Origin of the sequence: Aeromonas sp. FDAARGOS 1410, assembly GCF_019048745.1 — a bacterium.
Classification (GTDB): domain Bacteria; phylum Pseudomonadota; class Gammaproteobacteria; order Enterobacterales; family Aeromonadaceae; genus Aeromonas; species Aeromonas jandaei.
In genome coordinates this window covers 162501-276265 of record NZ_CP077401.1, presented here as the reverse complement: position 1 = coordinate 276265, position 113765 = coordinate 162501, and the positions used below count along the sequence as shown (strand labels likewise).

At 59.3% G+C, this 113765-nt stretch carries 107 protein-coding genes and 4 tRNA genes (2 of these 111 cut by a window edge); 73 read left to right on the top strand and 38 right to left on the bottom strand.

The features are described from left to right. The 5 genes from I6L40_RS01300 to def form a co-directional block, all read right to left on the bottom strand. Window positions 1-456, bottom strand: the 5' portion of a protein-coding gene (locus I6L40_RS01300; protein ID WP_041209496.1) for a TrkH family potassium uptake protein. Its footprint begins 987 nt before the window's first position; 456 of the gene's 1443 nt are visible here — the first part of the coding sequence; the start codon lies at window positions 454-456; its stop codon lies beyond the left edge, outside the window. Between the two features lie 96 nt (window positions 457-552). After that, window positions 553-1929 carry a Trk system potassium transporter TrkA gene (gene trkA, locus I6L40_RS01295; RefSeq protein ID WP_033114770.1) on the bottom strand — a complete coding sequence of 459 codons (1377 nt, stop codon included), beginning with the start codon at window positions 1927-1929 and terminating at the stop codon, window positions 553-555. Window positions 1930-2008: 79 nt separating this feature from the next. Further along, on the bottom strand, window positions 2009-3301 hold the full coding sequence (gene rsmB, locus I6L40_RS01290) for a 16S rRNA (cytosine(967)-C(5))-methyltransferase RsmB (protein ID WP_041209498.1): 1293 nt from the start codon (window positions 3299-3301) through the stop codon (window positions 2009-2011). Window positions 3302-3361: 60 nt separating this feature from the next. Next, entirely contained in the window at window positions 3362-4306 is a 945-nt protein-coding gene (gene fmt, locus I6L40_RS01285; protein ID WP_071913744.1) for a methionyl-tRNA formyltransferase, read from the bottom strand. Window positions 4307-4318: 12 nt separating this feature from the next. Further along, window positions 4319-4831: a peptide deformylase gene (def, locus tag I6L40_RS01280; RefSeq protein WP_041209500.1), complete on the bottom strand. Its 513-nt coding sequence runs from the start codon at window positions 4829-4831 to the stop codon at window positions 4319-4321. Between the two features lie 108 nt (window positions 4832-4939). Between def and I6L40_RS01275 the strand changes: the two genes are divergently transcribed. From I6L40_RS01275 to I6L40_RS01235, 9 genes are all read left to right on the top strand, one after another. Then, window positions 4940-6031, top strand: coding sequence for a LysM peptidoglycan-binding domain-containing protein (locus I6L40_RS01275; protein WP_071913746.1), 1092 nt, complete (start codon window positions 4940-4942; stop codon window positions 6029-6031). Between the two features lie 2 nt (window positions 6032-6033). Next, the gene (gene dprA, locus I6L40_RS01270) at window positions 6034-7149 is read left to right on the top strand and encodes a DNA-processing protein DprA (protein ID WP_216994884.1); all 1116 of its coding nucleotides are present in this window, start codon (window positions 6034-6036) and stop codon (window positions 7147-7149) included. Next, complete coding sequence (locus I6L40_RS01265) at window positions 7142-7615, top strand: DUF494 family protein (protein WP_071913751.1); 474 nt, start codon at window positions 7142-7144, stop codon at window positions 7613-7615. Before dprA ends, I6L40_RS01265 begins: the two co-directional genes overlap by 8 nt. 55 nt (window positions 7616-7670) lie before the next feature. Continuing rightward, a complete protein-coding gene (locus tag I6L40_RS01260) occupies window positions 7671-8228 on the top strand; it encodes a type I DNA topoisomerase (RefSeq protein ID WP_071913754.1) in 558 nt (185 codons plus the stop codon). Window positions 8229-8302: 74 nt separating this feature from the next. Then, complete coding sequence (gene purE, locus I6L40_RS01255; protein ID WP_033114778.1) at window positions 8303-8806, top strand: 5-(carboxyamino)imidazole ribonucleotide mutase; 504 nt, start codon at window positions 8303-8305, stop codon at window positions 8804-8806. 121 nt (window positions 8807-8927) lie between these two features. Further along, entirely contained in the window at window positions 8928-9488 is a 561-nt protein-coding gene (locus I6L40_RS01250) for a Sua5/YciO/YrdC/YwlC family protein (RefSeq protein ID WP_071913756.1), read from the top strand. A 102-nt stretch (window positions 9489-9590) separates the two neighbouring features. Then, a complete protein-coding gene (gene hemF, locus I6L40_RS01245) occupies window positions 9591-10499 on the top strand; it encodes an oxygen-dependent coproporphyrinogen oxidase (protein WP_071913758.1) in 909 nt (302 codons plus the stop codon). Between the two features lie 103 nt (window positions 10500-10602). Then, complete coding sequence (aroE, locus tag I6L40_RS01240) at window positions 10603-11424, top strand: shikimate dehydrogenase (protein ID WP_071913761.1); 822 nt, start codon at window positions 10603-10605, stop codon at window positions 11422-11424. Then, window positions 11421-11681: a DUF1488 domain-containing protein gene (locus I6L40_RS01235; protein WP_041209509.1), complete on the top strand. Its 261-nt coding sequence runs from the start codon at window positions 11421-11423 to the stop codon at window positions 11679-11681. The genes aroE and I6L40_RS01235 overlap by 4 nt, the downstream gene beginning before the upstream one ends. Window positions 11682-12456: 775 nt before the next feature. Here I6L40_RS01235 and yihA read toward each other — a convergent pair. After that, on the bottom strand, window positions 12457-13113 hold the full coding sequence (gene yihA / locus I6L40_RS01230; protein WP_042031917.1) for a ribosome biogenesis GTP-binding protein YihA/YsxC: 657 nt from the start codon (window positions 13111-13113) through the stop codon (window positions 12457-12459). A 142-nt stretch (window positions 13114-13255) separates the two neighbouring features. Here yihA and I6L40_RS01225 point away from each other — a divergent pair, with 142 nt between their 5' ends. From I6L40_RS01225 to hemN, 4 genes are all read left to right on the top strand, one after another. Further along, entirely contained in the window at window positions 13256-13873 is a 618-nt protein-coding gene (locus I6L40_RS01225) for a cytochrome c (RefSeq protein WP_041209511.1), read from the top strand. Between the two features lie 841 nt (window positions 13874-14714). Next, a complete protein-coding gene (gene yihI, locus I6L40_RS01220) occupies window positions 14715-15296 on the top strand; it encodes a Der GTPase-activating protein YihI (RefSeq protein WP_071913766.1) in 582 nt (193 codons plus the stop codon). Between the two features lie 11 nt (window positions 15297-15307). After that, window positions 15308-15748 carry a DUF2489 domain-containing protein gene (locus tag I6L40_RS01215; RefSeq protein ID WP_071913768.1) on the top strand — a complete coding sequence of 147 codons (441 nt, stop codon included), beginning with the start codon at window positions 15308-15310 and terminating at the stop codon, window positions 15746-15748. A gap of 31 nt (window positions 15749-15779) precedes the next feature. Beyond that, complete coding sequence (gene hemN / locus I6L40_RS01210) at window positions 15780-17153, top strand: oxygen-independent coproporphyrinogen III oxidase (protein ID WP_071913770.1); 1374 nt, start codon at window positions 15780-15782, stop codon at window positions 17151-17153. A gap of 727 nt (window positions 17154-17880) precedes the next feature. Here hemN and I6L40_RS01205 read toward each other — a convergent pair. From I6L40_RS01205 to I6L40_RS01195, 3 genes are all read right to left on the bottom strand, one after another. Then, window positions 17881-18249 carry a hypothetical protein gene (locus tag I6L40_RS01205; RefSeq protein ID WP_033114790.1) on the bottom strand — a complete coding sequence of 123 codons (369 nt, stop codon included), beginning with the start codon at window positions 18247-18249 and terminating at the stop codon, window positions 17881-17883. Window position 18250: 1 nt separating this feature from the next. Next, complete coding sequence (locus tag I6L40_RS01200; protein WP_071913775.1) at window positions 18251-18898, bottom strand: AAA family ATPase; 648 nt, start codon at window positions 18896-18898, stop codon at window positions 18251-18253. A 95-nt stretch (window positions 18899-18993) separates the two neighbouring features. Next, entirely contained in the window at window positions 18994-19170 is a 177-nt protein-coding gene (locus I6L40_RS01195; protein ID WP_181364361.1) for a hypothetical protein, read from the bottom strand. A gap of 749 nt (window positions 19171-19919) precedes the next feature. Between I6L40_RS01195 and arcA the strand changes: the two genes are divergently transcribed. The 4 genes from arcA to I6L40_RS01175 all read left to right on the top strand — a co-directional run bounded on the left by arcA (window position 19920) and on the right by I6L40_RS01175 (window position 24739). Further along, on the top strand, window positions 19920-21140 hold the full coding sequence (gene arcA, locus I6L40_RS01190; protein ID WP_041209518.1) for an arginine deiminase: 1221 nt from the start codon (window positions 19920-19922) through the stop codon (window positions 21138-21140). A 63-nt stretch (window positions 21141-21203) separates the two neighbouring features. Beyond that, entirely contained in the window at window positions 21204-22130 is a 927-nt protein-coding gene (gene arcC, locus I6L40_RS01185; RefSeq protein ID WP_011707754.1) for a carbamate kinase, read from the top strand. A 77-nt stretch (window positions 22131-22207) separates the two neighbouring features. Continuing rightward, window positions 22208-23212: an ornithine carbamoyltransferase gene (gene argF / locus I6L40_RS01180; protein WP_033114793.1), complete on the top strand. Its 1005-nt coding sequence runs from the start codon at window positions 22208-22210 to the stop codon at window positions 23210-23212. 123 nt (window positions 23213-23335) lie between these two features. After that, window positions 23336-24739 (top strand): YfcC family protein, encoded by a 1404-nt coding sequence (locus tag I6L40_RS01175; RefSeq protein ID WP_043850717.1) that lies wholly within the window; start codon window positions 23336-23338, stop codon window positions 24737-24739. Window positions 24740-24878: 139 nt separating this feature from the next. Here the strand turns inward: I6L40_RS01175 and I6L40_RS01170 are convergent, their stop codons facing one another. The 4 genes from I6L40_RS01170 to I6L40_RS01155 all read right to left on the bottom strand — a co-directional run bounded on the left by I6L40_RS01170 (window position 24879) and on the right by I6L40_RS01155 (window position 27806). Beyond that, entirely contained in the window at window positions 24879-25370 is a 492-nt protein-coding gene (locus I6L40_RS01170) for an arginine repressor (protein ID WP_041209520.1), read from the bottom strand. Between the two features lie 216 nt (window positions 25371-25586). Beyond that, the gene (gene pyrI, locus I6L40_RS01165) at window positions 25587-26051 is read right to left on the bottom strand and encodes an aspartate carbamoyltransferase regulatory subunit (RefSeq protein ID WP_041209521.1); all 465 of its coding nucleotides are present in this window, start codon (window positions 26049-26051) and stop codon (window positions 25587-25589) included. A gap of 16 nt (window positions 26052-26067) precedes the next feature. Beyond that, on the bottom strand, window positions 26068-26988 hold the full coding sequence (gene pyrB / locus I6L40_RS01160; protein ID WP_041209522.1) for an aspartate carbamoyltransferase: 921 nt from the start codon (window positions 26986-26988) through the stop codon (window positions 26068-26070). 275 nt (window positions 26989-27263) lie between these two features. Further along, entirely contained in the window at window positions 27264-27806 is a 543-nt protein-coding gene (locus I6L40_RS01155) for a hypothetical protein (protein WP_071913779.1), read from the bottom strand. Window positions 27807-28007: 201 nt separating this feature from the next. Here I6L40_RS01155 and I6L40_RS01150 point away from each other — a divergent pair. Both I6L40_RS01150 and I6L40_RS01145 read left to right on the top strand, forming a co-directional pair. Beyond that, window positions 28008-28084: transfer RNA gene (locus I6L40_RS01150), tRNA-Trp, on the top strand. Window positions 28085-28308: 224 nt separating this feature from the next. Then, window positions 28309-29679 carry a phosphatidylserine decarboxylase family protein gene (locus I6L40_RS01145; RefSeq protein WP_071913781.1) on the top strand — a complete coding sequence of 457 codons (1371 nt, stop codon included), beginning with the start codon at window positions 28309-28311 and terminating at the stop codon, window positions 29677-29679. Between the two features lie 54 nt (window positions 29680-29733). Here I6L40_RS01145 and I6L40_RS01140 read toward each other — a convergent pair whose 3' ends face one another. Beyond that, a complete protein-coding gene (locus tag I6L40_RS01140; RefSeq protein ID WP_071913783.1) occupies window positions 29734-30606 on the bottom strand; it encodes a LysR family transcriptional regulator in 873 nt (290 codons plus the stop codon). 100 nt (window positions 30607-30706) lie between these two features. On the opposite strand from I6L40_RS01140, the gene I6L40_RS01135 reads away from it, so the two are divergent. Both I6L40_RS01135 and I6L40_RS01130 read left to right on the top strand, forming a co-directional pair. Next, window positions 30707-31204 carry a lactoylglutathione lyase family protein gene (locus tag I6L40_RS01135; RefSeq protein ID WP_042031906.1) on the top strand — a complete coding sequence of 166 codons (498 nt, stop codon included), beginning with the start codon at window positions 30707-30709 and terminating at the stop codon, window positions 31202-31204. A 209-nt stretch (window positions 31205-31413) separates the two neighbouring features. After that, window positions 31414-33306, top strand: coding sequence for a methyl-accepting chemotaxis protein (locus I6L40_RS01130; protein ID WP_071913785.1), 1893 nt, complete (start codon window positions 31414-31416; stop codon window positions 33304-33306). 69 nt (window positions 33307-33375) lie between these two features. On the opposite strand, the gene I6L40_RS01125 is transcribed toward I6L40_RS01130, so the two are convergent. From I6L40_RS01125 to I6L40_RS01100, 6 genes are all read right to left on the bottom strand, one after another. After that, entirely contained in the window at window positions 33376-33840 is a 465-nt protein-coding gene (locus tag I6L40_RS01125) for a gamma-glutamylcyclotransferase (protein ID WP_216994883.1), read from the bottom strand. Beyond that, window positions 33837-34481 carry a pyroglutamyl-peptidase I gene (gene pcp / locus I6L40_RS01120; RefSeq protein ID WP_216994882.1) on the bottom strand — a complete coding sequence of 215 codons (645 nt, stop codon included), beginning with the start codon at window positions 34479-34481 and terminating at the stop codon, window positions 33837-33839. The genes I6L40_RS01125 and pcp overlap by 4 nt, the downstream gene beginning before the upstream one ends. A 17-nt stretch (window positions 34482-34498) precedes the next feature. Continuing rightward, window positions 34499-35422 (bottom strand): DUF979 domain-containing protein, encoded by a 924-nt coding sequence (locus tag I6L40_RS01115; RefSeq protein WP_185228104.1) that lies wholly within the window; start codon window positions 35420-35422, stop codon window positions 34499-34501. Then, complete coding sequence (locus I6L40_RS01110) at window positions 35422-36117, bottom strand: DUF969 domain-containing protein (protein ID WP_216994881.1); 696 nt, start codon at window positions 36115-36117, stop codon at window positions 35422-35424. The genes I6L40_RS01115 and I6L40_RS01110 overlap by 1 nt, the downstream gene beginning before the upstream one ends. Before the next feature lie 411 nt (window positions 36118-36528). Further along, window positions 36529-37041, bottom strand: coding sequence for a lipocalin family protein (locus I6L40_RS01105; protein ID WP_041209533.1), 513 nt, complete (start codon window positions 37039-37041; stop codon window positions 36529-36531). A 17-nt stretch (window positions 37042-37058) separates the two neighbouring features. Continuing rightward, window positions 37059-37961 (bottom strand): AraC family transcriptional regulator, encoded by a 903-nt coding sequence (locus tag I6L40_RS01100; protein ID WP_043850729.1) that lies wholly within the window; start codon window positions 37959-37961, stop codon window positions 37059-37061. Between the two features lie 157 nt (window positions 37962-38118). Between I6L40_RS01100 and yqhD the strand changes: the two genes are divergently transcribed. From yqhD to I6L40_RS01065, 7 genes are all read left to right on the top strand, one after another. Further along, window positions 38119-39282 carry an alcohol dehydrogenase gene (gene yqhD, locus I6L40_RS01095; RefSeq protein ID WP_216994880.1) on the top strand — a complete coding sequence of 388 codons (1164 nt, stop codon included), beginning with the start codon at window positions 38119-38121 and terminating at the stop codon, window positions 39280-39282. A 507-nt stretch (window positions 39283-39789) separates the two neighbouring features. Continuing rightward, a complete protein-coding gene (pntA, locus tag I6L40_RS01090) occupies window positions 39790-41316 on the top strand; it encodes a Re/Si-specific NAD(P)(+) transhydrogenase subunit alpha (protein WP_042031897.1) in 1527 nt (508 codons plus the stop codon). Window positions 41317-41327: 11 nt separating this feature from the next. After that, window positions 41328-42812 carry a Re/Si-specific NAD(P)(+) transhydrogenase subunit beta gene (gene pntB / locus I6L40_RS01085; RefSeq protein WP_041209536.1) on the top strand — a complete coding sequence of 495 codons (1485 nt, stop codon included), beginning with the start codon at window positions 41328-41330 and terminating at the stop codon, window positions 42810-42812. 98 nt (window positions 42813-42910) lie between these two features. Then, a complete protein-coding gene (locus I6L40_RS01080; protein ID WP_071913795.1) occupies window positions 42911-43690 on the top strand; it encodes an ABC transporter substrate-binding protein in 780 nt (259 codons plus the stop codon). 279 nt (window positions 43691-43969) lie between these two features. After that, window positions 43970-45256: a serine dehydratase subunit alpha family protein gene (locus I6L40_RS01075; protein WP_071913797.1), complete on the top strand. Its 1287-nt coding sequence runs from the start codon at window positions 43970-43972 to the stop codon at window positions 45254-45256. Window positions 45257-45390: 134 nt separating this feature from the next. Continuing rightward, the gene (locus I6L40_RS01070) at window positions 45391-46791 is read left to right on the top strand and encodes an L-cystine transporter (RefSeq protein ID WP_042031893.1); all 1401 of its coding nucleotides are present in this window, start codon (window positions 45391-45393) and stop codon (window positions 46789-46791) included. Window positions 46792-46870: 79 nt separating this feature from the next. Then, window positions 46871-48199: a CoA-disulfide reductase gene (locus I6L40_RS01065; protein WP_216994879.1), complete on the top strand. Its 1329-nt coding sequence runs from the start codon at window positions 46871-46873 to the stop codon at window positions 48197-48199. 72 nt (window positions 48200-48271) lie between these two features. Here the strand turns inward: I6L40_RS01065 and arnF are convergent, their stop codons facing one another. The 7 genes from arnF to arnB are packed head-to-tail and all read right to left on the bottom strand — an operon-like array spanning window position 48272 to window position 55698. After that, a complete protein-coding gene (gene arnF / locus I6L40_RS01060) occupies window positions 48272-48679 on the bottom strand; it encodes a 4-amino-4-deoxy-L-arabinose-phosphoundecaprenol flippase subunit ArnF (RefSeq protein ID WP_216994878.1) in 408 nt (135 codons plus the stop codon). Further along, window positions 48676-49020, bottom strand: a complete 345-nt coding sequence (locus I6L40_RS01055; RefSeq protein WP_216994877.1) for an EamA family transporter — start codon at window positions 49018-49020, stop codon at window positions 48676-48678. The genes arnF and I6L40_RS01055 overlap by 4 nt, the downstream gene beginning before the upstream one ends. After that, window positions 49020-50663: a lipid IV(A) 4-amino-4-deoxy-L-arabinosyltransferase gene (arnT, locus tag I6L40_RS01050; protein WP_216994876.1), complete on the bottom strand. Its 1644-nt coding sequence runs from the start codon at window positions 50661-50663 to the stop codon at window positions 49020-49022. The genes I6L40_RS01055 and arnT overlap by 1 nt, the downstream gene beginning before the upstream one ends. A 31-nt stretch (window positions 50664-50694) precedes the next feature. Next, window positions 50695-51594, bottom strand: coding sequence for a 4-deoxy-4-formamido-L-arabinose-phosphoundecaprenol deformylase (arnD, locus tag I6L40_RS01045; protein WP_216994875.1), 900 nt, complete (start codon window positions 51592-51594; stop codon window positions 50695-50697). After that, on the bottom strand, window positions 51587-53578 hold the full coding sequence (arnA, locus tag I6L40_RS01040; RefSeq protein ID WP_216994874.1) for a bifunctional UDP-4-amino-4-deoxy-L-arabinose formyltransferase/UDP-glucuronic acid oxidase ArnA: 1992 nt from the start codon (window positions 53576-53578) through the stop codon (window positions 51587-51589). Before arnA ends, arnD begins: the two co-directional genes overlap by 8 nt. Further along, window positions 53575-54555, bottom strand: coding sequence for an undecaprenyl-phosphate 4-deoxy-4-formamido-L-arabinose transferase (arnC, locus tag I6L40_RS01035; protein ID WP_185228112.1), 981 nt, complete (start codon window positions 54553-54555; stop codon window positions 53575-53577). The genes arnA and arnC overlap by 4 nt, the downstream gene beginning before the upstream one ends. Window positions 54556-54561: 6 nt before the next feature. Further along, window positions 54562-55698 carry a UDP-4-amino-4-deoxy-L-arabinose aminotransferase gene (gene arnB / locus I6L40_RS01030; RefSeq protein ID WP_216994873.1) on the bottom strand — a complete coding sequence of 379 codons (1137 nt, stop codon included), beginning with the start codon at window positions 55696-55698 and terminating at the stop codon, window positions 54562-54564. Window positions 55699-56100: 402 nt separating this feature from the next. On the opposite strand from arnB, the gene I6L40_RS01025 reads away from it, so the two are divergent. The 3 genes from I6L40_RS01025 to I6L40_RS01015 are packed head-to-tail and all read left to right on the top strand — an operon-like array spanning window position 56101 to window position 59703. Then, complete coding sequence (locus tag I6L40_RS01025; protein WP_216994872.1) at window positions 56101-57468, top strand: UDP-glucose/GDP-mannose dehydrogenase family protein; 1368 nt, start codon at window positions 56101-56103, stop codon at window positions 57466-57468. Beyond that, entirely contained in the window at window positions 57455-59137 is a 1683-nt protein-coding gene (locus I6L40_RS01020) for a glycosyltransferase family 39 protein (protein ID WP_216994871.1), read from the top strand. The genes I6L40_RS01025 and I6L40_RS01020 overlap by 14 nt, the downstream gene beginning before the upstream one ends. A 29-nt stretch (window positions 59138-59166) precedes the next feature. After that, complete coding sequence (locus I6L40_RS01015) at window positions 59167-59703, top strand: phosphatase PAP2 family protein (protein WP_216994870.1); 537 nt, start codon at window positions 59167-59169, stop codon at window positions 59701-59703. 89 nt (window positions 59704-59792) lie between these two features. On the opposite strand, the gene I6L40_RS01010 is transcribed toward I6L40_RS01015, so the two are convergent. After that, window positions 59793-60548 carry an outer membrane protein assembly factor BamD gene (locus I6L40_RS01010; RefSeq protein ID WP_124242093.1) on the bottom strand — a complete coding sequence of 252 codons (756 nt, stop codon included), beginning with the start codon at window positions 60546-60548 and terminating at the stop codon, window positions 59793-59795. Window positions 60549-60665: 117 nt separating this feature from the next. Here I6L40_RS01010 and rluD point away from each other — a divergent pair, with 117 nt between their 5' ends. The 3 genes from rluD (at window position 60666) to clpB (ending at window position 65275) form a co-directional block, all read left to right on the top strand. After that, window positions 60666-61646, top strand: coding sequence for a 23S rRNA pseudouridine(1911/1915/1917) synthase RluD (rluD, locus tag I6L40_RS01005; protein WP_041209551.1), 981 nt, complete (start codon window positions 60666-60668; stop codon window positions 61644-61646). 146 nt (window positions 61647-61792) lie between these two features. Continuing rightward, the gene (gene pgeF / locus I6L40_RS01000) at window positions 61793-62527 is read left to right on the top strand and encodes a peptidoglycan editing factor PgeF (RefSeq protein ID WP_216994869.1); all 735 of its coding nucleotides are present in this window, start codon (window positions 61793-61795) and stop codon (window positions 62525-62527) included. A gap of 174 nt (window positions 62528-62701) precedes the next feature. After that, window positions 62702-65275: an ATP-dependent chaperone ClpB gene (clpB, locus tag I6L40_RS00995; protein ID WP_216994868.1), complete on the top strand. Its 2574-nt coding sequence runs from the start codon at window positions 62702-62704 to the stop codon at window positions 65273-65275. A 278-nt stretch (window positions 65276-65553) separates the two neighbouring features. Here clpB and asnA read toward each other — a convergent pair whose 3' ends face one another. Then, window positions 65554-66546, bottom strand: coding sequence for an aspartate--ammonia ligase (gene asnA / locus I6L40_RS00990; RefSeq protein ID WP_043850747.1), 993 nt, complete (start codon window positions 66544-66546; stop codon window positions 65554-65556). A 154-nt stretch (window positions 66547-66700) separates the two neighbouring features. Here asnA and asnC point away from each other — a divergent pair, with 154 nt between their 5' ends. Next, window positions 66701-67162 (top strand): transcriptional regulator AsnC, encoded by a 462-nt coding sequence (gene asnC, locus I6L40_RS00985; protein ID WP_005339783.1) that lies wholly within the window; start codon window positions 66701-66703, stop codon window positions 67160-67162. Between the two features lie 8 nt (window positions 67163-67170). Here asnC and I6L40_RS00980 read toward each other — a convergent pair whose 3' ends face one another. Next, the gene (locus I6L40_RS00980; protein ID WP_071913828.1) at window positions 67171-67938 is read right to left on the bottom strand and encodes an ABC transporter substrate-binding protein; all 768 of its coding nucleotides are present in this window, start codon (window positions 67936-67938) and stop codon (window positions 67171-67173) included. Between the two features lie 85 nt (window positions 67939-68023). On the opposite strand from I6L40_RS00980, the gene I6L40_RS00975 reads away from it, so the two are divergent. Further along, window positions 68024-68560: a DUF2301 domain-containing membrane protein gene (locus tag I6L40_RS00975; RefSeq protein WP_071913830.1), complete on the top strand. Its 537-nt coding sequence runs from the start codon at window positions 68024-68026 to the stop codon at window positions 68558-68560. Between the two features lie 91 nt (window positions 68561-68651). Next, window positions 68652-69356 carry an SDR family oxidoreductase gene (locus tag I6L40_RS00970; protein WP_071913832.1) on the top strand — a complete coding sequence of 235 codons (705 nt, stop codon included), beginning with the start codon at window positions 68652-68654 and terminating at the stop codon, window positions 69354-69356. Here I6L40_RS00970 and I6L40_RS00965 read toward each other — a convergent pair. Then, window positions 69282-69842 (bottom strand): 2-amino-4-hydroxy-6-hydroxymethyldihydropteridine diphosphokinase, encoded by a 561-nt coding sequence (locus I6L40_RS00965; RefSeq protein WP_216994867.1) that lies wholly within the window; start codon window positions 69840-69842, stop codon window positions 69282-69284. The genes I6L40_RS00970 and I6L40_RS00965 overlap by 75 nt on opposite strands. Window positions 69843-69966: 124 nt before the next feature. Between I6L40_RS00965 and I6L40_RS00960 the strand changes: the two genes are divergently transcribed. The 4 genes from I6L40_RS00960 (at window position 69967) to I6L40_RS00945 (ending at window position 73364) form a co-directional block, all read left to right on the top strand. Next, the gene (locus I6L40_RS00960; protein ID WP_005341891.1) at window positions 69967-70059 is read left to right on the top strand and encodes a YnhF family membrane protein; all 93 of its coding nucleotides are present in this window, start codon (window positions 69967-69969) and stop codon (window positions 70057-70059) included. A gap of 103 nt (window positions 70060-70162) precedes the next feature. Continuing rightward, the gene (locus I6L40_RS00955; RefSeq protein WP_041209559.1) at window positions 70163-71563 is read left to right on the top strand and encodes a HAMP domain-containing sensor histidine kinase; all 1401 of its coding nucleotides are present in this window, start codon (window positions 70163-70165) and stop codon (window positions 71561-71563) included. 5 nt (window positions 71564-71568) lie between these two features. Continuing rightward, the gene (locus I6L40_RS00950; protein ID WP_043850753.1) at window positions 71569-72087 is read left to right on the top strand and encodes a hypothetical protein; all 519 of its coding nucleotides are present in this window, start codon (window positions 71569-71571) and stop codon (window positions 72085-72087) included. Further along, window positions 72084-73364 carry a sigma 54-interacting transcriptional regulator gene (locus I6L40_RS00945; RefSeq protein ID WP_041209561.1) on the top strand — a complete coding sequence of 427 codons (1281 nt, stop codon included), beginning with the start codon at window positions 72084-72086 and terminating at the stop codon, window positions 73362-73364. The genes I6L40_RS00950 and I6L40_RS00945 overlap by 4 nt, the downstream gene beginning before the upstream one ends. A 58-nt stretch (window positions 73365-73422) precedes the next feature. On the opposite strand, the gene I6L40_RS00940 is transcribed toward I6L40_RS00945, so the two are convergent. Then, complete coding sequence (locus tag I6L40_RS00940; protein ID WP_042082883.1) at window positions 73423-73905, bottom strand: DUF1097 domain-containing protein; 483 nt, start codon at window positions 73903-73905, stop codon at window positions 73423-73425. Window positions 73906-74274: 369 nt separating this feature from the next. Here I6L40_RS00940 and msrP point away from each other — a divergent pair, with 369 nt between their 5' ends. Together msrP and msrQ are read left to right on the top strand one after the other, a co-directional pair. Continuing rightward, window positions 74275-75279, top strand: coding sequence for a protein-methionine-sulfoxide reductase catalytic subunit MsrP (gene msrP, locus I6L40_RS00935; protein ID WP_216994866.1), 1005 nt, complete (start codon window positions 74275-74277; stop codon window positions 75277-75279). Beyond that, window positions 75270-75896, top strand: coding sequence for a protein-methionine-sulfoxide reductase heme-binding subunit MsrQ (gene msrQ, locus I6L40_RS00930; protein WP_201909023.1), 627 nt, complete (start codon window positions 75270-75272; stop codon window positions 75894-75896). Before msrP ends, msrQ begins: the two co-directional genes overlap by 10 nt. On the opposite strand, the gene I6L40_RS00925 is transcribed toward msrQ, so the two are convergent. Next, window positions 75893-76141, bottom strand: a complete 249-nt coding sequence (locus tag I6L40_RS00925) for a PepSY domain-containing protein (RefSeq protein ID WP_041209565.1) — start codon at window positions 76139-76141, stop codon at window positions 75893-75895. The genes msrQ and I6L40_RS00925 overlap by 4 nt on opposite strands. A gap of 63 nt (window positions 76142-76204) precedes the next feature. Between I6L40_RS00925 and I6L40_RS00920 the strand changes: the two genes are divergently transcribed. Genes I6L40_RS00920 through I6L40_RS00905 form a run of 4 tightly spaced genes read left to right on the top strand, consistent with a single transcriptional unit; the run spans window position 76205 to window position 79070 of the window. Beyond that, complete coding sequence (locus I6L40_RS00920) at window positions 76205-76543, top strand: PepSY domain-containing protein (RefSeq protein WP_033114843.1); 339 nt, start codon at window positions 76205-76207, stop codon at window positions 76541-76543. 21 nt (window positions 76544-76564) lie between these two features. Continuing rightward, the gene (locus I6L40_RS00915; protein WP_005339826.1) at window positions 76565-77221 is read left to right on the top strand and encodes a response regulator transcription factor; all 657 of its coding nucleotides are present in this window, start codon (window positions 76565-76567) and stop codon (window positions 77219-77221) included. Then, the gene (locus I6L40_RS00910; RefSeq protein WP_139395595.1) at window positions 77218-78567 is read left to right on the top strand and encodes a sensor histidine kinase; all 1350 of its coding nucleotides are present in this window, start codon (window positions 77218-77220) and stop codon (window positions 78565-78567) included. The genes I6L40_RS00915 and I6L40_RS00910 overlap by 4 nt, the downstream gene beginning before the upstream one ends. Window positions 78568-78608: 41 nt before the next feature. Beyond that, window positions 78609-79070 (top strand): hypothetical protein, encoded by a 462-nt coding sequence (locus tag I6L40_RS00905; protein ID WP_216994865.1) that lies wholly within the window; start codon window positions 78609-78611, stop codon window positions 79068-79070. 376 nt (window positions 79071-79446) lie between these two features. Here the strand turns inward: I6L40_RS00905 and torA are convergent, their stop codons facing one another. Further along, window positions 79447-81927 (bottom strand): trimethylamine-N-oxide reductase TorA, encoded by a 2481-nt coding sequence (gene torA, locus I6L40_RS00900; protein ID WP_216994864.1) that lies wholly within the window; start codon window positions 81925-81927, stop codon window positions 79447-79449. A 21-nt stretch (window positions 81928-81948) separates the two neighbouring features. Then, window positions 81949-83079, bottom strand: coding sequence for a NapC/NirT family cytochrome c (locus tag I6L40_RS00895; RefSeq protein ID WP_043850759.1), 1131 nt, complete (start codon window positions 83077-83079; stop codon window positions 81949-81951). 276 nt (window positions 83080-83355) lie between these two features. On the opposite strand from I6L40_RS00895, the gene I6L40_RS00890 reads away from it, so the two are divergent. The 3 genes from I6L40_RS00890 to I6L40_RS00880 all read left to right on the top strand — a co-directional run bounded on the left by I6L40_RS00890 (window position 83356) and on the right by I6L40_RS00880 (window position 87934). After that, the gene (locus I6L40_RS00890) at window positions 83356-85320 is read left to right on the top strand and encodes an ATP-binding protein (protein ID WP_216994863.1); all 1965 of its coding nucleotides are present in this window, start codon (window positions 83356-83358) and stop codon (window positions 85318-85320) included. Between the two features lie 54 nt (window positions 85321-85374). Beyond that, a complete protein-coding gene (locus I6L40_RS00885) occupies window positions 85375-85872 on the top strand; it encodes a response regulator (RefSeq protein ID WP_042031861.1) in 498 nt (165 codons plus the stop codon). A 67-nt stretch (window positions 85873-85939) separates the two neighbouring features. Continuing rightward, window positions 85940-87934, top strand: coding sequence for a DNA topoisomerase III (locus tag I6L40_RS00880; RefSeq protein WP_216994862.1), 1995 nt, complete (start codon window positions 85940-85942; stop codon window positions 87932-87934). A 76-nt stretch (window positions 87935-88010) separates the two neighbouring features. On the opposite strand, the gene I6L40_RS00875 is transcribed toward I6L40_RS00880, so the two are convergent. Then, window positions 88011-89366, bottom strand: a complete 1356-nt coding sequence (locus tag I6L40_RS00875) for a TrkH family potassium uptake protein (protein ID WP_071913858.1) — start codon at window positions 89364-89366, stop codon at window positions 88011-88013. Continuing rightward, window positions 89363-90016 carry a TrkA family potassium uptake protein gene (locus tag I6L40_RS00870; protein ID WP_043850763.1) on the bottom strand — a complete coding sequence of 218 codons (654 nt, stop codon included), beginning with the start codon at window positions 90014-90016 and terminating at the stop codon, window positions 89363-89365. The genes I6L40_RS00875 and I6L40_RS00870 overlap by 4 nt, the downstream gene beginning before the upstream one ends. Window positions 90017-90142: 126 nt before the next feature. On the opposite strand from I6L40_RS00870, the gene murB reads away from it, so the two are divergent. After that, window positions 90143-91180 (top strand): UDP-N-acetylmuramate dehydrogenase, encoded by a 1038-nt coding sequence (murB, locus tag I6L40_RS00865; RefSeq protein ID WP_071913860.1) that lies wholly within the window; start codon window positions 90143-90145, stop codon window positions 91178-91180. After that, window positions 91177-92142, top strand: coding sequence for a bifunctional biotin--[acetyl-CoA-carboxylase] ligase/biotin operon repressor BirA (gene birA, locus I6L40_RS00860; RefSeq protein WP_071913862.1), 966 nt, complete (start codon window positions 91177-91179; stop codon window positions 92140-92142). The genes murB and birA overlap by 4 nt, the downstream gene beginning before the upstream one ends. Before the next feature lie 100 nt (window positions 92143-92242). Here birA and coaA read toward each other — a convergent pair whose 3' ends face one another. Beyond that, window positions 92243-93181 (bottom strand): type I pantothenate kinase, encoded by a 939-nt coding sequence (coaA, locus tag I6L40_RS00855; protein WP_033114855.1) that lies wholly within the window; start codon window positions 93179-93181, stop codon window positions 92243-92245. Between the two features lie 264 nt (window positions 93182-93445). Here coaA and I6L40_RS00850 point away from each other — a divergent pair. From I6L40_RS00850 to tuf (I6L40_RS00750), 21 genes are all read left to right on the top strand, one after another. Then, window positions 93446-93530, top strand: a tRNA-Tyr gene (locus I6L40_RS00850). Window positions 93531-93568: 38 nt separating this feature from the next. Beyond that, a tRNA-Gly gene (locus tag I6L40_RS00845) sits at window positions 93569-93643 on the top strand. Between the two features lie 173 nt (window positions 93644-93816). Continuing rightward, entirely contained in the window at window positions 93817-95001 is a 1185-nt protein-coding gene (gene tuf, locus I6L40_RS00840; protein ID WP_074042664.1) for an elongation factor Tu, read from the top strand. 53 nt (window positions 95002-95054) lie between these two features. Further along, a tRNA-Trp gene (locus tag I6L40_RS00835) sits at window positions 95055-95131 on the top strand. Between the two features lie 60 nt (window positions 95132-95191). Next, window positions 95192-95563, top strand: a complete 372-nt coding sequence (secE, locus tag I6L40_RS00830; protein ID WP_033114962.1) for a preprotein translocase subunit SecE — start codon at window positions 95192-95194, stop codon at window positions 95561-95563. A 9-nt stretch (window positions 95564-95572) separates the two neighbouring features. Next, window positions 95573-96124 (top strand): transcription termination/antitermination protein NusG, encoded by a 552-nt coding sequence (gene nusG, locus I6L40_RS00825; RefSeq protein WP_005306318.1) that lies wholly within the window; start codon window positions 95573-95575, stop codon window positions 96122-96124. Between the two features lie 134 nt (window positions 96125-96258). Beyond that, entirely contained in the window at window positions 96259-96687 is a 429-nt protein-coding gene (rplK, locus tag I6L40_RS00820) for a 50S ribosomal protein L11 (RefSeq protein ID WP_033114963.1), read from the top strand. Between the two features lie 4 nt (window positions 96688-96691). Next, window positions 96692-97393 carry a 50S ribosomal protein L1 gene (rplA, locus tag I6L40_RS00815; RefSeq protein WP_005339888.1) on the top strand — a complete coding sequence of 234 codons (702 nt, stop codon included), beginning with the start codon at window positions 96692-96694 and terminating at the stop codon, window positions 97391-97393. 256 nt (window positions 97394-97649) lie between these two features. Beyond that, window positions 97650-98150: a 50S ribosomal protein L10 gene (gene rplJ, locus I6L40_RS00810; protein ID WP_005339895.1), complete on the top strand. Its 501-nt coding sequence runs from the start codon at window positions 97650-97652 to the stop codon at window positions 98148-98150. Window positions 98151-98201: 51 nt separating this feature from the next. Continuing rightward, window positions 98202-98567, top strand: a complete 366-nt coding sequence (rplL, locus tag I6L40_RS00805) for a 50S ribosomal protein L7/L12 (RefSeq protein ID WP_011707702.1) — start codon at window positions 98202-98204, stop codon at window positions 98565-98567. Between the two features lie 224 nt (window positions 98568-98791). Next, on the top strand, window positions 98792-102820 hold the full coding sequence (gene rpoB, locus I6L40_RS00800; RefSeq protein ID WP_005341838.1) for a DNA-directed RNA polymerase subunit beta: 4029 nt from the start codon (window positions 98792-98794) through the stop codon (window positions 102818-102820). 80 nt (window positions 102821-102900) lie between these two features. Next, complete coding sequence (rpoC, locus tag I6L40_RS00795) at window positions 102901-107205, top strand: DNA-directed RNA polymerase subunit beta' (RefSeq protein WP_041210877.1); 4305 nt, start codon at window positions 102901-102903, stop codon at window positions 107203-107205. Between the two features lie 194 nt (window positions 107206-107399). Next, a complete protein-coding gene (locus I6L40_RS00790) occupies window positions 107400-108116 on the top strand; it encodes a transcriptional regulator (RefSeq protein ID WP_033114965.1) in 717 nt (238 codons plus the stop codon). Window positions 108117-108141: 25 nt separating this feature from the next. Then, window positions 108142-108522, top strand: a complete 381-nt coding sequence (locus I6L40_RS00785) for a RidA family protein (protein WP_201909032.1) — start codon at window positions 108142-108144, stop codon at window positions 108520-108522. A gap of 85 nt (window positions 108523-108607) precedes the next feature. Further along, the gene (tusD, locus tag I6L40_RS00780; RefSeq protein ID WP_201968117.1) at window positions 108608-109000 is read left to right on the top strand and encodes a sulfurtransferase complex subunit TusD; all 393 of its coding nucleotides are present in this window, start codon (window positions 108608-108610) and stop codon (window positions 108998-109000) included. Between the two features lie 9 nt (window positions 109001-109009). Then, complete coding sequence (gene tusC / locus I6L40_RS00775) at window positions 109010-109369, top strand: sulfurtransferase complex subunit TusC (RefSeq protein WP_104016329.1); 360 nt, start codon at window positions 109010-109012, stop codon at window positions 109367-109369. Between the two features lie 7 nt (window positions 109370-109376). Then, window positions 109377-109655 (top strand): sulfurtransferase complex subunit TusB, encoded by a 279-nt coding sequence (tusB, locus tag I6L40_RS00770; RefSeq protein WP_041210880.1) that lies wholly within the window; start codon window positions 109377-109379, stop codon window positions 109653-109655. A gap of 182 nt (window positions 109656-109837) precedes the next feature. Next, window positions 109838-110212: a 30S ribosomal protein S12 gene (rpsL, locus tag I6L40_RS00765; protein WP_005306278.1), complete on the top strand. Its 375-nt coding sequence runs from the start codon at window positions 109838-109840 to the stop codon at window positions 110210-110212. A 93-nt stretch (window positions 110213-110305) separates the two neighbouring features. Continuing rightward, window positions 110306-110776, top strand: coding sequence for a 30S ribosomal protein S7 (gene rpsG / locus I6L40_RS00760; RefSeq protein ID WP_040067654.1), 471 nt, complete (start codon window positions 110306-110308; stop codon window positions 110774-110776). A gap of 75 nt (window positions 110777-110851) precedes the next feature. Further along, entirely contained in the window at window positions 110852-112957 is a 2106-nt protein-coding gene (fusA, locus tag I6L40_RS00755) for an elongation factor G (protein ID WP_041210881.1), read from the top strand. Window positions 112958-113011: 54 nt separating this feature from the next. Continuing rightward, window positions 113012-113765 carry the 5' portion of an elongation factor Tu gene (tuf, locus tag I6L40_RS00750; RefSeq protein ID WP_041209577.1) on the top strand. 431 nt of this gene lie beyond the right edge of the window, so the window shows 754 of its 1185 coding nt (coding positions 1-754); its start codon is at window positions 113012-113014; the stop codon falls past the right edge of the window.

Below are 113765 nucleotides of genomic sequence, written 5' to 3'. Positions count from 1 at the left end.
GAGGTAGGGCAGCACAGCTACCGCCATTACGATAAAGCCGACCCCGCCCAGCCACTGCAGGATGGAACGCCACAGCAGGATGCTGTGGGCCATGTTGTCGAGGCCGGAGAGCACGGTAGAGCCGGTGGTGGTCACCCCCGACATGGTCTCGAAGTAGGCGTCGGTAAAGTTGATGTGGGTGATGAAGACAAAGGGCAGCGCCCCGAAGATACAGGCCACCACCCAGACCGAGGTGGTGAGCAGGAACATCTCCCGCACCCCCAGATGAAACTCCGCCTTGCGCCCGTAATGGAGGCAGAGCAGGGCGGCGCCGTGGGTGATGAGCACCGATTTGAGAAACTCGACGAACCCCTCGGAGCCGGTCAGCAGAGCCAGCAGGGTCGGCAGCCACATGAAGAGCGCCAGCTTGGAGAGCACCAGCCCGAGAGTAAAGATGATGGGACGCAGCTTGATCATGTTCGATAACCTGGTCGGTGATTGAAAAAAGACCCGGAGCATCCCCCTGGTGGGGCTGAGCCGGGTCTGGCGTGACAGTGAGTGGCCATGGGCCCGTTACAGGAAGAAGGGGCTGGGCTGGAACAGCCGTTCCACTTCCGGGATGTACTTCTTGTCCACCAGGAACATGACCACGTGGTCATCCTGCTGGATCCTGGTGCGGTCGTGAGCGATCAGCACCTCATCCCCGCGCACTACGGCACCTATGGTGGTGCCCGGCGGCAGCTTGAGCTCGCCTACCGTCTTGCCGACCACCTTGGAGGTGTTCTCGTCGCCGTGGGCAATCGCCTCAATCGCCTCGGCAGCGCCGCGGCGCAGACTGTAGACGTTGGCGATATCGGCCCGGCGCACGTGGGTCAGCAGGGCCGAGATGGTGGCCTGCTGCGGCGAGATGGCGATATCGATGGAACCGCCCTGCACCAGGTCGACGTAGGCGCCGCGCTGGATCAGCACCATGGTTTTCTTGGCCCCCATCTTCTTGGCAAGCAGCGCCGACATGATGTTGGCCTCATCCTCGTTGGTGACGGCGATGAAGACATCGATCTGGTCGATGTGCTCCTCGGCCAGCAGCTCCTGATCCGCCGCATCGCCGCAGAAGACGATGGTGTTCTCCAGCAGTTCGGAGAGCTGCTCCGCCCGCTTCTGGTTGCGCTCGATAAGCTTGACGCTGTAGCGCTTCTCCAGCTGGCGGGCGAGACCTGCACCGATGTTGCCACCACCGACGATCATGATGCGACGGTAGGGGCTCTCGAGGCGCTGCAGCTCCGACATCACGGCGCGGATATGGCCTGCCGCGGCAACGAAGAACACCTCGTCATCCGCTTCGATGATGGTGGTGCCTTGCGGACGGATCGGGCGGCCCTGACGGAAGATGGCCGCTACCCGGGTCTCGATGTTGGGCATGTGCTCGCGCAGGGTGGAGAGCGCATTGCCAACCAGCGGGCCGCCGTAGTAGGCCTTGACCGCCACCAGACCGACGCGGCCACCTGCGAAATCAACCACTTGCAGGGCACCCGGATACTCGATCAGGCGACGTACATAGTCGGTCACCAGCTGCTCCGGTGCGATCAGGTGATCCACCGGCACCGATTCCGGCAGGAACAGGCGATCCCGCTCGGTCAGATAGGCGGGCGAACGGATCCGCGCCACCTTGTTCGGGGTGTTGAACAGGGAGTAGGCGACCTGACAGGCGATCATGTTGGTCTCGTCACTGTTGGTGACGGCGACCAGCATGTCGGCATCCTGGGCGCCCGCTTCGCGCAGCACCTTGGGGTGAGCGCCATGGCCGTTGACCACCCGCAGGTCAAACTTGTCCTGCAGTTCGCGCAGGCGCTCACTGTCGGTATCGACGATGGTGATGTCGTTGTTCTCTCCGGCCAGGTTCTCGGCCAGAGTGCCGCCGACCTGGCCGGCTCCCAAAATGATGATTTTCATAGGGAACGTCTACTCACGTTGAGGCAGTAAAGGGGCATTCCGCCAGCATGGCGATTGCCCCGGAAGAAGCATGTCAGCGTCACAGCTTGACCAGCTTGGCGTAGTAGAAGCCATCCATCTCGGCTTCACCCGGCAGGAACTGGCGACCCGGGCAATCCGGGGTGTCCTGTTCGTGCAACGGTACCAATTTGGCATCTTTGGTCGCGGCAAGGAAGGCGCGGATCTGTTCGCGGTTCTCTTCCGGCAGGACGGAGCAGGTGGCGTAAAGCAGGGTGCCGCCGCTCTTCAGCTTGCCCCAGAGGGCGTTCAGAATGCGGCGTTGCAGCTCGGCCAGCTCACGGATGTCCTGATCGCGGCGCAACCATTTGATGTCGGGGTGGCGACGGATAACGCCGGTGGCGGAGCAGGGGGCATCCAGCAGGATGCGGTCGAACTGGCCCTCCGGCCACCACTGTTCCGGCGCCGCGGCATCGCCATGGATCACTTTGGCGGTCAGGCCGATGCGATCCAGGTTCTCCTGCACCCGCTTGAGGCGGTTCTCGTCGGCATCGACGGCGACCACGCCGGCCAGCTTGGGTTGACGCTCCAGCAGGTGGGCGGTCTTGCCGCCGGGGGCGGCGCAGGCATCCAGCACCCACTCACCCGGTTGCGGGTCGAGCAGGGCGGCAGCCTGTTGTGCTGCACCATCCTGTACCGAGCAGTCACCGACTTCGAAGCCGGGCAGCTTGGTCACATCGCAGGGACGCTCCAGCAGGATGCAATCCTCGCCCTCTTCACCGGCCACCGCATTGATGCCGGCTTCGGCCATGCGGGCCAGCATCTGCTCGCGGCTCTGGCGCTGGCTGTTGTTGCGGATCCACATGGGGGGGCGCTGGTTGTTCGCCTCCATGATGAACTCCCACTCGTCGGGATAAGCCTGACGCAGGCGCTTGGTGAGCCACTCGGGGTGACCGAGGCGCACGCTCGGCACGCGGTCGATACGCAGCAGAATCACTTCGGCGCTGCGCTGGAAGTTGCGCAGCACGCCGTTGATGAGGCCACGCAGGGAGGTGCCCTTGAGCAGTTTGACTGCGTTGACGGTCTCGGCCACCGCGGCGTGAGCCGGAATGCGGGTGTAGATGAGCTGGTAGAGGCCGACCAGAATGAGGTAGTGGAAGATGCGGCTCTTGTTCTTGAGCGGCTTGTCCATCATCTCGCCGACCGCTGCATCGAGGCGGGGCAGCCAGCGCAGGGTACCGTAGCAGAGTTCTTGCAGGAGGGCGCGATCGCGGGGCGCAACCTTCTCCTGGGCAGCAGGCAGAACGGCGGAGAGGGACTGGCCCTGATCCAGCACCTGTTGAATAACGAGAGCAGCCTGTGCGCGTGTTTTCATAGTGTTACCTTAGATGCGCAAGTCGGGGCCTGAGCCCCGCTTGTGTCAATTCAATCCAGTTCAATTCAATTGCGTGCCGGGTTCAAACCAGTCGCGGCGAGAGTTGAGCAGGTCCGTCACGGACATCGCCTTCTTGCCGGGCGGCTGCAGGGTCAGCAGGCGCAGTACCCCTTTGCCGGTGGCGATATCGATCCCCTGCTTGTCAGCCTTGAGCAGGGTTCCGGCGCGCTGGCCATGGTCGCTGTCGATGACGGCGGCTTGCCATACCTTGACGGTCTGGCCAGCCACTTCGAACCAGCTGATGGGCCAGGGATTGAAGGCGCGGATGCAGCGCTCGATGGCGACGGCGTCCATCGACCAGTCGATGCGGGCCTCTTCCTTGGAGAGCTTCTCGGCGTAGTTGGCCAGCGCATCATCCTGCACTTCGGCCGCGGTGTCGCCGGCGGCCATGGCGTCGATGGTGTCGACCAGTGCCTGCGGGCCCAGCTCGGCCAGTTTGTCATAGAGGCTGGCGGAGGTCTCGTCGGCGGCGATTGGGCAGGTCACTTTGCGGATCATGGCGCCGGTATCCAGCCCCACATCCATCTGCATGATGGTGACGCCGGTTTCGGCATCGCCCGCCCAGATGGAGCGCTGGATCGGTGCGGCACCGCGCCAGCGTGGCAGCAGGGAGCCATGGACGTTGATGCAACCCAGACGCGGGGTATCGAGCACCGCTTTGGGCAGGATCAGGCCATAGGCCACGACGACCATTAGATCGGCGCCAAGGGCTGCCAGCTCGGCTTGCGCCTCTTCCTTGCGCAGGCTAGCCGGTTGATAAACTGGCAGATAATGGGCCAGCGCCAGCTCTTTGACCGGGCTGGCGGTGAGCTTCTGGCCGCGACCGGCGGGCTTGTCCGGCTGGGTATAAACGGCGACGACCTCGTGGTCGGAAGACAACAACGCCGCCAGGTGACGGGCGGCGAAGTCGGGAGTACCGGCAAAAATCAGTTTCAACTTATTCAACGGGGCAGATCCTCAGAGGGCTTTGCGATCTTCACGGGCCATCTTCTCCAGCTTCTGGCGAATGCGCTGGCGCTTGAGCGGGGACAGGTAATCCACAAACAGCTTGCCCATCAGGTGGTCCATCTCGTGCTGGATGCAGATGGCGAGCAGGTCGTCCGTTTCCAGTTCAAACGGCTTGCCGTGGCGATCCAGCGCGCGGATCTTGATCTGTTCGGCGCGCGGCACCAGAGCTCGGCTGCCGGGCACGGAGAGGCAACCCTCCTCGATGCCGGTGCTGCCGCACTGGGAGATGACTTCCGGATTGATCAATACCAGAGGGTCTTCACGGTTTTCAGAGACATCGATCACTATGATGCGCTGATGAATGTCCACCTGTGTTGCAGCCAGGCCGATGCCTTCCTCTGCGTACATGGTTTCGAACATATCATCTACAATTTGCTGTAACTCGGGTGTAAAGGTCTCGACAGGGGCTGCGACGGTGCGCAAGCGCTCATCGGGAAAACGCAATACATCTAGAATGGCCATAGTTTTTTCTTTAGTTTCGTATAAATGCAGTCAATATTGGCGTAATTCTAGTCATTTACGCCGACAAAAAACAGCAACACTTTGCGCGCAGAAGTAACAGGGAGTGTTATGTATCTGAAGCGAACCATCCTGGCCTGTCTGCTGGTTGCCGCGAGCCCGACTCTGCTGGCCGGCCAGCTGAAGCTTAAAGCCGGCTATCCCGAGAGCTATGTCGTGCAAAAAGGCGACACATTGTGGGACATCTCCGGCAAGTATCTCTCCGAGCCCTGGCTCTGGCCCCGTCTCTGGAATATCAATCCGCAGATTGCCAATCCCCACTGGATCTACCCGGGTGACGTGCTGCAACTGAGCTGGGTCAATGGCGAACCCCGCCTTGGCAAGGCGATGCAAGGGGGCAAGCAGGTCATCCGCCTGAGCCCGAAAAACCGCTATGAGAGCAAAGCCAATCCCATTCCCACCCTTCCTATCAGCGAGATTGGCCCGTTTTTGCAGACCGACCATATTCTTGCCAACGCTCAGCAGGGGAAGAAACTGCCTTATCTGCTGGGGTCGGATGAAAAACATATCGGCATGCTGGAGGGGGACACCCTCTATGTCCAGGGGGCTTTGACCCCGGGCCAGGTGTATGGCGTGTACCATCCCGGTGCAATCTACAAGGATCGCGATACGGGCGAGCTGCTTGGGCAAGAGGCCGTGCTCACCGGTATCGTTCGAGCGGTGGCGCGCCTGGATGGTGATCGCACCGAAGTGACTCTGACCCACAACCAGAGGGAGGTGTTGCAGGGTGACAAGGTGATGCCGCTACCCGAGCAGGAGAGCATGCCTGCCGTATTCATGCCCAAGGCGGCACCTGCCATCCAGCCGGGCTATATCGTCGACCTGCCCAGCAAGGCTCGAGGCGGCGGCAAGTTCGATGTGGTGCTCATCAACAAGGGGAGTCGGGATCTGCTGTCGGCGGGCGATGTGCTCGACATCCGCCGTCCCGGTGCTGCGCTGGTCACCAAGAATGGTACCGTCCAGTACAAAGAGCTCTCGTCGGTCTACAACAAGGTGTTTTACAGCAGCAACAAAAAGGCGCCACTGCCTTCCGAAGCGATTGCCCGGGTCATGCTGTTCAAAGTGTATGACAAGCTGAGTTACGGCCTCATCATGCAGAGCAAGGACATGGTGAGTACTGGTTATCAGGTAACTCACTTCTGACCGTGCACTATCCTGACGATCGCCTTGCACTTTGGCTCGCGCTGGATGCAGTCACCGGGATTGGCCCGGTGACGGCATCCCGTCTGCTGGAGCGGGTTGGCGGCGATATTCAGCAACTGTTTCAGTGTGACGAAACGCAGTTGCACCAGATGGGATTGTCGTCAGAACAGATCCGCCAATTGCGCTGGCCATCACCTGTTGTCGAGCAGAGCCTGATGTGGGCGACCCAGCCCGGCAATGCACTACTTCCGCAGGATCATCCCGCTTACCCTCCCTTGCTCAGGGAGATCCCCGCCGCCCCCTTGCTGCTCTACTGCCGTGGCGAGCTTTCTGCTTTGTCTCTTCCACAGCTGGCAATGGTGGGAACCCGCCATCCAACCTATGCCGGCAAGGATAATGCAGCCCGTCTTTGTTGCGAGCTGGTTGGCTGTGGCTTGGCAATTACCTCGGGTCTTGCGCTTGGCATCGATGGTGTCTGCCATCAGCAGGCCCTGGCCGCCGGAGGCATGACCCTGGCTGTGCTGGGGTCAGGGCTGGATCAGCTCTATCCCAAACGTCATCAAGCGCTGGCTGCTGCAATACTCGAGCGGGGCGGCGTATTGATTTCCGAGCTGGCGCCGGACAAAGGGCCGCTGGCTGAACATTTTCCCCGCCGCAACCGTATCATCAGTGGTTTATCCCTTGGCACTCTGGTGGTTGAGGCTACCGAGCAGAGTGGTTCACTCATTACGGCGCGCTATGCGCTTGAGCAGGGCCGCGAGGTATTTGCGGTGCCCGGAGCGCCGCAAAACGGGCAGGCAACCGGGTGCAATAAATTAATTCAGCAGGGGGCCAAACTTGTGTTGAGTGCGGCCGATATAGTGGAAGAGCTGCCCGAATGGGCAGTGCGGTTGCCGGAACCGGTCGTATCATCTGAGCAATCGCATAATAGCGAATTGCCTTATGCAGATTTGTTGGATAACGTAGATTACGAGACCACAAGTGTGGATACCGTCGCCGAGCGGGCCCAGCTTCCTGTCGAAGTGGTATTAGGCAGGTTGGTAGAGCTGGAGCTGGCCGGAGCAGTCACGGCGGTCGCCGGTGGATACGTCAGAGCGAGGAGGGTGAATCATGTTTGATGTATTGATGTACCTTTTCGAGACCTACATCCACAGCGATGCAGATGTGATGGTCGAGCAGAATGAACTCACCGACGAGCTGAGCCGTGCCGGCTTTGACAAGGAAGAGATCGACAAGGCGCTGACCTGGCTGGAGCGGCTGGCCAATCTGCATGACAGCGAGCGTGAGGTCTATGTAGCCGCCAGCGCGCAAGGCTCCATTCGTATCTATGCTCCGCAAGAGCTGGCTCGTCTCAGCACCGAGTGCCGCGGTTTCCTGCTGTTTCTGGAGCAGGCTCAGGTACTTAACGCCGAGACCCGCGAGATCTGCATCGAGCGCCTGCTCGAGCTGGATAAGCCGGACATCGAGCTGGATGACCTCAAGTGGGTCGTCATGATGGTGCTATTCAATGTGCCGGGCAGTGAAAATGCCTACCAGCAGATGGAAGAGCTGGTGTTTGACGAGTCAGACGGCGTCATTCACTGACAGTCCGGTGCCGCGCTGGTAGAATTCAGACCATCTGGATTTCAAGGCGCGGCCCATGTCAAAAATCGATCATCACCTCTTTTCAGCCCACGAACATGCCTTCGAGCGCGAGCCGTGCCCGCAGTGCGGGGCCGAGCTGGTGATCCGTCAGGGCAAACATGGCCCCTTTCTCGGTTGTTCTGCCTACCCCGCCTGTGACTATATTCGTTCTCTGACGCCATCCGGCCGCGATATCGAGAAGGTGCTCGATGGCTCTGCCTGTCCCGAATGCGGTCAGCCGCTGGCGATCAAGAAGGGGCGCTATGGTCTGTTTGTCGGCTGTACTCACTATCCGGCCTGCCAGCATATCGAATCCCTGCAGGAGAGCGACGATACCCAGATCCTCTGCCCGGAGTGTGGCAAGGGCCACCTGGTGAGCCGCACCTCCCGCTACGGCAAGCAGTTTTACTCCTGCGACGGCTATCCACACTGCAAATATGTGGTTAATGACAAGCCGGTTCCCATGCCTTGCCCGCAGTGTGGCTGGGGCATCATGGTGGAGAAAAAGGTGCGGGGAACGCTGCGCTGGGTCTGTCCGCAAAAGAAATGCGGCCATCAAAGTGAGCGGGTATAATCGCGCCGCCATAACGGAACTAAAACGTTTTCGGCGAACTTCAACCCCCCACTTGGAGTAAGGAAATTCCCACCATGAAGAAACCCTTTGTTGCCGTACTGATGGGCTCTGACTCTGATTTCCCCGTGATGCAAGCCACCCTTGAAGTGCTCAAGTCGTTTGATATCACAGTGGAAGTCAAAGTGACTTCAGCCCACCGGACTCCGGCTGCGACCCACCAGTATGTGACCGATGCCGAGGCCCGTGGCTGTAAGGTATTTATCTGTGCTGCCGGTCTGGCTGCCCATCTGGCAGGGGCAGTTGCAGGTATCACCACGCGTCCCGTGATCGGGGTGCCCATCGATGGTGGCCCGCTGAAAGGGCTGGATGCGCTGCTCTCTACCGTGCAGATGCCGGGCGGCGTACCGGTAGCGACGGTTGCCATCGGCAAGGCGGGAGCCAAGAATGCCGGTTATCTGGCAGCTCAGCTGCTGGCTGTCGCTGACGACGAGCTGGCCGCAAGAGTGCGTGCCGAACGCCAGAAGAGCGCCGAAGAGGTGATGGCGAAAGATGCTGCCCTGCAGGCGCAGCTCAAGTAAGTTTCTAGGTGGCCGCCAGTTGCACGACCTTCCCCTCCGGGATGCCGGGTTTGCAACGGTGGCCATTGTGTTGATAGCAACCCAATGATGAGGCGGCAGCTGGACTGCCGCATTTTTTCTGATGCAAAACGAATTTGAACAAGCGGTTGCCGCGCTCAAGAGCGAAGGAGTGATCGCCTATGCAACCGAGGCTGTCTTCGGTCTGGGCTGTGATCCGGATTCTGAACTGGCCGTGCAGCGTCTGCTCGATATCAAGCAGCGCCCGGTGGAGAAGGGCTTGATCCTGATTGCGGCCGAACTGGGGCAACTGCTTGATTATATCGACCTGAGTCAACTCACCGCAGAGCAGCTGGCTCGGGTTGAGGCCAGCTGGCCAGGCCCTTTTACCTGGATCATGCCTGCCAAGCCCGACACGCCCTCATGGCTGACCGGTCAGTTCGATACGTTGGCAGTGCGGGTCACGGCGCATCCGCAGGTACAAGGGCTGTGTCGGGCCTTTGGCAAGCCGCTGGTCTCTACCAGCGCCAACCTGACTGGCGAAGAGCCGGCTCGCCGCGTGGCCGATATCGGCGAACTGCTGGCAAGCAAGCTGGCCTATATCCTGCCGGGTGAGGTGGGTGGACAAGCCAACCCCTCCGAAATCAAGGATGCCAGAAGCGGCGCAATTATCCGCCCTTCCTGAATGGCGGACCGCTTTGCGGCCATGCCGGCGGGCTAGCCTGCCTGTAATATCACTATAAAAAATGAGCGGGACTCTGTAGATCCCGCCTGAGCTGGAGACAAGATGAGCAAACCGGATGTGGCCCGGGTCAAGGCCTTTCTGCTGCAGTTGCAGGACGAGATCTGCCGTGGCCTGGAGCAGGCCGATGGCCGCGGACACTTTGTGGAAGATGCCTGGAGTCGTGAAGGCCGTGGTGGTGGGCGTACCCGCGTGCTGCGCCATGGTGCAGTGATCGAGCAGGGTGGGGTCAACTTCTCCCATGTGTATGGGGATGCCATGCCGGCTTCTGCCACCGCTCATCGACCCGAACTGGCCGGTCGCAAGTTCGAGGCGATGGGGGTCTCTCTGGTGATCCATCCGCACAACCCCTATGTGCCGACCAGCCACGCCAACGTCCGTTTCTTCATTGCCGAGAAAGAGGGCGAAGAGCCCATCTGGTGGTTTGGCGGTGGTTTTGACCTGACTCCTTTCTATCCGTTTGAAGAGGATGTTCGCCACTGGCATCAGGTTTCTCACGACCTCTGTCAGCCGTTTGGCGCAGATATCTATCCGGAATTCAAATCCTGGTGCGATCGCTACTTCTTCCTCAAACATCGGGACGAGACACGCGGCGTCGGTGGCCTCTTCTTCGACGACCTGAATCGCTGGCCCTTTGCCGAGTGCTTCGCCTTTATGCAGGCGGTGGGTAACGGTTACCTTGCGGCCTATCTGCCGATTATCGAGAGGCGCAAAGGTCTTGCCTATGGCGAGCGGGAGCGGGAGTTCCAGCTCTATCGTCGCGGACGTTATGTGGAGTTCAATCTGGTGTTCGATCGGGGCACCCTGTTCGGGTTGCAAACCGGTGGCCGTACCGAGTCGATCCTGATGTCGATGCCGCCTCTGGCTCGTTGGGAGTATGACTGGCAACCGACCGCAGGCAGTCCGGAAGCCTTGCTCTACACTGATTACCTCAAGCCACGCGAGTGGTTGTGAACGAAGGGGCCATAACGGCCCCTTTTTGTTAGCCGATATTCGACTTGTTCCTGCAGGGGAAAAACCGTTAAATCGGGAGATTGCCCTATAAAGGAACTGTTTGATGGATCGTTATCTGGTTTTTGGCCACCCGGTGCGCCACAGTAAATCCCCGTTCATTCACACCCTGTTTGCCAGACAGACCCAGCAAGAGCTGGAGTACGGGTTGGCCGAACCTGCGGTGGATGAATTTGCCAACACTCTGCGGGACTTCTTTGATCGGGGCGGCAAGGGTTGCAATGTCACCGTGCCGTTCAAGGAGCAGGCATTCGCGCTGGTTGATCGGCTGAGCCCAAGGGCAAAACGGGCGGGGGCAGTCAATACCATCAAACTGACCGATGACGGTGTGCTGCTTGGCGATAACACCGATGGTGCCGGGCTGGTGGCGGATCTCAAGGCACATGGTGTGACATTGACCGGCAGCCGGATCCTGCTGCTGGGGGCAGGAGGCGCCGCTCGAGGTGCTCTGGCTCCACTGCTGGCCGAACATCCGGCCGAGGTGGTGATCGTCAACCGTACCCACGCCCGGGCAGAACAACTGGCTGCCGAATTCCGCGACCTGGGTAGTGTCAGCGCCCTGACGTATGAACAGCTGGCCGGTCATTTCGATCTTGTTATCAACTCCACATCGGCCAGTCTGCAGGGTGAGCTGCCGCCACTGGCTCCCGGTCTTATCCACGCCGATATTGCCATCTACGACATGATGTATGGTGCAACGGATACCCCCTTCATTGGTTGGGCCAAGCAACATGGCGCCCGTCAAACCATGGATGGGCTCGGCATGCTGGTCGAACAGGCTGCCGAGGCGTTTACCGTGTGGCGTGGAATCCGTCCCGGTACTAAACAGGTATTGAGAGAGTTGAAGCGTAACTTGGGGGTGATATGAACCAGGGTATTCTGTTTCCTGATCTGATGGAGTGGCAGGCCCAGGAGATGCGGGTGCATTTTCCTGCCCAGCAGATGGGGGCTCTGATCAACTGTTATATTAGCCTGCGTCGGTTGGAGAAGATGACTGGTCTGGCTCTGAGCCGAGAGGATGACATCCTGCGAGCGTTCGAAAGCGTGCGTTTTGATATTGAGGATTTTGCGGAAAAACTCATTGAAGAACAATCATTTGCTGAAGATGGCGCCATCTATCTGTAGATTTTCAAAGTTTTTTTCCTTTGCAGCGGAACTTCATCGATTTTCTGCTGACTAACTTGATAGTTGAGGAAGTGCTAGCTAGTCACCTTTATAACTCCCCGGTATTCGTACTGGGGATTTTTTTATCTATTTGAAATAAAAGTGTTTTTTATAAAGCAAAAATTCGTGAAACTAAATTACATAAATTACTTTCACTTTTTGCTGCTTTGCTGTACAGTTGTCTGCGTAGGGTACAGAGGTAAGATGTTCTATCTTTCAGACCTTTTATTTCACGTAATTGAATGTGGCTGAATAGCGGCCCCGATGAGTTTCTCGTCGGGGTGTTTTTTTATGTGCAGCATTTAGAGTAAAAGCTTTAATTTGTCGATGCGTTTGCTAAAATGGGGTCGATTCTTGAGGTACACCGGTCGTCTGGTGCTCGAGATTCAGCTTCTTCCCAATTTTTGAACTTATTGTTTAAGGCTGGATGGCAGAACTGTCGTCCGGCCTCATTTTTATCCCTTCTCTGCTTGCGATGTAATTAAATTTCATTTTTTGTCGTTTTTGGTGATTTTCATCCCTGATGTGGGGGCAGATATGAAAACGATATCAGAAATATGAAAAGTTAATTATTTTCGAGAATTAATTGTCTATCTATATGAATTTCAACCACTAACTCGCTCTTGCCAAGAGTGATATCGGGTGTGTGGGCTGGGTTGTGAGGACTGTAGGGATCTGAAAGTCTTTCAATCAGCGGAGGGGGACTCCGCCAATTGCGAGACTAGCGAGGAGTGGATCACTCCCCGGCGGGTTCTTGCTCATCTGTTTCGATGTGAGAGTCATCGGCTCCGGCGACATACCAGTTGGTCAGGGTCTGGGCCAGTTTTTCTACCCCGATATTGCTGAGGGAAGAGAAGGCTTCAACCTGGATCTGGGAACCCAGACTGGCTACGGCCTGGCGCACCTTGATCACCTGATTGTTGCGTGGGCCAGGGCTCAGCTTGTCGGCCTTGGTCAGCAGCAGCATAACCGGCAGTTCGCGATGAGCGCTCCACTCCAGCATGTTCATGTCGGTATCTTTGAGCGGATGACGGATATCCATCAGGATTACCAGCCCTTTCAATGACTCACGACGCTGCAGGTATTCTGCCAGTGACTTTTGCCACTTGAGTTTCATTTCCAGTGGAACCTGGGCATAACCATAACCCGGCAGGTCGACCAGACGTTTGCCCGGTTCCAGCTCAAACAGGTTGATCAGCTGGGTGCGGCCGGGGGTTTTACTGGTTCGGGCCAGGTTCTTGTGTTTGGTTAACGTGTTCAATGCAGATGACTTACCGGCGTTGGAACGGCCAGCAAACGCGATCTCGACACCCCCATCATTTGGCAGGTGGCGGATGTCGGGTGCGCTGGTCACAAAATGCACCTTATTGAAATTGAGAGTTTGTGTATCCAACGTAAATTCCCCATGGAGATAGAGGGTTATAGAGTTACTTTTTTGTAAAAAGGTGTAAAATGGCGTCGCTTAAACGCGTTTATTTTAACATGCCTTCAGCGGCATGGGATCTGGAAGCCTAATAACTAAAAGTTGGAACGCCATGAAGAACCTAGTCATTACTCTTGCTCTGATGGTTGGCGTAACGGGGATGGCACAAGCCAAAGGCGATGCCGCTGCGGGACAGGCCAAGGCTGCAGTTTGTGCGGCTTGTCATGGACCGGACGGAAACAGCCTGATTGATATGTACCCCAAAATTGCTGGTCAGCACGCATCATATATCAAAAAGCAGTTGGTTGAACTGAAGGCTGCCGCTTCTGGCCAAATTGGTCGGGTTGCGCCCGTTATGGGGCCGATGGCTTTGCCTTTGTCGGATCAGGACATGGATGACCTGGCGGCTTACTTCTCCAGCCAGAAAGTGACTCCGGTGGCCGTTCCTGATGACGTTGTTGCTGCAGGCAAGGCGCTTTATATGGGTGGCGACATGAGTCGCGGCCTGCCAGCCTGTACTGCTTGCCACGGGCCGCGAGGTTCCGGGGTTGAGCAGGCCAAATATCCCAGTCTCTCCGGGCAGCACCCTGCCTATATCAAAGCGCAGCTGACCGGTTTCCGTGCCGGTACCCGGGATAACGACCCGAATGGCATGATGCGCGACGTAGCCAAGAAGCTGACTGATCAGGATATCGATATGTTGTCCAAGTATGTTGCCGGACTGCACTAAGCTGATTGCGTTACCTGCAATGGATGAGAAACGGGGAGCTTGGGCTCCTCGTTGTTTTTATGGTTTTCAGATCATTCTCGGTTTAATCCTCTCGTTATGTAAGAGATCTTCCATTCCCGCGGCAGGCCAAGGCTCATAGATTTGTATAAAATTTAAAATAAAAGATATTTATCAATGGCTTATTGCTTTGTTGCGGTTTTCTGAAGCATTGGGATCTATTCAGGTAGATTGAGCGCCTTTATAGAGCTGATACATTAAGTTCAATGGATTTATCCACGGAATGGATAGCGGTTTCACAGTAGGATGCTTTGAGCACAGGATGTTTGGCATGGCGGGATGCCATGGGTTCGCAAGAACTGGCAAGGGATTGAAAGATCAGGATGGTGACCATCTCCGGAGCGGGATGGAGTTGCGGGATGCAGGCTCCCCGGCACGATGGCAGGATGCGGTCGGAACGGGTCAAACAGGCACACGCACATTCAGGAACGACCACAAGAAGGTCAGGATGACCATATAAAGATATGATGTGGCAACAAGTCGTCATGGACGGGACAAAACAGGCTGTTTTACCATTCAGGATGATCCTCACACAGACATATCAAGGCAGCTTCGGCTGCCTTTTTTCTTATTGGGTCATTAACCCGATCAGCCTTTCTGTGTCAAAATACCAGCAATATGCCCAGAGGATACCGATCCTGCGGTGTTCAGTGGCCCTGACGGGCCGGATTGATGCGGGATCCTGCTGATGTTCCGGTTTCACTGTTCCCCAGAATTGCATCCCGCCGGGTGAGATCATCCCGGAGTCGGGCTCAATCCAGTTATTTTTCGGAGTTATCCATTCATGTCTGCCAAACAACCCAATCGCAAGCCTGCTGGCAAGCGCAAAGAATCAGAAGCCAGTGCTCAGGAAGGTCGTGAGCGGAAACGTGCGGCCAAGCGCAAGGGCTTGAAAGCGGGCTCTCGCCAGCAAGTCGAGCAGCAGAAAGGCAAGTCAGCCGGCAAACAGGCCAAGGATCCGCGTATCGGTTCACGCAAGCCGGTCGCTCTGATTGTTGAAGAGAAGGGCACCAAGTCCACCGTGTCCAAGGCGGTAAAAGAGAAGAAGCTGGTGATGACTCCGGAGCAGGAGCTGGCATCCATCGAGAATGATGACCGTCTCAATGATTTGCTGGATCGCCTCGATGCCGGTGAAACCCTGGAAGCGGCCGAGCAGGCCTGGGTTGACCAGCGGGTTGACCGCTATCAGGAGCTGATGGATGAGCTTGGCATCATCGACAACGACGATGACGAAGAGACCGACGACGCCTTCGAGGAGAGCGACTATGAAGAGTCGTTCCAGCCAGCTTCTGAAGATGAGTTGTGGGATCGCTTTACCCAGGTCGATTATCAGCCCGAGACCAAACCTGAGCCGAAGAAGAAGTGATGAGTGGATGGATGCTGGCCGCCCTGTTGGGCGGCCTGATTTTGTCCGGGCTGGCCATTTATGCAGGTATGCTGCTGGCCAGACTCCGGCGCCAGCAGGCGATGCAGTGGCAGGCCATTGCAGCTCGCAATGAACGAATCCTGGAGAGCGTGCGGGTTATTGCCCATGCGGTGCAGGAGGGGCAGTGCGACTACTCCGAAGGAGCCATTCGGCTGACCAATCTGCTGGATGCGCTGCAGATCAAGGATGGGCGCCCTTTTGCCAGCGAATTTCCCGGTCTCTACGGGTTATACGAGAAGGTGAAGGATATGCCGACCCATGAGGCGCGGCGTGCACTCAAGCGCAATGAAGTGATGAAGATGGATCTCGAGCGCAGCGGTTATGAGGCCGAGCTGGAAGCCCAGATCCTCAAGGATGTGGCACAACTGAAGGATTTTCAGTTAAGCCGATAAGCCATTGATAACAAAAAGAGAGGAAGCGAGCGTGCAAGCAGGACAGATTGTGTGGGATCAGGCCCTGATCGAAAAATATAACTACAGCGGCCCGAGATATACCTCCTATCCCACGGCGCTGGAGTTCAACGAGAACTTCGGTTACCCGGATTTTGTTCGTGCTGCCGGGCAGTACCCCGAGCGTCATCTTTCTCTCTATGTTCACATCCCCTTCTGTCACAAACTCTGTTACTACTGTGGCTGCAACAAGGTCATTACCCGTCATCAGCACAAGGCTGACGAGTACCTCGATTATCTCGAACGGGAGATCAAGGCGCAGGCTCCGCTATTCAAACAGCGGCTGGTTACCCAGCTGCACTGGGGGGGGGGCACTCCTACCTATCTCGATGAAAGCCAGACCCGGCGTCTGATGGCCATGCTGCGCGAGCACTTCCATTTTGCCGATGAGGGCGAATTCAGTATTGAAGTCGATCCGCGCGAGATCGAACTTTCCATGCTGGATGTGTTGCGAGAAGTCGGGTTTAACCGTATCAGCCTGGGCGTGCAGGACTTTAACAAGGATGTGCAGGTTGCCGTAAATCGCGAGCAGGATAACGACTTCATTCGCGCCATGCTGGAACGAGCCAGAAAGCTGGGCTTTCGCTCAACCAATCTCGACCTGATTTACGGTTTGCCGCATCAAAACAAAGAGAGCTTCCACCATACGTTGGAAGAGGTGCTCAAGACGGATCCGGCGCGTCTCTCCATCTTCAACTATGCCCATCTGCCCAGTCGCTTTGCTGCGCAGCGCAAGCTGAAGGAAGAGGATATGCCTGCTCCGCAGGAGAAGCTGGCTATGTTGCAGGGGACTATTGCGTTCCTTACCGGCCGCGGTTATCAGTTCATCGGCATGGATCACTTTGCCAAGCCGGATGATGAGCTGGCTGTGGCACAACGCGAAGGCAAGCTGCATCGCAATTTCCAGGGCTATACCACCCAGGGGGATTGCGATCTGCTTGGGCTGGGCGTCTCCTCCATCAGCATGATCGGCGATGCCTACTCGCAGAATCAGAAAGAGCTCAAAACCTATTACGCTCAGGTCGAGGAGTTGGGGCATGCACAATGGAAAGGGTGCTCGCTCAATCAGGATGACCTGATCCGCCGTGAAGTGATCAAGCGGCTTATCTGTGACTTTCGTTTGAACTTCATCACCATTGAGCAGACATTTGGCTTGGATTTCAAAGAGTACTTCGCCGAGGATCTCAAGCTGCTACAGACCTTTATCGACGATGGGTTGGTGCGTATGACAGATACGGGGCTCGAGGTATCTTCCACAGGGCAGCTGTTGATCCGCAATATCTGCATGTGCTTCGACGTCTACCTGCGCAACAAGGCTCGCCAGCAGCAGTTCTCTCGCGTGATATAAGTTTTGCTTGCCGGTCAGAAAACAGAAAGGGGCGCCATCAGTGGCGCCCCTTTCATATGCATGTCTTTTGCTTGAGCCAGTGACGCTGGAAGGTCTTGGCAAGAAAGCGCTGCGAGTGGGGCAAGCAATTGCCCAGTGAAACGCAGATAAAAAGATGGGGGCGACTTGCGTCGCCCCCGGTAGTCGTATCGCTCATATCCTTGAACGAAGTTGCTCCCTGCAATCCCTGACTGTTTACCTCTTCCTTTAGGTTTCCCCTTCCCAATCCTTTGGGGTGTCCTTTAGCCATCTTGGCCTGACGAGTCATCCTGTCCCGCCGCACTTTCTCCGTCCTGGGAGGTGTCCTTTGCCACATCCTGTGACTAGTCCATTTGCCCAACCCTGGCAGCCAGTCTTCCTGACCGACTTCATTGCGTCCGTGCATGAGTAACTATAAGGATTTTCCGGGAGGCGACAATGGCAAGTTGGAAAACGTTTTTGTGTTGATGGTTAACGAAAGCAATGGCTTTCGATTTATTTGATATAAAACATTGTGTTATTAAAATTCACTGCTGTTTTTAAGACGTTATCTTCCGATTATTTCGAGAATATTTTGAGCGTATTGCTCACATATTTAATGGCTGATCTCTTACGCGGCATTATGGTTGCTGTGGAAACAAATATGTCGTCCTGATGGTGATGTCTTTCACCAGCAGGAAAAGGGGAACTTGAGCAAGAAAAGGCGGGGTCAGGAGCGCTGATTGAGGCGTTCGTATATGGTCTGCCGCTCTTCAGGGCTGAGCGATGAGAAGTAGTGAGTAAAGAGGCGCAGCAGCAGAGATTTGTTCATGCCGTCCTGCTGGGTCAGATTGCCCAACTCATCGATGGCGACGGTACTCATGGAGAAGGTCGCCTTCTTGTAACTGGGCTTGAGGTGTTCGCCGCTCTCGATGAATGCCAGTGCCGTAAGGGCTTCGTCCCGGTGCAGGCTCAGCTCCAGACTGACCACCTTGGGCTTGCCTTTGGCGTAGAACTCCGCATCTTCGATAAACTCGTCGACGGTAAAGTTCTTCTGGTGGTGCAACTGGTGCTTCTTCTTCAGATCGGCCAGACCCATCTCACACCCCCACTTGCAGGAACTCTTTGGCGATGGCACGGATCTCTTCGGCGGATTTGCCATCCGGCTCGATCTCCATCACCGACAACCCCTTCTCCTCGCTGTCGTCGTAGACGTTGCGTCCATAGGTGATGGCATTAAGCACATCTACCCCAAAGGAGGAGCAAACTTCTTTCGCTTCCAGAATCCGTTTTACTTGATTGGGCAGGGAAGGGCACTGGGTCAGCACCACAGCCGCATGGAGGGCCGGGTTGACCATCTTGCAGGTGGTGATGAGATCTTCCATATGGGGCAGGGTCTTGAGATCCCGGCGTTTGGGGCGCAGCGGGATAAGAGCGTGGGTAGCGACTGCCATGGTAGAACGCAGCGCCCGGTTGTCTTGCCCGCCACAGTCGACGATGACGTAGTCGTAGCGGTTTTTCAGACTGAGCAAGTCGTTGCGGATATTGCCGTAGAGCTGGACGCAGTTGATTTGTGGCAGTTCCGGATTGTCATTGCGCTCCTGAATCCAGTCGGAGGTGGTGCGCTGGGGATCGCAGTCGACCAGCAAAACTTCCCCCTGAAACTGGGATCTGAGGTAGACCGCCAGATTTTGCGCCAGGCAGCTCTTGCCACTCCCTCCTTTTTCTCCGCCAACCAACAAGATCATGACGTTCCCCTATCCATGAGAAAACCGCTGTTTTCAGTATAGGAGGGGCTGCTCTCATAACAAGGCAGGAGGTGGTTTGCCTCCCGCCCAATCTATTAGTAGTGCTGACTACCGCCGCTGGAGCGGCACACATAGTCGGGTACCAGCGTCTGGGGGGCCTTGTCGACATGGCATACCACCATGGGCACGGCCGGGGCTCCTTCTGCCTGCGTGAGGCTGGGTACGAGAGGCAGCAACAGGGTTGCGAACAGCAGCATGGACTTCATTTTCATAAAAACTCCTTGGTAACACCATTCATACGTGATCTGGATCACTTTTTGAGTTAAGCCGAGGTTCGACCCAGCGCAAGGAAGAGCGAATAAATTCAGCCAATGAAAAAACTCTCAAAAGAAACCTGATGGCAGGTACTGAATCTCTGGCGGCCAAGATGCTGACTTTGTGCATATTAATGAGCAACCGATAGCTGGGCGGTAATGATATGAGCCGCTGTGCGACCAAGCTGGCGTGAATGCCATGATCTGGGACAAGAAAAGAATTATGCAGAGTGAGAAGGATGGGTGACTTTTTATTTATTGGTTAGAGGCGATGAGAGGGTGACATTATTCATATTAGTGCATGGTAAATTCATGGAATATTTTTCATTTAACCTAACCAATTGAAATTAATTACATTTCCTTTTTGTTTCTATCCATTTTGAGAGTGGGGTAATGAATGAAATGGCTTTCAATATGAAATATAAAGGGCTTTTTTTAAGTATGTATGCGGGCTTGGTGAATAAGAGAATGTGGGATCTGTTACCCCTATCAAAGATCTTTTCATGAATTTATTCAGTTCTGAGTGAATGTGATCAATCTCTAAGTTTGCAGTGATTGGCAGGTCTAACCTCGCTCTCGAAAGGCAAGGGCAGGATAGAACACAAGCCGAGTACCCTACATAAAGAATATCCCGCCTTAGCCACGAGCATGAATAGAAGGAATCTATTCAATCACTCGCAGGGACCACTGCTAGACGGAATATAATCATGAGCAAATTTTATGTAGGTTCTGAAGTTGGCCAATTGCGCCGTGTCATGTTGCACCGCCCCAACCTCAGTCTGAAGCGTCTGACTCCTTCCAACTGCCAGGATCTGCTGTTTGATGACGTCCTGTCTGTTGAACGCGCCGGTCAGGAGCACGACAAATTCGCTCAGGTACTGCGCGATCAGAATGTCGAAGTTTTCCTGCTGACCAATCTGCTGGCCGAGACTCTGGATGTGCCGGAAGCCAAAACCTGGCTGCTGCAACATCAGGTCTCCGACTATCGCCTCGGCTCTTCTTTTGCCAACGATGTGCGCTGCTTCCTGGCTGACATGCCGCACCGCGAACTGGCCCGCATTCTCTCCGGCGGCCTGACCTACTCCGAGATGCCCTACAGCGGCGTCAACATGGTAGTAGGCATGCACGCACCGACCGATTTCATCATCGAGCCGCTGCCCAACCACCTCTTTACCCGCGACACCTCCTGCTGGGTTTACGGTGGCGTCTCCATCAACCCGATGGCCAAGGCCGCTCGTCGTCGTGAGACCAACCATGTGAAGGCCATCTACCGTTGGCACCCGCAGTTCGCCGGTCAGGACTTCATCAAATACTTCGGTGATGAAGATCGCGATTACGACAACTCCACCATCGAGGGTGGCGACGTGCTGGTTATCGGCCGCGGCGCCGTGCTGATCGGCATGTCCGAGCGCACCACCCCGCAAGGTGTAGAGCATCTGGCTCGCGGCCTGTTCAAACACGGTCAGGCCAAACAGGTTATCGCCATGCAATTGCCGAAACACCGTAGCTGCATGCACCTGGATACCGTGATGACCCACATGGACATCGACACCTTCTCCGTCTATCCGGAAGTCATCCGCAAGGATGTGAACTGCTGGAGCCTGACTCCGGGCGGCGCTACCGGCATGAACATCAAGGAAGAGGGTTACTTCGTCACCGCCATCGAGAAGGCGCTGGGTGTGGATCAGCTCAAGCTCATCACCACTGGTGGTGACACCTTCGAGGCCGAGCGCGAGCAGTGGAACGACGCTAACAACGTGCTGACCGTGCGCCCCGGCGTGGTGGTGGGTTACGAGCGCAATACCTACACCAACGAGAAGTACGACAAGGCTGGCATCACAGTGCTGCCCATCCCGGGTGAAGAGCTGGGACGTGGTCGCGGCGGCGCCCGCTGCATGAGCTGCCCGATGGAACGCGACGGCATCTAACAAGACGGCGTGGCGCCGGCAAGATGCCGGCGCCACAGATACCAAGACTCGAGAGTAACACTCATGAAAAAACCAACTGTCGTCGTCGCCCTGGGTGGCAATGCTCTGCTCCGTCGTGGCGAGCCGCTCGAAGCTGACATCCAGCGCAAGAACATCGCCACCGCCGCCAAGACCATCGCCCTGATCGCTCAGGAGTACAACGTGGTGCTGGTGCATGGCAATGGCCCGCAAGTCGGCCTGCTGGCCCTGCAAAACAGCGCCTACACCAAGGTATCCCCCTATCCGCTGGATGTGCTGGGTGCCGAGTCCCAGGGCATGATCGGCTACATGCTGATCCAGGAGCTAAAAAACCTGATGCCGAGCCGCAACGTTACCGCGCTGCTGACTCAGGTGCAGGTCGATCCCAAGGATCCGGCATTCGCCAACCCGACCAAATTTATCGGCCCCGTCTACGAAGAGGCTGAAGCCCGCACCCTGGCAGAAGAGAAGCACTGGGTGGTCAAGGCTGACGGCAAGTTCTTCCGCCGCGTAGTGCCGTCCCCGCTGCCCCAGCGCATCGTCGAAGGCGACGCCATCGAAACCCTGATTGCCCAGGGTCACCTCATCATCTGTACCGGTGGTGGTGGTATCCCGGTGACCTGGGATGGTCAGAGCCTGACCGGTATCGAAGCCGTCATCGACAAGGATATGTCTGCCGCCTATCTGGCCAAGCAGATCAAGGCCGACGCCCTGCTGATCCTGACCGATGCCGATGCCGTCTACCTGGATTGGGGCAAACCGACCCAGCGTCCACTGCGGATCACCAGCCCGGACGAGCTGGCCGGGGTCAAGTTCGACGCAGGTTCCATGGGACCGAAAGTCGAAGCCTCCTGTGAATTTGTCAAAGCGACCGGCGGCATGGTCGGCATCGGCTCTCTGGAAGATGGCCTCGCCATCCTCAAGGGTGAAGCCGGTACCAATATCGTCGCCACCCGTACCGTGAATGCGTAGTTACAAATCTGTACTGAAGAATGCGTAGTCAACACTACTGCCTAAATTGGTCTGAACAAATATAGAGAGAACTCATCATGGCTTTTAATCTGCGTAACCGTAACTTCCTGAAACTGCTGGACTTCACCCCGCGCGAAATCCAATACATGATCGATCTGGCCATCGACCTGAAGAAAGCCAAATACGGTGGCTACGAGCGCAAGCATCTGGTTGGCAAGAACATCGCCCTGATTTTCGAGAAGACCTCCACCCGTACCCGTTGTGCGTTTGAAGTGGCGGCCTTCGACCAGGGCGCGCAAGTCTCCTACCTTGGCCCAAGCGGTTCCCAGATCGGTCACAAGGAGTCCATGAAGGACACCGCCCGGGTACTGGGTCGCATGTATGACGGTATCGAATACCGTGGCTACGGTCAGGAGATCGTGGAAGAGCTGGGTGCCTACGCCGGTGTACCGGTGTGGAACGGCCTGACCAACGAATTCCACCCGACCCAGATTCTGGCTGACTTCATGACCATGCTGGAGCACGGCAAGGGCAAGCGTCTGGATCAAATCAAGTTCGCCTACCTGGGTGATGCCCGCAACAACATGGGTAACTCCCTGATGGTCGGCGCAGCCAAAATGGGTATGGATATCCGTCTGGTCGCTCCGAAAGCCTTCTGGCCGGAAGAAGAGCTGGTTGCCAAGTGCCGCCTGATCGCCGAAGAGACCGGCGCACGCATCACCCTGACCGAAGATGTCAAAGAGGGTGTGCTGGGCACCGACTTCCTCTACACCGACGTCTGGGTATCCATGGGTGAAGCGAAAGAAGCATGGGATCAGCGCGTCAAACTGATGACTCCGTATCAGGTCAACATGGATGTCATCAACGCCACCAAGAACCCGGATGTGAAGTTCATGCACTGCCTGCCGGCGTTCCACAACGACGAGACCACCATGGGCAAGGAAGTGGCTGACAAATATGGCATGAAAGGTCTGGAAGTGACCGAGGATGTGTTCGAATCCGAGCACAGCATCGTGTTCGACGAGGCCGAAAACCGGATGCACACCATCAAGGCAGTGATGGTTGCTACGCTGGGCGACTAAGGTCGCAGTAGTGGTGCCGGGGGGTGACCCCCGGCTTTTCGACCATGTGACAGCGGCATAATACCTCTAACCCTACAACCCGCAGCCTGCATGGATACCACACCCACAGAAGGAAGCTGGACCATGACCAAATTCAAGTTCCCGTCAGCCTACACGATACTGTTTGTGCTGATCGCCCTGGTGGCCGCCCTGAGCTGGATAGTGCCGGCCGGCAAATATGAGATGACCATGAACGAAGCCCTCGGCAAAGAAGTGCCGGTGGCGGGTACCTACAAGCTGGTAGAGGGCAATCCCCAGGGGATCGTCGACGTGCTGCTGGCGCCGATCGATGGTCTCTACAACCATGACACCTATCAGGCAGGCGCCATCGACGTCTCCCTGTTTATCCTGATCATCGGTGGTTTTCTTGGCATTGTGACCAAGACCGGTGCCATCGATGCCGGTATCGAACGCGTGACCGACCGTCTGCGTGGCCGTGAAGAGTGGATGATCCCGATCCTGATGGCGCTGTTCGCCGCAGGCGGCACCATCTACGGCATGGCCGAAGAGTCGCTGCCCTTCTACACCCTGCTGGTGCCGGTGATGATGGCCGCCCGCTTTGACCCGGTGGTGGCTGCTGCAACTGTGTTGCTGGGTGCCGGTATCGGTACTCTCGGTTCCACCATCAACCCGTTTGCGACCGTTATCGCTGCCAACGCGGCGGGTATCTCCTTCACCGACGGTATCTGGCTGCGCGTTGCCATGCTGGTGGCTGGCTGGTTGATCTGCGTTGCCTACGTCATGCGTTACGCCAAGATGGTGCGCAACGACCCGAGCAAATCGCTGGTGGCTGACAAGTGGGATGAAAACCGTGCCCATTTCCTCGGCAACAAGAGCGACCAGATGCTGGAGTTCACCCTGACCCGTAAAATCGTGCTGGGTATCTTCGTCGCCGCCTTCGCCGTGATGATCTACGGTGTGGCCGTGCTGGGCTGGTGGATGGCGCAGATCTCCGGCGTCTTCCTGGCTGCTGCCATCATCGTCGGCCTCATCTCCCGGATGAGCGAGGAGGAGCTGACCTCCAACTTCATCGACGGTGCTCGCGACCTGCTCGGTGTGGCGCTGATCATCGGTATCGCCCGCGGTATCGTGGTGGTAATGGACAACGGCATGATCACCCACACCATCCTGCACAGCGCAGAAGGGATCGTGACCGGCCTCTCCACCGTGGTGTTCATCAACGTGATGTTCCTGCTGGAAGTGGTGCTCTCCTTCCTGGTGCCGTCCTCATCCGGTCTGGCCGTGCTGACCATGCCGATCATGGCGCCGCTGGCCGACTTCGCCAACGTAGGCCGTGAGCTGGTGGTGACTGCTTACCAGTCTGCCTCCGGTCTGGTGAATCTGGTGACCCCGACCTCCGCCGTGGTTATGGGCGGTCTGGCCATCGCCAAGGTGCCTTATGTGCGCTACCTGAAGTGGGTGGCTCCGCTGCTCGGTATCCTGACCGTGCTGATCGTGGCCTGCCTGAGCCTGGGTGCCATGCTCTAAGCCACAACCAAGATGACGCTGAAGACGGGAGCCGCTGGCTCCCGTTTTTTATGGAGGCAAGAAGAGATGGGCACAAAGTAGCGGCCAACAAAAAGGCGACCCTGAGGTCGCCTTTTGCTTGTTCGTTGTGTGGCAGTAGCTAGCGCGCCTGCTCCAGCGTGCGCACCACGGCAGCGTGGGCCTGACGGGTGCGGCTGATATGGCGCGGCGCGACCAGCACCACGTCGTTGCCGGCCACGGCGCCCATGATCTCGGGATTGGCGTTGCGATCGAGCAGACGGGCCACCACGGTGGCGGCGCCGGGAGTGGTGTGGATCAGCACCATCTGCTGGTTGTGCACCACTTCGCGCACCATGTCGTGGATGGAGCGGGTGCTGCCGGCGGGCTCCAGCTGCTCGTCGACCAGGGTGTAGACCTTCTTGCCATTGGCATTCTGCGCCTTGGCGACGCCGAGACGGCGCAGCAGGCGGGAGATGGTGGACTGGCTGATGTCGGCAAAGCCCCGCTCCGACAGCTCGCGGCGGATCTCTTCCTGAGTGCTGTAGCAGTGCTGGCCGATGATCTGGCGACAGGCATCCAGCTGGGCCAGATCGGGCTCTTGGGCAACGGGACGGCTGAGGGTTTTGACCACGGCGACTTCCTTTGACGATGATCGGGGATGAGCGCTCGATATCTGCCAAATTTGCTGCTTGTTAGCGGAAAATCTTGGCAATCAGGTGATTGGCAGGGAATGAGCGGGCTTTACCATATTGGATGGCAAATTATAGCCGACTGGGAATTTGGTGATGTGACAGGGTTCAAAAATGGGCCCCTTGGGGCCCACATGAATATCTTTTGATTCTGGCTATCAGTAGCGTTCGCTGACGATGTCCTGAGTGAAGGACTTCTCGCAGTATTTGCACTTCATCCGCACCGCGCCCTTCACCTCGCGTACCCGGAAGTAGCTCTCAACCGGTTCGTTGTGGGAGATGCAGTTGGAGTTGGGGCAGTGGAACACCCCGGCGATGAACTCCGGCAACTCCAGCTGATGCTTCTTCACCACATTGAAGTCTTCGATGATGTTGACGGTCGCTTTCGGGGCGAACAGCGCCAGCTGGTTGGCCTGCTGCTCGGTCAGGCGGGTGTTCTCAATCTTGATGAGATCCTTTTTGCCGAGCGCGCCGGATTTCAGGTTGAAGCCGACGGTGATCCGCTCCTGGGTCTCCACCAGCTGGAACAGCTTGAGGATCTTGATGCCCTGGCCGGCGGGGATGTGGTCGATGACGGAGCCGTGACGGATGGCTTCGACTTGCAGTTGGTTCTTGTCAGACATGTTGTTCCCCTTTCCCTTAGACAGTTTCGTTCAGTACCAGTGCCAGCAGAGCCTGGCGTGCATAGACCCCGTTCTCCGCCTGCTGGAAGTAGTAGGCGTGAGGGGTCTTGTCGACCGCCACATCGATCTCGTCGACGCGGGGCAGGGGATGCAGGATCTTCATGGTGGGCTTGGCCCCTTCCAGGGTCGCCAGCTCCAGGATGAACTTGGCGGCCATGTGTTTGTACTCGGTCTCGTCGAAGCGCTCTTTCTGGACGCGAGTCATGTAGAGGATGTCCAGCTCCGGCATCACCTCCTCCATGGTCTCGTGGATGCTGAACTGAATGCCCTTCTCTTCCAACTCTTCGCAGATGTAGTCCGGCATCGCCAGCGCTTCCGGGGAGATGAAGAAGAAGCGGCAGTTGAACAGGCTGAGAGCCTGCGCCAACGAGTGGACGGTGCGGCCGTACTTGAGGTCACCGACGAAGGCGACGTTGAGGCCGTCCAGCTTGCCCTGGGTCTCGCGGATGGAGAAGAGGTCGAGCAGGGTCTGGGTCGGATGCTGGTTGGAGCCGTCGCCGCCGTTGATGACCGGCACGCGGGAGAACTCGGAGGCGAGGCGGGCAGCCCCCTCTTTCGGATGACGCATCACCACCGCATCGGTGTAGGAGCCGATGATCTTGATGGAATCAGCCAGGGTCTCGCCCTTCTTGGCGCTGGTGTTGCCACCGTCGGCGAAGCCGATGATGTTGCCGCCGAGGCGCTGCACCGCGGTCTCGAAGGAGAGGCGGGTGCGGGTGGAGGCTTCGAAGAAGCAGCTGGCAACCAGCTTGTCTTTCAGCAAGCGGGTATCGGGTTCGGCCTTCAACCGTTGTGCGGTTGAGACTACCAGTTCCATTTCAGACCGGGTCAGGTCCGTGATGGAGATGACATGTTTCTTGTAGAGTGGATTGGTCATCGTCTGCATTCCCTTTGACATCATTGGAGGTTTTTCGGGCACAAAAAAAAGCCCCTGGAAACAGGGGCTTTTTTTAAAAATAACTGGGGAACATCGGGTCGGAAACCGGAAACAACGGGGCCGCTCTGGTGCGCTCCACCCGTTTGCAAAGCTGTTTTTTTCATCAAAAACGGCATCTTCCTGTCCCGACCTTGTTCAAAACCGGACAGATTATAGGGCTGCATTTTTAATTGTCAAAATTTTATTTTCCATGCCTATTTTGACCTGAAAAACGTTTAAGTGGCGCGAACGGGGCGGCAAACCCACACCTGATGCGTTGCCTGCAACGGCTCGCCATCGCGGGCCATGGCGCGCAGATAACCGAGTCTGTGGTGCCCCTCCAGCAGGCAGAAGGGGTGGGGCAGGGGATAGCCGTTCGGGTAACTGGCTCCCGCCTCCGGCGCCAGCACGATCACCGGCTCGGGCCAACTCCCTTCGCTCAGCATCTTCTCGCCGAGCCAGGAGCGACGGACATAGCGATTGCTGCGCAGCATCTCGCCCCAGCGCTCGATCACCTCCATGTGACGGGAGTCTATCTGCTCGATAATCTGCGCGGTGGGCCAGCTTTCGCATGCGAACTGGTGGCTGGCGAGATCGATAAAGCTCCAGTTGGACTCAAAACCGCGCCAATGACGGTAAATCCACTGGGAAAGCACATTTTCGGGGATGAAGGGCACCAGCGGGGCGACCCGGGCCAGGTAGTCGGGCAGGGACTCTGTTTTGCGTTCGTCCCTGAAGTTGAGGGGCGCAAGTTGTTGTAGCAGTCGGTAATTGAGCATAAGCAGCCTCCCGGTACCTGCTTTCACCCTACCCCCATTTATGCCCCATTCCTACCCCGCTGAGTCTGGAAATACAGCAAGTTACCCCTCGTTGCTGCACAAATCGGCGTGACTTGTTCGGGATTTGTGCAATCGCATTAAAAGTGTGAAAAAAGCCTTTACCTTTGAAACCCGCTTTGTATACTACGCCTCGTTTGTTGCAGGGGCGTAGTTCCAATTGGTAGAACAGCGGTCTCCAAAACCGATGGTTGCGGGTTCGAGTCCTGCCGCCCCTGCCATTTAATTCAAGAAAAGCCAGCTCATCGAGCTGGCTTTTCGCTTTCTGGCGTTTGCCACTCTTCCCGCTAGCTCTCTTTCTTGCCGTTTGCCTCTGCCACATCTGTCAATTGAGGCCTCTCTACCCCTGTGCTACACCTTGCTTCTTGTCAGATGGTGCCCTGTTGCCCGGCGTCTGTACTGCATCCGGTTGGCCTGAGGCGCTTCAATCCAAGGAGACAGATCGATGAACAAAGCGGTGGAGACTCGTCACAATCACACCCACGCTGGCGGCTGGGTACCCCGGGATCAGGTGCATGTGGAGCGCTGGGTGCAGCGGCTGCGGCAGGCGGTTACCCGTCAGCCCCGCCCGCTGGTGGCACCGATCGCCGAGCTGAAGGCGCTGGTCGAGCAGGAGCCGGCGCTGCATCTGCAGGCGCAGGCGATGTTTGACGAGGCGTGGCAGCACAAGCACAGAACCCCGCTCGGTCAGGTCGAGGTACGCAGCTTCGAAGAGTTTCTGCTGCTGCTCAATGGCATCATGACCACGGCGCCGGAAGCCTATCAGGATGTGCAGAGCCACGAACCGGCCGGGCTCATCGGCTTTCCCATCAATGCCCTGCTCAACTGGCCCATGGCGACGGCTGCCGGTTACGGCTTCTTTGCCAACGAGCTGGTGAACCAGCAGCTGCGCAAGATCCTCGGCTACTGGGCCAATTTCCTGCAAAGCCCGGCGTCACGCTATGTGCTGACCGAGTCGGTCAGTCCGCTTGATCGCCAGACCCTGATCGTCCCCTGGTTGGGGGACGTGGCGAAACAGGAGATGGTCAAGGTGGCGCAAGGGGCGCTCGGTGCCGGTGACAACCCCACACCGGACAGCTTCGAGGGGATCTTCCACTCCACTCCGGGTGCCGAATATGAAGGGTTTGCCAGCTGGGACGACTTCTTCACCCGCCGCTTTCGCCCCGGCGTGCGGCCGGTAGCTGCTCCCGACGATGACAACGTGATCGCCAACGCCTGCGAATCGGCCCCGCTGCAGGTGGCCAAAAGAGTGCGTCGGCAGGACTCCTTCTGGCTCAAGGGGCAGCCCTACTCGCTGGACAACCTGCTCGACTTCGACCTGCGCGCCGCCCAGTTCGAGGGGGGCACCATCTATCAGGCCTTCCTCAGCGCTCTCAGCTATCACCGCTGGCACAGCCCGGTGAGCGGCACAGTGCGCTCGGTCAAGGTGGTCAACGGCAGCTACTACCTGGCCAACCGCCATCAGGGTTTTGGCAACCTCGATGGCGCCGACCCGAGCGCCCCCAACCAGTCGCAACCCTTCCTCACCGCGGTGGCGACCCGCGCCCTGATCTTTATCGAGGCGGACAATCCCAAAATCGGTCTGATGTGCGTGGTGCCGGTCGGGATGGCCGAAGTGTCGAGCTGCGAGGTGACGGTGCAGCCGGGGCAGCGGATCGAGAAGGGTGAACAGCTGGGGATGTTCCACTTCGGTGGCTCCACCCACTGCCTGCTGTTCCGCCCCGGAGTCGAGCTGGAGTTCGATTTCTATGGCCAGCAGCCGGGACTGGAGGCGACCAACCTGAGGATCAATACGGCGCTGGCACGGGTCAAATAACCCAGCCGCCGGACAGTAAAAGGCCGCCCTTGAGGCGGCCTTTTTGTTTGTGCATCAGCTGGCGCCGACCTGCGTCTTTAGGGTTTCCATCAACCGCTGATGGCGGGCGGGAAGCGGCCACTCGGCGCGGTAGATCAGCCAGAGGGTGTCGATCACCTCGATCCGGCTCTGGAGCACCCGGATCTTCTCCTGTTGGGCAAAGGCGGTGACGGCGAAGCGGGGCAGCACGGTAAAGCCAAGGCCACGGGCGACCGGCTCCAGGATCAGGCCGATCTGGTTGGTAAAGCCGCGCAGCGGGATCTCGTCGAAGCGCTGGCCGGGGTAGCGTCGTCCCAGCAGGCGCTGAGCCATGCTGCGGCCATCCGGGTGATCGATAAAGCCGAGCTGACAGAGGTGCTGCCAGCTCTGCTCCTCGCCATCGTTGGGTACCACCAGACAGAGGGGTTCGCGGGCGAAGGGCTCGGCGGCGATGCTGGGGTGCTCCGGCGGTTGATCCACCAGTCCCAGATCGCTGCGCCCTGCCAGTACCGCCTGCACTATGTCGGGGGTGGGGGCAAAGCGGTGCTGGATGGTGAGTCCGGGATGCTCCTGTTGCTGGTCGAGCAGCAGGGGATAGAGCAGCAGGCCGATGCTGCCGGGGGTGGTGAGGGTGATGGCGCCGCGGTGAGGATCGTCGTCAGAGAGACGGGCTCGCAGCTGTTCGGCGGCCTGCTCCTGCTGGCGGGCAAAGTCGAGCAGCACCAGCCCGCGCGGGGTGAGCTCCAGCAGACGGGGTTTGCGCAGCAGCAGGGGGCCGAATTCGGCCTCGAGGCGCGAGATATGCTGACTGACGGCGGCCTGAGTGAGATCCAGCCGATCGGCGGCACGGGTAAAACTGCCGGTTTCATGCACCACCACCAGGGTGTGGAGCCAGAGTGGATTAACCATAAATTTAATTTATGCCTTCCATTAGTTTGACCTTATTTTTCATTATGGTGCCTCTTCCTATCATGTCACCTGTTTCCCACACACAATTTCAAGGTGACTTATGACTTACCCGCGCAACTTCTCCCACATCGGCATCACGGTGACTGACCTCGACAAGGCGGTCGAGTTCTATACCAAGGTGATGGGCTGGTATCTCATCATGCCGGCGACCACCATCAGCGAGGATGACTCCGCCATCGGCGTGATGTGCAACGACGTGTTTGGCCCGGGCTGGGGCTCCTTCCGCATCGCTCACCTCTCTACCGGCGACAAGATCGGCATCGAGCTGTTCGAGTTCCCCAACAGCGAGCAGCGCGAAAACAACTTCGAATTCTGGAAGACCGGGGTGTTCCACTTCAGCGTGCAGGATCCGGATGTCGAGGGGCTGGCGGCGCGCATCGTCGCGGCGGGTGGCAAGCAGCGGATGCCGGTGCGCGAGTACTACCCGGGCGAGAAGCCCTACCGCATGGTCTACATGGAAGATCCCTTCGGCAACATCATCGAGATCTACAGCCACAGCTATGAGCTGACCTACTCCGCCGGTGCATATCAGGGGTAAGTGACAGGCCGCCTTCGGGCGGCCTGCTGCTTTGTTGTGGCGATAGTCAGTAGCATGGAATAGCGATCTTGCTCACACGGATAGCGGCTTCTGTTGTTGATAGATGTAAAAGTATACAGATTCACTAAAGTCTGTTCAGAGAGTGGCCGATAGCCTCTATTACATCAGGGTCTTTCCCTGCTTCGTCACAACAACAAGGATCTGTCGTCATGACCCTCTCTTTGCGCGGCAAGCTGCTGGCAACCAGTCTCGGGGTGGTGCTGCTGATGGCATCACTGCTCGGCATCGTTGCCTTTCACACCCTCAAATCCCGCACCATGAGCGCCATCCAGAGCGAGGCGGTCAACTATGGTCACGCCTACTCGGTCGCCATCGGTGACTGGATGGCGGATCGCAAGAACACGGTGCACGCGCTGGTGAACCTGATCGCCGACAACCCGCAGGCCGAGCTGGTGCCACACCTGAAGCAGGCCTATACCTCGGGCGGCTTCGGCCTCACCTACTTTGGTTCGACTCAGGGGGTGATGACCCGCCAGGATCCTTCCCTCAACACCGGCAACTATGACCCGCGCGAGCGCCCCTGGTATCAGGATGCGGTGAAGGCGGGGCAGCTCATCGTCACCGCCCCCTATGTCAGCGTCACCATGCAGAAGCTGGTGGTGACCCTCTCCGAGCCGGTGCGCCATCAGGGCGAGCTGGTCGGCGCCGTGGGGGCCAACCTGGCGCTCGACAAGCTGATCGACGAGGTGCTGGCGATGCAGGTGCAGGGCGAGGGGTACGCCATGCTGCTCGACAGCAGCGGCCTCATCGTCGGTCACCCCAACAAGGAGCTGGCGCTCAAGCAGATTGGCGAGCTCTCCCCCGATCTGTCGGCGGCCACCTTCCAGCAGTGGGGCCGCGAGAACAACGAACTGCACGCCGCCACCCTCGACGGGCGCGACGTGCTGCTGGCGGTACAGCCGGTGCCGGGCACCGACTGGCTGCTGGCCATGGTGATGTATCGTGACGTGCTGGAGGCGCCGCTCGCCTCCCTTCTGTGGCAGCTGGTGGGCCTGACGCTGGTGCTGATGCTGGTGTTCAGCGCCCTGCTCACCGCCATGTTCAAGTATCTGTTTGCCGATCTGGGCCGGGTGGCCGGTGCGCTGCATGACATCGCCCATGGCGAGGGGGATCTCACCGTCCATATCGACACCCGCAGTCAGGATGAGGTGGGTCAGCTGGCGCGCAACTTCAACCAGTTCGTGGCCCGGCTGCACGGCATCGTCAGCCGGCTGCGCGATGTCACCGTCGAGCTGGCTGCCCAGTCCCGCGCTCAGGCGGCCGGCGCCCACTCCCGCAGCCAGCGGGTGCGTCAGCAGCAGGACGAGATCGTGATGGTGGCGACCGCGGTGACCGAGATGGCCTCCGCTACGCAGGAGATCGCCGGCAACGCCGAGTTTGCCGCTACCACCTCCGGCGAGGCGGTCAAGCTGGCGGTCGCCGGTCAGTCGCAGGTCGGCCAGAGTCAGCGCAGCATCACCGGGCTCGCGGATGAGGTGGCTGATGCCAGCCAGATCATCAACGAGCTGGATGCCCACGCCCAGAAGATCAGCGGCATTCTGGCCACCATCAGCGGCATTGCCGAGCAGACCAACCTGCTGGCGCTCAACGCGGCCATCGAGGCGGCGCGGGCCGGTGAGCAGGGCCGCGGCTTTGCGGTGGTGGCGGACGAGGTGCGGGTACTGTCGCGCCGCACCCACGACTCCACCGACGAGATCCAGCAGATGATCGAGACCCTGCAGCAGACCACCCGTCGCGCCGTGGGGGGCATGGAGACCAGTCGCCAGCTGGCGGGCACCAGCGTCGAGGATGCGGAGTCCGCCAACCAGAGTCTGGCGCGGATCAACGAGGCGATCGGCTCCATCAGCGACATGGCGACCCAGATTGCGGCAGCGGCCGAAGAGCAGACCTCGGTGACCAGCGAGATCAGCCGCAACACCGAGAATATCCGCCACGTCTCGCAGGAGCTGGCCGAGCAGGCCAATCAGGAGGCGGCGCAGGCGGCCGAGCTGAAGGCGCTGACCGAGCGGCTGGAACAGGAGATCGGCCGTTTCCGGCTCTGATCCTCAGGCCATCTTCCATGAAAAAGGGCAGCCCGCGGGCTGCCCTTTGTTATTTATTGTCGCTGACCGTCAGGCGGCGCTCTCCAGCTGCGCCAGATGGAAGGCACGCCAGTTGCCGTCGGGCAGGTAGTGTTTGCCCTGCTGCCACTTGGGATCGTGCTGCACCACGTAGCGGTAGTGGTAGGCCTGCTGCTGGCCGACATAACGCCCCTGCGCCGGGTCGAAGATCTCCACCTCGATGAGCTGGCGCAGATATTCGCTCTGGGGATCATCCTCGCCGTGGAAGTTCTCCATCTCGTCGAGCGCCGCGATGGCGGCAGGGAAGTTGTCCAGCACAAACAGCTCGCCATAGACCCAGTCATCCCCCTGCAGCAGGGCGGGGTAGCCCTTGTGCTGCAGGTGATAGAGGGCGCCGCGCACCCGGGCGCGTCGCGGCGTCTGGCTAACGTGGTGAGCCAGATAGCGGCGGTAGTTGAACAGCCCGTCCATCAGGCTGCCGTAGACGAACAGCGGGCGTGGCTGGCAAAGGCTCATGAGATCTCGCCGCCCACGACCTTGATATCGCCATCCTGCTGCAGCACCACCGCCTCGATGGCCAGCGCCAGCGCGCGGGTAATCTCGCTCATGGCGAGGCTGGGCTGGTTAACCTTGTCCGCTACCTGCTCGGTGATGTAGGGAACGTGGATAAAGCCGCCGCGCACCGCCGGGAACTCTTTCTCGATCAGGTAGTGCAGCTGGTACATGATGTGGTTGCAGACGAAGGTGCCGGCGGTGTTGGAAACCGCCGCCGGAATGCCGTTCTCCTTGATGCGCTGCACCATTCCCTTGAGGGGCAGACGGGAGAAGTAGGCCGGTGCGCCATCGGCCTGAATCACTTCGTCGATGGGCTGCTGCTGCTCGTTGTCGGGGATGCGGGCATCGTCGACGTTGATGGCGACCCGCTCCGGGGTAATGGCGAAGCGGCCACCCGCCTGACCGACGTTGATCACCACGTCGGGCTGATGCTGGCGCATCAGCTCCGCCAGCAGGGTGGCTGACTTGCCAAAGACGGTGGGGATCTGCGCCTTGATCACGGTGGCGTCCAGAATGGTCTCTGGCAGGCGTTTGACCGCCTCCCATGCCGGGTTGATGGGCTCGCCGCCGAAGGGGTCAAAACCGGTAATCAGTACTTTCATCATCTTCTCCCGAATGGTCAGAATGCCCAGAAATACATGAGTGCGATATGGATCAGCACCAGCGTCAGCGCCATCGGCACCTGCACCTTGATCACCTTGTTGAGATCCTTCATCTCCAGCAGGGCAGCGGGCAGGGCGTTGAAGTTGGCAGCCATGGGGGTCATCAGGGTGCCGCAGAAGCCGGCGGTCATCGCCAGCGCACCGGCCACCACCGGGTCACCGCCCTGGGCGATGACGAAGGGGATGCCGATACCGGCGGTGATGACGGTGAAGGCGGCATAGGCGTTGCCCATGATCATGGTGAAGACCATCATGCCGAGGCAGTAGGCCACCACGCCGACGAAGGGGCTGCCGACCGGCACCACGGTGGAGATGCCGTGGGAGATGACATCGCCGACGCCGGACTTGTTGAAGATCACCCCGAGCGCGGCCAGCAGTTGCGGCAGAATGCCGGTGATGCCGACCTGCTGGATCATCCGGTCGGAGTCTCCCACTACGGTAGCGGGGGTGGCACGAGTCAGCAGGACCGTGATGACGAAGGCGATGACCGCCGCCAGACCTATACCCACCTGACCGCCAAGGGGGGTGAACTGGGCGATCACCACCGCCAGCACGGCCAGCAGGATGCAGGGGAGGAAGATCCGGTTGCCGATGCGGTTGGCGTGGCGCTGGGACTCCTCCTCGCTCGCCTGCTCCAGCTTGCCGATCTTCACCTGCTTGAGCAGGGTGATGACCCCCATGGCGAGGATCAGCACGCCATTGATGACATTGGGGATGTAGCTGCCGAAGGCGAACAGCACACCCAGAATGGTCCAGAACAGGGCGGTACCGATCTTGGCCGGGTGGTTGGGGTCACGCAGGACGCGCCAGGCGCTGCTGAACAGGATGACGCCGATCAGCACATAAAAGAATTCAAGCATGTTGGGGATGAGGGTTGCCATTATTGTTGCCCCTCCTTGTCGCTGCTCACGGTATATGTCTTGGCCATCTGACGGTCAAACCACATATTGGAAATAGCCACCATCAGCAGGGCGATAATGGCGATTGGCATGGATGCCTTGGCAATATCGACGGCAGAGACGCTATATCCAAGAGATTCAAATGTACCGACGATCAGCAATACCCCGGCGGAGGCGACGAAGGTATTCTGGGCAAAGAAGTTGCCGTAGTTTTCGGTGGCCGAAACCCGCGCCTTGATATATTCCTCGTCCTCTTCGCTTAATTTTCCGTGCACCTTGGTGGCGGCTGCCTGAGTCATGGGGTTGACCAGCGGACGAATAAATTGGGTATGACCCTGAACCCGTACCGAGAAGAGACCGGCCAGTTCGCGGATAAACATATAGAGGGTCATGAACTTGCCCGGGGTGAGCTTCTTGATCCGCTCGATCAGGGTGACTGCCTGCTGTTTGAGGCCGTAGCGTTCACAGATGCCGATCATCGGCAGGGTCAGCAGAAACAGCGTCACCATGCGGTTGGAGACGAAGGCTTCCCCCAGCAGGGAGAGGCAATCGGTCATGGAGAGACCGGAGACCTGCGCCGTGGTGACGGCGGCCACCAGTACGACAGCCAGGGTGTCGAGTTTGAAATAAAAACCCAACAAAATAATAAGAATGCCGCTCAGTTTAATCCATTCCAATTAGCCACCTCGTTAAAGTGAATATTTATGTGTAATTTTTGGTAGCCGAGTTGTTTATCACCAGACTCCGGGGATGGCAACAAATAATCACTTTGGTGGGATTCGTTTGGTTTTTAATTACGTTTTGCTGTTTGTTTATTGCTCTCTGGTCAATGGTGAATCCCGTTATTTTGACGCTATTTCGTTTCACCTTAATCAGCTGTGGCAATGATTGCCGGTGCCTGTGTGGCAAGGCAGAACTGACAATATGGCTATTATTTGTTGCGTTATTTGCAGGGCCTGATGCAGCTTCGCAATATATTGGCAACAACCAACCAGCGGTATTTTTATGGCTGCGAAGGTGGGGGCTGGGTATTCACTGAAAAGGAAAAACAAGCCGGTGGCGAAGGCGTTTCGCCACCGGTAGCGGGGTCAATGACTCTGTTTGACCCAGATAAGCTGGTCGGTGGCAAAGCCCAGCGACTTCGCCTTGGCGACCAGCGCATCCACCTTTGCCTTGGGCGGGTTGGGTGAGCGGGCGAGGATCCAGAGGTAGTCGTGGTTGTAGCTGGTCACCAGCGAGAGCTGGTAATCGGGATCGAGATCGATGACGTTGTAGCCGCCGTAGAAGGGGCCGAAGAAGCTCACCTTGAGCCGTGCCTCGTCAGGGCTGCCGACGAAGTAGGCCTTGCCCTCGGCTTCGCGCCAGCTGCCATCGCTCTGCTTGCCGCGGTTGAGCACCTTGACGCCGCCATCGTCCCGCAGGCTGTAGGTGGCACTCACCTGCTCCAGCCCGCGCTCGAAGCCGTGGTCGAGGCGGGCAATCTCGTACCAGGTGCCGAGATAGCGGTCGAGCTGGAAGCCGGTGACGGGGCGGATGCCGTCGGCGAGGCCGGTGCAGGCCGTCAGCAGCCAGACGGTAAACAGACAAAGCAGTGAACGCATAGGTAATCCCTCTCTCGTTATCCCTCTATGATGCGAAGCTGGCCATCCCGAAAGCGGGAGGCCTGATCTGTCGGCGTGCTGCCGAAGAACCGTTTGTACTCCCGACTGAACTGGGAGTTGCTCTCGTAGCCGACTCTGGCGGCGGCCGCCCCCGCCTTGATGCCGTCGTGCAGCATCATCAGACGCGCCTTGTGCAGGCGAAACGACTTGATGTACTGCAGCGGCGAGGTGGCGGTGACCGCCTTGAAGTGGTGGTGAAAGGCGGAGACGCTCATGTTCACCTCCCGCGCCAGCTCCTCCATGGTGAGGTTGTCGGCGTAGCGCTGCTCTATCATACGCAGCACCCGGGCTATCTGGCCCACATGATTGTGGCGGTTGGCGAGCGCCTGCAACGCCGGGCCGCCCCCCTCGGTGAGGGCGTGAAACAGCATCTCCCGCACCGTTTGCGGCCCCAGCACCTTGGCGTGCAGCGGATTGTCCATCAGCTCGATCAGCCGCTCGGCGGCGCAGAACATGGTCTCCGACAGGGGGACCGAGTGGACGCCGCTCTTTTGCGGAGCGGGGGCGGGCAGGGCATCGCCCAGCTCAAGCAACAGCTCCTGCAGGATGACCAGATCGATCTCGATGGAGAAACCGATCAGGGGCTGCTCGGGGGAGGCGAAACACTCGCACTCGCAGGGCAGCGGCAGGGTCATCAGCAGGTAGTGGTTGGGGTCGTAGCGAAATACCTGATCCGCCAGATAACCCACCTTGTGCCCCTGCAGGATCACGATCATCCGCGGCTGGTAGAGCACCGGAGTGCGGCCGTGGTACTCGGTGGTGTAGATGAGATTGACCTGTTTCACCGGAGACGGGGAGATGCCGGGGGTGGTGACGTGGCGGGCCACTCTGGCGGCGAGGTCGCTGTAACGGTTTTGCATGGGGGCTCTTTGATCCGTCTGTTCCAGTTTTCGCTGCTTTGTAGAAATAGGCAAGAATCAAGCAGGATGTTGTCTTGATGGTAGGGTTGTTCTGGAGAAAAATGCAATCACGATTTCGCGGCCAGGCCGCCCTGACTATCAGAAGAAGGCAATGTCGATGAACAACTTTACTCTCCATACCCCGACCAAAATCCTGTTCGGCCAGGGGCAGATCGCCCAGCTGTGCGACCAGCTCCCGAGCGATGCCCGCGTCATGATCACCTACGGTGGCGGCAGCGTGGTACGCAGCGGTCTGCTGGAGCAGATCCGCAGCGAACTGGCTGGCTTCACCCTGTTTGAATTTGGCGGCATCGAGCCCAACCCGGCCTACGAGACCCTGATGGGGGCCGTGGAGCTGGCCCGTGCCGAGCAGGTCGATTTTCTGCTCGCCGTTGGCGGCGGCTCGGTGCTCGATGGCACCAAGTTTATCGCCGCTGCCGCGCACTACGATCCGGCCAGGGATCCCTGGCACATTCTCGAGACCGTCGGCAGCGAAGTGCGCTCCGCCATCCCGCTCGGTTCGGTGCTGACCCTGCCGGCGACCGGTTCAGAAATGAACATGGGTGCCGTCATCACCCGTCGCAGCAGTGGCGACAAGGTGCACTTCTTCTCGCCGTTCGTGATGCCGCGGTTCGCCGTGCTCGATCCGGTGCTCACCTACACCCTGCCCGAGCGTCAGGTGGCGAACGGAGTGGTGGATGCTTTCGTCCACATCGTGGAGCAGTACCTCACCTATCCGGTCAACGCCAAGGTGCAGGATCGCTTCGCCGAAGGCTTGCTGCTGACCCTGATCGAAGAGGGCCCCAAGGCGCTGGCCGAACCGCACAACTATGAGGTGCGCGCCAACATCATGTGGAGTGCCACCATGGCGCTGAACGGCCTGATCGGTGCCGGTGTGCCGCAGGACTGGGCCACCCACATGCTGGGTCACGAGCTGACCGCTCTGCACGGCCTCGACCATGCCCAGACTCTGGCGGCCGTGCTGCCCGCCCTGCTGCAGGCCAAGCGCAAACAGAAGCATGCCAAGCTGCTGCAATACGCAGAGCGGGTATGGGGTCTGCGCAGCGGCAGCGAAGCGGAGCGCATCGACGATGCCATCGCCGCGACCCGCGACTTCTTCGAGCGGATGGGGGTCAAGACCCGGCTGCGCGACTACGGTCTGAAAGATCTGGGTATCGATACCCTGATCGGCAAGCTGGGTGAGCACGGCATGAGCCGTCTGGGCGAGCACGGCGATATCGATCTGGTGCAGAGTCAGCATATTTATGAAGCTGCCTGGTAAAAGCCCCGGATCGGGCGCCAACCGGCGAAACGATTGAATATCGAGGGCCGCCTCCTGCCAGCTGGCGGGAGTGCGGCCCTGTCATTGTTGTGAAATTGTTATTTTTCGGCCTTTGCCGCAGCCGTACAGAGCTCCGGCGCATTTCGTAAGAACAAAAAACGCTAAGATAGAGAGCCGGTGAAACATTTTTTTTGACTGGTTGGATCACTTTTTTCAGCCGTTTTTACTGGTATAAGCCTCTAATTTGGTTTGTTTTTTTTAATCCTCGGCGGGGATGGGCTGAAATCTGTACGCGTGCTGTCGGGCGTGCGGTTGTAATAAAACTCCAAAATTTGATACTAATCACCTTCGCGCCTGAAAAGCGGGGGCCTGACCATGACAGGAGGTTGAGGTAAAGCCTACTGATTTTCATAACAAAGAGCCCAAGACCTGCACTTTGGTCATGTCTTGTTTCGCCAGAAATGAGACACTGGGCAGCGATTGTTTATTAACCATCAGGGAATAGTCATGCAGATTGGAATACCGAGAGAGAGTCTCGTCGGTGAGACCCGGGTCGCAGCGACTCCGGCTACCGTCGAGCAGCTGAAAAAGCTCGGCTTCGAGGTCGCCATCGAGACCGGCGCAGGCCTGTCGGCCAGCTTCGATGATGCCGCCTTCGAGGCTGCCGGTGCCAGCGTGGTGCCGAATGTCTGGCAAGCCGACCTTATCTTCAAGGTCAATGCGCCGACCGATGCCGAGATCGCACAAATTAAAGATGGCGCCACTCTGATTAGCTTCATCTGGCCTGCCCAGAACCCCGAGCTGGTCAAGAAGCTGTCCGAGCGCAACATCAATGTAATGGCGATGGATATGGTGCCGCGGATCTCCCGTGCCCAGTCCCTCGATGCCCTCTCCTCCATGGCCAACATCGGTGGCTATCGTGCCGTCGTTGAAGCTGCGCACCAGTTCGGTCGCTTCTTCACCGGCCAAATCACCGCAGCCGGTAAAGTGCCGCCTGCCAAGGTACTGGTGATCGGTGCCGGCGTAGCCGGTCTGGCTGCCATCGGTACTGCCGGTTCCCTCGGTGCCATCGTGCGTGCCTTCGATACCCGTCTGGAAGTGGCCGAGCAGATCGAGTCCATGGGTGGCGAGTTCCTCAAGCTGGACTTCGGCGGCGAGGATGGTTCCTCCTCCGATGGTTACGCCAAAGTGATGAGCGAAGAGTTCATCAAGGCCGAGATGGAGCTGTTTGCCCAGCAGGCCAAAGAGGTGGACATCATCATCACCACCGCCCTGATCCCGGGCAAGCCGGCTCCGAAGCTGATCACCAAAGAGATGGTCGACAGCATGAAGCCGGGTTCCGTCATCGTGGACATGGCAGCTCAGGCCGGCGGCAACTGTGAATACACAGTGCCGGGCGAACTGCATGTCACCGCCAACGGCGTCAAGGTGATTGGTTACACCGATCTGCCGGGTCGCCTGCCTGCCCAATCCTCCCAGCTCTACGGTACCAACCTGGTCAACCTGATGAAGCTGATGTGCAAGGAGAAGGACGGCAACGTTGCCATCGACTTCGAAGACGTGGTTCAGCGCAACATGACGGTGATCCAGGCCGGTGAAGTGACCTTCCCGCCGCCCGCCATCTCCGTCTCTGCTGCCCCGCAGAAACCGGCCGCCGCCAAACCGGCCGCCAAGAAGGAAGAGGCCAAGCCTTCCAACAAGAAGTTCGTGTTCGGTGCCCTTGGCATCGCCGCCTTCGGCTGGATTGCGTCCGTTGCCCCGGCAGCCTTCCTCTCCCACTTCACCGTATTCATCCTGGCCTGTGTGGTCGGTTACTACGTGGTGTGGAACGTCTCTCACGCCCTGCACACGCCGTTGATGTCGGTCACCAATGCCATCTCCGGCATTATCGTGGTCGGTGCCCTGCTGCAGATCGGGCAAGGGTCGACTCTGGTTACCGCATTGGCCTTCATCGCCGTGCTGATTGCCAGTATCAACATCTTCGGCGGCTTCACCGTCACTCAGCGCATGCTGAAGATGTTCCGTAAGGATTAAGGGGGTTTAACGTGTCTCAAGGACTGGTAACAGCATCCTATATCGTTGCCGCCGTGCTCTTCATCCTCAGTCTCGCGGGACTGTCGAAGCAAGAGACGGCCAAACATGGCAACCTGTTCGGTATCGCGGGTATGGCCATCGCCCTGATCGCGACCGTGTTCAACCCGGAGACCAGTGGCGTTCACTGGATCATTCTGGCCATGGTGATCGGTGGTGCCATCGGCGTGCGTCTGGCGCTCAAGGTCGAGATGACCGAGATGCCCGAGCTGGTGGCCGTGCTGCACAGCTTCGTGGGTATGGCGGCAGTGCTGGTGGGCTTCAACAGCTTCATCGATCTGCACCCCTCCGCACCTGCTGAAGTGGTTGTCTCCGTTGGTTCCAACCTGGATGCCACTCTGGCAGCCGCCCGTGCGGCGTTCGAGCAGGCAGCCAGCGTTGCCCAGGTCGAGCACCTGACCGGCGCCATGCTGAACATCCACCTGGTCGAGATCTTCCTCGGCGTCTTCATCGGTGCGGTGACCTTCACCGGTTCCGTGGTGGCGTTCGGCAAGCTGCGTGGTCTCATCTCCTCCAAGCCGCTGATGCTGCCGCACCGCCACAAGCTGAACCTGCTGGCTGTGGTCGCCTCTCTGGCCCTGATGGTCTACTTCGTCAACGCCGGTGGCTCCACCTTCGCCCTGCTGGTGATGACCCTGATCGCCTTCGCCTTTGGCTGGCATCTGGTTGCCTCCATCGGTGGTGCCGACATGCCGGTCGTGGTCTCCATGCTGAACTCCTACTCCGGTTGGGCGGCAGCGGCGGCGGGCTTCATGCTCTCCAATGACCTGTTGATCGTCACCGGTGCGCTGGTGGGTTCCTCCGGTGCCATCCTCTCTTACATCATGTGCAAGGCGATGAACCGCTCCTTCATCTCCGTGATAGCCGGTGGCTTCGGCTCCGATGGCGTGGCCTCCACGGCTGATCAGGAGATGGGCGAATACCGCGAAACCAGCGCCGAGGAAGTGGCTGACCTGCTGAAAAACTCCAGCTCTGTCATCATCACCCCGGGCTACGGTATGGCGGTGGCACAGGCTCAGTATCCGGTTGCCGAGATCACCCAGAAGCTGCGTGACCGCGGCGTCAAGGTGCGCTTCGGTATCCACCCGGTTGCCGGTCGTCTGCCTGGCCACATGAACGTGCTGCTGGCGGAAGCGAAAGTACCGTATGACATCGTGCTGGAAATGGACGAGATCAACGAGGACTTTGCCGATACCGATACCGTGCTGGTGATCGGTGCCAACGACACCGTCAACCCGGCTGCGATGGAAGACCCGGGCAGCCCGATCGCCGGCATGCCGGTGCTGGAAGTGTGGAAAGCGCAGAACGTCATCGGCTTCAAGCGCTCCATGAACACTGGTTATGCCGGTGTCCAGAACCCGCTGTTCTTCAAAGAGAATACCCAGATGCTGTTTGGCGATGCCAAGGCCAGCGTCGAGGCAATCCTGAAAGCACTGTAAGTGCCATTCAGAGATGGGATATCAAGGAGGCTTCGGCCTCCTTTTTTATTGCCCATCCCTTGTATATCCTCAATCCATACGGACCATGAGGGATCTCCATGATGTGGTGTCAGGGTTGGCGAAGGATCGGGTGTTACGGTTGGTTGCTGGCCTCGCTGTTTGGTGCCGGTTTGGCGGCTGCGGCGGACAAACCGCCGACCCTGACGCTGCTGACCGAGCTGTGGCCGCCCTACGTGATGCGTGATGATGGAGGTCGACTGGTGGGAGCCGATCTCGATCTGGCTTGTACCGTGCTGCAGCAGCTTGGCTATCGCACCGAAATCAGGGTGCTCCCCTGGAAGCGGGTATTGCAGCAGGCGATGCTGCGCGAAGGAGATGCGGTGATCGACATCTTCTATGCCGAGGCTCGCAAGAGCTGGCTCTACTATCCCGATGAGCCGCTCTCCTACAGCGGCGAGGTGCTCTTCTATCCGGTTGACCGCCCGCTCCATGTCACCCGGCTGGCCGACCTCAAGGGGTTGCGGGTCGGCATTCAGGCCGACTATGCCTACAGTAAATCCTTTCTGACCGATACCGGGGTGATCCGGGTGCCGATGACGGGGGAGGGGAATGCCGTCAAGCAGCTCCACCTGATGATGGCGGGCAGGCTGGACGGGGTGGTGCTCAACGAGCTGGTCGGACGGTATCTGCTGCACACCCAGGGGCTGCAGGATCAGGTGAGCCACGGCTCCTATATGTTGACCGACGATAGCCGCAACTTTCTCGGATTTACCCACAAACCCGGCCACGATCAGCTGGCTATCCGTTTCTCTGCCGCCCTGAAACTGTTCAAGCAGACCCCCGCCTACAAGCAGCTGCTGGCCCGCTATCACCTCTAGGCGGGCCCGCCCGCTGTGCGTTGCCTCACAATTTGTCGCACTTTGTTAAAAGACGGGCATAATGGCGCTGAAAAAAGCGATATTGCGCAACTTAATTTGATTTTATTGATATTAGAATCAAATTCAGTTGATTTGCATGGAGCTGCCATCAGGCGGCTACCTCTCTCGCGACGCCGTTGCGGCGCGCCCCGAATTGATGCTGACCCCCGGTCACCCTTTTTGCCATGCTGTTGCCTGTGGCGATGACAGGCATTGCGCCACCAAGATGAGATTGCACAGATGAAAGCACAATGGACCGACTTTATTACCCTGCTCAAGCGTGAAGTGGTGCCGGCCCTTGGCTGCACCGAGCCGATGTCGGTCGCCCTGGCTGCGGCCAACTGCCGCAAGCTGCTGGGGCAGGATCCGACCCGTATCAGTGTCTGGGTCAGCGGCAACCTGTTCAAGAACGGCATGGGAGTCGGGGTGCCGGGCACCGGCATGATCGGCCTGCCGGTGGCCGCTGCGGTCGGCATCACAGGGGGCAACCCGGATGCCGGGCTGGAGGTGCTCAAGACTCTCACGTCAGAGCAGGTGGAAGCGGCCAAGGCGCTGCTGCCCGCCATCAAGGTGGACGTGAAGGATGTGCCGGACGTGCTCTACGCCGAGGTACTGGCCGAGGTGGAGGGCCACAGCGCCCGGGTGGTGATCTGTACCGACCACACCCGCATCATCCTGATGGAGAAGGATGGCGAGGTGCTGATGCAGCAGGACAACGCTCCCGGCGTGCAGATCCAGCCAGCCAAATCCGCCAAACCGACCATGACCCTGCGCGAGATCGTCGATTTTGCATTGGAAGTGCCGCTGGCGGAGATCGACTTCATCCGCGAGGCCGCCACCATGAATCAGGCGCTGGCAGATGAAGGGCTGCAGGGTTACGGCCTGCGCATCGGCAAGATCCTCACCGAACAGGTGGAGCGCAAGCTGCTCTCCGATGACCTGATGACACTGGCGATGCGCCTCTCCTCCGCTGCTTCCGATGCGCGGATGGATGGCGCCATGCTGCCCGCCATGTCCAACTCCGGCTCCGGCAATCAGGGTATTGCCGCCACCATGCCGGTGGTCGCGGCGGCCCGCTTCCTCAAGGCGAACGACGAGCAGCTGACCCGGGCGCTGGTGATGAGCCATCTGGTGGCCATCTACATCAAGACTTACCAGAACAAGCTGTCGGCTCTCTGCGCCGCCAGCACCGCCGCCATGGGCTCCGGCGCGGCCATCACCTGGCTGCTGGGCGGCCAGTTCGAGCAGATCAGCCACTGCATCAACAACATGATTGGCGATGTCTCCGGCATCATCTGTGACGGCGCCGGCAGCGCCTGCTCCATGAAGGTCTCGACCTCGACCTCGGCGGCGGTGAAATCCTCGCTGATGGCCATCAACAACCTGCATGTGCCCCAGAGCGAGGGGATCGTCTCCGACGATGTGGACCAGACCATCGCCAATCTGGGCCGGCTCTCCAAAGAGGGGATGCTGGATACCGATATCGAGATCATCAACATCATGCGAGCGAAACAGCAGAAGCCATAAGTTTGTAAAACAAAGGGGGCTCAGACCCCCTTGTTTATGTCGTGACGGGTCAGGCCGTCAGACACGGTTGCCAGGGCATGCGTCGTGCTTGCTCTTGTTTCCCGGGCATTGCCCGCTTTTTGGGGGGTCATCTCATGACACTTAGCGTTATCGGTAATCTGGCCATTGCGGCCTTCTTGCTGTTCTTCCTCTATCGGTTGCAGCAAAAACATGTGAGCTTCACCCGCCGGGTGTTTGCCGGTCTGGGGCTGGGTATCCTGTTCGGGGCCGCCCTGCAGCTGCTCTACGGAGCGGGTTCTGCGGTGATTGGCCAGACCATCGACTATCTCGATATCGTCGGTAGCGGCTATGTGAAGCTGCTGCAGATGATCATCATCCCGCTCATCATGGTCTCCATCATCAGCGCCATCCTCAAGCTCAACGGCGGTACCGCCCTTGGCAAGATCAGCGCCATGACCATCGGCGTGCTGATCTTCACCACCGCCATCGCCGCCGGGGCTGGCATCCTGATGTCCAACCTGTTTGGTCTGACTGCGGAAGGACTTACTGCCGGTGCTGCGGAAAGTGCTCGTGGAGCTGCGCTGCAGAGCACCCTCGGCAGCGTCGAGAGCATGTCCTTTGCCAAGATGGTGCTGGAGTTCATTCCGGCCAACCCCTTCCTCGACATGACCGGCGGTCGCAAGACCTCCACCATCGCCGTGGTGATCTTCTCCATCTTCATCGGTCTGTCGGCTACCGGCATTGCCCGCAAGAAGCCGGAGATCTTCGCCAGCTTCAGCCACTTCATCGCCGTGGCCCACGCCATCGTGATGCGGATGGTGACCCTGGTGCTGCGCCTGACCCCGTTCGGTGTGCTGGCCCTGATGACCAAGGTGGTATCCGGTTCCAACTACGCTGACATCATCAATCTGCTCAGCTTCGTGATGGCCTCTTACGGCGCGATTGCCATCATGTTCGCCGTGCACCTGCTGCTGGTCGGCATGGTCGGCATCAACCCGGCTCGTTTCCTGAAGAAGATCACGCCGGTGCTGGCGTTTGCCTTCACCTCCCGTACCAGTGCGGGCTCCATCCCGATGAACGTGCAGACCCAGACCAAGTCACTGGGTATTCCGGAGGGGATCGCCAACTTCGCCGCCTCCTTCGGTTCCACCATCGGCCAGAACGGCTGTGCCGGTATCTATCCGGCGATGCTGGCTGTGATGATTGCACCGACAGTCGGGGTCAACCCGATGGACCCGAGCTTCATCATGACTCTGATCGCCATCATCACCGTCAGCTCCTTCGGGGTGGCCGGGATTGGCGGCGGCGCCACCTTTGCCGCGCTGATCGTGCTCTCCGCGCTGGACTTCCCGGTGGCGCTGGCCGGTCTGCTCATCTCCATCGAGCCGCTGATCGACATGGGCCGTACCGCGCTCAACGTCTCCGGCTCCATCACCGCGGGCACGGTTACCAGCCGCCTGCTGGGGGAGACCGACATGAACGTATTCAACAGCGATCACGAAGTGAGTCTGGACGGCGAAGAGTCCACCATCTGATCCGCTGCGGGAGGGGCAACCTTCCCGCCATCAACCACAGGGAGGGCATGCCCTCCCTGCGTCATTGACAGGAGCAACTATGAGAATCGTGATCATCGGTGGCGAAGCCGCCGGTATGAGTGCGGCCGCCAAGGCGCGTCGACTGGTCAAAGAGGCCAAGATCGTGGTGTATGAGGCATCCGAGGTGATCTCCTTCGGTGCCTGCGGCCTGCCCTACTTCGTCGGCGACGAGTTTCAGGAGCCCGGCTACATGGCCGAGTTCACCCCGGAGCAGTTCGCTGCCAAGGGGATCGAGGTCAAGATTGGCCACCGGGTGCTGAGTCTGGATGCTGCCGCGCAGACGCTGACAGTCGAGCACAACGGCGACACCTTCACCGATCGCTACGATCGGCTGATGATCGCCACCGGCGCCCGCGAAGTGATGCCACCCATCCCCGGCTTGCAGCAGGAGGGGGTATTCGGTCTGCGCCGGATGGCCGACGGACTGGCGCTCAAAGCTGCGGTACAAGACAAGAAGAATCGCCGCGCCGTGGTGATCGGTTCCGGCTTTATCGGGTTGGAAGTGGTCGAGGCGCTGGTACATCAGGGCAAAGAGGTGCGTCTCATCGAGCTGGCGGATCGGGTCATCCCCGATGCGTTTGATGGCGAGATCACCCAGCACATCGAAACCGAGCTGCGCGAGCAGGGAGTCTCTCTCCATCTTGGTGAGCGGGTCGAAGCGCTGCAGGGGGATGGCCGGGTGACCGGCGTGCGTACCAGCCAGGGCGAGTACGAGGCCGATATCGTGGTGGTCTGTACCGGGGTCAAGCCCAACACCGAGTTTCTGGCCGATACCGGCATCGAGCGGCTCGGCAACGGCGCCATCAAGGTGGATCGTCAGGGGCGCAGCTCGCTGGCCAACGTCTGGTCGGCCGGTGACTGTGCCAGCGTCTGGCACGCCGTGAAGCAGCAGCAGGTCTATGTGCCGCTCGCCACCATCGCCAACAAGCTGGGGCGCATGGTAGGCGAGAATCTGGCGGGTGCCGAGCAGGAGTTCCCGGGCACCCTCGGCTCTGCGGCACTCAAGGTGCTGGGGCTGGAGGCGGGCCGTACCGGCCTCTCCGAGCAGGAAGCCAAGGCGATGGGGATCGACTATCGCACCGTGGTGATCAAGGACAAGTGCCACACCAACTACTGCCCGGGTCAGTCCGACATTCACGTCAAGCTGGTCTACGAGGCGGGCAGCAAGCGGCTGCTGGGTGGCCAGATCCTCGGTCGCAAGGGGGCGGTACACCGCATCGACGCGCTGGCGGTGGCCATCACCATGGGAGTGACCACCGAGCAGCTCGGCATGCTGGACTTTGCCTACGCGCCACCCTTCTCCCGCACCTGGGATGCCCTGAACGTGGCTGGCAACGTCGCGAAGTAACAGGCGCTGACCATGCGGAAAATGAGAAGAGGCGGCACAGGGTGCCGCCTCTTCTTTTTGTTTAAAGCTGCCTTAGGGATCGGCTGGGGGATATTGTCGCTCCGGCTTGCCTGTCGCCGGTTTGCTGCCGACCAGCACGGCGCCGAAGAAGATAAGCGCAACGCCTGCCGCCTTGCTCGCCACCAGCGGTTCGGCAAAGGCCGGCATGCTTACCGCCAGCAGATAGACCAGCCCGTAACTGGTGCTGAGCAACGGGTAGGCGATATTGAGCGGGGTGGAGTGCAGCGCCGCCAGCCAGCAGAGCAGCGACAGCCCGTAGCAGAGGATGCCGATGACGATGGTGAGGAGCGGCAGGGGGTGAGCCAGCATCACGGCGGGATCGGCTTGCCACTCAGGGAGGCTTATCGCCCCCCACTTCATGCAGAGCTGCGCCACTGTAACCAGCACTATGCTGCCCAGTACATAGAGATAACCCTTCATAGCAGACCTCCCAGCAGCAGGGCGCCGACAATGATGGCGGCAGCCCCCAGCCAGTTGCGGCTGCTCACCGGTTCGCGGAAAAAGAGGTGCGAGCCGAGCAGCACCAGCACCAGATTGAGGCTGAGCATGGGGTAGGCCATGCTCAGCGGCAGCCGCTGCAACAGGTAGATCCAGAGCAGCATGCCGCAGCCAAGGGCTGCAATGCTCCCCAGCAGCCAGGGAGAGGCGAGCTTCTGCCAGTGGCCGTGCGGCGTGCGTTGCCAGCTGATGACCGCCCGCTTTTGCAACATCTGGCCCGCACTGGTGAGGAGGCTGACCAGCAGGAGGAGCAGGATATCCATCAGCGATTCCCGTGGTAGACGAGCAGGGTGAAGCGGTGGCTGCGGATGGTCTGGTCTGCCGGGGGCAGCGCAGCGATCTCCTCGTCATCATCGGTGCGCAGCAGCAGGGCGACTTGCCCCTCCTGGCGAGCCTGTGCCAGCCAGTTCGGGAACTCCTCTTGCGTGACATAGCGCCCCTTGCCCTGCGGATAGCCAAGGCCATATCTCAGCTCGCCCATGCTGTCGAACAGGTTGACCTCGCTGCGCTTGGTCTCCCAGGCGATGGAGGACGCGGCACCCACCTCGTTGGCCAGCAGGGTGTGGGATTCCATCAGGATCTCCCGGTTGGCCTTGATGAAGTGCTCCGGCAGTTTGGAGTCCACCAGCGATAACGGCAGCGCCAGCGGCAGGGCTACGGCCAACACCATGGGGCAGAGGGCGCTCAGCTGCCAGCTGCGGACGGGTGCCACCAGCTGGATAAAGCCGAGCAGCGACCAGCTGGCGAAGATCGACATGGCAATGGCCAGCTTGCCCATCTCGTAGCGGCCGTAGACCGCATGTTGGGGCGAGAAGGCCAGTACCGCCAGCACCCCTACGCATATGAGACCGAACAGGCCGTTGATCCAGGCGTTGAGGCGAAATGGCTGATCGCGACCATCCCTGAGGGCATTGACCGCGCTGTTGGCGAGCAGGATGGCCAGCGGGGCGAAGCAGGGCAGGATATAGGTGAGCAGCTTGCCCTTGGCGATGCTGAAGAAGATAAAGGGCAGTACCAGCCAGGCCAGCAGATAGAGAGTCTGCGGGCCGACCTTGCGCTCCTGCCACCCCTGCTTCAGTGCGCCCGGCAGCAGCCCCAGCCAGGGCAGGGTGCCGAGCAGTCCCATCGGCAGGTAGTACCAGAAGGGGGACTTGTGCTGGGCATCTTCCGAGGCGAAGCGCTGGATGTGCTCAATCCAGAAGAAGTAGTGCCAGAAGTCCGGCTCTCGCTGATGAATGGCGATGGCCCAGGGGGCGGCCAGCAGGACTGCACTCAGGATGGCCAGCGGCCCGAAGCGCACCAGTTCGAGCAGGCGTCCCTGGGTCAGCATATATGGGACCAGCACGATCACCGGTACCGCCAGCGCGATAAAGCCCTTGGTGAGGAAGCCCATGCCGCAGGCGAGACCAAACAGCAGATAGCCCGCCATCCTGCGGCCGGGCGGCCCCTCCTGCCGGATGAGGTAGAAGCTCACCATGGCGGCGTTGAGCCAGAGGGTCACCATGGCGTCCAGCACGCTGTAGGTGCCGATGCCGTAGACGATCAGGGTCGAGAGATAGATGAGGCTGGCGAACCACGCCTTGCGCCGGCACTGCCAGAGCTGGAGGGTAAACCAGAAGACCAGCAACGCGCTCAGCCCGGTCGAGGCGGCCGAGGCGAAGCGGACGGCAAAGTTGCTCTCGCCGAACATCAGCTGGCTGAGGCTGTTGAACCAGTAACCGGCGATGGGTTTCTCGAAGTAGCGCAGGCCGAGGAAGTGGGGCACCACCCAGTCACCCGTGGTGACCATCTCCCGGCTGATTTCGGCGTAACGGTTTTCGTCCGGGCTCCACAGCATCCGCTGGTTGAGCGGCAGCAGGTAAAAGAGCAGAAAGAAAAGGGGCAGGGCCCATCGGGTCATCTTCATGAGATCCTCGGTTGCAATCTGGTGAGCTGGTTCATGGGGCTGCCTTGCAGCCGAGCCACCCTTCGCGTCCCGGCAGGGTGCCGCGCAGCAGGTGACCGGTCGGTAGTTGAGTCGGGTCGGACGGGAGCAGCTCGCCAAGGGGGACAAAACGGATACCACGCGCTTTGGCTTCGCTGAGCAGGGCATCGAACTGATCCGCCATGACGATCCCCTCCACCTCGGCGTGGATGGTGTAGACATGGGGCCCCGGTTGCGGTGTCGCGGTCAGCTGCTCCAGCAGGAAGTGGTTGAAACCGTCGACCGTCACCTGATGCCCCACCACCTCGTCGAAGGTGGGCAGGTTGACCGGGATCTGCGGGGTGCCGGGCCGTCCATCCTCCAGAATGGGGCGGAACAGGCCGCAGCCGCGGCAGTCGCTGTTGTAGCGAAAGCCGAACTGCTCCTTGGCTTGGGTGGTGAGCGGATCGGCTCGCCAGCCGGCGGCGGCGGAGCAATCCACCGCGTGCCCCAGGATCTCGCTCAGGGCATCGACTCCGAGCCGGGTCTGGCGGATCAGCTCGGCCTCGTTCCAGCGACCGGTGTTGGCCTGCCAGCCGTGGTGATCCCAGGCGTGCAGCCCCACCTCGTGGCGGGCGCTGTCGGTGTCGCGCATCAGGGAACCCAGCTCTCTGCCGATAGGCTTGCCGGGCCAGGCGGTGCCGGCCAGCAGGATATCGAGCCCATACAGGGATGCTGCGTTGGAACGCAGCATCTTGAGCAGGAAGCGGGGCTTGAGCAGGCGCCACAGGTGGCGCCCCATGTTGTCGGGACCGACCGAGAAGAAAAAACTCCCCTTCACCTGATGCCGGTCGAGCAGTTGCAGCAGGCGGGGAACCCCGTCACGGGTCCCCCTGAAGGTATCGACGTCGATCCGCAGACCCACTTCAGTCATGCTCGACTCCTGTGGTGACCGCCCCTTGCAGGAAGAAGTCCAGCGTCTTGCCGATGGTCTCTTCCATCTCGATGGTCGGTTCCCAGTCGATCAGCTTGCGGGCATTGCGGATGCTCGGACGACGGTGGGAGACATCCTGATAGCCGTCGCCGTAGAAGGACTTGCTCTCCACCAGCTTGAAGCCGGCGAACGGCGGGAAGTGGTCGCGCAGCGGGTGGGCATCGAACTTGGCGAGCAGCACCTCCGCCATCTCGCGAATGCTCGCCTCGTTGTCCGGGTTGCCGATGTTGATGATCTGGCCGTTGCAGCGATCGTTTTTGTTCTCGACGATGCGGAACAGGGCTTCGATGCCATCCTCGATATCGGTGAAGCAGCGCTTCTGGGCGCCGCCATCCACCAGCTGGATCGGGGTACCGTCCACCAGATTGAGAATGAGCTGGGTGATGGCGCGGGAGCTGCCGATGCGGGCAGAGTCCAGACTGTCGAGGCGCGGCCCCATCCAGTTGAAGGGGCGGAACAGGGTGAAGTTGAGCCCCTCTTTCTTGCCGTAGGCCCAGATGACCCGATCCAGCAGCTGTTTGGAGACGGAGTAGATCCAGCGCTGCTTGTTGATGGGGCCGACGATGAGGCGGGATTCATCCTCGTCGAAGCTGTGATCGTCACACATCCCGTACACCTCTGAGGTGGAGGGGAAGATGATGCGCTTGTTGTACTTGACGCAGTAGCGGACGATCTTGAGGTTCTCCTCGAAATCGAGCTCGAACACGCGCAGCGGGTTACGGGTGTACTCGATGGGGGTGGCGATGGCCACCAGCGGCAGGATCACGTCGCACTTCTTGATGTGATACTCGATCCACTCGGTATGAATGCTGATGTCCCCCTCCACGAAGTGGAAGTTGGGGTGGCCGATGAAGCGATCCACGGCGCTGGAGCCGATGTCGAGGCCATACACTTCGTAGCCGCCATCCTTGAGCAGACGCTCGGTGAGGTGGTTGCCGATAAAGCCGTTGACGCCGAGGATCAGCACCCGGGTCAGGCGCGCCTTGCGCAGGGCATTGCTCGCCTTGGTGCCGATCTTCATGCCTTCGACCAGCCCCAGTTCGCGGGCCAGCTGGGCGCCGCGCACATAGAGCCCCCCTTCGGCCTGACCGGCCAGGATCTCCAGCACTCCTTCACCACAAGCCACGCGCAGCGGGTCGTGGGAGAGAATGGTGCCCGGCTGCTGGTCGCTCTGGATCGCCAGCGGCTGCGACTTCCAGACCGTCAGCTTGCGATCGCCGGCAAAGCTGAAGGCCCCCGGATAGGGCTGGGTGACGGCGCGTACCAGATTGTTGAGCTCGCGGGCCGGGCGGTGCCAGTGCAGCTCGCCATCGGCCGGGGTGCGGCGGCCATAGTAGCTCGCCTTGCTCTCGTCCTGCGGGGTGAAGCGGCTCTCCCCACGCTTGAGTTTGACCAGTTCACCTTCCAGCAGGGCATGGGCAGCCTGACGCACCTTGCCATGCAGGGTCAGCGCGGTGTCGTCGTCGGCAATGGCCACCGCCTGCTGGGCGACGATATCGCCGGCATCGGGTTTGGCCGTCATCCGGTGCAGGGTGATGCCGGTCTCGGTCTCGCCGTTGACCAGACACCAGTTGATGGGCGCGCGGCCGCGATAGGCGGGCAGCAGGGAGCCGTGCAGGTTGAAGGCCCCGACGGTCGGGATATCGAGGATCTCCTGCTTGAGCATGTTGCGGTAGTAGAAGGAGAAGATGGCCTCGGGGGCCAGTTCGCGAATGCGCTCAATCCAGAGCGGATGGTTCACATCTTCGGGGGAGAAGACCGGCAGATCGTGCTCGGCACAGAGCTGGGCGACCGAGTCGAAGAAGCGGTTCTCGCCCGGATCGTCGGCGTGGGTAAAGACCGCCTGGATCTGATAGCCGGCCTGAAGCAGGGACTCGATACCGGTGCAGCCGATATCGTGATAGGCAAAGACGACAACGTTCATGATTGAGTTTCCTGTTGCGAAGCATCCGGGGTGGAGCGAACGATTTGGTGAATGAAGTAGCGGGGGCGGGCACGCACATCGGTGTACATGCGGCCGATGTACTCACCCAGCAGCCCCATCCCGATCAGCTGCACGCCGACAAAGGTGAAGAGAATGGCAAACAGGGTGAAGACGCCGTCTGCTGCCCAGTCGGCGCCCATCAGCAGGCGCAGCAGGATCAGCAGGATCGAGAAGGTGAAGCCGATCCCCGCCACCACGCTGCCAACGATGCTGAGCAGGCGCAGCGGGGCCGTGGTCATGCAGGTGACCAGGTCGTACATCAGGTTGATGAGATGCATCAGGCCATATTTGGATTCGCCGTGGGCGCGCTCGGCGTGGCCCACCTCCAGTTCGGTGGTGCGGCGGGCAAAGCTGTTGGCCAGAATGGGGATGAAGGTGCTGCGCTCCTGACAACAGAGCATGGCGTCGATGATGTGGCGGCGATAGGCGCGCAGCATGCAGCCGTAGTCGCTCATCTGGACGCCGGTCGCCCGCTGAACCGACTTGTTGATAAAGCGCGAGGCCGTCTTGCGAAACCATGAGTCCTGCCGGTTGCGGCGGATGGTGCCGACCACGTCGTACCCTTCCATGGCGGTGGCGACCAGCCGCGGGATCTCTTCCGGCGGGTTCTGCAGGTCGGCATCCAGGGTGATCACCAGATCCCCTTTGGCGGTCTCGAAACCGGCCATGATGGCGGCATGCTGGCCATAGTTGCGGTTGAGCAGCACAGCGACCAGCTTGCTCCCTTCGCGGGCAGCTGCCTCGCTGATGATGGCGGCGGAGCGGTCGCGGCTGCCATCGTCGATCAGGATCACCTCGTAATCCTGACTCAGCTGCTCGCAGGATTCGGTGACGCGCCGCAGCAGCTCGGGCAGGCTCTCCTCCTCGTTGTAGACGGGGATGATGACGGAGACCCGCTTGATATCGTTATGGTTCACGTGTCGTTACTCCAGTATGTCGGTCAGGGCTGCCACGACCCGATCCACGTCGGAGAGCGTCATGTCGGGGAAGAGGGGCAGGGTGCAGAGCCGTGACGAGTTCCACTCGGTATTGGGCAGCGAGAGCGCCGGGTAGCTCTCCCGGTAGTACTTCTGGGTATGGGCCGCCTTGAAGTGCAGGCCGGTGCCGATGCCGCGCTCCTGCAGCGCCTGCATCAGTTGATCGCGATCGAGGCCGCAACGGGCCGGATCGACCCGCACCATGAAGAGATGCCAGGCATGCAGATGGGCATAATCGGGGATGGCGAGCGGTTCGAACGGCAATCCCTCCAGCAGCTCACGATAGCGGGCAACCAGGATGGCGCGCCGGGCGTTGAGCTCGGGCAGGCGGGCCAGCTGCACCAGCGCGATGGCGGCGTTGATGTCGGCCAGGTTGTACTTGAAGCCCGGCATGATCACCTCGGCCTGCGGCTTGCGGCCCAGCGTCATCCGGTCGAAGGCATCGACCCCCAGACCGTGGAATTTCAGCATCCGCACCTTGTCGGCCAGCGCCTTGTCATCGGTCACCAGCATGCCCCCTTCGGCACAGGTGAGGTTCTTGATGGCGTGGAAGGAGAAGATGGCGGTGCCGGTCTCGCCGATCCAGCGGGCGCGATAGCGGGTGCCGACCGCATGGGCGGCATCTTCGATGACCGGAATATCGTGCTGGCGACCCAGGGCGAGGATAGGGTCGAGGTCGACCGGTGCCCCGGCGTAGTGAACCGGGATGATGGCCCGGGTGTTGGGGGTGATGAGCGGCGCTATCTGCCCGGCGCTGACCATCAGGGTATCCCTGTCCACATCGACAAAGACGGGGGTGGCCCCCAGCAGGGTGATGATGTTGATGGTGGAGACCCAGGTCTGGGAGGGGGTGATCACCTCGTCACCCGGGCCAATCCCCAGCGCCATCAGGGTGACATGCATACCGGCCGTTGCGGAGCAGAGCGCTACCGCATGCTGGCAGCCAAAGGTCTCGCAGAAGCGCTGCTCCAGCTCATGATTTTTCGGGCCTGTGGTGATCCACCCTGATTGCAGAACCTCGCTGACGGCGTTGATCTCGGCCTCGCTCATGGCGGGTTTCGAGAATGGCAGAAAGTTTTTCATACGACTCCAGTCTTAATGTCGCAAGAGATCAAATGGCGATGAAAACCGGTACTGCCGATTTTCACTGGAAATATGCATGGCGCAGATATCTATATCGCTCGATATATTTTTGAAAGTAGCTGAATAGCGAGTTTTTATTCAAGCGCACAGCAACACTTGGTAACAATTGCTGGAGTTTTTATGGATAACCAAATCTGGAAATATCTCGTAACAAAATATTGCTTGGTTTTATTTTGAATTGGTGTTTAGCCACTTATCTTTAGTGTTGTTACTCGATTTATTGGCCATTGCTGAATAGTTGCAATGTCATTCAGTATTGAAATTGCTTGTTACAAATTGCCCGTAGTGCAATTGGGGAAAGGATGTAAAGTTTCCAGCATTACGCATTATGGAATAGTCGTTATGAATATCACCGTTTTTGGCAGTGGCTATGTCGGCCTGGTACAGGCAATTGTATTGGCCGATGTCGGCCATCAGGTTGTTTGTATTGATCTTGATGCAGAAAAAATAAGTCGGTTGTCCCGTGGCGAATTACCTATTTATGAACCCGGGCTGGATTCATTGCTGCATCAGACGCTACAAAATGGCTCGCTGAAATTCACCACGGATATATCCATGGCGGTTACCCACGGTGACGTGCAATTCATCGCCGTCGGTACGCCCCCTGATGAGGATGGTTCGGCCGATCTGAGCGCCGTCAGGGCGGTGGCGAGGTCGATTGCCCAACATCGTGTCGACGAGGTGATCATCGTCAACAAATCCACTGTGCCGGTTGGTACGGCAGACAAGGTATTCCACTGGGTCAGGGAGCTGCAAGCCGAGCTTGGCAAGCAGTTCGAGTTCGATGTGGTCTCCAATCCCGAGTTTCTCAAAGAGGGGGCGGCCGTCCGTGATTGCCAGCGTCCGGATCGCATCGTCATCGGCACCGGCAGGGAGCGCTCCAGAGCCGTGATGCGCGAGCTGTACGAACCCTTCAACCGCAATCACGACCGCATTCTGTTCATGGACGTGCGCAGTGCCGAGCTGACCAAGTACGCCGCCAACTGCATGCTGGCTACCAAGATCAGCTTTATCAACGAGATTGCCGGGCTGGCCGAGCGGGTTGGTGCCGATATCGAGCTGGTGCGGCAGGGGATCGGTGCCGATCAGCGCATTGGCTACCAGTTTATCTATCCCGGTTGCGGCTATGGCGGCTCCTGTTTTCCCAAGGATGTGAGGGCGTTTCTGGCGACAGCCGCGGCGCTCGACTACGACACGCCGCTCATCCGAGCGGTGGAGCGGGTCAACGAGCGGCAGAAGTTCAAGCTCTTCGATACGCTGGCCACTCACTTTCAAGAGCGGGGCGAGTCGCTGGCGGGCAAGACCATCGCCATCTGGGGGCTCGCCTTCAAACCCAATACCGATGACATGCGCGAAGCGCCGAGTCGGGTGCTGATGGAGGCGCTGTGGCAGGAGGGGGCGCGGGTACAGGCCTTTGACCCGGTGGCGATGAAGGAGGCGCAGCGCATCTATGGTTGCCAGCCCGAGCTGTCGCTGATGGGCACCAAGGAGGCCGCGCTGGCGGGGGCCGATGCACTGGTCATCTGCACCGAGTGGAACGAGTTCAAAGCGCCTGACTTTGCCCAGCTCAAGAAGATGCTGGCCATGCCGCTCATCATCGACGGTCGCAATCTCTATGACCCGCACAAGATGAAAAGCCAGGGCTTCTCCTACTACGCCATCGGACGCGGGGAGACCATTGCAGAAGGAATGAGCCATGCCACGCCCTGAAATCTCGGGGCGCAAGCTCGGCTGGATGTTGCTGCTGGTGACTCTGGTGCTGCTGTTTGGCCAGTTTGATCATCAGCTCTGGACGCCTGATGAGCCCCGCGAAGCGGCCATTGCGCTCGAAATGTACCGCAGTGGTGACTGGGTGGTGCCGACCTTGGGCGGGCGCAGCTTTATCGAGAAGCCGCCGCTCTTCTACATGGCCGCTCTGCCGTTTTTTGATGGGTTTGCATCCTGGCTGGGGATAACCAACACCCTGCGTTTGGCGGGCGTGGTCTGGGCGGCAGGCATGCTGCTCTTCACCGGCCTGCTGGCCTATCGCCTGCTTGGCAACAGGTCGGCGGCACTCTGGTCGGTCATCGCGCTGGGCACCATGGAGGGATTCATTATCAATACGCACTGGATCAGGACGGACAGTGCGCTCGCCTTCTTTGTCGTATTTACCCTCTGGGCATTCGCCGAATATTATCTGGCGCATCGCAACTTGATGGCGATTATTGCCGGGCTGGGTCTGGCTGGCTGTTTTATGGCAAAAGGGCCGATCGGGCCGTTGACGGTATTTTTCGGCTGGTTGCCCCTTTTTCTCTTTGCTGCCCGCAAAGCAGTAAACGAGAAAAGTGTTCCCGTTTTTATATTCCAACACTTGCTGGTGTTGTTGTTTTTTATATTGCCAATCGCAGCCTGGGTTCGTGAGCTAATTAATCATGCTGATGGCGATGCCTTGTGGCATGAGTGGTTCTGGCAGAATCAGGTTGGCCGTCTTACCGGCACTTCGACCGAACTGGGTCATATCAAGAAAGGTGCCTACCTCTATTATTTGTGGGGCATGGTGGAATATACCATCCCATGGTTGCCATTCATTTTTTATTGGGGCTGGCAAACGGTGAAACAGCGGGAGTTGAGCCGTGAGAGGTTATTTTTGCTGTGCTGGGCGCTGGGAACCCTTTTATTGTTAACAATCTCTTCGACCAAGCGAACTCTCTATCTTTTCCCGCTATTGCCGGTATTTGCCATCATGCTGGGTCAGGTCAGTCTGAGCTGGCCGGTGTGGACTGCCCGTTATGGTCGGGGGTGGCTCTACTTCATGCTGCTGTTTTGCGTTGTCATCATTGCGCTCCCTCTGCTGGGTCTGCCGCTGCCGTTTGCCAGCCAGATTCCGGCAGAAGTACAGCAAGCCGCCAGCAAGCTGGGGTGGCGTTACATTCCCGCCATCATCCTGTTCGTGATGGCGCTGGAGCTATTGTTGCGGCGCAAGGAGGTACATGGCGCCATTCATGTCACCAGCTCGGTGGCCATCATGTTTCTGCTCACTTTTGCGCTGGTCTACCCGCTGATCGATGCCGCCAAGGGGGTTTCGGGCAAGATGACCCATCTGCTGGAGGGGATACCGCTCGAGACGCGGGATCGCATCGCCGGCTGGCGGCTGGGGGAAACCGAGCTCGGTCTGCTCTCTGTCTATGAAGAGATGCAGGTAGTGAATCTGGACGGGAAGGGGGTGAGGAATGTGCTTGCCTGTCACGATGCCAGATTTGATGCGGTGCTGGTCAACGGTACGGCGCAGGAGATAGCAAATCTGCTGGAGGGGATCCCCTATCAGCTGCTGGCACAGACCTCGCTTCGTTCGGACAAGGGGCAGCTGCTGACGCTGGTTGCCGCAGAGCAGTGCCATTGATCTATTTATTTCCACTTCAGGATTGTCGGATGACGCAGTATGTACGTTTGGTAATTGTTCCACTTTTCCTGCTCAAGGTTCCTGCCGGCCACGCCGGCAGTGGTTTTGAAACCTATGGCGATATCGGCCAGGTCGTGATTCCGGTGGCGGCGGCACTCATCTCATGGGGGGAGGATGATATCGAGGGGCTGAAGCAGTTCGGTTACTCTTTTGCCACCACCACGGCGCTGGTGCAGGGGATGAAGTTCACCATAGATGCAGAGCGACCATCCGGCTCTGGCCAGAGTTTTCCCTCCGGCCATACGGCGGCGGCATTCAGCGGCGCCAGCTATCTGCAGATCCGTTATGGCTGGCACTACGGGTTGCCGGCGTACATTGCGGCCGGTGCTGTGGGCTGGTCGAGAGAGAATGCCGAGCAGCACTACTGGCGCGATATCATCTCCGGAGCGGCCATCGCGACCGGGATTAGCTATCTGTTTACGACACCACTATCGCGCAATGTGGTGGTAGCGCCGGTTGCCATGCAGGGGGATGCCCGCGGTGTGGGGCTTCACTACCGCTATTGATGACGGTTTTTCCCCAGCTGGGCTGATTGCAGATATAAAAAAACCGATGCCTTGGCATCGGTTTTTTAGTGTTACCGGTTTATTCGCACTCAGCTGCGGGCGAGGCGGTTTTCCGGGTAGTTCTTGGCCAGCACTTCGCGAGCATGCTTGGCCAGCTCCGGCATCTTCAGGGAGTCGTAAGACTCGACCATGATCTCCAGCGCTTTTTCGGTTTCGGCTGTGTCGGGGTAGGTTTCGACAATCAGCTTGGCCCGGTTGGCAGCCGCGACCAGTGCATCGCGCTTCACGTAGTACTCGGCGACGCTCAGGTCATATTTGGCCAGACGGTTCTTCAGACCAATCATGCGGGCACGGGCATCGGCGGCATAGACGCTGTTGGGGTAGTTCTGCAACAGGGTCTTGAAGTCCTGGAATGCCTGGCGGGCATAGGCCGGGTCTTTGTCATCGCGGGAGATGCCAAAGAGGCTCTGGAAGAAGTTGTAATCCGCCGCCATGTTGGTCAGGCCGCGCATGTAGAAGACGTAATCGATGTTCTTGTGCGCCGGATTGAGGCGGATAAAACGGTCGATATTGGCGATCGCCTGAGCGGTATCATCCTGCTTGTAGTAGGCATAGATGAGGTCAAGCTGCACCTGGTTGGAGTAGGCGCCGAACGGGTAGCGAGAGTCCAAAGCCTCCAGCAATTCAGTGGCTTGCACGTAATTGCCAACGTCCAGTTTGAGGCGTGCTTTCTGGTACAGGGTCTCCGGCGGTTCGTCGGGTACCTTGGGTTTGGTGCTGGAACAGCCTGTGATCAAGGTAGCGACCAAGGCGAGCGACATCAGCAGGTGAGACTTCTTTCCCATCAACAACATCCGGTCCATTTCCACGAAATTGGCAAAGTATCCGTTATGCTTGGCTAAAAGAAAAGCTAGAATACTCGGATTATTTCGAATTGATACCCCCCGCTCAAGAGACCATACATGAGCCAGCATATTGAACTGACAGGCGAATTCCAGGATCACCAATTCGGGCAGCGACTCGACCAGGCCCTGGCCGAATTGTTTCCCGACTACTCCCGAACCCGCATCAAGGAGTGGATTTTACAGGACAAAGTGACCCTGGATGGTCAGGTTGCCAACACCCCGCGCGAGAAGGTGATTGCTGGGCAACAGGTGCATGTGGATGTAGAGCTGGAAGATGACACCCGCTTCGATGCGCAGGATATCGAGCTCAACATCGTTTACGAAGACGAACACATTCTGGTGATCGACAAGCCGGCCGGTCTGGTTGTCCACCCGGGCGCCGGTACGCCGGATGGCACCATTCTCAACGCCCTGCTGCACCGCTACCCCGGTATTGCCGAGGTGCCCCGTGCCGGTATCGTGCACCGTCTGGATAAAGACACTACAGGTCTGATGGTGGTTGCCAAGACAGTTCCGGCCCAGACCCATCTGGTGGAAGCGCTGCAGGCGCGCCAGATCACCCGCGAGTACGAAGCGATCGCCATCGGTCACATGACCGCCGGCGGCACCGTTGATGCCCCTATCGGCCGTCACCCTACCCAGCGTACCCACATGGCCGTCGTGCCCAATGGCCGTCCCTCTGTGACCCACTACCGGGTGCATGAGAAGTTCCGTGGCCACACCCGTCTGCGTCTGCGTCTGGAAACCGGTCGTACTCACCAGATCCGTGTCCACATGGCTCACATCAAGCATCCGCTGGTGGGTGACCCTGCCTACGGTGGCCGTCTGCGCCCGCTGCGCAACGCCACGCCGGAACTGACCGAGGCCCTGCGCGGCTTCCGTCGCCAAGCACTGCACGCCACCATGCTGCAGCTGGCCCACCCCATTACCGGTGAGGTCATGCAGTGGCACTCCCCCACGCCGCAGGACATGCTGGATCTGATGGAAGTGCTGCGTGCGGATACTTTGGCCAATCCGGACGAGCTGGTCTGGAAATAGTGGTAAATCTGGCAGTGTTGCGACGACTTCTGCCGTAACCCGCCGATACAGCGCGTAGCACACAGAACCTTGAAACGGGGCGTCTTGACTGGTTGCAGCCAAGAGCCCCGTTTCCATTTGAACGATAGAGCGTGAAGGAGTGAGCAATGAAATGGATTGAACCCGACTGGCCGGCGCCAGCACGCGTCCGGGCTCTTTCGACCACCCGTGACGGTGGTGTCAGCGAAGGGGTCTTTGCCGGTCTCAATCTGGGCGCCCACGTAGGGGACGAACCGGCCAGGGTCGAGGCCAACCGGGCCCGGCTGCAGCAGGTGGCCGCCATCCCGGGGCCCCTCAACTGGCTCAATCAGGTGCACGGCACCGTCGTTCATCCGGTCAGCAGCCATTATGAGCAGGCGCCGGATGCCGATGCCGCTTGCGCCCATGAGGCGGATCAGGCCTGCATCGTGATGACCGCCGACTGTCTGCCGGTGCTGTTTTGCGATCGGGCCGGCACAGTGGTGGCCGCCGCTCATGCCGGTTGGCGCGGACTGAAAGAGGGCGTGCTGGAGGCAAGCATCGCCGCCATGGGTTGCGAGCCGGGCGAGATCCTGGCCTGGCTTGGCCCGGCCATCGGCCCCACTGCCTTCGAAGTGGGTGGCGAGGTGCGCGAGGCCTTTATGGCGGAGCAGGCCGAGGCTGCTGCGTTCGTCCCTTCGTCCAATGAGGGTAAATGGCTGGCGGATATCTACCAGCTGGCCCGGCTGCGCCTTGCCCGCGCAGGCGTCACCGCCGTCTATGGTGGCGAATATTGCACCTTCAGCGACAGCGAGCAGTTCTACTCTTACCGCCGCGATGGCCAGACCGGCCGGATGGCCTCCCTCATCTGGCTGGCGTCCTGATGAAGCTCCCCGCCCTGCATAGTGCAAGGGCGGGGATCCTGCTCTCGCCCCGTCTTGCAGAAAAAATAACCAGCACCGCCCCTTGAAATAGCCCGTACGGGCCTCATCTTTCATCTCAGAAAGTTATGTTGTTTGCCGCGCAAGCGGCGTCTGCCTGTTTGAAGGGGGAGTGCAATGCGCCTCGATCGCCTTACCAGCAAATTCCAGATTGCTATTTCCGATGCCCAGTCTTTGGCACTGGGTCGTGACCACCAATTCATCGAACCCGTTCACCTGATGACCGCACTGGTCAATCAGGATGGCGGCTCTATCCGTCCGTTGCTCACTCTGACCGGGATGGATATGAATGCCCTGCGCTCCCGCCTTGGCGAGGAGCTGGATCGCCTGCCGCGCGTCAGCGGTGTGGAAGGGGATGTACAGCTTTCCAACGGCCTCGGCCGGCTGCTTAACGTCTGCGACAAGCTGGCCCAGCAGCGCAAGGATCAGTTCATCTCATCCGAACTGTTCGTGCTGGCGGCCCTCGACGAGAAGGGCACGCTGGGCGAGCTGCTGCGCGCTCAGGGGCTGACCAAAGAGAAACTCGAAGCGGCCATCGACAAGGTGCGTGGCGGCAAGAAGGTGGAGGATGCCAACGCCGAGGAGAACCGTCAGGCGCTGGAGAAGTACACCATCGATCTGACCGAGCGGGCCGAACTCGGCAAGCTCGACCCGGTGATCGGCCGGGATGACGAGATCCGCCGCACCATCCAGGTGCTGCAACGCCGTACCAAGAACAACCCCGTGCTGATCGGTGCCCCCGGCGTCGGCAAGACTGCCATCGTCGAAGGGCTGGCCCAGCGCATCATCAACGGCGAGGTGCCGGAAGGGCTGAAGAACAAGCGGGTGCTGTCGCTGGACATGGGAGCGCTGGTGGCCGGTGCCAAATATCGCGGCGAGTTCGAGGAGCGGCTCAAGGCCGTGTTGAGCGATCTCGCCAAGGAGGAGGGCAACGTCATCCTCTTTATCGACGAGCTGCACACCATGGTCGGCGCCGGCAAGGGCGAGGGGGCCATGGATGCGGGCAACATGCTCAAGCCTGCGCTGGCACGGGGCGAGCTGCACTGCGTCGGTGCCACCACCCTGGACGAGTATCGCCAGTTCATCGAAAAAGATGCTGCGCTGGAGCGCCGTTTCCAGAAGGTGCTGGTGGAGGAGCCGACAGTCGAAGATACCATCGCCATCCTGCGCGGTCTGAAAGAGCGTTACGAGCTGCACCACCATGTCCAGATCACCGACCCCGCCATCGTGGCGGCGGCCCAGCTGTCGCACCGCTATATCGCGGATCGCCAGCTGCCGGACAAGGCCATCGACCTTATCGACGAGGCGGCGGCCAGTATCCGGCTGCAGATCGACTCCAAGCCCGAGGCGCTCGATCGTCTCGAGCGGCGCATCATCCAGCTCAAGCTGGAGCAGCAGGCGCTGATGAAGGAGGATGATGACGCCAGTCGCAAACGGCTGGAGCTGATCAATCAGGAGATTGGCGAAAAAGATCGGGAATACAACGAGCTGGACGAGGTGTGGAAGGCCGAGAAAGCCGCCCTTGCCGGCACCCAGCATATCAAGGCGGCACTGGAGCAGGCCCGTCAGGATCTCGATGTAGCACGCCGCGCAGGCGACCTGGGCCGGATGTCCGAGCTGCAGTACGGCCGCATTCCGGAGCTGGAGAAACAGCTGGATCTCGCCACTCAAGCCGAGATGCAGGAGACCAGCCTGCTGCGCAACCGGGTCACTGACGTAGAGATTGCAGACGTCTTGGCTCGCTGGACCGGCATTCCGGTCGCCCGCATGCTGGAAGGGGAGCGCGACAAGCTGCTGCGGATGGAAGAGCAGTTGCACAGCCGGGTGATTGGCCAGGAAGAGGCGGTCGATGCGGTCTCCAATGCCATTCGTCGCTCCCGTGCCGGTCTCTCCGATCCGAATCGCCCCATCGGCTCCTTCCTGTTCCTAGGGCCCACCGGGGTGGGCAAGACCGAGCTGTGCAAGGCGCTGGCCGAGTTCCTGTTCGATACCCAGGATGCCATGGTGCGGATCGATATGTCCGAGTTCATGGAGAAACACAGCGTGGCCCGTCTGGTGGGGGCGCCTCCCGGATACGTGGGTTATGAAGAGGGCGGTTATCTGACCGAGGCGGTACGCCGTCGTCCCTACTCGGTGATCCTGCTGGACGAGGTGGAGAAGGCGCATCCCGATGTGTTCAACATCCTGTTGCAGGTGCTGGATGATGGTCGCCTGACCGATGGTCAGGGCCGTACCGTCGATTTCCGCAACACCGTGGTCATCATGACCTCCAACCTTGGTTCTGATCTGATTCAGGAGCACCACTCCGAGAAGGATTACGACGAGATGAAGGCCATGCTGATGGATGTGCTGACTCGCAGTTTCCGGCCGGAGTTTATCAACCGGATCGACGAGACCGTGGTGTTCCATCCGCTCGGCGAGGAGCACATCAAGTCCATCGCCCGCATCCAGCTCAAGAGCCTGATGGGCCGTCTCGAGGCTCAGGGTTACGAGGTGGAGGTGAGCGAAGCGCTGCTCAACAAGCTGGTTCACGCCGGGTTCGACCCCGTCTACGGGGCACGACCCCTCAAGCGGGCGATCCAGCAGAAGGTGGAGAACCCGCTGGCGCAGGCCCTGCTCTCCGGCCGCATCGTCCCCGGCAAGAAACTGCTGCTGGGAGCCGACAGCAACGGCCTGACCATGACCCAGTAATCAGTCTCGTATCTATGTTTGCAACGCCAGCCCTCGGGCTGGCGTTGCCATATCTGGGCGATGGAAAATAAAAAAACGGCAATCCGAAGATTGCCGGGAGGAATGTAGTGAAGCGACCTGACGTGGGTTGAGCGGGTCGCAGGGGCAAGCCCCCGATTGCGAAGCGCGGCCACTGCTGGCCTCGCTTCTTACAGCCTGCCGGGATGCGCTCGCTCAACCCCGACGGCCACCTGCCTGTTGCCATGCCCGCGCGATGACGCCGGCATGTCCTTCATTCGTTACAGCATGCCTTGCACGGCGGCTTTCATCTCGGCCGGCCAGACACCGACCTGCACCTGACCGATATGCTCCTTTTGCAGCAACAGCATGGCCAGACGGGATTGGCCGATGCCGCCGCCGATGGTTTGCGGCATCCGTGCTGCCAGCAAATCCTGATGCCAGTCGTACTGCAGGCGATCTTCGTCGCCGGTGATGGCCAGCTGGCGACGCAGCGCCTCGGCATCGACCCGGATCCCCATGGAGGAGATCTCGAAACTGTCCTGCAGTACCGGGTTCCACACCAGAATGTCGCCGTTCAGACCAGCCAGACCCAGCTCGCTGTGGCTGCTCCAGTCGTCATAGTCCGGGGCGCGTACATCGTGGCGCTCACCGTGGGAGAGGGCACCACCGATGCCGATCAGGAATACGGCACCCAGCTCCTTGGCAATGGCACGCTCACGCCCCTTGGCATCGAGATCCGGGTAGCGGGTCAGCAGCTCTTCGCTGTGCAGGAACTGGATCTCGGCTGGCAGGAAGGGGGTCAGCTCATGCTCGGCACAGACCGCGCGCTCGGTGGCCTTGATGGCGGCCCAGATGCCGCGCACGGTTTCCTGCAGATAGGCGAGATCGCGGCGCTCGCTCGGCATCACCTTCTCCCAGTCCCACTGATCCACGTAGACGGAGTGGATGGGGGTGAGCTTGTCTTCATCCGGGCGCAGCGCCTTCATGTGGGTGTAGATCCCTTCACCCGGGCCGAAGCCGAAGCGACCGAGAGTCTGACGCTTCCATTTGGCCAGTGAATGCACCACTTCGTAGCTGTGCTCCGGCAGGGTCTTCACCTTGACCTGCACTGCATTCTCGTGGCCAGAGAGGTTGTCCTGAGTGCCATCACCGACCCGGCTCAGAATGGGGGCTTGTACCTCCATCAGACCCAGTTGCTGGGCGAGTTGGCGGGAGAACATCTCTTTGACGAAGCTAATCTGTTGCTGGCTGCGAATGTAGTGCTGTTTCATGCTGAATTCCTGTTTCAAACCCCGTTGGATGTGGTGATTCTTCAACGGATTGCCAACTAAATTCAATATTCGATAATAGAAATAGGCTTTGTGTGTTTTTTTATTCAAAATAAGGATGCTTTTAATGATGTATCGCTAACGGGAGGGCAAAAAAATGCCGGAAAATTACCGGATCGATAATCTCGATCAGGCCATCCTCACCGCCCTGATGGAGAATGCGCGTATTCCTTATGCCGAACTGGCCAAGCAGCTGGCGGTCAGCCCGGGCACCATCCATGTGCGGGTGGAGAAGATGAAGCAGGCGGGGATCATCGAGGGGACGCGGGTGCAGGTGAACCCCAAGAAGCTGGGCTATGACGTCTGCTGCTTTATCGGGATCAATCTGAAGAGCGCCAAGGATTACCCCTCGGCGCTGGCCAAGCTGCAGGCGCTGGACGAGGTGGTGGAGGCTTACTACACCACCGGCCACTACAGCATCTTCATGAAGGTGATGACCCGCTCCATCGATGAGCTGCAGATAGTGCTGATCAACAAGATCCAGACTATCGACGAGATCCAGTCCACTGAAACCCTGATCTCGCTGCAGAATCCGATCCTGCGGGACGTGAAGCCCTGACTGGCTGATCAGGGTTCGATATAGGGAATGCCGTACTTGTCGTAGAGCGCCTTGAGCCGGCCATCCCGTTTCATGCGCAGCAGTTCGGCATCGTAGGCGGCCATCTGGGCTGGGGTATTCTTGTCCGCTTTGGCGCGAGTCCAGGTGTTGAAGTAGGGGCTACTCTTGAGCGGTTTGGGCAGGTAGTCGAGCTTGCCCTCCAGACCCTCTTCCCTGATCTGGGCAAAAGCGGTGACCAGCGGCATGGGCACGGAATCGATCCGCCCGGCCAGCAGCTTGCGCAGTTGCAACTGGTTCATGGTGACCTCCTGAAACTGATAGGAGGGGTCGGTCATGGCCGCCGCCAGTTCAGGGGTATAGGAGAAGTCTTTGGTCACGCCGATGCGCCAGGGTTTCAGATCGGCCAGCGTCTCGTAGCGGATTTTCAGCAAGTCGTCCTTGCGGACAAAGAAGTGCCAGCTATGGCGGATATGAGCCTGCTGGGGGTAGATGAGATAGCGCTCTCGCTCCGCCTTGTAGGAGTGGGTCATCACCACATCGCAGACGCCGGTTTCGGCATTGCGGGTGAGGCGGGCGCCGGAGTCGGCCAGCTCGATCCTGATGGGTATTTTGAGTTTGCCAAAGATAGCGGTAACGATGTCGATATCGAGCCCGCGAGGCTGCTGATTGGCATCGAGATATTTTAGCGGGGGCTCCATGGTGCCGCAGACTACCAGCTCTTTGGCGGATAGGCTGAGCGGGAGCAGTAGTAGCCAAAGCAGATGGGTTACACGCAAACTACCCCTCCTGAACCCGGATGAAGAACTTTGGAGCCTGATCCCAGTATATTGGGTGGCTCCTGATTGGTAGAGGCGACAGTGTATGGCAAACCCTGAAATCGAGAGCCCGCTGGACGGGATAGACAAATTGACCGTCCTCCTGTATCGCCTTGGCTTAAGCGGTGCGGCGCTGTTGCTACTCTGTCGCGGAGCGGCCTTGCTGAGTCATGGTGACCTGTTGCCACCGGCACAATGGTTGATGTTGCTGGCGCTGGCAAGCGCTATCTGCGCCTTTTCGCTGCACATCTACGACAAGCGGATTCGACTGATACTTCAGGGTTCTGGATGGGCCGCACTGGCCTTGCTGTCTATCGGAGCACCGGATGCACTGGTGCTGGGGGCCGCCTTGGTCACCCTTTCCGGTCTGGCCTTCAAGGAGCAGTTCTGTTTTGCGATCCCCGGGATCAAGCTGGTGCCATTGCTGCTGCCGCTGTTGTGGTTGCTGGAGTGGTTGCAAGTGGCATGGGCCGCGGCGCTGGTGGCGCTGGTGAGCGGGGCTCTGCTTACCCTGCTGGCGCTGGCCAAGTGGCGGATGCCCCTCCATTTTGATATTGGTGACAAGGGGCGTTACCAGATCTAGTTCTGTTGCTGGAAGTGGTGTCGGTGCGACCCGGCTGATACTGCGTTAACGGCGCAACTCATGGATGAGGGTAAAAGGAGAGGGAGGTTTTATGCGTGCATTGGTAACCGGTTGTGGCCGTCGGCTAGGGTTTTATCTATGTGAGCAGCTGGTGGCTGCGGGCTGGCAGGTGACCGGCAGCTATCGCAGCGAGCGACCCGAGCTGGCGCGGCTGCGGGCTCTGGGTGTCGAGTTGGTGCAGGCCGATCTGGCGAGTGAAGAGCAGGTGGGCAAATTGATCGACGTGCTGGCATCCCATCAGGATCTGGCACTGGTGATCCACAACGCCTCGGCGTTCGAGCCGCAGGCGGCCGAGTCCGCGGCGCAGCTTACCCAGTTTGACCAGTTCTACCGGGTGCACATGGCGGCCCCCTTCCAGCTCAACCGGGCGCTGGCACAGCAATTGGCGAGCAACGCCAACGCCAGCATCATCCACATCACCGATATTTACATCCACGCCCCGGCCCCGCGCTTTGCTAGCTATGTGGCCACCAAGGCGGGAGCCCATTCGCTGGCCATGAGCTTTGCCCGCGAACTGGCCCCGGCAATCCGGGTCAACACCATAGAGCCGGGCCCCATCCTGTTTCTCGACGAGCATGACGAGTCGTGGCGCCAGCAGGTGTTGGCGAAAACGCCGCTGGCGCGGGAGGGAGGGCTGGAGCCTATCTGGCAGGCGGTGCAGTTACTGATGGCGAACAGCTATATGACCGGGGCCAGCATCAAGGTGGATGGGGGGCGCGCTCTGGCTGTGCTCTGATGGCATGCAAACCGTGGCTGGCTCCAGACCTATCGACTGGATATGTACGGTTTTACCCGAGCCGGCGGGCAGATGCAGCTGCAGCGCAACCTTGGGATCGTGCACCTTGCCGCGTCCGTAGAGTTCGGCCAGCAGCTCGATGAGGTAGGAGTCGACCTGCTCAGCAGCAAAGTCGCCGTGCGGGTTGCTGGCGAGAATGTCGATATCCAGCGGGCGGTCGTGCACCTTGCAGAGGGGATCGCTGCGGTCGCGGCCATGACTCACTTCCATGGCCACAAAGGCCTGTTTCAGGGCGGAGGCATCCAGTTCGCTCTCCAGAATCAGCAGACAGTTGAGAAAGTCATGGCTGGAGTGCATCCCCACCGGCTTGGTGCTGATCACCGAGCTGGTCTGCAAACGGCCAAAACGGCTGGCCAGCTCCTCCAGCACCTTGGTGACATGACTATTTGGGTCAAGATTGGAACCAATGCTACACAGATAGAACATGTTCACCATCCTTGGTTGGGGCTCATCTGAAATGTATACGCAGCTCACGGTTATCGGATTAACTATGGCGTAACATTGTCTTATCTATTGTGATCCGGCACTGATTGGCAGAAAGGAGGTTTGCATGAGTGTTGAGCTGAAATGGGCGCTGTTGACCGCCTCGGGCGCGCTGGCGATGATCCTGACCATCTGTCTGGCTTCTGTCGCTTTGGCGTGAGTCACCACAATCCAGATAATCCGAACCGGCCTGTTGGCCGGTTTTGTTTTTTGGGCGCTGAGGGCTATGCTGGCGCACCGGTGAGAACGCAAGAGAAGAGACGATGACCAAGGTTCGCCCACGCTCCCTGCTGCAGGTGGTATTGATAGGGTTTGTGCTGGTGCTGATGCCGCTCGGTGGCATGATCTGGCACAACACCAATGCCCTGACCCACCTGAGCCAGCTCACCAGCGACGAGATGGAGCGGGCGGTCAAGGATACCCGCCGTGCCACCCTGCTTACTGCACAAGCCATCGATATCGAGCGCACCCTGCGCCGCTTTGCTGTGCTGGGGGACAGCCGCAGTCTGGCCAGCTACCGGCTGCAGCTTGAGGGGTATCACCGCCTGCTGGCCGAGCATCGCAATTCCCTGTCGGATCCCCAGCTCTATGGCGGCCTTGATGAGCTGCTCGCGCAATTTGGCTCGTTGCAGGAGGGGGGGCAGGCCAAAAAGGCGGTAGCGGGTGACATCCTCGACCAGTTCAATCGCTTGAGTCAGCAGCTGGAGGCGGGCACCCGCAGCCGGGTTGACGAGCAGATGGATCGGGTACGTCTGGCCATCGATGCCCTGACCAAAGAGCTCTGGTGGGTCAGCGCTGTGGTGGCGGTGATCAGCCTGCTGCTGGTCTTTATCTTCACTTACCTGATCACCCATCCGGTACGACAAATTGAGTCGCGTATCTTGAGTCTGGGCGCGGGGGTCGAGCCGGATCCACAGCCGGTGGATGGCCCCGCCGAACTGGTGTTGCTGGGGGAGCGGATCCTCTGGTTGCACGACAAACTCAAGGAGCTGGAGCTGCAAAAATACCAGTTCCTGCGCCATGTTTCCCACGAACTGAAGACCCCGCTGGCGGTGTTGCGCGAGGGTTCGGATCTGCTCTGCGAGCAGCTGGTCGGGCCTTTGACACCGGATCAGCTGGAGATCTGCCAGATGCTGGATGAGAACAGTCGCCGCTTGCAGACCCTTATCGAGCGGCTGCTCGATTTCAACCGCCTCACCCAGCAGGAGACGTTCGAGCTGGAGCCGGTTCCCCTGTTGCCCATGCTGGCAGAACTTTCTGCCGAGTATCGGCTGGCATTGGAGTCCAAGCAGATCCGTGTACACTTGCCGACCGAACCGGTTACCTTGTGGGCAGAGCCCTATAGGTTGAGGTTGATTCTCGATAACCTCTTCTCCAACGCCGTCAGTTATGGTGCCCAGGGTGGCAATATCTGGATCCGCGCCGGAGCAGAGGAGCAGGCGAGCTGGTTGGAGGTTGCCAATGAGGGGCCCGAGATCCCCGAGGCAGACCGGCAGCGCATTTTTGAACCCTTCGAGCAGGGCAGCACAGTGCGGCAAGGTGTCCTGAAAGGCTCTGGCATGGGGCTTTCCATCGCTCGCGAGTCTGCCTCCAGCCTGGGAGGGGAGTTGGTTCTGGTGAAGGATGAACAGGCAGATGTCTGCTTCAGGTTGACGTTGAAATGAGGTCTATGAAAATACAGCGCGTATTTCCAGCCCTGCTAGCCGGGCTGCTCGCGGGTTGCTCCTGGCTGCCGCCGCAGGCACGGCAGGAGTCCTCCGATATCGCTTTTGCCAAGCGAATGGAGTTTGCCAACAAGGAGATGCAGGTGCGCCTGCAATACTCCGACTGGTTGCTGGCCAGCCATCCCCAGCAGCGGGTGCAGGAGCGTCAGCGTCTCAAGGGGGCTGACGATCTGGAGAGTCGGGTCAGTCTGGCGATGGTTGATTCTCACCCCGCCGAGGCAGTCGCCACTCGCCGCGCCGGTCTGGCGCGCCTTAAGAAGATGCTGCCGGAGCTGGGGCTCGACGCTCAGGCGTTTTTGCGCAGCTGGATCGCCCTTGGCGAGGAGCTGCTGGCCCGCGATAGCCGGCGCGATGACCAGAGTCAGGAGATCCAGAAGCTGCGCCGCCAGATCGAGCAGCTCTCGGCCATCGACGAGCAGCTCAACCAGCGCAAGCTGAATGAACATCGCGAGGTAGTACCATGAGCCGGATCTTGCTGGTGGATGACGACGTCAGCCTGCTCAAACTGATGAGCATGCGCTTGCGCAGTCAGGGTTATGAAGTGGATACCGCCGACAGTGCGGAGGGGGCGCTCGACCGCTTGCGTCAGCAGCGCGCCGATCTGGTGCTGAGTGACTTGCGGATGGGTGGCATGGACGGGCTGGCGCTGTTCGAGCGGATCCAGGCCCAGTGGCTCGGCTTGCCGGTCATCATCATGACCGCCCACGGCACCATCCCCGATGCCATTCAGGCGACCCGTTCCGGGGTGTTCAGCTTTCTGACCAAACCCATCGACAAGGATGAGCTGCTGGCCACCATAGAGCAGGCCCTCAGCCTGACCCGCCCGAAGCAGCAGCTGGAGTGGCAGTCGCTGATCCTGACCCGCAATCCCCAGCTGGAGCAGCTGCTGATCCAGGCACACAGCATCGCCACGATGGAGGTGCCCGTGCTGATCATGGGGCCGTCCGGTTCCGGCAAGGGGGCGATGGCGCAGGCGCTCTATCAGGCGAGCCAGCGGCGTGATCGGCCGCTGCACACCATCAACTGTGCCGCCATTCCCTGGGCGGCCCTCGATCTGCAGCTGTTCGGGGAGGATGGTCACTCCGGTCTGTTCGAACAGGCCAAGGGGGCGACCCTCTTTCTCGACGAGATCGGCAGCCTGTCGGAGTCGCTGCAGGCCAAACTGCTGCAGGTGATGGAGGAGTATGGTCAGGGTACGCCGGAGGTGCGAGTGCTCAGCTCCAGCCATCAGGATCTGGTCAGGGCGATGGAGGAGGGGCGCTTTCGCGAAGATCTCTTCTACCGCCTCAACGTCGCCAATATTACCCTGCCATCCCTCAGCGCCCGCAGCGAGGATATCCCCCTGCTGGCCCGTCAGGCCCTCGATGACTACCGCAGTCGCAACGGCGACTGCGCCGCCATGGGTTTTTCGCCCGAGGCGCTGGCGATGCTGGCAGCGGCGGCCTGGCCGGGCAACGTGCGCCAGCTCTGCAACGTGGTGGAGCAGCTGGCCAGCCTCTGCTGCAGCCCGGTGATCGGGGTATCCATGGTGGAGTCTGCCCTGAGCGGCGGTGGCGGGGGTATCCCCTCGTTCAACGAGGCGCGGGCCGAGTTCGAGAAGGAGTATCTGATCCGGCTGCTGCGCACCACCGAGGGCAACGTGACCCTGGCGGCCAACATGGCGGGGAGGAACCGTACCGATTTCTACAAGTTATTGAATCGGCACGGCATCGAGGCTGCAAACTTCAAATCGAAAGGGTAACGCAGAGCGAAACGGCCCTGAATGAGAGGACAGAGGGCCGCTTCGCCGTGGATATCGCTCAGGCGGGGTCGGTGACGCCATCCGCGTTGCGGGGCTTCAGGGTCTTTTGGGAGAGCCAGAGGCCGCTCGCCTTCATCAGATAACCGAACAGGGCACCTACCACTAGCGAGGGCAGCACCAGTCGCCACTCGCCCGCCGCCCCGAAGGTGGCGCAGCAGCCAGCAAAGGTGCCGGGAATATAGCCGAGCCACTGCTGCTTGGCCTGTACGCACATCAGGGTCGCCACCACACCCGTCATCACATAACCCGCCACGCCGGCACCCCACAGGTCACCGCCATGGATCAGCAGCAGCGCCCACAGCATGCCGCTGGCGTTGCAGAAGATGGTCTGCAGCAGCGCCTTGTAACCGCCGCTGGAGGCGAAATAGCTGGTACAGCCGAGGAAGCCGACCCAGGAGAGCAGGCCTAGCGCGACGGCCAGCCAGCCCCAAACGGCGGAGAGAATACCTGTGGTGATAGCGATGGCGATCAGTGGGCTCATGGCGTGACTCTTCAGTTGGCTTCACGAAAACGGGCAGCCTACCCCTGGCAATCGGGGCGGCAAGCGGGGGCGGAATTGTGTGTGATCTCCATCACCTTTTTCAACTCAGGAATACGCTTGCGCTCGCGAAAAAAATTCATTGGTGACCGGCCAAACCCTCGACCATAGTTAGAGGCCCTGTCCTGCTCATGGAGTGAGTCTGATGGTGCCAAACGTGATCGTTCCCCTGCTGGTATTCGTAGTGCTGTTTCTGGTCGGAACCATGGCCAAGGCGCTGCCCCTGTACCACCTGATGTAATCCGGTGTGAAATAAAAATCTGCCGGGGCGGGTCTTATCTCTGTCGCCTCTAACTGCCCCGGGAGTTTTTCATGTTGATCAAACGTCGTGCCCCCCATCATCTCACCGAACAGGATGTCACCCCGGAAGCCGTCTATCAGGATCGCCGCCTCATTCTCAAGGGGCTGGGTTTGGGCGCCGCCACCCTCGCTTTCCCCACTCAGGCCGGTGTGCTCGATCTGCTGCGCGGTAAAGAGGATGCGCCCCGGCTAGCCACCAAGCCGCTCAACAGCAAGCAGGCCCCGCGGCCAACCGATCTGGTGCTGACACCGGAAGAGAAGGCGACCAGTTACAACAACTTTTATGAGCTGGGTACCGACAAGACGGATCCGGCCCGTAACGCCCATTACCTCAAACCTGAACCCTGGACGTTGAAGGTGGAGGGGGAAGTCGCCAAACCCTTCACTCTGGATGTGTGGGATCTCATCAACAAAACCGAGCTGGAGGAGCGGATCTACCGGCTGCGCTGCGTCGAAGCCTGGTCGATGGTGCTGCCGTGGAACGGCATCTCGCTGGCGGAGCTTATCCGCCGTGCCGAACCGACCAGCCGCGCCAAGTTTGTCGCCTTCGAGACCCTGTTCGATCCGAAACAGCTGCCCGGTCAGGCCTCTGCCTCCCTTGGCGGCGGTATCGAGTATCCCTATGTGGAAGGGCTGCGTATCGACGAGGCGATGCACCCGCTCTCCTTCCTCGCCATGGGGCTCTACGGCAAGACCCTGCCCGCCCAGAACGGGGCGCCAATCCGGCTGGTGGTGCCGTGGAAGTACGGCTTCAAGAGCATCAAGAGCATCGTCTCGATCCGCTTGGTAGAGGAGATGCCGCCCACCACCTGGAACCTGCTTGCCCCCAACGAATATGGCTTCTACGCCAACGTCAATCCGCAGGTGGATCACCCGCGCTGGAGTCAGGCCAGCGAGCGCTTCATCGGCGAGGGCGGGCTGTTCGGTGCCAAGCGCCAGCCGACCCTGATGTTCAACGGCTATGGTGACGAGGTCGCCTCGCTCTATCAGGGGATGGATCTGCGCCAATGGTACTGAAACTGAAACCCTCACATATCAGCGGCTTGCGGGCGCTGGTGCATCTGGGTTCCCTCGGCTTCCTGCTCTGGCTGGGCTACGCCCTGCCGGCCGGTCTGCTGGGGGGTGACCCCGTGCCCGAGCTTATCCACTACCTCGGCAAGGGGGCGCTCAACCTGCTGCTGCTCACCCTGCTGGTCTCGCCGCTGGCCAAACGCTGGCGGCAGGGGCAGCTCATCAAGCTGCGTCGCCCCCTCGGGCTCTGGTGCATGGTCTGGGCGCTGCTCCACTTCATGGTGTGGCTGGGGCTGGATCTGCAGTTTGACTGGGGGCTGATTGGTGGCGAGCTGGTCAAGCGCCGCTATATCGTGGTGGGAATGGTGGCGCTGCTGCTGTTGCTGGCACTGGGTATCACCTCGCTCCCTGCGTTGCAGCGGCGGCTGGGGGCGGCGTGGCAGAAGCTGCACAACTGGGTTTATGCGGTAGCCCTGCTGGTGCCGGTGCACTACTGGTGGTCGCTCAAGAGTGGCTGGCTGGAGCCGCTCATCTACCTGCTGCTGGCCTGCGCCCTGCTCTGGCCACGGCGGGAGAAGCTGCTGCGCCCGTGGCGCCTGCGCTGGAAAGCAAAAGAGGCCTAGTCGGCCTCTTGTTTTTTGATCTCGCCAGTGTAGGCATCGACGATGAGATGTACCTTTTCATTCTGGCGGTCGAGGGTTTTGACCTCGAATTTGTCCCCTTCCAGCTCCACTTCGCGAATGTCGTGATACCCTTGCGCCAGCAACAGTTTGACCAGCCCGGCCATGTCGAGGCGGCTCTGGGCAGCCCAGCTTGAGGCGCTCAGCAGGCAGAGGATCAGCAGGAAACTGCGCGGGATCATATTCATTCCGGATTCATGGCTGGCAGACTATAAACGCCATTATGTTAGGTTTTTGGAGATGAATCATCCATGAATAGAGCGCTCCCTCTGATCGGGTTGTTGTTGCCAGTGCTGGCGCAGGCGCTGACGCCTGACGAAGCCCTGTTGCAGCAAGCTGTCCATGAGGGACGGGTTCGGCCCTTCCACGAGATGATGGAGGTGGCATCCAGATTGCCGGTGCGGGTGTTGCGGGTCGATCTGGGGGAAGAGGATGGTATCTGGCTCTATGAACTGCGCGTGATCGATCGGGAGAACAGCGTGCTCAAGGTGGCCTATCGGGCCGACAACCTGGAGATGGTGTGGGCCAAGGGCCACCATCTGGAGCGGCTGTTCGAGCCACCCAAGCCCCCGGTCGAGGATGATGAGTAACCTCTTTGTGGAAGCCTGTTCATGCGAATTCTGATTGTTGAAGACGAAAAAATTCTGGCCGGCCAGCTGGCTGAACAGCTGCGCCTCTCCGGCTTTGTCACCGACCTCTGCCACGATGGCAACGAGGCCGGTTTTCTCGGCGAGACCGAGCCCTACGACGCCATTATTCTCGACCTCGGTCTGCCGGGGCGCGATGGCCTGAGCGTGCTGAAGGAGTGGCGCAGCAAGGGGATCGATACCCCGGTGCTGGTGCTGACCGCCCGTGGCCAGCTGCACGAAAAGATCGAGGGGCTCAACGCCGGTGCCGACGACTACCTCACCAAGCCGTTCCAGGTGGCCGAGCTGGTGGCGCGGGTCCATGCGCTGGTGCGCCGGGCTGCGGGCAACGCCAGCTCCATTCTGGAGATCGGCGGGGTGCGCCTCGACATGGCGGCGTCGCAGGTGTGGTACGAAGGGACCCCCATCAAGCTGACCGCCCACGAGTTCCGGGTGCTCGGTTATCTGATGCAGCACCGGGGCAAGGTGGTGTCGCGCAGCGAGCTGATCGACCACATCTACGCTCAGGATTTTGACCGCGACTCCAACACCGTCGAGGTGTTCATCGGCCGGATCCGCAAGAAGACCAACCCCGATCTGATTGAGACAGTGCGCGGCCTCGGGTACCGGATCAACGAATGAGGCTGGTGAGAACCCTGCGGGGGCGACTGCTCGCCATCGCGCTGGTGTGGTGCGGGCTGTTTCTGTTCGCCACCGGCTTCAGCCTGCAGACCATGATGCGCAACTACTGGCAGGAGGCGGAAGCCGACGGCCTGCGGTTGCAGCTCTATGATCTGCTCTCCCGGCTGGAAGTGGCGAAAACCGGCCTGCCGGTGGTGACCGAGCCGATGTCAGATCCCCGTTTCAGCCAGCCTTACTCCGGCTACTACTGGCAGCTGGAGCTGGATCACAAGGTGGTGGGGCGCTCCCGCTCCCTGTGGGACACCCATCTGGTGAGCCGCGGCCTCAAGTCCGCCTTTGGCGACCCCGACCTCTTCTTTGGCAAGGGGCCCAACAAGGAGCCGCTGCTGATCATGACCCGGGCCGTGCTGCTGCCGGGCTCGGATCGGCTGTTCACCCTGGTGATGGCGAAAGACAGCAGTGCCTTGACCCAGACCCTCAACAAGACCCGCATCAGCCTGTTCCTCGGCCTCGGCTTTGCCGCAACCGGTCTGGTGCTGGGCTTCATGTTCCAGATTGTCTACGGCTTGCGCCCCTTAAACCTGTTGCGGCGGGAGCTGGGGCGGGTCCATCAGGGCCATCAGGAGGGGTTCCGGCTGCGCTATCCGCTGGAGATCCAGCCGCTGGTGGAGGATATCAACCGGCTGCTGCACCACTACGGCGAGCTGTTGCAGCGGGCCCGCTCCCACACCGGCAATCTGGCCCACGCCCTCAAGACGCCGCTCAGCATCATGCGCAATCAGGTGGCCCAGCTCTCGCCAGAGGATCAGGCTGCCATCGGCGAGCAGCTCGACCAGATCCAGCGCCATATCGATTACCACCTCGGCAAGGCGCGGGTGACCGGCGCCGCCAAGATCCTCGGTGTCTCGACTCCGGTGCGGGCGCGGGTGGAGTACATCTGCCGCGCCTTCTCCCGCCTCTATCCGGGCAAGACAGTCGATCTGCAGGTGCCGGCCGAACTGGCGGTCGGGGTGGAGGAGCAGGACTTCGACGAGATGGTGGGCAACCTGCTGGAGAACGCCTTCAAGTGGTCCGCCAGCGAGCTGCGCATCTCCAGCGCCGAGCTGGGGGGCTGGATCACCTTGCGCATCGAGGATGATGGCCCCGGCATGAGCGAGGATCAGATCGCCAAGGCGGTGCTGCGCGGGGTGCGGCTCGACGAGAAGGTGCCGGGCTCGGGCCTTGGCCTCAACATCGTCTCCGATCTGGCGGAAGCCTACCGCGGCAGCTTCATCATGGGGCGCGCCGAACTGGGCGGGCTGGCGGCCTCTCTCTCGTTGCCCAAGGTGGCAAGAGTGGAGAGCTAGGCATAAGATATGGCACCTGTTTTAGCCTGAGGAAGAGAACCATGACTGATGATCCATGGGCACTGTGTCACCTCGACGACTCATTCGATGCTTCGGTTCTGGGGATCAAGGGTGCCCAGATCCAGTGGTTTGAAGATCGGGATGGCCTGATTGCCTACCTGCTGGAAGATTATGTCGATCTGCTGGCCGACGTGGGCGAGCTGGAAGAGGAGCAGACCGAGCAGGCGCGCGACCGCTTCACCCTGCTGGTGGAGCAGAGCTTCGACGATCGTACCCTGATGGATGCCATCAACGATCTCGCCTCCGGCTTGCGTCGCATCGCCTGGCTGGGGCCGCTCTCGGAGCTTGCCGAGATCAGCGACGACTTTGCCTCCGGTCTGCGCCGCTACTTCTGGAGCCAGTACGATGGCGACGAAGATGACCCGGATGCCTGGGTGCCGGAAGAGCTCTGGCCGCAACTGGTGGAGAGCGCGCAGGAGTATATGGAAGAGGGCGAGTTCTGATTTCCCTCTCTCCTGTCATCGCAGCGATAAAGAATCGGCGCCTTCGGGCGCCGTTTCTATTGGCGCGGATGGCGCGTTCTTATGGTGATCGGGCGCTGCCCTGTGGGGCGGCATAAGAGCCGGGCAGGGCCGCCATGGGGCGCTTGGTCATTGGTATAAGTAAAAATCGGGTCATTATCGGAAAAGTCATAAATTAAATTTATGCAGGAGAATCAGGCTCCCTCACGGTGCCAGCGCGCGCCGCCAGCGCTGTGCGAGGGGATCGGCCGATCTTCGCTATTGGTGCTGGCGCTTATCCCGACAAGGGATCTCCCCGCCACAACCGGGATAAAAAAACGGCGCCATGATGGCGCCGTTTTGTCCGGTAGCAACCGCCTTAGCCGTTGGCCGGTACCGCGTGGGCGGTGTTGGCCAGCACCGGGCCTGTGTACTTCTCGATCTGCAGCTGGGCCATGTGGCCGCAGTTGCCCTGCGCCAGACTGGACGAGCCCTCGTCGAAGGTGAGGCAGTTGACGTTGCCGTTCTTGCAGATGCTGCCCGCTTCGCCCGGCTTGGCCGGGTCATACCAGGCCCCTTCGCAGATCCGCACCACCCCTTGGCGCACATCTTCGGAGAGCAGGGCGCCCACCAAAATCTGGCCGCGCTCGTTGAAGGCGCGCACCAGATCCCCCTGAGCGATACCACGGGCCTTGGCGTCGGCGGGATGGATCATGATCGCCTCGCGGTCGGCGATGGCGAACTTGTCCCGCAGCGGGGTGTTGTCGAGCTGGGAGTGCAGCCGCTGGGTCGGGTGGGAGGTGTTGAGCGACAGCGGATAGCGTGCCGCCACTTCACTCTTCACCCACTCTTTGGGCTCATACCACTTGGGATGGCCGGCGCAGTCGGCATAACCCATTCCCGCCACCGTGTTGGAGAAGATCTCGATCTTGCCGGACGGGGTACCGAGCGGGTTGAGCAGCGGGTTCTCGCGAAAATCGGCGTGACGGATCCACTGGCGGTTGGCCTCCGGGATCGGGAAGCGGATGTAGTTGTTGGACTCCCAGAACATGTTGAACGGCGGCAGCGCGACCCGGGCGCCGCGAGCCTGCGCGGCCATGCCGTCGTACATCTGCTTGAGCCACAGCATCTCGTCCTTCCCTTCGGTGTACTGCTCCTGCACGCCCAGCTTGGCGGCGATGGCGCTGAAGATGTCGAAGTCGTTGCGGGCCTCAAACTGCGGCGGCACGCACTGGTGCATCGGGAAGACATAGCGCTGGGAGTAGTCGCCGCCCATCTCCAGATCGTTGCGCTCGTAGCTGGTGGTGACCGGCAGCACGATATCGGCGTGTTTGGCGGTGGCCGTCCAGTAGGGCTCGTGGACGATCACGGTCTGCGGCTTGCGCCACGCCTGCAGCAGGTTGTTGGTGTCCTGATGGTGGTGGAAGGGGTTGCCGCCCGCCACGTAGACCAGCTTGATGTCCGGATAGGTCACCTTGCGGCCGTTGAAGTCGATGGTATTGCCCGGGTTGGCGAGACAGTCGGCGATGCGGGCCACCGGGATCGGGGCTGGGCTGTTCTTCGGTGCGTTGCCGGCGGAGATGCCCGCCAGAATGCCGCCCTTGGCGGTGGGACTGCCACCGGAGGAGTAGTGGTAGCTGAAGCCGTAGCCGCCGCCTGGCAGGCCGATCTGGCCCAGCATGGAGGCCAGAGTGACCAGCATCCAGTTCGGCTGTTCGCCGTGCTGCTGACGCTGCATGCCCCAACCGGCCATGATCATGGTGCGCTTGGCGGCCATGTCGAGGGCCAGCTGGCGGATCACCTTGGCATCGACGCCGCAGACAGTGCTCGCCCACTCGGCGCTCTTCGGCTGACCGTCATCCTTGCCGAGCAGGTAGTTCAGGAACTTGTCGAAGCCGACGGTGTAGCGATCGAGGAAGGCTTGATCGTGCTTCTTCTCGCTGTAGAGGGTGTGGGCCACCCCCAGCATCATGGCCACGTCGGTGTAGGCGTTCGGAGCAATCCACTCGGCGCCGACCAGCTTGGCGGTCTCGTTGTAGATTGGATCGATGCTGATGACGCGGGTGCCTTTCTCTTTCAGCGCCTTGAAGCCAGCCTGACCTTCGTGATCCGGCATGTTCCAGCTGTTCTTCAGGGTGACCTGAGCGTTGACCCCCCACAACACCACCAGTTCGGCGTTCTCCACCACGTTGGGCCAGGCGGTCTGCTGTTCGTACACCTCGATGGAGCCCATCACGTGGGACATGATCACCTGAGCCGCACCGGTGGAGTAGTCACCGGCATAACCGGTGAAGCCGCCGGAGAGGTTCATCAGGCGGTGCAGCAGGGTGCGGCTGTTGTGGAACATGCCGACACTCTTCCAGCCGTAGGAACCGGCGTGGATCGCCTGCGGGCCGAAGTCAGACTGGACACGCTGGATCTCGCCGGCCACCAGTGCAATGGCTTTCTCCCAGCTCACCCGTACCCACTCGTCGGCGCCGCGCAGTTCGGGTTTGGCGCCCGGGCCATGCTCCAGCCAGCTCTTGCGTACCATGGGGTACTTGATGCGGTTCTTGGCGTGCACCTGGAACGGCGCCATATCGATGAGATCGTTCGGTGCCGGATCATCGGCCACCGGCTGGACGCGCACCATGCGGCCATCCTCGACGATCGCCTCGAAGGCACCCCAGTGGGCGCCGGTCAGAATGCCCTTCTGGGCCTGAACAAGGGTCGGGAACTGGCTCAATGCGGTGCTGATGGCTTGCGCCAGCGCGCTCTTGGGAAAAATGCCGCCGAGCAGGGGCAGGGCGGCGCAGGCACCGAGCCCCTTGAGCAGGTTGCGGCGGGAGAGATTGGTCTGCTTGTCGTTAAAACGGGTCATTGGGATTCTCCTCTACCAGCCTCAGTGGGCCGCGCTCATGTCGCTGGCGTGTTTCTGGACATACTGGGTCAGCATGCGTGCCTGTTCCGGGGTGAGGGAGGTACGAGACTCCATCCCCTTGATGACGCCGATCCACTGGTTGGCGTTGAAGTGATCCAGCGCGGTGAGGCCGTGGCAACCGGTGCAGTTGTTGGACATCAGGGTGGAGGCGTATTGCCACAGCTTGCCCTGATCGCCGATGAGCTGGCTCTCGTCCACCCAGGCGGTCAGGCTGACCTGATGCCAGGTGAGGTTGGTGGCGCTGTCGGTTTCGCTCTTGCCGGTGACCAGCGCTTTCTTGGCGGCATCGCCGACCAGTACGCTGAGGATCCGTTTGCCGGGGGCGGCGTAGAACACTTCGCTCACGCCATCCTGCTGCCAGCCATCGATGCGCACCCGGGCGCGGCCATTCTCCTTGCCCATCATCTCAACCTGAGTGGAGGGCATCAGGGTGCCTTCATCGGTCTTGGCGCTGGCATCCAGATAGAGCGGGGTGGTGGCGATGGCGTAGCGGGTGGTGACGCTGGCCGGGGTCTGGGCGGCGGCTTGCGCCAGTTCGCTGGCACCGGCGGCAGCCAGACCGCTCATGTCGGGCATGATGTGGGCGACGCCGCGGTGGCAGTCGATGCAGGTCTGGCCATCCTTGATGGCGATGGGGTGCTCGGCACGGGCGTTGGGGCGCTGGGCCAGAATGTCCATGGCTGCGTAGCTGTGGCAGCTGCGACAGGTGGCGGAGTCATTGGCTTTCAGCTCGTCCCACACGGTCTGGGCCATCCGCAGCTTGTGGGCCTCGTATTTCTCGGGCGTGTCGAGGGTGCCGATCGCCTCGTGATAGATATCCTTCACGGCGCGGATCTTGGTCCACAGATAGGAGGTGGGGTCGCCCGGGATGTGGCAGTCGGCACACTCGGCGCGGATCCCCTTGGTGTTCTGGAAGTGGACGCTGCCCTGATACTCGGCCAGCGGGGTCTGCATGGAGTGGCAGGAGACGCAGAATTCGGTGGAGCTGGTCTTGTGCAGCACGGTCACGGTGACGCCGAGGGCGGCGATACCCAGCATGGCGCCCAGCAGCAGGAGCCAGAACCAGGTTTTTCTTATCAGTTTTCCAATCATGGGGGCTGTGTCCTGTGGTCGATGAATACCAACATAGTAGTAGGTACATGGTAGTCATCGGGGGCGCAGGAGGCGTTGACCTCAATCATGGTTTGAATTTTAAGATGTGCGTCACATTGTGATTTATGTTTCGTTATTGATTTATTTATCGAATTTAGTTCTGAAAATTGTCGATTTAATGATTATTTTACTTTCTTCTGCCGCTGTTAGCCCCCTCGCAAAACCCTGACGGATTCGTTGATATAGTCGGGATTGAGCCTCCACGGAGTGTCGCTGATGAGCCCTTTCTCCCTGCTGTGTGTCGCCGCCGATGTCCAGCTGCTGGCCGAGTTCGAACAGGAGCTGGCTCCGCTGCTCAGCCGCTTTGCGCTGGTGGTCGCCACCGGGCAGGAGTCGGCCGAGCTGGCGCTTGAGGAGCTGGAGCGCAAGGGGCAGCCGCCGGCCGTGGTGGTGTGCGACAGCGATCTGGGGGATGGCCGCGGGGCCGACTTTCTGATCCGCCTCGGCAGCCAGCATGAGGCGTGCCGCAAGATCCTGCTGGGCAGTCAGCCCGAGATGAAATCGATCATCGAGGCGGTCAACCTTGGCCGCCTCGACTACTACCTGCAGCGCCCCTGGCGCGACGGCAGCCTGCGCCGCGCCGTCATCGAGCAGGCGAGCCAGTTCGTGCTGCACTGCCCGGAGGCGGATCTGCTGAGCTATGCGACCGTGCTCGACAACCAGCGGCTGCTGCGGGCCCACGTCGATCGCCAGCTGGCCGAGTATCGTCAGGGCTTTATGGATTACACCCGTTGCAGCGACGAGGAGTTGTCGCGGGTGGTGATCGACGGCCTCTACCAGTTTTTCGAAGGCAACGACGAGGCGCGGGTCTGCCGCCACTACAGCCCGGGCCATGTGCTGACCCGCGAGGGGGAGCCCAACAGCTTCCTCTGGTTTATCGCCAAGGGGGAGGTGGTGCTGCGCAAGCGCGACGCCCACGGGGTCGATCAGGAGGTGGTGCACTACCGCTCCGGCGCGCTGGTGGGGGGCATGTCCTTCGTCACCGGCGAGCCCGCCTTTACCACCGGAGTGACCCTGACCGGCGCCGAGGTGATCAAGCTCGACAAGCTGCAGTTCTCCCGCGTCATGGAGGCGCGCAGCGAGCTGCTCCCCTCCTTTACCAACCTGCTGCTGCGCCATTTCAACCGTCGCCTGCAAAACAGCATCCGCACCGAGATGCGGTTGCAACAGACCCTTGACTCCCTCGAAGCGGCTCATGCCCAGCTGATGGAGAGCGAGAAGATGGCGATGCTGGGCCAGCTGGTGGCCGGTGTCGCCCACGAGCTCAACAACCCGGTGGCGGCCATTATCCGCGGCAGCGAGACCCTGCGCGCCGCCATCCCCGATCTCATCAACCTCGAACTGCCCACTGCCCTCAAGGGGCTGGGCAATCAGACCCTCTGTCAGGCGCTCTCCTCCCAGCCGGTCTCGACCAGCGAGATCCGCGACAAGACCCGGCAGGCTGAACGGCGCTTTGGCGAGCGTCAGCAGGCGCGGCTGGCGGTGCAGATGAATCTGGATGACGAGCTGAGCTGGCAACGCTGGTTTGCCGGGCGCACCGCCAGTGAGCGGGAGGCACTGCTGGTGCAGCTGGAGCTGTTCCAGCAGACCGGCAGCTTCCTGCGCAATATCGAGGTGTGTGCCCGCCGCATCGGTGATCTGGTCAAGAGCCTCAAGCAGTATGCCCGGCAGGACAGGGACGAGCCCTCGCTGGTGGATCTGCACGAGGGGCTGGAAGATACCCTGCTGATGTTCGAGAACCGCCTCAAGCAGCATGAGCTCTGCAAGGAGTACCAACCGCTGCCGCTGGTGCGCTGCCATCCCGCCGCCCTGCAGCAGGTGTGGACCAACCTCATCGCCAACAGTCTGGATGCCATGAGCGAGCCGGGAAGATTGACGGTGCGCACCGGCCTGCCGGAGCCCGGCTGGGTGATGGTGGAGGTGGAGGATAGCGGCTGTGGCATCGAGCCCGAGCTGTGGCAGCGGATCTTCGATCTCAACTTCACCACCAAGCGGGAGGGGCACTTTGGCCTCGGCATTGGCCTGAGCGTCTCGTTGCAGATCGTGCAGCAGCATCACGGCTGGATCGAGGTGGCCTCCGAGCCGGGGCGTTACACCCGGATGCGGGTCTGCCTGCCGCTGGGGGATATCGGGATGGCCGACTACGGGGGAGAGCCCCGCCACAACGAGCATGCGGCCTGAGCGGGCGCATCTGCCATAAGAGGGCGTGCCGTGGTGCGCCGCCAAGGAGGAGCAATGAACAAACACTATCTGATCCTGTGCGTGGACGATGAGCGGGAGGTGCTGGAGGCGGTGCTCCACGACCTCGCACCGTTTCGCAGCCATTTCGAGCTGGATGGCGCCGAGAGCGTCGATGAGGCACGCGAGGTGGTGCACGAGTGGGAGCGGGAGGGGGGCAGGCTGGCGCTGATCCTCTGCGATCACATCATGCCGGGAACCTTGGGGGTCGACTTTCTGGTGGAGTTGAACCGGCGTAGCGCGACCCGGGCCAGCCGCAAGCTGCTGCTGACCGGACAGGCGGGGCTGGAGGCGACCATAGAGGCGGTTAATCGCGGCGGATTGCACTACTACCTCGCCAAGCCGTGGAAGCTGGAGAGCTTGCAGGAGGCGGTGCGCGAGCAGCTGACCGACTATCTGCTGACGGAGGATGGCGACAACGCCTTCCACTATGCCCCCGTGCTCAATCAGGCGCGGCTGTTTGCCGCCATTCACGACAATCCGTTCGACGAATAGTCGCGGTTGGGCTTTATCGGTGGGCGCTGTATACTGTCTGCATATACAGTGTTTCAGGTAGTCACCGATGCGACTCTTCATCGCCGAGAAGCCCACTCTGGGGCGCGCCATTGCCGATGCCCTGCCCAAGCCCCACAAGAAGGGCGACGGTTTTATCGAGACCGCCCAGGGGGATGTGGTCACCTGGTGTATCGGCCACCTGCTGGAGCAGGCCGAGCCAGATGCCTATGACACCGCCTTCAAGCAGTGGCGGATGGAGCATCTCCCCATCGTCCCCGCCCAGTGGCAGCTGGTGGCCAAGCCCAAGACCAAAACCCAGCTCACCGTCATCAAGCGGCTGATCAAGCAGGCCGACTGCGTGGTCAACGCCGGTGACCCGGACCGGGAAGGACAACTGCTGGTGGACGAGGTGATCGACTTTCTCGGCTACCCGAAAACCAGGCCGGTGCAGCGTTGTCTCATCAGCGATCTCAACCCGCCTGCGGTGCGCCGCGCCCTCGACAAGCTCAGAGACAACAAGGAATTCGTGCCGCTGGCGGTCTCGGCGCTGGCTCGCAGTCGGGCCGACTGGCTCTACGGCATCAACATGACCCGCGCCTACACCCTGCTCGGACGCAAGGCCGGTTGCAGCGAGCTGCTCTCGGTTGGTCGGGTGCAGACCCCGCTGCTCGGGCTGGTGGTTCGGCGTGATCTCGAGATCGAGGCCTTCGTCCCCAAACCCTTCTACGAGGTGCTGGCCCATCTGCTGACCGATAGCAACGAGCGCTTCACCGCAAAGTGGCTGCCGTCCGAAGCCTGCCTGCCGTGGCAGGACGAGGAGGGGCGGGTGCTCAACCGGGCGCTGGCCGACAAGGTGGTGAACCGGATCAACGGCCAACCCGCACAGGTCGAATCGGTGGAGGAGCAGGCCCGCAAGCAGGCGGCGCCGCTCCCCTATAACCTCTCCAGCCTGCAGATCGATGCCGCCAAGCGCTTCGGCATGGATGCCAAGCGGGTGCTCGACATCTGCCAGAGCCTCTACGAGCGCCACAAGCTCATCACCTATCCGCGCTCCGACAGCCGTTATCTGCCGAGCGATCACTTCAACCGGGCCGAGCAGGTGCGGGGCGCCATCGCTGCCACTGCTCCAGCGTTGGCCAAGGCTGTGAGCGAGGCGGACGGCAAGATCCGCAGCAAGGCGTGGAACGACAGCAAGGTGGATGCCCACCACGCCATCATCCCCACCGAGAAGCAGGGAAATCCCGCCACGCTGGGGGCCGACGAGGCGAAGCTCTATGGCCTGATTGCCCGCCAGTACCTGCTGCAGTTCTATCCCCCATTCGAATACAACGACAGCAAGGTGCTGCTGCGCATCGCCGGTGGCCTGTTTCAGGCCAAGGCACGGCGCATTCTGAAAGCGGGCTGGAAGGCGTTGCTCGGAGTGGAGGAGGATGACGACGAAGAGAAGGCCGGTACCCTGCCGGCTCTGAAGGAGGGCGAACAACTGCTCTGCGAGCGTGGCGAGTTGCAGGAGAAGATGACCCAGCCGCCCAAGTCATTCACCGATGCCACCCTGCTGGCGGCCATGACCGGCATCGCCCGCTATGTGCAGGATCCCGAGATCCGCAAGACCCTGCGCGAGACCGACGGCCTCGGCACCGAGGCGACCCGGGCCGGTATCATCGACCTGCTGTTCAAACGCCGTTTTCTGGTGCGTCAGGGCAAGAGCATCAAGGCGACACCGACCGGGCGGGCACTGGTGCAGGCGCTGCCTGCCACTGCCACCACGCCGGATATGACGGCGCTGTGGGAGCAGAGCCTCGGCCAGATCGCCGAGCGTCACGGCAGCTATCAGCAGTTTATGGGGCCGCTCACCGAGCAGCTGCACGGCTTGATCGAGGGGGCGCGGCAGGACTCTGGCGCCAGCTTCAGCGCCCTGCCCAAGGAGGCGCCGGGTGCCGGCAAGCGGCGCTTTGCCAAGCGCAAGAGTCCGGCCGCTGGCGGCGCTGCGCCCCGCAAGAGTTCAGGCAAAAGTGCAGGCAGGAGCACGGGCAAGCGGACGACCAAAAGCCAGGCGGCCTGACCATGGGGTGTCAGCAGGAAAAAGAGAGGGGCCATGATGGCCCCTCTCTTTTTGTCGGCGTAATGATCAGCAGCCATTAGCCGGTGTAGACGCTCTCTTCCGGATACTTGATGCGGGTCTCGCTCGGGCGGGCCAGCATAAAGGCGAGGGTGAGCGGGCCGAGACGGCCGCAGATCATCACCAGCACCAGAATGAACTTGCCCGGGCCGCTCAGGCTCGGGGTGATGCCGGTGGAGAGGCCGACGGTGGCAAAGGCCGAGATGGTTTCGAACATGATTTTGTCGAACGGCAGGGCGTCGGTGATCATCAGCAGGAACATGGCCAGCATCAGCACCATGGTGCTGACGATGATGATGGCCAGCGAGCGGGTGACGATCTGGGGCGACAGGGTGCGGCCGAAGGCGGTGACGTGAGGGCGCTTGGTCAAAAACGCCTTGGTTGCCAGCAGCACCACGGCAAAGGTGGTCACCTTGATACCACCACCGGTGGAGGTGGCACCGGCACCGATAAACATCAGCATCATCATGAACAGCAGCGAGGCGGGCACCATCTGGCCGATGTCGATGGAGTTGAAACCTGCGGTACGGGCGCTGGCCGACTGGAAGAAGGCCGCCAGCAGCTGGCCGCCAATACCGGCGTTGCCAAAAGTGCCCGGGTTGTTGCGCTCCAGCAGCCAGAAGACCACGGTCCCCAGCAGTAGCAGGGCCGGCGTCATCAGGATCATCAGCTTGCTGTGCAGCTTCAGTTTGCGCCAGCGACGGTTGCGCACCAGATCGACGATAACGGTAAAGCCGATACCGCCGAGGATCAGCAGGCCGGCGATGGTCAGACAGATGAGGGGGTCATCCCGGTAGCTGATCAGGTTGTTGGCAAACAGCGAGAAACCTGCGTTGTTGAAGGCTGAGACAGCGTGGAAGAAGCTGACATAGAGGCCGCGACTCCAACCCATTTCGGGCACCCAGCGAATGGCCATCAGGCCGGTGCCGATCAGCTGGGCGATGAAGGCGAACAGCACGATCCGCTTCACCAGCTGGATGATGTTGACCGAGCCCTCCTGTCCCAGCGCCTCCTTGGCGAGTACCTGCTGGCGCAGGCCGACCCGCTTGCTGAAGATGGCGATGAGCAGCAGGGTCATGGTCATCTGCCCCAGCCCGCCAATCTCCATCAACATGATCAGAAAGATCTGCCCCTGCAGGGTGAAGGCGGTGCCGGTGTCCACCACGCCAAGACCTGTCACGCAGATGGCCGAGGTGGCGGTGAACAGGGCGTTGATGAAGCTCACCTCGCCGTTATGGCTGGAGGGCTGCACCAGAAAGATAGTGCCTATCAGCAGGATGATCAGAAAGCTGCCAAGGATCAGCTTGGCCTCGCTCCAGCGGGAGTCATCCTCCCGGTGAAGGGCGAAGGCAAAGCTGTTGCGCCAACGGGTCATAGGGTTTCCAGCCAGTGGTCGATCGCGTGTTTGTTGCCTGCCAGGATGAGGATGTCACCCAGTTGCAGCTCCATCTTGCCGGTCAGTACGTTGTGCAGCACCTCGCCGCGCTTGATGGCGAGCAGCTGGAAGTCGTTCTGCTGCAACAGGTGGAAGTCGCTGAGCGCCTTGCCATTTTGCTGCAAGCCGATGACGAACTCGGTCAGCACCATGTCGTGACCCAGCTCCAGATAGTCGAACAGGCGGTTGTCGAGCATGCTCTGCGCGACCCGGCGGCCCATGTCCCACTCGGGGTTGATCACCTTGTCGGCGCCCACTTTCTGCAGGATCTTGGCGTGGAACTTGTCGCGTGCCTTGACCCACACCTTCTTCACACCCGCCTCTTTCAATACGAGGGTGGTGAGGATGCTGGTTTCCAGGTTGTCACCGATGGCGACGAAGACGATGTCGAAGTTGGCCAGCCCCAGCTCGGCGACGGTAGCCTCATCGGTGGCATCAGCCACGACAACGTGGTTGCAGAGGGTGGCGATTTGGCGGGTCTTGCTCTCGTCGATATCGATAGCCAGCACCTCGGCATCCTGCCGCTGCAGCTCTTCGCACAGCGCGCTGCCAAACAGGCCCAGGCCGATGACGGCAAACTGGTTGTTCATGAGTTATTCCTCAACAGTTGAAGCTGACTACTCTAAACCACTGTTATTCGTCCGAAAAGAGCACAGATTTTTCGTCACCGGCAACTTGAGGTAGACTGCGTCCTTGCACCAAGCCGGGATAGACAGATGAAACTGAATGCCAACGCCTCCTTGTTGAAACTCAACACCCTCGCCCTCGATGCTTACTGCCTCTGGTTGGCCGAGGTGGAGCTGATCGCGGATCTGGCTGCCCTGCGAAGTGATGCCGAGCTGAACACGTTGCCCCGTCTGAACCTGGGTGGTGGCAGCAATGTGCTGTTTACGACCGACTTCCACGGTCTGGTGGTGCTCAACCGCCTCAAGGGTATTACCGCTCAGGATCAGGGCGATCACTGGCTGCTCCATGTCGCAGCGGGTGAGGATTGGCATCAACTGGTCTGCCATACCCTGCAACAGGGCTGGTACGGACTGGAGAATCTGGCGCTTATCCCCGGCACGGTCGGTGCGGCCCCGGTGCAGAACATCGGCGCCTACGGGGTCGAGCTGGCGAACTTCTGTGCCTATGTCGAGGCCTTCAACTGGCAGAGCGGTGAGATCGAGCGGATCGAGGCGCAGCAGTGCCGCTTCGGCTATCGCGACAGTATCTTCAAGCACGAGTATCAGGGCTCCCATCTGATCACCGCAGTCGGCCTCAAGCTACCCAAAGCATGGCAGCCGGTGCTGGGCTATGGCCCGCTGGCTGCGCTTGGCGACCAGCCGAGCGCGCAGGCCATCTTCGACACCGTCTGCGCCACCCGCATTGCCAAGCTGCCGGATCCCGCCGTACTCGGCAACGCCGGCAGCTTCTTCAAGAATCCGGTGGTGCCCGCCGCGCTGGCCGATTCGCTCAAACTGACATATCCGCAGATGCCCTGTTATCCGGCCGGGGAGGGGCAAGCCAAGCTGGCGGCTGGCTGGCTCATCGATCAGTGCGGTCTCAAGGGATTTGCCATCGGCCGCGCCGCCGTTCATCAGGAGCAGGCGCTGGTACTGGTCAATCTGGGGGGCGCCAGCGCCATGGAGCTGATCGCGTTGGCGGCACACGTGCGCGACAGCGTGGAGCAGAAGTTTGGTGTGGTGCTGGAACACGAGGTGCGCTTCATGGGCGCGCAGGGTGAAACCTGGCTCGATGAGGTGCTCTCATGACGTTGACTCCCATCAGACAGACCCTGATCACCCTGCTCAGCGATGGCCAGTTTCACTCCGGCGAACAGCTGGGCGAGCAGCTCGGTATCAGCCGGGCGGCAGTGAGCAAGCACATGGCTGCACTCAAAGAGCTGGGGCTGGATCTCTTTAGCCTGACCGGCAAGGGCTACCGGCTGGCGGTGCCGATGGCGCTCTATGACGAGGCGAAGCTGCAGGCACTGGCACCGATGGCGCCGGTGCACTGCTTCCCGGTGATCGGTTCGACCAACCAGCATCTGCTGGACAGGGTCAATCAACTGCGCTCTGGCGAGAGTTGCCTTGCCGAGTGCCAGACTGCCGGGCGCGGTCGCCGTGGCAAGCCCTGGGTCTCGCCGTTCGGTTGCCAGCTGATCCTCAGCATGTACTGGCGGCTGGAGCAGGGGATGGCTGCCGCCATGGGGCTGAGTCTGGCGGTTGGTGTTGCCGTGGTAGAGGCGCTGGAGTCGCTCGGTTATCACGGTGTCGAGTTGAAGTGGCCCAACGATCTCTACTATCAGGGGCGCAAGCTGGCGGGCATTCTGGTGGAGATGAGCGGCAGCGCCGGTGCCAGTTGCCATCTGGTGATCGGGATCGGCCTCAATCTGGCGATGCCGGCCCGTGAAGGGGAGAAGATCGATCAGGCCTGGGCCGAGTTGCGCCACATCAATCCCGAGCTGGTTGATCGCAATGAGCTCGCTGCCCGGATGATCGCCTATCTGCAGCGGGCGATGCAGACCTTCGAGCAGAGTGGATTGGCGAGCTTTGTCGATCAGTGGAACCGGCTCGACCACTTTGCCGGTCGCCCCGTCCGTCTCTTGATGGGGGAGCAGGAGATCCGCGGTATCGCCCGTGGTATCGACGATCGCGGCGCCCTGCGGCTGGAGACGGAGGAGGGGACCAAGTTCTATCTGGGTGGCGAACTCTCCCTGCGCCGGGGTGATTGAGCGTTGCGCCTGACGATAATCGTTAGCGACAAAAAAGAGAGGGGACCTGCGGGTCCCCTCTCTGTTATCCGGCTATCTGCAACGGTGCGAACTGCCGTGCTTATTTGCGCAGCTTGATCTGTTCGATGGCGTGCTCGTTGCCCTTGGTCAGGATCAGGTTGGCCCGCTCCCGGGTCGGCAGGATGTTCTCCTGCAGATTGAGATAGTTGATATCCTGCCAGATGTTGTTGGCGATCTGGGTCGCTTCGCTCTCGGTCAGCTTGGCGTAGTGGTGGAAGTAGGAGTCCGGGTCCGAGAAAGCACCGCTGCGGAATTTGAGGAAGCGCTCGATATACCAGGTGCGCAGCAGATCGGCTTCGGCATCCACATAGATGGAGAAGTCGACGAAATCGGAGACAAACACCCGGTGCGGTTCCTGCGGATAATCCATACCGCTCTGCAGTACATTGAGCCCTTCCAGGATCAGGATGTCCGGCTGCTCCACCACCTTCTTCTCGTCAGGGATGATGTCGTAGATAAGGTGGGAGTAGACCGGCGCTTCCACCTTCTCGTGGCCAGCCCGGATATTGGCAACAAACTCCACCAGATGGCGGATGTCGTAGGATTCCGGGAACCCCTTGCGGCGCATCAGGCCACGCTCCTCCAGCACCTTGTTGGGATAGAGGAAGCCATCGGTGGTGACCAGCTCCACCCGCGGGTGTTCCGGCCAGCGCTCCAGCAACGCCTGCAGGATACGAGCCGTGGTGCTTTTGCCCCCCGCCACACTGCCGGCGATGCTGATGATATAGGTACCCTTGCCGCGTGACTGGCCGAGGAACTGTTCCAGTACCCGGCTGCGGCGCTGCTTGGCTTTGACATAGAGATTGAGCAGGCGGGAGAGGGGCAGATAGATCTCCTCTACCTCCTTCAATGACACCTTTTCGTTGATCCCGCGCAGGGTTTGCAGATCGTGTTCGGTCAGGGTCAGGGGGACCGAATCGCGCAATAACGCCCATTTTTCGCGGGTGAATTGCAGATAGGGGTTATGCTCTGTCGTCATGGTGTCATCACTGTTTCTTTGGCACGGCGACCATACACCAAGGGGTGGAGAGCGACAAGGGACGCATCCAGATTGGCCTGAATCCCTCCACTTTTTTGCCCGGATCCCGGCAATAATCCACATTTTGCAAGGTGCAATGGTTGCATCCCCCAAATCCTTACAATAAAATGCGCGACGCTTGGATGTCTGTCGCCTGTTTGCTCGGCAAAAGCGATAAAAAACAGTGGGTGCAAGCAGAATTACCACTGTGACAATCTGGCATCTGGAGGGGTTCCCGAGCGGCCAAAGGGATCAGACTGTAAATCTGACGGCTCTGCCTTCGAAGGTTCGAATCCTTCTCCCTCCACCATATTTCTCTGCGGTTTGAGTTCTTTGGGTTAGAGAAATGCGGGCATCGTATAATGGCTATTACCTCAGCCTTCCAAGCTGATGATGCGGGTTCGATTCCCGCTGCCCGCTCCAAGATGCTGATATGGCTCAGGCGATACCAAGAGCTACGCCCTCAGGGTGAAGTCGGCAGTCGAACCTGTCTGTCAGCACCAGCCTCTCTTCCCCACCAGATTCAAATCCATCATATAAACTGTTCTGTGGTTAGCTTGCCACCGCGTACTCAGCGTTAGTTTAGAGGGACGATCATGTCTAAAGAAAAATTTGAGCGTAATAAACCGCACGTTAACGTGGGTACCATCGGCCACGTTGACCACGGTAAAACCACCCTGACTGCAGCTATCACCAACGTGCTGGCCAAGCACTTCGGTGGTAAAGCTTTCGCCTTCGACCAGATCGACAAGGCACCGGAAGAGCGTGAGCGTGGTATCACCATCAACACCTCCCACGTAGAATACGACACCGCTACCCGTCACTACGCACACGTAGACTGCCCGGGTCACGCCGACTACGTTAAAAACATGATCACCGGTGCTGCCCAGATGGACGGCGCGATCCTGGTAGTAGCAGCGACTGACGGCCCGATGCCGCAGACTCGTGAGCACATCCTGCTGGGTCGTCAGGTAGGCGTTCCGTACATCATCGTGTTCATGAACAAGTGCGACATGGTAGATGACGAAGAGCTGCTGGAACTGGTCGAGATGGAAGTTCGCGAACTGCTGTCCGAGTACGACTTCCCGGGTGATGACCTGCCGGTAGTCCGTGGTTCTGCACTGAAAGCGCTGGAAGGCGAAGCTCAGTGGGAAGAGAAGATCCTGGAACTGGCTGGCCACCTGGACAGCTACATTCCGGAGCCGGAGCGTGCAATCGACCAGCCGTTCCTGATGCCGATCGAAGACGTATTCTCTATCGCTGGCCGTGGTACTGTAGTTACCGGTCGTGTAGAGCGCGGTATCGTTAAAGTTGGTGAAGAAGTGGAAATCGTTGGTATCAAAGATACCACCAAGACCACCTGTACCGGCGTTGAAATGTTCCGTAAGCTGCTGGACGAAGGTCGTGCAGGCGAGAACATCGGTGCACTGCTGCGTGGCGTGAAGCGTGAAGACGTAGAGCGTGGTCAGGTACTGGCCAAGCCGGGCACCATCAAGCCGCACACCAAGTTTGAATCTGAAGTGTACGTACTGTCCAAAGAAGAAGGTGGTCGTCATACCCCGTTCTTCAAAGGCTACCGTCCGCAGTTCTACTTCCGTACTACCGACGTGACCGGTACCATCGAACTGCCGGAAGGCGTAGAGATGGTAATGCCGGGCGACAACATCAAGATGGTTGTTACCCTGATTGCACCGATCGCGATGGACGACGGCCTGCGTTTCGCTATCCGTGAAGGTGGCCGTACCGTAGGTGCTGGTGTTGTAGCTAAAGTTATCGCTTAATCTTTGGCTTACATAAATAAAGCAAAGCCCCTATAATAGGGGCTTTCTTATGCAGGGGCGTAGTTCGAATTGGTAGAACAGCGGTCTCCAAAACCGATGGTTGCGGGTTCGAGTCCTGCCGCCCCTGCCATATACCTCGTCTCGTACGGGGCTTTTGTGTCTTTGGTTACGTCAGATACAGGTGGGTTGTATGAGTGTTAGTTCTGAGAGCCAGGGCGGAAGCAAGGATACCCTGCTTTGGGGCCTGGTTTTCATTATCCTGGCGGCTGCTGTAGTGGGTAATTACCTGCTCAACGATGTTGTCGCTGCCGTCCGCGCCCTGGGTGTGGTCGTTGTCGTCGCTGCTGCTGGTGCAGTAGCCCTGCAAACCACCAAGGGAAAGGCTACGCTGGCATTCGCCCGTGAGTCTCGCCTGGAAGTCCGCAAGGTCGTATGGCCAACCCGTCAGGAAGCCATTCAGACAACCCTGATTGTGCTGGCGGTGACCGCCGTGATGGGGCTGCTGCTGTTCGTTCTGGACGGCGCCTTGGTCTGGTTGGTCAACCTGATTACCGGTGTGTAAGGATAAGCCATGACTGAACAACGTGAACAGCGTATGAGATGGTATGTCGTGCAGGCGTTTTCCGGCTATGAAGGCCGTGTTGCCAAATCCCTGCGTGAACATATCAAGATGCATGGCATGGAAGACATGTTCGGTGAAGTACTGGTCCCGACCGAAGAAGTGGTCGAGATGCGTGCAGGCCAGAAGCGCAAGAGTGAGCGCAAGTTTTTCCCGGGTTATGTCCTGGTCCAGATGATCATGGATGAAACCACATGGCACCTGGTACGCAACGTACCGCGTGTAATGGGCTTCATCGGCGGTACCTCCGACCGTCCGGCACCGATCTCCGATAAAGAGGCCGATGCCATCCTGAACCGTCTGCAGGATGCCCACGACAAGCCGCGTCCGAAAACCCTGTTTGAACCGGGCGAAATGGTGCGGGTTGCCGATGGTCCGTTTGCCGACTTCAACGGTACCGTTGAAGAGGTGGATTACGAGAAGAGCCGCGTGAAGGTCTCTGTACTGATCTTCGGTCGTTCTACTCCGGTTGAGCTGGATTTTGGTCAGGTCGAAAAGGGCTGATTGATTTCTGTTCACTCAACAGTTGTCAGGGGCAGCGAATATCTCTATAATTCGCTGCCCCTTTATTAGTTGGGGAGCCGTTTGCAGGAGCATGTCTCCGAGGCGCTAGAACCCATTTTTGAGGTAATTTCCTAATGGCTAAGAAAGTCACAGCTTATATCAAGCTGCAGGTTGCTGCTGGTGCAGCCAACCCGTCTCCTCCCGTTGGTCCTGCACTGGGTCAACACGGTGTGAACATCATGGAATTCTGTAAGGCGTTCAACGCTCGTACAGAGAAGCTGGAAAAAGGTTCACCGACTCCGGTCGTGATCACCGTTTACAGCGACCGTTCCTTCACCTTCGAAACCAAGACTCCGCCTGCTTCCTTCCTGCTGAAGAAAGCTGCTGGCATCAAGTCTGGTTCTTCCAAGCCGAACAAAGACAAGGTTGGTAAGGTGACCGTTGCCCAGCTGCAAGAAATCGCCAAGACCAAAGAGCCGGATATGACCGGTGCCGATCTGGATGCAAAAGTACGTTGCATCGCCGGCTCCGCTCGTTCCATGGGTCTGGTAGTGGAGGAGTAAGACAATGGCTAAACTGTCCAAGCGTATGCGCGTTATTCGCGAAAAAGTTGACGGTACCAAAGAGTACTCCATCAACGAAGCCATTGCCCTGCTGAAAGAACTGGCTACCGCCAAGTTCGTTGAAAGCGTTGACGTTGCTGTCAATCTGGGTATCGACGCTCGTAAATCTGACCAGAACGTACGTGGTGCAACTGTACTGCCGCACGGTACCGGTCGTGACGTTCGCGTTGCCGTATTTACCCAAGGTGCCAACGCCGAAGCTGCCAAAGCTGCCGGTGCTGACCTGGTAGGTATGGATGACCTGGCCGATCTGGTCAAGAAAGGCGAGATGAACTTCGACGTAGTTATCGCATCCCCAGATGCCATGCGCGTTGTTGGTCAACTGGGTCAAATCCTGGGCCCGCGCGGTCTGATGCCGAACCCGAAAGTTGGTACTGTAACCCCGAACGTTGCCGAAGCCGTCAAGAACGCCAAGGCTGGTCAGGTTCGTTACCGTAACGACAAGAATGGTATCATCCATACCACTCTGGGTAAGGTTTCTTTCAACGAAGTTCAGCTGAAAGAAAACTTGGAAGCTCTGCTGGTTGCCCTGAAAAAAGGCAAGCCCTCTTCCGCCAAAGGTCAATTCATCAAGAAAGTCAGCATCTCCACCACCATGGGTGCCGGTGTTGCCGTAGACCAAGCTTCTCTGGAAGCTCAGGCCTAATTGATGGGTTTTACAAGGCGCAAAATTTAATCTATAATTTTGCGCCTTGATTGGTTGGGGGTTTCGACCTCCGTCCAAGACCGCAGGAGGCTGCAAAGCCTTAATGTTTCCTGCGTAGACGGTGCCGGAAACCCAGCGAGAAAGATTCTTTCTCTTCTGGAATCCTGCTACCGCATCGTTCCCCTCTGTTGTAAAGGTAGGGGGGATGTGTCAGTACTGGGTCATTTGACCCGGATTCAATCCAGGAGTTAAGCCAATGGCATTGGGACTCGAAGACAAAAAGGCAATTGTTGCTGAAGTCAACGAAGCTGCCAAAGGCGCTCTTTCTGCAGTTGTTGCCGATTCTCGCGGTGTCACTGTAGACAAGATGACCGTCCTGCGTAAAACCGCTCGTGAAGCCGGTGTGTACATGCGCGTTGTGCGTAACACCCTGCTGCGTCGCGCGGTAGAAGGTACCGAATACGAGTGCCTGAACGACGCATTTACCGGTCCTACCTTGATTGCTTTCTCTAACGAACACCCGGGCGCTGCTGCTCGTCTGTTCAAAGAGTTTGCCAAAGCGAACCAAAAGTTCGAAATCAAGGCTGGCGCTTTTAACGGTGAGTTTATCGCCGCAGCACAAATTGATCGTCTGGCCACGCTGCCGACTTACGAAGAAGCAATTGCGAAGTTGATGGCTACCATGAAGGAAGCCTCTGCTGGCAAGCTGGTTCGTACTATCGCTGCTGTTCGCGACCAGAAGCAAGCTGCTGCTTGATTCTCGCCTATCTAGGCTGTTTGAGTTTATTCAACATCAGGAATTTTTGTCATGTCTATCACTAAAGACCAAATCATCGAAGCCGTTGCTTCCATGTCCGTAATGGAAGTTGTTGAGCTGATCGAAGCTATGGAAGAGAAGTTCGGTGTTTCTGCCGCTGCTGCCGTAATGGCTGGCCCGGCTGCTGCTGAAGCAGTAGAAGAGAAGACCGAGTTCGACGTAGTTCTGACTGCTGCCGGTGCTAACAAAGTTGCCGTTATCAAAGCCGTTCGTGGCGCTACCGGTCTGGGCCTGAAAGAAGCCAAAGATCTGGTAGAAGCTGCTCCGGCTAACCTGAAAGAAGCCGTCTCCAAAGACGAAGCTGAAGCTCTGAAGAAAGAGCTGGAAGCTGCCGGTGCTTCTGTTGAGATCAAATAATCTGCATTTATGTAGATTAGCCTGATAAAACAGGCTAGGGCTGGTGAATTTTTGTTCACCAGCCTTTTTGCGCTGTAGACTGAGAGCATTTCACACCGTTTACGACTCTCGGTGCACCAGCAATCCGGACTGTCTTCTTTCGTCCGGGCCAACACAAAACGGTGTTGAGACAGAGCTGTCCCGCGGGACAGAGTGGGTCACTTATCAGCGAGCTGAGGAACCCTATGGTTTACTCTTATACCGAAAAAAAACGCATTCGTAAGGACTTCGGTAAGCGAGACCAGGTACTGGACACGCCTTATCTGTTGTCCATTCAGCTGGACTCCTTCAAGCAGTTCATCGAGGCTGACCCGGAAGGTGAATATGGCCTAGAGGCCGCTTTCCGTAGCGTTTTCCCGATCACCAGTTACTCCGGTAGTGCTGAGCTTCAGTATGTCAGCTATCGCCTGGGTGAGCCGGTATTTGACGTAAAAGAATGCCAGATCCGTGGAGTGACCTACTCCGCGCCGCTGCGTGTCAAGCTTCGTATGGTTCTGTACGACCGTGAAGCAGCTGCCGGCACCGTCAAAGACATCAAGGAACAAGAAGTATACATGGGCGAAATTCCGCTCATGACCGAGAACGGCACCTTTGTTATCAATGGTACCGAGCGGGTTATCGTTTCCCAGCTGCACCGCAGCCCGGGCGTCTTCTTCGACCACGATAAAGGCAAAACACATTCATCCGGTAAGGTGCTGTATAACGCTCGCGTTATCCCCTACCGTGGCTCCTGGCTGGACTTCGAGTTCGATGCGAAAGACAACCTGTTTGTCCGTATCGACCGTCGTCGCAAACTGCCGGCATCCATCATTCTGCGCGCCCTGGACTTCACTTCCGAAGAGATCCTAGCCACCTTCTTCGAAACCATCGGTTTCGAGGTCAAAGATGGCAAGTTGATGATGGATCTGGTGCCGGAGCGCCTGCGTGGCGAAACTGCGACCTTCGACATCGTGGCCAATGGTGCCGTGGTTGTTGAAACCGGTCGTCGTGTGACTGCCCGTCACATCCGTCAGCTGGAAAAAGATGCCGTTACCCAGATTGAGGTACCGGTTGAGTACGTTGTTGGCAAAGTTGCTGCCAAGGACTACGCACATCCGCAAACTGGCGAACTGGTAGTGGCAGCCAACCAGGCTCTGAGTCTGGAAGCGATTGCCAACCTGTCCCAGGCCGGCTTCAAGCATTTCGAGGTTCTGTTCACCAACGAACTGGACCACGGTGCCTACATGTCCGAGACCCTGCGCGTCGATTCCAGCACCAACCGTCTGGAAGCGCTGGTAGAAATCTACCGCATGATGCGTCCGGGTGAGCCGCCGACACGTGAAGCAGCAGAGCAGCTGTTCGAAAACCTGTTCTTCTCTGCCGAACGTTACGACCTGTCTACCGTAGGTCGGATGAAGTTCAACCGCCGTCTGGGTCGTGAAGACGAGACTGGCGCTGGCGTACTGACCAAAGACGATATCGTCGATGTAATGAAGCGCCTGATCGACATCCGTAACGGTAACGACGAAGTGGACGATATCGACCACCTGGGTAACCGTCGTATCCGTTCTGTCGGTGAAATGGCTGAAAACCAGTTCCGCGTCGGTCTGGTGCGTGTCGAGCGTGCGGTCAAGGAGCGTCTCTCCCTGGGCGACCTGGACACCCTGATGCCGCAGGATCTGATCAACGCCAAGCCGATCTCCGCCGCAGTCAAAGAGTTCTTTGGTTCCAGCCAGCTGTCCCAGTTTATGGACCAGAACAACCCGCTGTCCGAAGTGACCCACAAGCGCCGTATTTCTGCGCTGGGCCCGGGCGGTTTGACTCGTGAGCGTGCCGGCTTTGAAGTCCGAGACGTACACCCGACCCACTACGGTCGTCTGTGCCCGATCGAGACTCCTGAAGGTCCGAACATCGGTCTGATCAACTCCCTGTCCGTGTACTCTCGTACCAACGAGTACGGTTTCCTCGAGACCCCGTACCGCAAGGTCATTGACGGTGTGATCACCGACGAAGTGGACTATCTGTCTGCTATTGAAGAAGGCAAGTACGTGATCGCACAGGCTAACGCCGCGACCACCGAAGATGGCCGTCTGAAAGATGAATTGATCCCGTGCCGTCACAAAGGTGAATCCACCTTTATGAACGCCGACCAGATCCAGTATATGGACGTGAGCCCGCAGCAGATCGTATCTGTGGCAGCGGCCCTGATCCCGTTCCTGGAACACGATGACGCGAACCGCGCATTGATGGGTTCAAACATGCAACGTCAGGCTGTACCGACCCTGCGTGCTGACAAGCCGCTGGTAGGTACCGGTATGGAACGCGCTGTGGCCGTTGACTCCGGTGTAACCGTAGTTGCCAAGCGTGGCGGCATGATCGACTACGTCGATGCCTCCCGTATCGTTATCAAGGTAAATGAAGATGAGCTGATGCCAGGCGAAGCCGGCATCGACATCTACAACCTGACCAAATACACCCGTTCCAACCAGAACACCTGTATCAACCAGCGTCCTTGCGTGATGTTGGGTGAGCCGGTCATGGCTGGCGACGTACTGGCTGACGGCCCGTCCACCGATCTGGGTGAACTGGCTCTGGGTCAGAACATGCGCGTCGCGTTCATGCCGTGGAACGGTTACAACTTCGAAGACTCGATCCTGGTGAACGAGCGTGTTGTTCAGGAAGATCGCCTGACCACCATCCATATCCAGGAACTGGCCTGTATCTCCCGTGACACCAAGCTGGGTCCGGAAGAGATCACTGCTGACATCCCGAACGTGGGTGAAGCCGCTCTGTCCAAGCTGGACGAGTCAGGTATCGTCTACGTGGGTGCCGAAGTGAAGGGCGGCGACATTCTGGTCGGTAAGGTAACGCCGAAAGGTGAAACCCAGCTGACTCCGGAAGAGAAGCTGCTGCGCGCCATCTTCGGTGAGAAGGCGTCCGACGTGAAGGACTCCTCCCTGCGTGTACCGAACGGTGTGTACGGTACCGTGGTTGACGTACAAGTCTTTACCCGCGATGGCGTGGAAAAAGACAAGCGCGCCAAAGAAATCGAAGAGATGCAGCTGAAGGAAGCGAAGAAGGACTTGACCGAAGAGTTCAAGATCCTGGAAGACGGCATTTTCGGCCGCTCCCGCAACCTGCTGCTGGCCGCCGGTTACAGCGAAGATCGTCTGAACAAGCTGGAGCGTTCCAAGTGGTTTGAACTGGCCATCGAAGATGAAGCCAAGCAGACCGAACTGGAGCAGATCGCTGAACAGCACGTTGAGCTGAAAGCCGAGTTCGACAAGAAGTTCGAGAACAAGCGTCGCAAGATTATCCAGGGTGATGATCTGGCGCCGGGCGTACTGAAAATCGTCAAGGTTTATCTGGCAGTCAAGCGTCGCATCCAGCCGGGTGACAAGATGGCGGGCCGTCACGGTAACAAGGGTGTTATCTCCAAGATCTGTCCGGTCGAGGATATGCCTCATGACGAGTTCGGCCGTCCGGTCGACATCGTACTGAACCCGTTGGGCGTACCGTCTCGTATGAACATCGGTCAGATCCTCGAAGTGCACCTGGGCCTCGCAGCCAAGGGTATCGGCGAGAAGATCGATCGCATGGTCAAAGAGCAGCGCGAGCTGCACGAGATGCGCAACTTCCTGCAGCAGGTCTACGACCTGGGCGAGAAGGACACCCAGCAAGTGAACATCGCCGAACTGTCTGACGACGACGTACGTACCCTGGTGGGTAACCTGCGTAAGGGTCTGCCGGTTGCTACTCCGGTCTTTGATGGTGCCAAAGAGCGCGAAATCAAAGCCCTGCTGAAGCTGGCCGATCTGCCGGAGTCCGGTCAGATTGATCTGTTCGACGGCCGTACCGGTAACCGCTTCGAGCGTAAAGTAACCGTTGGTTACATGTACATGCTCAAGCTGAACCACTTGGTCGACGACAAGATGCACGCGCGTTCTACCGGTTCTTACAGCCTGGTTACCCAGCAGCCGCTGGGTGGTAAGGCTCAGTTCGGTGGTCAGCGTTTCGGTGAGATGGAAGTGTGGGCCCTGGAGGCTTACGGTGCGGCATATACCCTGCAGGAGATGCTGACCGTCAAGTCTGACGATGTGAATGGCCGTACCAAGATGTACAAGAACATCGTGGATGGCGACCACCGTATGGAGCCGGGCATGCCCGAATCCTTCAACGTATTGCTGAAGGAAATCCGCTCTCTGGGTATCAACATCGAGCTGGACGAAGAGTAAGAGCTCGCTCTTATTGTTCGAGAATTGACGTGGGCGCCCCGAGAGGGGCGCCGAGGTTAGACTCCTGACAGGGGAAACACGTGAAAGACTTACTCAAGTTTTTGAAGGCTCAGACCAAGACCGAAGAGTTTGACAGTATCAAGATCGGTCTGGCCTCTCCTGACATGATCCGCTCCTGGTCATTCGGTGAGGTCAAAAAGCCTGAGACCATCAACTACCGGACTTTCAAGCCGGAGCGTGATGGTCTGTTCTGCGCCCGTATCTTCGGACCGGTGAAGGACTACGAGTGTCTGTGCGGCAAGTACAAGCGCCTGAAACACCGTGGTGTGATCTGTGAGAAGTGCGGCGTTGAAGTGACCCAGACCAAGGTCCGTCGTGAGCGTATGGGCCACATCGAGCTGGCCAGCCCGACTGCCCACATCTGGTTCCTGAAGTCCCTGCCGTCCCGTATCGGTCTGCTGCTGGACATGACCCTGCGCGACATCGAACGCGTGCTCTACTTCGAATCTTTCGTAGTTATCGAGCCGGGCATGACCAACCTCGAACGCAGCCAGATGCTCTCTGAAGAGCAGTACCTGGATGCGCTGGAAGAGTGGGGCGACGAATTTGACGCCAAGATGGGTGCCGAAGCAATCCTGGCATTGCTGCGCGCCATCGATCTGGAAGGTGAAGTCAAAGCGATGCGTGAGGAGCTGGATCAGACCAACTCCGAGACCAAGCGCAAGAAGACCACCAAGCGTCTGAAGCTGATGGAAGCTTTCCTGCAGTCCGGCAACAAGCCGGAGTGGATGATCATGACAGTGCTGCCTGTGCTGCCGCCGGACCTGCGTCCGCTGGTACCGCTGGACGGCGGCCGTTTCGCGACTTCCGATCTGAACGATCTGTATCGTCGCGTGATCAACCGTAACAACCGCTTGAAGCGTCTGCTGGATCTGGCTGCTCCGGACATCATCGTGCGCAACGAAAAGCGCATGCTGCAAGAGTCCGTCGATGCGCTGCTGGATAACGGCCGTCGCGGTCGTGCCATCACCGGTTCCAACAAGCGCCCGCTGAAATCCCTGGCCGACATGATCAAGGGTAAGCAGGGTCGTTTCCGTCAGAACCTGCTCGGTAAGCGTGTCGACTACTCCGGTCGTTCCGTTATCACCGTAGGCCCGACTCTGCGTCTGCATCAGTGCGGTCTGCCGAAGAAGATGGCTCTGGAACTGTTCAAGCCGTTCATCTATGGCAAGCTGGAAACTCGCGGTCTGGCGACCACTATCAAGGCCGCCAAGAAGATGGTGGAGCGCGAAGAAGCTGTCGTTTGGGATATCCTGGACGAAGTTATCCGCGAACACCCGGTTCTGCTGAACCGTGCACCGACTCTGCACCGTCTGGGTATCCAGGCATTCGAACCGACTCTGGTCGAAGGCAAGGCAATCCAGCTGCACCCGCTCGTTTGTGCTGCGTATAACGCGGACTTCGACGGTGACCAGATGGCTGTTCACGTACCGCTGACCCTGGAAGCCCAGCTGGAAGCGCGTGCGCTGATGATGTCTACCAACAACATCCTGTCGCCTGCATCCGGTGAGCCGATCATCGTTCCTTCTCAGGACGTGGTCTTGGGTCTGTACTACATGACCCGCGCCCGTATCAATGCGAAGGGTGAAGGTATGGTGCTGTCCGGCCCGAAAGAGGCCGAGAAAGTGTACCGTGCCGGTCTGGCCGACCTGCATGCTCGTGTCAAGTGCCGCATCACCGAGTACGTGAAGAACGAAGCCGGTGAACTGGTTGCCAAGACCGAGATGAAGAACACCACCGTTGGTCGTGCGATCCTGAGCCTGATCCTGCCGAAAGGCATGGAATACGCCCTGATCGACGAGCCGAAGGTGCTGACTGCTGCCGAGCAGGCCGACCTGGATGCCAATCCGCAGAACTGGATCAAGTCCGTATCCAACAAGGCGCTGGGCAAAAAGCTCATCTCCCGTCTGCTGAACACCTGCTATCGCAAGCAGGGGCTGAAGGACACCGTTATCTTCGCTGACCAGCTGATGTATACCGGTTTCCACTACGCGGCGCTGTCCGGTGCTTCCGTTGGTATCGATGACATGGTCATCCCGGATGCCAAAAAAGACATCATTGCTTCTGCTGAAGCCGAAGTTGCCGAGATCCAGGACCAGTTCCTGTCCGGTCTGGTAACTGCGGGCGAACGTTACAACAAGGTTATCGATATCTGGGCCAGCGCCAACGAGCGCGTCTCCAAGGCCATGATGGAGAACTTGTCCAAAGAGCGTAACGTCAACTCGCTGGGTGATGAAGAAGAGCAGGCATCGTTCAACAGCATCTTTATGATGGCCGACTCTGGTGCGCGGGGTTCCGCAGCCCAGATCCGTCAGCTGGCCGGTATGCGTGGCCTGATGGCCAAGCCGGATGGCTCCATCATCGAGACCCCGATCATCGCGAACTTCCGCGAAGGTCTGAACGTACTGCAGTACTTTATCTCTACCCACGGTGCTCGTAAGGGTCTGGCGGATACCGCACTGAAGACTGCGAACTCCGGTTACCTGACTCGTCGTCTGGTAGACGTGGCGCAGGACATGGTGATCACCGAGGACGATTGTGGCACTACCGAAGGTCTGTGGATGACTCCGCTGATCGAAGGTGGCGACGTGGTCGAGCCGCTGCGTGAGCGCGTGCTGGGTCGTGTGGTGGCAGAAGATGTCATCAAGCCGGGTACCGAGGACGAGATCCTAGTTGCTCGCAACACCCTGCTCGACGAGCAGCTGTGTGACCTGCTGGAACGCAACTCCGTTGACCGTGTGAAGGTACGTTCTGCCATCACCTGTGAAACTGACTTCGGTAACTGTGCTCACTGCTACGGCCGTGACCTGGCCCGTGGTCACCTGGTGAACAAGGGTGAGGCTGTCGGTGTTATCGCCGCCCAGTCCATCGGTGAACCGGGTACCCAGCTGACAATGCGTACGTTCCACATCGGTGGTGCCGCATCTCGTGCTGCAGCAGAGAGCAGCATCCAGGTGAAGAACACCGGTAGCATCAAGCTGCAGAACGCCAAGTTCGTTCACAACAGCGATGACAAACTGGTTATCACCTCCCGTTCTACCGAACTGACCATCATGGACGACATGGGCCGTACCAAGGAAAGCCACAAGCTGCCTTACGGTTCCGTGCTGGAAGTGAAGGACGGCCAGGCAGTGAACGCTGGCGAAACCGTTGCTAACTGGGATCCGCACACTCACCCGATCATCACCGAAGTGGCAGGTCGTCTGCACTTCGAACACATGATCGATGGCGTGACCATCACTCGTCAGACCGACGAGCTGACCGGTCTCTCCTCTATCGTCGTGCTGGACGTCAACGAGCGTCCGAGCGCCGGTAAAGAGATGCGTCCGACCGTTAAACTGGTCGACCTGAACGGCAACGACGTGATGATCCCGGGTACCGATGTAGCCGCCCAGTACTTCCTGCCGGGCAAGGCGATCGTGAACCTGGAAGATGGTGCCAACGTGGGCGTGGGTGACGCGGTAGCGCGTATCCCGCAAGAGTCCGGCGGTACCAAGGACATCACCGGTGGTCTGCCGCGCGTTGCGGATCTGTTCGAAGCACGTCAACCGAAAGAGCCGGCTATTCTGGCCGAGATCTCCGGTACCATCTCCTTCGGGAAAGAGACCAAAGGCAAGCGCCGTCTGGTCATCACCCCGACCGATGGTGGCAACGTCTACGAGGAGATGATTCCGAAGTGGCGTAACCTGAACGTGTTCGAAGGTGAAAAAGTTGAGAAGGGTGAAGTGCTGGCGGACGGCCCTGAGTCTGCTCACGATATCCTGCGTCTGCGCGGTATCAGCCCGGTCGCCAACTACATCGCCAACGAAGTGCAGGACGTTTACCGTCTGCAAGGCGTTAAGATCAACGACAAGCACATCGAAGTCATCGTTCGTCAGATGCTGCGCAAGTGCGAGATCCTGACTGCTGGCGACACCGATCTGATCGAAGGCGAACAGGTTGAAGTGGCTCGCGTGAAGATTGCCAACCGTAAGCTGGTTGCCGAGGGCAAGACCCCTGCGACCTACCGTCATGTTCTGATGGGTATTACCAAGGCATCTCTGAGCACCGAGTCCTTCATCTCCGCGGCTTCCTTCCAGGAAACCACTCGCGTTCTGACCGAAGCCGCCGTTGGTGGCAAGCGTGACGAACTGCGTGGCCTGAAAGAGAACGTCATCGTGGGTCGTCTGATCCCGGCTGGTACCGGCTTTGCCTACCACCACAGCCGGATCAACCAGCGCGCTGCTGCAGCTCGTGCTGTTGGCACCCCGCAGGTGACCGCAGATGAAGCTGAGCAGAACCTGGCGGATCTGCTGAACGCTGCCGGTAGCTTCGACGAAGAGTAACTCGTCAACAGTGATTAAAAAGGGCTCCTTCAAGGAGCCCTTTTTGTTGGCCATTTGATCGGCAAAGGCTGACGCCACGCGGGTTTCAGGATGATCCAGAGCAAAGTTGTAGAGTAAAAAATCAAAAAAAGTTGACTTTGCTCTCCTGCGATTTGACACTCGGCAAAGTTGAATGGTTATTACAGGGGTAGAACATGACTGTCGGTATCGAGGAAGCCATGCTTCCCGAAGAACAGCTGATCAGCCGCACTTTTACAGATGAAGACAGGGAATTGTTGCGCTCATACGATGGGCTCATCGACGGCTTGGCCGAATTGTTCGGCAAGCATTGTGAAGTGGTGCTCCACTCCCTGGAAAATCTGCACGAGTCGGTGATCAAGATCGCCAACGGCTTTAACACCGGACGTACCCTCGGGGCGCCCATCACCGATCTGGCACTGCGGATGCTCAAGGACATCGAGAGCACCGGCCAGGATTACACCCAGAGCTATTTTGCTCGCAGCCGCACCGGCGCCCTGATGAAGTCGAGCACCATCGCCATCAGGAACAGTGAACGCCAAGTGATCGGTCTTATCTGCATCAACCTGCATATCAATGCACCTTTCCACGAGTTCGTGGCCGAATTTTTCCCGACGCCCCAGCAGGCGGCGCGCCAGTCACCGGAGACCTTTGCCAACAGTGTCGAAGAGCTTGTTGCCCAGACCGTGGACAACACCATCGACGAGATCAACCGTGATCCCACTGTGGCCAACAATGCCAAAAACCGCTTCATCGTCACTCAATTGTTCGAGAAGGGTATTTTTGACATCAAGGACTCCATCAACATGGTGGCGGACAAACTCAATATTTCGAAACATACCGTTTATCTCTACATCCGACAGCGCAAGCAGGGTGAAGACGAAAACGAGTAACTCAATTCCATAAGGGGATAGATGAATGGCTAAAGAAGTGATTGCAACCGACAAGGCGCCTGCCGCCATTGGTCCTTATGTTCAGGCGACCAAGGTAGGCGAGATGATCTTCACCTCCGGGCAGATCCCGCTTGATCCTGCCACCATGGAGATCGTTGCCGGTGGCATCGAAGCTCAGGCCGAGCAGGTAATGAAGAACCTGATCGCCGTATTGCAGGCTGCCGGTGCCGATGCTGGCAAGGTAGTGAAAACCACCTGCTTCCTGAGCGATATGAACGACTTCGTAGCCTTCAATCAGGTCTATGCCCGTTACTTTGGTGAGGCCGCCCCGGCCCGTTCCTGCGTGGAAGTGGCCCGTCTGCCAAAAGATGTGCTGGTCGAAGTTGAGGCCATCGCCCACCTCTGATCGGCAACTGCTAAAAAGCCCCTCATGGCAGGGGCTTTTTTGTTTTTGGCGTAAAATGGACAGGCATCAGTACAGGAGCCTTGTTATGAGTTTGAGTTTTGCCCTGCTGGTGACCGGGCCTGCCTATGGCACCCAGTCCGCCAGCACCGCCTACCGCTTTGCCCGCAGCCTGTTGGCTCAGGGTCATACCCTCTCTCATCTCTTTTTCTATCAGGATGGGGTCTGCAACGGCAACGGTCTGCATCTTCCCGCTTCCGATGAGACCGACCTGGTGCGCCTGTGGCGAGAGTTGGCAGAGGAGCAGGGAATCCGTATCGATGTCTGTGTCGCTGCCGCCATGCGACGCGGGGTGGTCGATGAGCAGGAGGCCAAAGGGGCAGGGCAGGCCCACTTCAATCTGCAAGCGCCATTTTGTTTGAGCGGGCTTGGCCAGCTGGCCGAAGCTGCCCTGACCGCCGATCGGCTGGTTCAGTTCTAGGGAGTGACCATGAGCAAGAAAATCGCATTTATCTGCAGTCGTGGCCCCCACGGTCATGCTGCCGGTCGGGAGGGGCTGGATGCCCTGCTTGCCACCTCGGCCATGACCGATGAGCTGGCACTCTTCCTGATTGGCGACGGCGTGCTGCAATTGCTTAAAGAACAGCAGCCACAGACTATCTTGCAGCGCCACTATGCGCCAACCTTCAAGATGCTCGAGCTCTATGACATCGAGGAGGTGTACGTCTGTGCCGACTCACTGGCCGAGCGCGGCGTGACGGTCGAGGATCTGCTGATCCCGGTCGAAATACTGTCGCGGGCAGAGATGGCCAACCAGTGGTCACAATGCGCGACGCACATCAGCTTCTGAGGTCCCCATGTTGCATCTGATCTTGAATTCCCCTTTCCAGAGCCAGGCACTGGCTCAGGCGCTCTCATACCTGCAATCTGGCGATGAACTGGTGTTGATGCAGGATGCCGTCATTGCGGCCTGTGCGCCGCAGTGGTGCGAACAGCTGGCCGGGATCCCGCTACACGTCATGACCGAGGATCTGCAGGCGCGTGGTTTGCGTCATCAAGTGGGCGATCTGCTGGATATGGCTGGTCTGGTCGAGCTGATTGCACAAAAAGGCTCCCCCAGAACCTGGGCTGGCTGATTTCCATATTTTTACGTTAATTCAACGAATTATGGAAAATCCATGCGGATCCGATTTGCCCTTCCATGCCACAAACTGTATAAATCTTGACTCCCCAGACAACAGGGCATAAAATTTCGCGTCCCCGTATATGCGGGGAGGATTTTCCACACGTTTATGAAGTCATTATCAGGAGCCTTTTGATGGCAACTATTAACCAGTTGGTTCGCAAGCCACGCATCAAGCTCGTTGTGAAAAGCAACGTGCCGGCGCTGGAAGCGTGCCCTCAGAAGCGTGGCGTATGCACTCGTGTATATACCACCACCCCGAAGAAGCCTAACTCTGCACTGCGTAAAGTGTGCCGTGTACGTCTGACCAACGGCTTCGAAGTCACCTCCTACATCGGTGGTGAAGGTCACAACCTGCAAGAGCACTCTGTTGTTCTGATCCGTGGCGGTCGTGTAAAAGACTTGCCAGGTGTTCGTTATCACACCGTTCGTGGTGCGTTGGACTGTGCCGGTGTTAAAGACCGTAAGCAGGCTCGCTCCAAGTATGGCGTGAAGCGTCCTAAAGCTTAATGGTTCTCCGTTAAGTAAGGCCAAACGTTAATTCGTTTCTAGTTAGATAGCTTTCTAGTTTTGGGTAATCCCTGAAGTTACGGAGAATTTGAAATGCCAAGACGTCGTGTTGTTGGTCAGCGTAAAATCCTGCCAGATCCCAAGTTCGGATCAGAGCTGCTGGCTAAATTTGTCAACGTAGTAATGGTTGACGGTAAGAAATCTGTTGCAGAAGCCATTGTTTATGGCGCCCTGGACATCATTGCCACCAAATCTGGCAAAGAGCACCTGGCCGTATTCGAAGAAGCTCTGGATAACATTCGTCCGGCGGTCGAGGTTAAATCTCGTCGCGTCGGTGGTGCAACCTATCAGGTGCCGGTAGAAGTTCGTCCGGTACGTCGCAATGCTCTGGCAATGCGCTGGTTGGTTGATGCCGCTCGTAAACGTGGTGAAAAATCAATGGCTCAGCGTCTGGCTGGCGAGCTGCTGGATGCCGCTGAGAACAAGGGTTCGTCTGTCAAGAAACGTGAAGACGTACACCGTATGGCTGAAGCGAACAAGGCTTTCGCTCACTTCCGCTGGTAATCCGCTTGCGCAGGGTCTTTGGGCTCTGCGCACCTTTAATTATCTAGGGACAAGCGCCTTAGTAAGAGGATGACAATGGCTCGTACAACCCCCATTGAGCGTTATCGTAACATCGGTATCTCCGCTCACATTGACGCCGGTAAGACTACTACTACCGAGCGCGTACTGTTTTACACCGGTGTAAGTCACAAGATCGGTGAAGTTCACGATGGCGCTGCCACCATGGACTGGATGGAACAGGAACAAGAGCGTGGTATCACCATCACCTCCGCCGCGACCACCGCTTTCTGGTCCGGTATGGGTAAACAGTTCCAACCGCACCGTATCAACATCATCGATACCCCGGGCCACGTTGACTTTACTATCGAAGTAGAGCGTTCAATGCGTGTTCTGGACGGTGCCGTAATGGTGTACTGTGCCGTAGGTGGCGTACAGCCACAGTCTGAGACCGTATGGCGTCAGGCTAACAAGTACAAGGTTCCCCGTATCGCGTTCGTCAACAAGATGGACCGTACCGGTGCCAACTTCCTGCGTTGCGTTGAGCACATCCGCACTCGCCTGAAGGGCAATCCGGTTCCTCTGCAGCTGAACATCGGCTCTGAAGAGAACTTCAAAGGCGTAGTTGACCTGGTCAAGATGAAGGCCATCAACTGGAGCGAAGCTGATCAGGGCGTATCTTTCGACTACGAAGATGTGCCGGCCGAGCTGCTGGAACAGGCGCAAGAAATGCGCATGAATCTGGTTGAAGCCGCTGCTGAAGCGTCTGAAGACCTGATGGAAAAATACCTGGGCGGCGAAGAGCTGACCGAGGAAGAGATCAAGCAAGCTCTGCGTCAGCGCGTGCTGAACAACGAAATCATCCTGGTAACCTGTGGCTCCGCGTTCAAGAACAAGGGCGTACAGGCAATGCTGGATGCGGTTGTTGAGTACCTGCCTGCTCCGACCGATGTAGCTGCTATCGACGGCCTGAAGATGGATGGCGAGACCAAAGACGAGCGTCATGCTTCTGATGACGAGCCGTTCTCTGCTCTGGCGTTCAAGATCGCTACCGACCCGTTCGTTGGTAACCTGACCTTCTTCCGCGTCTACTCCGGTGTTGTTAACTCCGGTGACTCCGTGCTGAACTCCGTCAAGGACAAGCGCGAGCGTTTCGGCCGTATCGTTCAGATGCACGCCAACAAGCGTGAAGAGATCAAAGAAGTTCGTGCAGGTGACATCGCTGCTGCCATCGGTCTGAAAGATGTGACCACTGGTGACACTCTGTGTGACGAAAAAGCGCCGATCATCCTCGAGCGTATGGAATTCCCGGAGCCGGTAATCTCCATCGCGGTTGAGCCGAAAACCAAGGCCGACCAGGAGAAGATGGGCCTGGCGCTGGGCCGTCTGGCTCAGGAAGACCCGTCCTTCCGCGTATGGACTGACGAAGAGTCTGGCCAGACCATCATTGCCGGTATGGGTGAGCTGCACCTGGACATCATCGTTGACCGTATGCGTCGCGAATTCAAGGTAGAAGCGAACGTAGGTAAGCCGCAGGTTGCCTACCGTGAAACCATCCGTACCGCCGTTAAAGACATCGAAGGCAAACATGCCAAGCAGTCTGGTGGTCGCGGTCAGTACGGTCACGTTGTGATCGACATGTACCCGCTGGAAGAAGGCAAGGGCTACGAGTTCGTCAACGACATCAAAGGCGGTGTCATTCCTGGCGAATTCATCCCGGGCGTTGACAAAGGCATCCAGGAACAGCTCAAAGCTGGTCCGCTGGCTGGCTATCCGGTTATGGACCTGGGTGTGCGTCTGCACTTCGGTTCCTACCACGATGTCGACTCTTCCGAACTGGCGTTCAAGATCGCTGCTTCCATGGCCTTCAAGGCTGGCTTCATGAAGGCCACTCCGGTTCTGCTGGAACCGATCATGAAAGTAGAAGTTGAAACTCCGGAAGATTACATGGGCGACGTTATCGGTGACCTGAACCGTCGTCGTGGCCTGATCGAAGGTATGGAAGATGGCCCGTCCGGCAAGATCGTACGCGCCATGGTGCCGTTGGCCGAGATGTTCGGTTATGCAACTGCACTGCGTTCCGCTACCCAAGGTCGTGCTTCCTACGCCATGGAATTCGCCAAGTATCACGATGCACCGACCAACGTTGCACAAGCCGTGATCGAAGAGCGCAAATCCAAGTAATTTAAGATTCCCCGCCTACGACGGTAGGCGGGTTTAACCTAGAAGGACTACGTCGTGTCTAAAGAAAAATTTGAGCGTAATAAACCGCACGTAAACGTCGGCACCATCGGCCACGTTGACCACGGTAAAACCACCCTGACTGCAGCTATCACCAACGTGCTGGCCAAGCACTTCGGTGGTAAAGCTTTCGCCTTCGACCAGATCGACAAGGCACCGGAAGAGCGTGAGCGTGGTATCACCATCAACACCTCCCACGTAGAATACGACACCGCTACCCGTCACTACGCCCACGTAGACTGCCCGGGTCACGCCGACTACGTTAAAAACATGATCACCGGTGCTGCCCAGATGGACGGCGCGATCCTGGTAGTAGCAGCGACTGACGGCCCGATGCCGCAGACTCGTGAGCACATCCTGCTGGGTCGTCAGGTAGGCGTTCCGTACATCATCGTGTTCATGAACAAGTGCGACATGGTAGATGACGAAGAGCTGCTGGAACTGGTCGAGATGGAAGTTCGCGAACTGCTGTCCGAGTACGACTTCCCGGGTGATGACCTGCCGGTAGTCCGTGGTTCCGCACTGAAAGCGCTGGAAGGCGAAGCTCAGTGGGAAGAGAAGATCCTGGAACTGGCTGGCCACCTGGACAGCTACATTCCGGAGCCGGAGCGTGCAATCGACCTGCCGTTCCTGATGCCTATCGAAGACGTATTCTCTATCGCTGGCCGTGGTACTGTAGTAACCGGTCGTGTAGAGCGCGGTATCGTTAAAGTTGGTGAAGAAGTGGAAATCGTTGGTATCAAAGATACCA

Bases quoted from the DNA above. Each gene is read 5' to 3' on its own strand.
- I6L40_RS01080 (WP_071913795.1), top strand. From the start codon at position 42,911: ATGATGTGGTGTCAGGGTTGGCGAAGGATCGGGTGTTACGGTTGGTTG.
- arnF (WP_216994878.1), bottom strand. From the start codon at position 48,679: ATGAAGGGTTATCTCTATGTACTGGGCAGCATAGTGCTGGTTACAGTG.
- I6L40_RS00790 (WP_033114965.1), top strand. From the start codon at position 107,400: ATGACTGTCGGTATCGAGGAAGCCATGCTTCCCGAAGAACAGCTGATC.
- rplJ (WP_005339895.1), top strand. From the start codon at position 97,650: ATGGCATTGGGACTCGAAGACAAAAAGGCAATTGTTGCTGAAGTCAAC.
- torA (WP_216994864.1), bottom strand. From the start codon at position 81,927: ATGACCCGTTTTAACGACAAGCAGACCAATCTCTCCCGCCGCAACCTG.
- I6L40_RS01275 (WP_071913746.1), top strand. From the start codon at position 4,940: ATGTATCTGAAGCGAACCATCCTGGCCTGTCTGCTGGTTGCCGCGAGC.
- I6L40_RS01200 (WP_071913775.1), bottom strand. From the start codon at position 18,898: ATGATCTTGTTGGTTGGCGGAGAAAAAGGAGGGAGTGGCAAGAGCTGC.
- I6L40_RS00965 (WP_216994867.1), bottom strand. From the start codon at position 69,842: ATGTTCTATCTGTGTAGCATTGGTTCCAATCTTGACCCAAATAGTCAT.
- I6L40_RS00915 (WP_005339826.1), top strand. From the start codon at position 76,565: ATGCGAATTCTGATTGTTGAAGACGAAAAAATTCTGGCCGGCCAGCTG.
- secE (WP_033114962.1), top strand. From the start codon at position 95,192: ATGAGTGTTAGTTCTGAGAGCCAGGGCGGAAGCAAGGATACCCTGCTT.
- I6L40_RS01105 (WP_041209533.1), bottom strand. From the start codon at position 37,041: ATGCGTTCACTGCTTTGTCTGTTTACCGTCTGGCTGCTGACGGCCTGC.
- I6L40_RS01250 (WP_071913756.1), top strand. From the start codon at position 8,928: ATGCAAAACGAATTTGAACAAGCGGTTGCCGCGCTCAAGAGCGAAGGA.
- I6L40_RS01070 (WP_042031893.1), top strand. From the start codon at position 45,391: ATGACACTTAGCGTTATCGGTAATCTGGCCATTGCGGCCTTCTTGCTG.
- I6L40_RS01215 (WP_071913768.1), top strand. From the start codon at position 15,308: ATGCTGGCCGCCCTGTTGGGCGGCCTGATTTTGTCCGGGCTGGCCATT.
- I6L40_RS01100 (WP_043850729.1), bottom strand. From the start codon at position 37,961: ATGCAAAACCGTTACAGCGACCTCGCCGCCAGAGTGGCCCGCCACGTC.
- I6L40_RS01055 (WP_216994877.1), bottom strand. From the start codon at position 49,020: ATGGATATCCTGCTCCTCCTGCTGGTCAGCCTCCTCACCAGTGCGGGC.
- I6L40_RS00890 (WP_216994863.1), top strand. From the start codon at position 83,356: ATGAGCCCTTTCTCCCTGCTGTGTGTCGCCGCCGATGTCCAGCTGCTG.
- I6L40_RS00970 (WP_071913832.1), top strand. From the start codon at position 68,652: ATGCGTGCATTGGTAACCGGTTGTGGCCGTCGGCTAGGGTTTTATCTA.
- rsmB (WP_041209498.1), bottom strand. From the start codon at position 3,301: ATGAAAACACGCGCACAGGCTGCTCTCGTTATTCAACAGGTGCTGGAT.
- msrP (WP_216994866.1), top strand. From the start codon at position 74,275: ATGTTGATCAAACGTCGTGCCCCCCATCATCTCACCGAACAGGATGTC.
- murB (WP_071913860.1), top strand. From the start codon at position 90,143: ATGAAACTGAATGCCAACGCCTCCTTGTTGAAACTCAACACCCTCGCC.
- rluD (WP_041209551.1), top strand. From the start codon at position 60,666: ATGAGCCAGCATATTGAACTGACAGGCGAATTCCAGGATCACCAATTC.
- I6L40_RS01075 (WP_071913797.1), top strand. From the start codon at position 43,970: ATGAAAGCACAATGGACCGACTTTATTACCCTGCTCAAGCGTGAAGTG.
- I6L40_RS01265 (WP_071913751.1), top strand. From the start codon at position 7,142: ATGTTTGATGTATTGATGTACCTTTTCGAGACCTACATCCACAGCGAT.
- I6L40_RS01145 (WP_071913781.1), top strand. From the start codon at position 28,309: ATGAACAAAGCGGTGGAGACTCGTCACAATCACACCCACGCTGGCGGC.
- pntA (WP_042031897.1), top strand. From the start codon at position 39,790: ATGCAGATTGGAATACCGAGAGAGAGTCTCGTCGGTGAGACCCGGGTC.
- tuf (WP_074042664.1), top strand. From the start codon at position 93,817: ATGTCTAAAGAAAAATTTGAGCGTAATAAACCGCACGTTAACGTGGGT.
- hemF (WP_071913758.1), top strand. From the start codon at position 9,591: ATGAGCAAACCGGATGTGGCCCGGGTCAAGGCCTTTCTGCTGCAGTTG.
- coaA (WP_033114855.1), bottom strand. From the start codon at position 93,181: ATGACGACAGAGCATAACCCCTATCTGCAATTCACCCGCGAAAAATGG.
- I6L40_RS00875 (WP_071913858.1), bottom strand. From the start codon at position 89,366: ATGACCCGTTGGCGCAACAGCTTTGCCTTCGCCCTTCACCGGGAGGAT.
- arnB (WP_216994873.1), bottom strand. From the start codon at position 55,698: ATGAAAAACTTTCTGCCATTCTCGAAACCCGCCATGAGCGAGGCCGAG.
- arnD (WP_216994875.1), bottom strand. From the start codon at position 51,594: ATGACTGAAGTGGGTCTGCGGATCGACGTCGATACCTTCAGGGGGACC.
- I6L40_RS00940 (WP_042082883.1), bottom strand. From the start codon at position 73,905: ATGAGCCCACTGATCGCCATCGCTATCACCACAGGTATTCTCTCCGCC.
- I6L40_RS00910 (WP_139395595.1), top strand. From the start codon at position 77,218: ATGAGGCTGGTGAGAACCCTGCGGGGGCGACTGCTCGCCATCGCGCTG.
- I6L40_RS01125 (WP_216994883.1), bottom strand. From the start codon at position 33,840: ATGAGCCTTTGCCAGCCACGCCCGCTGTTCGTCTACGGCAGCCTGATG.
- I6L40_RS01010 (WP_124242093.1), bottom strand. From the start codon at position 60,548: ATGGGAAAGAAGTCTCACCTGCTGATGTCGCTCGCCTTGGTCGCTACC.
- rplA (WP_005339888.1), top strand. From the start codon at position 96,692: ATGGCTAAACTGTCCAAGCGTATGCGCGTTATTCGCGAAAAAGTTGAC.
- yqhD (WP_216994880.1), top strand. From the start codon at position 38,119: ATGAACAACTTTACTCTCCATACCCCGACCAAAATCCTGTTCGGCCAG.
- I6L40_RS01205 (WP_033114790.1), bottom strand. From the start codon at position 18,249: ATGGGTCTGGCCGATCTGAAGAAGAAGCACCAGTTGCACCACCAGAAG.
- I6L40_RS01225 (WP_041209511.1), top strand. From the start codon at position 13,256: ATGAAGAACCTAGTCATTACTCTTGCTCTGATGGTTGGCGTAACGGGG.
- I6L40_RS00925 (WP_041209565.1), bottom strand. From the start codon at position 76,141: ATGAATATGATCCCGCGCAGTTTCCTGCTGATCCTCTGCCTGCTGAGC.
- I6L40_RS01155 (WP_071913779.1), bottom strand. From the start codon at position 27,806: ATGCTCAATTACCGACTGCTACAACAACTTGCGCCCCTCAACTTCAGG.
- arcC (WP_011707754.1), top strand. From the start codon at position 21,204: ATGAAAAAACCAACTGTCGTCGTCGCCCTGGGTGGCAATGCTCTGCTC.
- rpsG (WP_040067654.1), top strand. From the start codon at position 110,306: ATGCCAAGACGTCGTGTTGTTGGTCAGCGTAAAATCCTGCCAGATCCC.
- I6L40_RS01065 (WP_216994879.1), top strand. From the start codon at position 46,871: ATGAGAATCGTGATCATCGGTGGCGAAGCCGCCGGTATGAGTGCGGCC.
- clpB (WP_216994868.1), top strand. From the start codon at position 62,702: ATGCGCCTCGATCGCCTTACCAGCAAATTCCAGATTGCTATTTCCGAT.
- I6L40_RS00885 (WP_042031861.1), top strand. From the start codon at position 85,375: ATGAACAAACACTATCTGATCCTGTGCGTGGACGATGAGCGGGAGGTG.
- pgeF (WP_216994869.1), top strand. From the start codon at position 61,793: ATGAAATGGATTGAACCCGACTGGCCGGCGCCAGCACGCGTCCGGGCT.
- rplL (WP_011707702.1), top strand. From the start codon at position 98,202: ATGTCTATCACTAAAGACCAAATCATCGAAGCCGTTGCTTCCATGTCC.
- argF (WP_033114793.1), top strand. From the start codon at position 22,208: ATGGCTTTTAATCTGCGTAACCGTAACTTCCTGAAACTGCTGGACTTC.
- I6L40_RS00895 (WP_043850759.1), bottom strand. From the start codon at position 83,079: ATGATTGGAAAACTGATAAGAAAAACCTGGTTCTGGCTCCTGCTGCTG.
- I6L40_RS01175 (WP_043850717.1), top strand. From the start codon at position 23,336: ATGACCAAATTCAAGTTCCCGTCAGCCTACACGATACTGTTTGTGCTG.
- I6L40_RS01195 (WP_181364361.1), bottom strand. From the start codon at position 19,170: ATGAAAATGAAGTCCATGCTGCTGTTCGCAACCCTGTTGCTGCCTCTC.
- I6L40_RS00955 (WP_041209559.1), top strand. From the start codon at position 70,163: ATGACCAAGGTTCGCCCACGCTCCCTGCTGCAGGTGGTATTGATAGGG.
- yihI (WP_071913766.1), top strand. From the start codon at position 14,715: ATGTCTGCCAAACAACCCAATCGCAAGCCTGCTGGCAAGCGCAAAGAA.
- I6L40_RS00975 (WP_071913830.1), top strand. From the start codon at position 68,024: ATGGCAAACCCTGAAATCGAGAGCCCGCTGGACGGGATAGACAAATTG.
- nusG (WP_005306318.1), top strand. From the start codon at position 95,573: ATGACTGAACAACGTGAACAGCGTATGAGATGGTATGTCGTGCAGGCG.
- asnC (WP_005339783.1), top strand. From the start codon at position 66,701: ATGCCGGAAAATTACCGGATCGATAATCTCGATCAGGCCATCCTCACC.
- I6L40_RS01115 (WP_185228104.1), bottom strand. From the start codon at position 35,422: ATGGCAACCCTCATCCCCAACATGCTTGAATTCTTTTATGTGCTGATC.
- I6L40_RS01015 (WP_216994870.1), top strand. From the start codon at position 59,167: ATGACGCAGTATGTACGTTTGGTAATTGTTCCACTTTTCCTGCTCAAG.
- I6L40_RS01020 (WP_216994871.1), top strand. From the start codon at position 57,455: ATGCCACGCCCTGAAATCTCGGGGCGCAAGCTCGGCTGGATGTTGCTG.
- rpsL (WP_005306278.1), top strand. From the start codon at position 109,838: ATGGCAACTATTAACCAGTTGGTTCGCAAGCCACGCATCAAGCTCGTT.
- I6L40_RS00960 (WP_005341891.1), top strand. From the start codon at position 69,967: ATGAGTGTTGAGCTGAAATGGGCGCTGTTGACCGCCTCGGGCGCGCTG.
- I6L40_RS00905 (WP_216994865.1), top strand. From the start codon at position 78,609: ATGACTGATGATCCATGGGCACTGTGTCACCTCGACGACTCATTCGAT.
- I6L40_RS00920 (WP_033114843.1), top strand. From the start codon at position 76,205: ATGAATAGAGCGCTCCCTCTGATCGGGTTGTTGTTGCCAGTGCTGGCG.
- I6L40_RS01235 (WP_041209509.1), top strand. From the start codon at position 11,421: ATGAACCAGGGTATTCTGTTTCCTGATCTGATGGAGTGGCAGGCCCAG.
- arcA (WP_041209518.1), top strand. From the start codon at position 19,920: ATGAGCAAATTTTATGTAGGTTCTGAAGTTGGCCAATTGCGCCGTGTC.
- tusC (WP_104016329.1), top strand. From the start codon at position 109,010: ATGAGCAAGAAAATCGCATTTATCTGCAGTCGTGGCCCCCACGGTCAT.
- I6L40_RS01130 (WP_071913785.1), top strand. From the start codon at position 31,414: ATGACCCTCTCTTTGCGCGGCAAGCTGCTGGCAACCAGTCTCGGGGTG.
- trkA (WP_033114770.1), bottom strand. From the start codon at position 1,929: ATGAAAATCATCATTTTGGGAGCCGGCCAGGTCGGCGGCACTCTGGCC.
- I6L40_RS00950 (WP_043850753.1), top strand. From the start codon at position 71,569: ATGAAAATACAGCGCGTATTTCCAGCCCTGCTAGCCGGGCTGCTCGCG.
- I6L40_RS01140 (WP_071913783.1), bottom strand. From the start codon at position 30,606: ATGGTTAATCCACTCTGGCTCCACACCCTGGTGGTGGTGCATGAAACC.
- pcp (WP_216994882.1), bottom strand. From the start codon at position 34,481: ATGAAAGTACTGATTACCGGTTTTGACCCCTTCGGCGGCGAGCCCATC.
- tusD (WP_201968117.1), top strand. From the start codon at position 108,608: ATGAGTTTGAGTTTTGCCCTGCTGGTGACCGGGCCTGCCTATGGCACC.
- fusA (WP_041210881.1), top strand. From the start codon at position 110,852: ATGGCTCGTACAACCCCCATTGAGCGTTATCGTAACATCGGTATCTCC.
- tusB (WP_041210880.1), top strand. From the start codon at position 109,377: ATGTTGCATCTGATCTTGAATTCCCCTTTCCAGAGCCAGGCACTGGCT.
- asnA (WP_043850747.1), bottom strand. From the start codon at position 66,546: ATGAAACAGCACTACATTCGCAGCCAGCAACAGATTAGCTTCGTCAAA.
- birA (WP_071913862.1), top strand. From the start codon at position 91,177: ATGACGTTGACTCCCATCAGACAGACCCTGATCACCCTGCTCAGCGAT.
- I6L40_RS00870 (WP_043850763.1), bottom strand. From the start codon at position 90,016: ATGAACAACCAGTTTGCCGTCATCGGCCTGGGCCTGTTTGGCAGCGCG.
- aroE (WP_071913761.1), top strand. From the start codon at position 10,603: ATGGATCGTTATCTGGTTTTTGGCCACCCGGTGCGCCACAGTAAATCC.
- rplK (WP_033114963.1), top strand. From the start codon at position 96,259: ATGGCTAAGAAAGTCACAGCTTATATCAAGCTGCAGGTTGCTGCTGGT.
- I6L40_RS00945 (WP_041209561.1), top strand. From the start codon at position 72,084: ATGAGCCGGATCTTGCTGGTGGATGACGACGTCAGCCTGCTCAAACTG.
- arnA (WP_216994874.1), bottom strand. From the start codon at position 53,578: ATGAACGTTGTCGTCTTTGCCTATCACGATATCGGCTGCACCGGTATC.
- I6L40_RS01025 (WP_216994872.1), top strand. From the start codon at position 56,101: ATGAATATCACCGTTTTTGGCAGTGGCTATGTCGGCCTGGTACAGGCA.
- pyrI (WP_041209521.1), bottom strand. From the start codon at position 26,051: ATGTCTGACAAGAACCAACTGCAAGTCGAAGCCATCCGTCACGGCTCC.
- def (WP_041209500.1), bottom strand. From the start codon at position 4,831: ATGGCCATTCTAGATGTATTGCGTTTTCCCGATGAGCGCTTGCGCACC.
- I6L40_RS01135 (WP_042031906.1), top strand. From the start codon at position 30,707: ATGACTTACCCGCGCAACTTCTCCCACATCGGCATCACGGTGACTGAC.
- I6L40_RS00880 (WP_216994862.1), top strand. From the start codon at position 85,940: ATGCGACTCTTCATCGCCGAGAAGCCCACTCTGGGGCGCGCCATTGCC.
- rpoB (WP_005341838.1), top strand. From the start codon at position 98,792: ATGGTTTACTCTTATACCGAAAAAAAACGCATTCGTAAGGACTTCGGT.
- I6L40_RS01260 (WP_071913754.1), top strand. From the start codon at position 7,671: ATGTCAAAAATCGATCATCACCTCTTTTCAGCCCACGAACATGCCTTC.
- purE (WP_033114778.1), top strand. From the start codon at position 8,303: ATGAAGAAACCCTTTGTTGCCGTACTGATGGGCTCTGACTCTGATTTC.
- arnT (WP_216994876.1), bottom strand. From the start codon at position 50,663: ATGAAGATGACCCGATGGGCCCTGCCCCTTTTCTTTCTGCTCTTTTAC.
- msrQ (WP_201909023.1), top strand. From the start codon at position 75,270: ATGGTACTGAAACTGAAACCCTCACATATCAGCGGCTTGCGGGCGCTG.
- I6L40_RS00785 (WP_201909032.1), top strand. From the start codon at position 108,142: ATGGCTAAAGAAGTGATTGCAACCGACAAGGCGCCTGCCGCCATTGGT.
- pyrB (WP_041209522.1), bottom strand. From the start codon at position 26,988: ATGACCAATCCACTCTACAAGAAACATGTCATCTCCATCACGGACCTG.